Origin of the sequence: Paracoccus niistensis, assembly GCF_042432925.1 — a bacterium.
Lineage (GTDB): Bacteria > Pseudomonadota > Alphaproteobacteria > Rhodobacterales > Rhodobacteraceae > Paracoccus > Paracoccus niistensis.
This window is the reverse complement of sequence record NZ_JBHLWE010000047.1, coordinates 1-113,750: the sequence shown is the minus strand read 5'-3', so window position 1 is coordinate 113,750 and position 113,750 is coordinate 1. Positions and strand designations below refer to the sequence as shown.

The 113,750-nt window shown below is 68.4% G+C and carries 96 protein-coding genes and 7 pseudogenes (1 of these 103 running past the window's edge); 57 read left to right on the top strand and 46 right to left on the bottom strand.

Going from position 1 to position 113,750, the window contains the following annotated elements:
* A pseudogene (locus ACFFII_RS15695) lies at positions 1-394 on the bottom strand (transposase); its annotated part reaches 517 nt to the left of the window's first position; the annotation flags it as partial.
* 146 nt (positions 395-540) lie between these two features.
* On the opposite strand from ACFFII_RS15695, the gene ACFFII_RS15690 reads away from it, so the two are divergent.
* Positions 541-2,409: a YbhB/YbcL family Raf kinase inhibitor-like protein gene (locus ACFFII_RS15690; RefSeq protein WP_377699806.1), complete on the top strand. Its 1,869-nt coding sequence runs from the start codon at positions 541-543 to the stop codon at positions 2,407-2,409.
* Between the two features lie 104 nt (positions 2,410-2,513).
* On the opposite strand, the gene ACFFII_RS15685 is transcribed toward ACFFII_RS15690, so the two are convergent.
* The 6 genes and pseudogenes from ACFFII_RS15685 to ACFFII_RS15665 all read right to left on the bottom strand — a co-directional run bounded on the left by ACFFII_RS15685 (position 2,514) and on the right by ACFFII_RS15665 (position 6,648).
* On the bottom strand, positions 2,514-3,629 hold the full coding sequence (locus ACFFII_RS15685; RefSeq protein ID WP_377699805.1) for a flavodoxin family protein: 1,116 nt from the start codon (positions 3,627-3,629) through the stop codon (positions 2,514-2,516).
* A 287-nt stretch (positions 3,630-3,916) separates the two neighbouring features.
* Positions 3,917-4,249, bottom strand: a complete 333-nt coding sequence (locus ACFFII_RS15680; RefSeq protein WP_377699804.1) for a four-helix bundle copper-binding protein — start codon at positions 4,247-4,249, stop codon at positions 3,917-3,919.
* Between the two features lie 142 nt (positions 4,250-4,391).
* The gene (locus ACFFII_RS15675; RefSeq protein ID WP_446686942.1) at positions 4,392-4,790 is read right to left on the bottom strand and encodes an outer membrane protein assembly factor BamB family protein; all 399 of its coding nucleotides are present in this window, start codon (positions 4,788-4,790) and stop codon (positions 4,392-4,394) included.
* Positions 4,791-4,900: 110 nt separating this feature from the next.
* Positions 4,901-5,056 (bottom strand): annotated as a pseudogene (locus ACFFII_RS17805) (hypothetical protein); the annotation flags it as partial.
* Between the two features lie 43 nt (positions 5,057-5,099).
* Positions 5,100-5,777, bottom strand: a complete 678-nt coding sequence (locus ACFFII_RS15670; protein WP_446686941.1) for a PQQ-binding-like beta-propeller repeat protein — start codon at positions 5,775-5,777, stop codon at positions 5,100-5,102.
* A complete protein-coding gene (locus ACFFII_RS15665; protein WP_377699802.1) occupies positions 5,695-6,648 on the bottom strand; it encodes a PQQ-binding-like beta-propeller repeat protein in 954 nt (317 codons plus the stop codon). The genes ACFFII_RS15670 and ACFFII_RS15665 overlap by 83 nt, the downstream gene beginning before the upstream one ends.
* A gap of 85 nt (positions 6,649-6,733) precedes the next feature.
* Between ACFFII_RS15665 and ACFFII_RS15660 the strand changes: the two genes are divergently transcribed.
* From ACFFII_RS15660 to ACFFII_RS15650, 3 genes are read left to right on the top strand one after another with little or no spacing between them, the layout of a single operon-like run.
* Positions 6,734-7,489, top strand: a complete 756-nt coding sequence (locus ACFFII_RS15660; protein ID WP_377699801.1) for a hypothetical protein — start codon at positions 6,734-6,736, stop codon at positions 7,487-7,489.
* Positions 7,486-8,214, top strand: coding sequence for a cytochrome c oxidase assembly protein (locus ACFFII_RS15655; protein ID WP_377699800.1), 729 nt, complete (start codon positions 7,486-7,488; stop codon positions 8,212-8,214). Before ACFFII_RS15660 ends, ACFFII_RS15655 begins: the two co-directional genes overlap by 4 nt.
* On the top strand, positions 8,211-8,726 hold the full coding sequence (locus tag ACFFII_RS15650; RefSeq protein WP_377699799.1) for a CopD family protein: 516 nt from the start codon (positions 8,211-8,213) through the stop codon (positions 8,724-8,726). The genes ACFFII_RS15655 and ACFFII_RS15650 overlap by 4 nt, the downstream gene beginning before the upstream one ends.
* On the opposite strand, the gene ACFFII_RS15645 is transcribed toward ACFFII_RS15650, so the two are convergent.
* On the bottom strand, positions 8,693-9,310 hold the full coding sequence (locus ACFFII_RS15645; protein ID WP_377699798.1) for a DUF2231 domain-containing protein: 618 nt from the start codon (positions 9,308-9,310) through the stop codon (positions 8,693-8,695). The genes ACFFII_RS15650 and ACFFII_RS15645 overlap by 34 nt on opposite strands.
* Before the next feature lie 21 nt (positions 9,311-9,331).
* Between ACFFII_RS15645 and ACFFII_RS15640 the strand changes: the two genes are divergently transcribed.
* The 3 genes from ACFFII_RS15640 to ACFFII_RS15630 are packed head-to-tail and all read left to right on the top strand — an operon-like array spanning position 9,332 to position 12,818.
* Positions 9,332-10,006 carry a cytochrome c oxidase subunit II gene (locus tag ACFFII_RS15640; RefSeq protein ID WP_377699797.1) on the top strand — a complete coding sequence of 225 codons (675 nt, stop codon included), beginning with the start codon at positions 9,332-9,334 and terminating at the stop codon, positions 10,004-10,006.
* 14 nt (positions 10,007-10,020) lie between these two features.
* On the top strand, positions 10,021-12,501 hold the full coding sequence (gene ctaD, locus ACFFII_RS15635) for a cytochrome c oxidase subunit I (RefSeq protein ID WP_377699966.1): 2,481 nt from the start codon (positions 10,021-10,023) through the stop codon (positions 12,499-12,501).
* Positions 12,498-12,818, top strand: coding sequence for a hypothetical protein (locus ACFFII_RS15630; protein WP_377699796.1), 321 nt, complete (start codon positions 12,498-12,500; stop codon positions 12,816-12,818). The genes ctaD and ACFFII_RS15630 overlap by 4 nt, the downstream gene beginning before the upstream one ends.
* Before the next feature lie 365 nt (positions 12,819-13,183).
* Here ACFFII_RS15630 and ACFFII_RS15625 read toward each other — a convergent pair.
* A pseudogene (locus ACFFII_RS15625) lies at positions 13,184-14,359 on the bottom strand (IS3 family transposase).
* Positions 14,360-14,468: 109 nt separating this feature from the next.
* Here ACFFII_RS15625 and ACFFII_RS15620 point away from each other — a divergent pair.
* The 4 genes and pseudogenes from ACFFII_RS15620 to ACFFII_RS15605 all read left to right on the top strand — a co-directional run.
* A pseudogene (locus ACFFII_RS15620) lies at positions 14,469-14,700 on the top strand (transposase); the annotation flags it as partial.
* Between the two features lie 64 nt (positions 14,701-14,764).
* Positions 14,765-15,520: pseudogene (locus ACFFII_RS15615) on the top strand (transposase).
* A 169-nt stretch (positions 15,521-15,689) separates the two neighbouring features.
* Positions 15,690-16,352, top strand: a complete 663-nt coding sequence (locus ACFFII_RS15610) for a DMT family transporter (RefSeq protein ID WP_377699795.1) — start codon at positions 15,690-15,692, stop codon at positions 16,350-16,352.
* Positions 16,353-16,546: 194 nt separating this feature from the next.
* The gene (locus ACFFII_RS15605) at positions 16,547-17,020 is read left to right on the top strand and encodes a cell wall hydrolase (RefSeq protein WP_377699794.1); all 474 of its coding nucleotides are present in this window, start codon (positions 16,547-16,549) and stop codon (positions 17,018-17,020) included.
* Positions 17,021-17,110: 90 nt separating this feature from the next.
* Here ACFFII_RS15605 and ACFFII_RS15600 read toward each other — a convergent pair whose 3' ends face one another.
* The 4 genes from ACFFII_RS15600 to ACFFII_RS15585 all read right to left on the bottom strand — a co-directional run bounded on the left by ACFFII_RS15600 (position 17,111) and on the right by ACFFII_RS15585 (position 23,872).
* Positions 17,111-19,708, bottom strand: coding sequence for a GAF domain-containing protein (locus tag ACFFII_RS15600; RefSeq protein WP_377699793.1), 2,598 nt, complete (start codon positions 19,706-19,708; stop codon positions 17,111-17,113).
* A complete protein-coding gene (locus ACFFII_RS15595) occupies positions 19,701-20,225 on the bottom strand; it encodes a heme oxygenase-like domain-containing protein (protein ID WP_377699792.1) in 525 nt (174 codons plus the stop codon). The genes ACFFII_RS15600 and ACFFII_RS15595 overlap by 8 nt, the downstream gene beginning before the upstream one ends.
* 351 nt (positions 20,226-20,576) lie before the next feature.
* Positions 20,577-22,856 carry a CehA/McbA family metallohydrolase gene (locus tag ACFFII_RS15590; protein ID WP_377699790.1) on the bottom strand — a complete coding sequence of 760 codons (2,280 nt, stop codon included), beginning with the start codon at positions 22,854-22,856 and terminating at the stop codon, positions 20,577-20,579.
* A 182-nt stretch (positions 22,857-23,038) separates the two neighbouring features.
* The gene (locus ACFFII_RS15585) at positions 23,039-23,872 is read right to left on the bottom strand and encodes a DUF6635 family protein (protein WP_377699789.1); all 834 of its coding nucleotides are present in this window, start codon (positions 23,870-23,872) and stop codon (positions 23,039-23,041) included.
* A gap of 208 nt (positions 23,873-24,080) precedes the next feature.
* On the opposite strand from ACFFII_RS15585, the gene ACFFII_RS15580 reads away from it, so the two are divergent.
* Complete coding sequence (locus ACFFII_RS15580; RefSeq protein ID WP_377699788.1) at positions 24,081-25,127, top strand: phosphatidylglycerol lysyltransferase domain-containing protein; 1,047 nt, start codon at positions 24,081-24,083, stop codon at positions 25,125-25,127.
* Between the two features lie 176 nt (positions 25,128-25,303).
* Here the strand turns inward: ACFFII_RS15580 and ACFFII_RS15575 are convergent, their stop codons facing one another.
* The 5 genes from ACFFII_RS15575 to ACFFII_RS15555 all read right to left on the bottom strand — a co-directional run bounded on the left by ACFFII_RS15575 (position 25,304) and on the right by ACFFII_RS15555 (position 30,597).
* Positions 25,304-26,797, bottom strand: a complete 1,494-nt coding sequence (locus tag ACFFII_RS15575) for a tripartite tricarboxylate transporter permease (protein WP_377699787.1) — start codon at positions 26,795-26,797, stop codon at positions 25,304-25,306.
* Positions 26,797-27,324 (bottom strand): tripartite tricarboxylate transporter TctB family protein, encoded by a 528-nt coding sequence (locus ACFFII_RS15570; RefSeq protein WP_377699786.1) that lies wholly within the window; start codon positions 27,322-27,324, stop codon positions 26,797-26,799. Before ACFFII_RS15570 ends, ACFFII_RS15575 begins: the two co-directional genes overlap by 1 nt.
* Positions 27,325-27,386: 62 nt before the next feature.
* Entirely contained in the window at positions 27,387-28,370 is a 984-nt protein-coding gene (locus ACFFII_RS15565) for a tripartite tricarboxylate transporter substrate binding protein (protein ID WP_377699785.1), read from the bottom strand.
* Between the two features lie 259 nt (positions 28,371-28,629).
* On the bottom strand, positions 28,630-29,577 hold the full coding sequence (locus ACFFII_RS15560; protein ID WP_377699965.1) for a 2-hydroxyacid dehydrogenase: 948 nt from the start codon (positions 29,575-29,577) through the stop codon (positions 28,630-28,632).
* Between the two features lie 78 nt (positions 29,578-29,655).
* Positions 29,656-30,597, bottom strand: a complete 942-nt coding sequence (locus tag ACFFII_RS15555) for an NAD(P)-dependent oxidoreductase (protein WP_377699784.1) — start codon at positions 30,595-30,597, stop codon at positions 29,656-29,658.
* Between the two features lie 253 nt (positions 30,598-30,850).
* On the opposite strand from ACFFII_RS15555, the gene ACFFII_RS15550 reads away from it, so the two are divergent.
* The 4 genes from ACFFII_RS15550 to ACFFII_RS15535 all read left to right on the top strand — a co-directional run bounded on the left by ACFFII_RS15550 (position 30,851) and on the right by ACFFII_RS15535 (position 34,463).
* A complete protein-coding gene (locus tag ACFFII_RS15550; protein ID WP_377699783.1) occupies positions 30,851-31,723 on the top strand; it encodes a glycosyltransferase family 8 protein in 873 nt (290 codons plus the stop codon).
* A gap of 505 nt (positions 31,724-32,228) precedes the next feature.
* Positions 32,229-33,155 (top strand): sulfurtransferase, encoded by a 927-nt coding sequence (locus ACFFII_RS15545; protein ID WP_377699782.1) that lies wholly within the window; start codon positions 32,229-32,231, stop codon positions 33,153-33,155.
* A 1-nt stretch (position 33,156) separates the two neighbouring features.
* A complete protein-coding gene (locus ACFFII_RS15540; RefSeq protein ID WP_377699781.1) occupies positions 33,157-34,290 on the top strand; it encodes a YeeE/YedE thiosulfate transporter family protein in 1,134 nt (377 codons plus the stop codon).
* Positions 34,287-34,463: a hypothetical protein gene (locus ACFFII_RS15535; protein WP_377699780.1), complete on the top strand. Its 177-nt coding sequence runs from the start codon at positions 34,287-34,289 to the stop codon at positions 34,461-34,463. Before ACFFII_RS15540 ends, ACFFII_RS15535 begins: the two co-directional genes overlap by 4 nt.
* 222 nt (positions 34,464-34,685) lie before the next feature.
* Here ACFFII_RS15535 and ACFFII_RS15530 read toward each other — a convergent pair whose 3' ends face one another.
* Positions 34,686-35,924 (bottom strand): extracellular catalytic domain type 1 short-chain-length polyhydroxyalkanoate depolymerase, encoded by a 1,239-nt coding sequence (locus tag ACFFII_RS15530; protein ID WP_377699779.1) that lies wholly within the window; start codon positions 35,922-35,924, stop codon positions 34,686-34,688.
* A 25-nt stretch (positions 35,925-35,949) separates the two neighbouring features.
* Positions 35,950-36,342 (bottom strand): ribbon-helix-helix domain-containing protein, encoded by a 393-nt coding sequence (locus ACFFII_RS15525; protein WP_377699778.1) that lies wholly within the window; start codon positions 36,340-36,342, stop codon positions 35,950-35,952.
* Positions 36,343-36,676: 334 nt separating this feature from the next.
* On the opposite strand from ACFFII_RS15525, the gene ACFFII_RS15520 reads away from it, so the two are divergent.
* The 5 genes from ACFFII_RS15520 to ACFFII_RS15500 all read left to right on the top strand — a co-directional run bounded on the left by ACFFII_RS15520 (position 36,677) and on the right by ACFFII_RS15500 (position 39,185).
* On the top strand, positions 36,677-36,883 hold the full coding sequence (locus ACFFII_RS15520) for a cold-shock protein (RefSeq protein ID WP_377699777.1): 207 nt from the start codon (positions 36,677-36,679) through the stop codon (positions 36,881-36,883).
* A 113-nt stretch (positions 36,884-36,996) separates the two neighbouring features.
* Complete coding sequence (locus tag ACFFII_RS15515) at positions 36,997-37,272, top strand: DUF982 domain-containing protein (protein ID WP_090756898.1); 276 nt, start codon at positions 36,997-36,999, stop codon at positions 37,270-37,272.
* A gap of 293 nt (positions 37,273-37,565) precedes the next feature.
* Positions 37,566-37,721, top strand: a complete 156-nt coding sequence (locus ACFFII_RS15510; RefSeq protein ID WP_377699776.1) for a hypothetical protein — start codon at positions 37,566-37,568, stop codon at positions 37,719-37,721.
* Positions 37,722-37,798: 77 nt separating this feature from the next.
* Positions 37,799-38,194, top strand: coding sequence for a hypothetical protein (locus ACFFII_RS15505; RefSeq protein ID WP_377699775.1), 396 nt, complete (start codon positions 37,799-37,801; stop codon positions 38,192-38,194).
* A gap of 310 nt (positions 38,195-38,504) precedes the next feature.
* On the top strand, positions 38,505-39,185 hold the full coding sequence (locus ACFFII_RS15500) for a spermidine synthase (protein WP_377699774.1): 681 nt from the start codon (positions 38,505-38,507) through the stop codon (positions 39,183-39,185).
* A gap of 159 nt (positions 39,186-39,344) precedes the next feature.
* Here the strand turns inward: ACFFII_RS15500 and ACFFII_RS15495 are convergent, their stop codons facing one another.
* The 7 genes from ACFFII_RS15495 to ACFFII_RS15465 all read right to left on the bottom strand — a co-directional run bounded on the left by ACFFII_RS15495 (position 39,345) and on the right by ACFFII_RS15465 (position 48,920).
* Positions 39,345-40,382, bottom strand: coding sequence for a fatty acid desaturase (locus tag ACFFII_RS15495; RefSeq protein WP_377699773.1), 1,038 nt, complete (start codon positions 40,380-40,382; stop codon positions 39,345-39,347).
* Positions 40,383-40,784: 402 nt separating this feature from the next.
* On the bottom strand, positions 40,785-43,169 hold the full coding sequence (locus ACFFII_RS15490; protein ID WP_377699772.1) for a family 16 glycosylhydrolase: 2,385 nt from the start codon (positions 43,167-43,169) through the stop codon (positions 40,785-40,787).
* Positions 43,170-43,415: 246 nt separating this feature from the next.
* Entirely contained in the window at positions 43,416-45,023 is a 1,608-nt protein-coding gene (locus ACFFII_RS15485; RefSeq protein WP_377699771.1) for an FGGY-family carbohydrate kinase, read from the bottom strand.
* 14 nt (positions 45,024-45,037) lie between these two features.
* Positions 45,038-45,766, bottom strand: coding sequence for an SDR family oxidoreductase (locus tag ACFFII_RS15480; protein WP_377699770.1), 729 nt, complete (start codon positions 45,764-45,766; stop codon positions 45,038-45,040).
* 12 nt (positions 45,767-45,778) lie between these two features.
* Positions 45,779-47,020 (bottom strand): sugar ABC transporter permease, encoded by a 1,242-nt coding sequence (locus tag ACFFII_RS15475; RefSeq protein ID WP_377699769.1) that lies wholly within the window; start codon positions 47,018-47,020, stop codon positions 45,779-45,781.
* 1 nt (position 47,021) lies between these two features.
* A complete protein-coding gene (locus ACFFII_RS15470) occupies positions 47,022-47,813 on the bottom strand; it encodes an ATP-binding cassette domain-containing protein (RefSeq protein WP_377699768.1) in 792 nt (263 codons plus the stop codon).
* Positions 47,814-47,870: 57 nt separating this feature from the next.
* Positions 47,871-48,920: an ABC transporter substrate-binding protein gene (locus ACFFII_RS15465; protein ID WP_377699767.1), complete on the bottom strand. Its 1,050-nt coding sequence runs from the start codon at positions 48,918-48,920 to the stop codon at positions 47,871-47,873.
* Between the two features lie 178 nt (positions 48,921-49,098).
* Between ACFFII_RS15465 and ACFFII_RS15460 the strand changes: the two genes are divergently transcribed.
* Both ACFFII_RS15460 and ACFFII_RS15455 read left to right on the top strand, forming a co-directional pair.
* Entirely contained in the window at positions 49,099-50,109 is a 1,011-nt protein-coding gene (locus ACFFII_RS15460) for a LacI family DNA-binding transcriptional regulator (RefSeq protein ID WP_377699766.1), read from the top strand.
* A gap of 58 nt (positions 50,110-50,167) precedes the next feature.
* Positions 50,168-50,434: a hypothetical protein gene (locus ACFFII_RS15455; protein WP_377699765.1), complete on the top strand. Its 267-nt coding sequence runs from the start codon at positions 50,168-50,170 to the stop codon at positions 50,432-50,434.
* 4 nt (positions 50,435-50,438) lie between these two features.
* On the opposite strand, the gene ACFFII_RS15450 is transcribed toward ACFFII_RS15455, so the two are convergent.
* Positions 50,439-50,918, bottom strand: a complete 480-nt coding sequence (locus ACFFII_RS15450) for an Lrp/AsnC family transcriptional regulator (protein WP_377699764.1) — start codon at positions 50,916-50,918, stop codon at positions 50,439-50,441.
* Positions 50,919-51,043: 125 nt separating this feature from the next.
* Here ACFFII_RS15450 and ACFFII_RS15445 point away from each other — a divergent pair, with 125 nt between their 5' ends.
* The 5 genes from ACFFII_RS15445 (at position 51,044) to ACFFII_RS15425 (ending at position 55,254) form a co-directional block, all read left to right on the top strand.
* A complete protein-coding gene (locus tag ACFFII_RS15445; protein ID WP_377699763.1) occupies positions 51,044-51,499 on the top strand; it encodes an RrF2 family transcriptional regulator in 456 nt (151 codons plus the stop codon).
* Between the two features lie 220 nt (positions 51,500-51,719).
* Positions 51,720-52,787, top strand: coding sequence for a sulfate ABC transporter substrate-binding protein (locus tag ACFFII_RS15440; protein WP_377699762.1), 1,068 nt, complete (start codon positions 51,720-51,722; stop codon positions 52,785-52,787).
* Between the two features lie 11 nt (positions 52,788-52,798).
* Positions 52,799-53,635, top strand: a complete 837-nt coding sequence (gene cysT, locus ACFFII_RS15435) for a sulfate ABC transporter permease subunit CysT (RefSeq protein WP_377699761.1) — start codon at positions 52,799-52,801, stop codon at positions 53,633-53,635.
* Positions 53,628-54,521, top strand: coding sequence for a sulfate ABC transporter permease subunit CysW (cysW, locus tag ACFFII_RS15430; RefSeq protein WP_377699760.1), 894 nt, complete (start codon positions 53,628-53,630; stop codon positions 54,519-54,521). The genes cysT and cysW overlap by 8 nt, the downstream gene beginning before the upstream one ends.
* A 13-nt stretch (positions 54,522-54,534) precedes the next feature.
* On the top strand, positions 54,535-55,254 hold the full coding sequence (locus ACFFII_RS15425) for a sulfate/molybdate ABC transporter ATP-binding protein (RefSeq protein WP_377699759.1): 720 nt from the start codon (positions 54,535-54,537) through the stop codon (positions 55,252-55,254).
* 20 nt (positions 55,255-55,274) lie between these two features.
* Here the strand turns inward: ACFFII_RS15425 and ACFFII_RS15420 are convergent, their stop codons facing one another.
* The 5 genes from ACFFII_RS15420 to ACFFII_RS15400 all read right to left on the bottom strand — a co-directional run bounded on the left by ACFFII_RS15420 (position 55,275) and on the right by ACFFII_RS15400 (position 61,216).
* Positions 55,275-56,117: an SDR family oxidoreductase gene (locus ACFFII_RS15420; RefSeq protein ID WP_377699758.1), complete on the bottom strand. Its 843-nt coding sequence runs from the start codon at positions 56,115-56,117 to the stop codon at positions 55,275-55,277.
* Between the two features lie 116 nt (positions 56,118-56,233).
* On the bottom strand, positions 56,234-57,223 hold the full coding sequence (gene mbfA, locus ACFFII_RS15415) for an iron exporter MbfA (RefSeq protein ID WP_377699757.1): 990 nt from the start codon (positions 57,221-57,223) through the stop codon (positions 56,234-56,236).
* A 106-nt stretch (positions 57,224-57,329) separates the two neighbouring features.
* A complete protein-coding gene (locus ACFFII_RS15410) occupies positions 57,330-59,006 on the bottom strand; it encodes an ABC transporter permease (protein ID WP_377699756.1) in 1,677 nt (558 codons plus the stop codon).
* Between the two features lie 25 nt (positions 59,007-59,031).
* A complete protein-coding gene (locus ACFFII_RS15405; protein ID WP_377699755.1) occupies positions 59,032-60,054 on the bottom strand; it encodes a Fe(3+) ABC transporter substrate-binding protein in 1,023 nt (340 codons plus the stop codon).
* A gap of 58 nt (positions 60,055-60,112) precedes the next feature.
* On the bottom strand, positions 60,113-61,216 hold the full coding sequence (locus tag ACFFII_RS15400; RefSeq protein WP_377699754.1) for an ABC transporter ATP-binding protein: 1,104 nt from the start codon (positions 61,214-61,216) through the stop codon (positions 60,113-60,115).
* 169 nt (positions 61,217-61,385) lie between these two features.
* On the opposite strand from ACFFII_RS15400, the gene ACFFII_RS15395 reads away from it, so the two are divergent.
* Positions 61,386-62,501: a zinc-binding dehydrogenase gene (locus ACFFII_RS15395; protein WP_377699753.1), complete on the top strand. Its 1,116-nt coding sequence runs from the start codon at positions 61,386-61,388 to the stop codon at positions 62,499-62,501.
* 18 nt (positions 62,502-62,519) lie between these two features.
* Here the strand turns inward: ACFFII_RS15395 and ACFFII_RS15390 are convergent, their stop codons facing one another.
* On the bottom strand, positions 62,520-63,266 hold the full coding sequence (locus ACFFII_RS15390; protein ID WP_377699752.1) for a YoaK family protein: 747 nt from the start codon (positions 63,264-63,266) through the stop codon (positions 62,520-62,522).
* Positions 63,267-63,410: 144 nt separating this feature from the next.
* Between ACFFII_RS15390 and ACFFII_RS15385 the strand changes: the two genes are divergently transcribed.
* From ACFFII_RS15385 to ACFFII_RS15375, 3 genes are read left to right on the top strand one after another with little or no spacing between them, the layout of a single operon-like run.
* Complete coding sequence (locus tag ACFFII_RS15385) at positions 63,411-64,085, top strand: SDR family oxidoreductase (RefSeq protein WP_377699751.1); 675 nt, start codon at positions 63,411-63,413, stop codon at positions 64,083-64,085.
* A gap of 8 nt (positions 64,086-64,093) precedes the next feature.
* Positions 64,094-64,528 (top strand): DUF1810 domain-containing protein, encoded by a 435-nt coding sequence (locus ACFFII_RS15380; protein ID WP_377699750.1) that lies wholly within the window; start codon positions 64,094-64,096, stop codon positions 64,526-64,528.
* 38 nt (positions 64,529-64,566) lie between these two features.
* Positions 64,567-65,016: a YaiI/YqxD family protein gene (locus tag ACFFII_RS15375; RefSeq protein ID WP_377699749.1), complete on the top strand. Its 450-nt coding sequence runs from the start codon at positions 64,567-64,569 to the stop codon at positions 65,014-65,016.
* 72 nt (positions 65,017-65,088) lie between these two features.
* On the opposite strand, the gene ACFFII_RS15370 is transcribed toward ACFFII_RS15375, so the two are convergent.
* From ACFFII_RS15370 to ACFFII_RS15360, 3 genes are all read right to left on the bottom strand, one after another.
* Complete coding sequence (locus ACFFII_RS15370) at positions 65,089-65,544, bottom strand: DUF1236 domain-containing protein (protein ID WP_377699748.1); 456 nt, start codon at positions 65,542-65,544, stop codon at positions 65,089-65,091.
* 260 nt (positions 65,545-65,804) lie between these two features.
* Positions 65,805-66,335, bottom strand: a complete 531-nt coding sequence (locus ACFFII_RS15365; protein WP_377699747.1) for a hypothetical protein — start codon at positions 66,333-66,335, stop codon at positions 65,805-65,807.
* A 10-nt stretch (positions 66,336-66,345) separates the two neighbouring features.
* Positions 66,346-67,458 carry a zinc-dependent alcohol dehydrogenase gene (locus ACFFII_RS15360; RefSeq protein WP_377699746.1) on the bottom strand — a complete coding sequence of 371 codons (1,113 nt, stop codon included), beginning with the start codon at positions 67,456-67,458 and terminating at the stop codon, positions 66,346-66,348.
* 237 nt (positions 67,459-67,695) lie between these two features.
* On the opposite strand from ACFFII_RS15360, the gene ACFFII_RS15355 reads away from it, so the two are divergent.
* The 11 genes and pseudogenes from ACFFII_RS15355 (at position 67,696) to ACFFII_RS15305 (ending at position 82,677) form a co-directional block, all read left to right on the top strand.
* On the top strand, positions 67,696-68,253 hold the full coding sequence (locus ACFFII_RS15355) for a DNA-3-methyladenine glycosylase (protein ID WP_377699745.1): 558 nt from the start codon (positions 67,696-67,698) through the stop codon (positions 68,251-68,253).
* Positions 68,254-68,476: 223 nt separating this feature from the next.
* Positions 68,477-69,643, top strand: a complete 1,167-nt coding sequence (locus ACFFII_RS15350) for a PP2C family protein-serine/threonine phosphatase (RefSeq protein WP_377699744.1) — start codon at positions 68,477-68,479, stop codon at positions 69,641-69,643.
* Complete coding sequence (locus ACFFII_RS15345) at positions 69,640-69,978, top strand: STAS domain-containing protein (RefSeq protein ID WP_377699743.1); 339 nt, start codon at positions 69,640-69,642, stop codon at positions 69,976-69,978. Before ACFFII_RS15350 ends, ACFFII_RS15345 begins: the two co-directional genes overlap by 4 nt.
* A 2-nt stretch (positions 69,979-69,980) precedes the next feature.
* Positions 69,981-70,400, top strand: a complete 420-nt coding sequence (locus ACFFII_RS15340) for an ATP-binding protein (RefSeq protein WP_377699742.1) — start codon at positions 69,981-69,983, stop codon at positions 70,398-70,400.
* Complete coding sequence (locus ACFFII_RS15335; protein WP_377699741.1) at positions 70,397-73,432, top strand: hybrid sensor histidine kinase/response regulator; 3,036 nt, start codon at positions 70,397-70,399, stop codon at positions 73,430-73,432. The genes ACFFII_RS15340 and ACFFII_RS15335 overlap by 4 nt, the downstream gene beginning before the upstream one ends.
* Complete coding sequence (locus ACFFII_RS15330) at positions 73,429-75,207, top strand: DUF3131 domain-containing protein (RefSeq protein WP_377699740.1); 1,779 nt, start codon at positions 73,429-73,431, stop codon at positions 75,205-75,207. The genes ACFFII_RS15335 and ACFFII_RS15330 overlap by 4 nt, the downstream gene beginning before the upstream one ends.
* Positions 75,204-76,355: pseudogene (locus ACFFII_RS15325) on the top strand (acyltransferase). The gene ACFFII_RS15330 and the pseudogene ACFFII_RS15325 overlap by 4 nt, the downstream one beginning before the upstream one ends.
* Complete coding sequence (locus ACFFII_RS15320; protein ID WP_377699739.1) at positions 76,355-78,196, top strand: glycosyltransferase family 2 protein; 1,842 nt, start codon at positions 76,355-76,357, stop codon at positions 78,194-78,196. The pseudogene ACFFII_RS15325 and the gene ACFFII_RS15320 overlap by 1 nt, the downstream one beginning before the upstream one ends.
* A complete protein-coding gene (locus ACFFII_RS15315; protein ID WP_377699738.1) occupies positions 78,193-79,509 on the top strand; it encodes a DUF3131 domain-containing protein in 1,317 nt (438 codons plus the stop codon). Before ACFFII_RS15320 ends, ACFFII_RS15315 begins: the two co-directional genes overlap by 4 nt.
* Positions 79,506-81,716 carry a hypothetical protein gene (locus ACFFII_RS15310; protein ID WP_377699737.1) on the top strand — a complete coding sequence of 737 codons (2,211 nt, stop codon included), beginning with the start codon at positions 79,506-79,508 and terminating at the stop codon, positions 81,714-81,716. Before ACFFII_RS15315 ends, ACFFII_RS15310 begins: the two co-directional genes overlap by 4 nt.
* 22 nt (positions 81,717-81,738) lie before the next feature.
* On the top strand, positions 81,739-82,677 hold the full coding sequence (locus ACFFII_RS15305; protein WP_377699736.1) for an alpha/beta hydrolase: 939 nt from the start codon (positions 81,739-81,741) through the stop codon (positions 82,675-82,677).
* A 48-nt stretch (positions 82,678-82,725) separates the two neighbouring features.
* Here the strand turns inward: ACFFII_RS15305 and ACFFII_RS15300 are convergent, their stop codons facing one another.
* Complete coding sequence (locus ACFFII_RS15300) at positions 82,726-83,295, bottom strand: cysteine hydrolase family protein (protein WP_377699735.1); 570 nt, start codon at positions 83,293-83,295, stop codon at positions 82,726-82,728.
* 168 nt (positions 83,296-83,463) lie between these two features.
* Complete coding sequence (locus ACFFII_RS15295) at positions 83,464-85,377, bottom strand: DEAD/DEAH box helicase (RefSeq protein ID WP_377699734.1); 1,914 nt, start codon at positions 85,375-85,377, stop codon at positions 83,464-83,466.
* A gap of 205 nt (positions 85,378-85,582) precedes the next feature.
* On the opposite strand from ACFFII_RS15295, the gene ACFFII_RS15290 reads away from it, so the two are divergent.
* The 5 genes from ACFFII_RS15290 to ACFFII_RS15270 all read left to right on the top strand — a co-directional run bounded on the left by ACFFII_RS15290 (position 85,583) and on the right by ACFFII_RS15270 (position 96,503).
* Complete coding sequence (locus ACFFII_RS15290; protein WP_377699733.1) at positions 85,583-86,074, top strand: GIY-YIG nuclease family protein; 492 nt, start codon at positions 85,583-85,585, stop codon at positions 86,072-86,074.
* 67 nt (positions 86,075-86,141) lie between these two features.
* Entirely contained in the window at positions 86,142-91,676 is a 5,535-nt protein-coding gene (locus ACFFII_RS15285; RefSeq protein WP_377699732.1) for an alpha-2-macroglobulin family protein, read from the top strand.
* The gene (pbpC, locus tag ACFFII_RS15280; protein WP_377699731.1) at positions 91,651-93,765 is read left to right on the top strand and encodes a penicillin-binding protein 1C; all 2,115 of its coding nucleotides are present in this window, start codon (positions 91,651-91,653) and stop codon (positions 93,763-93,765) included. The genes ACFFII_RS15285 and pbpC overlap by 26 nt, the downstream gene beginning before the upstream one ends.
* A 127-nt stretch (positions 93,766-93,892) precedes the next feature.
* Complete coding sequence (locus ACFFII_RS15275) at positions 93,893-95,872, top strand: PhoX family protein (RefSeq protein WP_377699730.1); 1,980 nt, start codon at positions 93,893-93,895, stop codon at positions 95,870-95,872.
* 355 nt (positions 95,873-96,227) lie between these two features.
* Entirely contained in the window at positions 96,228-96,503 is a 276-nt protein-coding gene (locus tag ACFFII_RS15270; protein WP_377699729.1) for a hypothetical protein, read from the top strand.
* Between the two features lie 95 nt (positions 96,504-96,598).
* Here ACFFII_RS15270 and ACFFII_RS15265 read toward each other — a convergent pair whose 3' ends face one another.
* Positions 96,599-97,534 carry a LysR substrate-binding domain-containing protein gene (locus tag ACFFII_RS15265; RefSeq protein WP_377699728.1) on the bottom strand — a complete coding sequence of 312 codons (936 nt, stop codon included), beginning with the start codon at positions 97,532-97,534 and terminating at the stop codon, positions 96,599-96,601.
* 178 nt (positions 97,535-97,712) lie between these two features.
* Here ACFFII_RS15265 and ACFFII_RS15260 point away from each other — a divergent pair, with 178 nt between their 5' ends.
* The 9 genes from ACFFII_RS15260 to ACFFII_RS15220 all read left to right on the top strand — a co-directional run bounded on the left by ACFFII_RS15260 (position 97,713) and on the right by ACFFII_RS15220 (position 105,820).
* Positions 97,713-98,684 (top strand): ABC transporter substrate-binding protein, encoded by a 972-nt coding sequence (locus ACFFII_RS15260; protein WP_377699727.1) that lies wholly within the window; start codon positions 97,713-97,715, stop codon positions 98,682-98,684.
* Positions 98,685-98,792: 108 nt separating this feature from the next.
* Positions 98,793-99,824, top strand: coding sequence for an ABC transporter ATP-binding protein (locus ACFFII_RS15255; RefSeq protein ID WP_377699726.1), 1,032 nt, complete (start codon positions 98,793-98,795; stop codon positions 99,822-99,824).
* Positions 99,817-100,683, top strand: coding sequence for an ABC transporter permease (locus ACFFII_RS15250; protein ID WP_377699725.1), 867 nt, complete (start codon positions 99,817-99,819; stop codon positions 100,681-100,683). Before ACFFII_RS15255 ends, ACFFII_RS15250 begins: the two co-directional genes overlap by 8 nt.
* Positions 100,680-101,486, top strand: coding sequence for an ABC transporter permease (locus ACFFII_RS15245; RefSeq protein ID WP_377699724.1), 807 nt, complete (start codon positions 100,680-100,682; stop codon positions 101,484-101,486). Before ACFFII_RS15250 ends, ACFFII_RS15245 begins: the two co-directional genes overlap by 4 nt.
* Before the next feature lie 10 nt (positions 101,487-101,496).
* Positions 101,497-102,642 (top strand): NAD(P)/FAD-dependent oxidoreductase, encoded by a 1,146-nt coding sequence (locus ACFFII_RS15240; RefSeq protein ID WP_377699723.1) that lies wholly within the window; start codon positions 101,497-101,499, stop codon positions 102,640-102,642.
* A gap of 5 nt (positions 102,643-102,647) precedes the next feature.
* Positions 102,648-102,944, top strand: coding sequence for a (2Fe-2S)-binding protein (locus tag ACFFII_RS15235; protein WP_090756887.1), 297 nt, complete (start codon positions 102,648-102,650; stop codon positions 102,942-102,944).
* Complete coding sequence (locus tag ACFFII_RS15230; protein WP_377699722.1) at positions 102,941-104,350, top strand: FAD-dependent oxidoreductase; 1,410 nt, start codon at positions 102,941-102,943, stop codon at positions 104,348-104,350. Before ACFFII_RS15235 ends, ACFFII_RS15230 begins: the two co-directional genes overlap by 4 nt.
* The gene (locus ACFFII_RS15225; RefSeq protein WP_377699721.1) at positions 104,350-105,462 is read left to right on the top strand and encodes an NAD(P)/FAD-dependent oxidoreductase; all 1,113 of its coding nucleotides are present in this window, start codon (positions 104,350-104,352) and stop codon (positions 105,460-105,462) included. Before ACFFII_RS15230 ends, ACFFII_RS15225 begins: the two co-directional genes overlap by 1 nt.
* Positions 105,463-105,475: 13 nt before the next feature.
* Complete coding sequence (locus ACFFII_RS15220; RefSeq protein ID WP_377699720.1) at positions 105,476-105,820, top strand: RidA family protein; 345 nt, start codon at positions 105,476-105,478, stop codon at positions 105,818-105,820.
* Positions 105,821-105,871: 51 nt separating this feature from the next.
* On the opposite strand, the gene ACFFII_RS15215 is transcribed toward ACFFII_RS15220, so the two are convergent.
* The 6 genes and pseudogenes from ACFFII_RS15215 to gfa form a co-directional block, all read right to left on the bottom strand.
* The gene (locus ACFFII_RS15215) at positions 105,872-107,137 is read right to left on the bottom strand and encodes an NAD(P)/FAD-dependent oxidoreductase (RefSeq protein WP_377699719.1); all 1,266 of its coding nucleotides are present in this window, start codon (positions 107,135-107,137) and stop codon (positions 105,872-105,874) included.
* A 300-nt stretch (positions 107,138-107,437) separates the two neighbouring features.
* Positions 107,438-108,205 carry a TerC family protein gene (locus ACFFII_RS15210; protein WP_377699718.1) on the bottom strand — a complete coding sequence of 256 codons (768 nt, stop codon included), beginning with the start codon at positions 108,203-108,205 and terminating at the stop codon, positions 107,438-107,440.
* Between the two features lie 363 nt (positions 108,206-108,568).
* Positions 108,569-108,994, bottom strand: a complete 426-nt coding sequence (locus ACFFII_RS15205) for a hypothetical protein (RefSeq protein ID WP_377699717.1) — start codon at positions 108,992-108,994, stop codon at positions 108,569-108,571.
* A 9-nt stretch (positions 108,995-109,003) separates the two neighbouring features.
* Positions 109,004-111,289: a xanthine dehydrogenase family protein molybdopterin-binding subunit gene (locus tag ACFFII_RS15200; protein WP_377699716.1), complete on the bottom strand. Its 2,286-nt coding sequence runs from the start codon at positions 111,287-111,289 to the stop codon at positions 109,004-109,006.
* Positions 111,289-111,744 carry a (2Fe-2S)-binding protein gene (locus ACFFII_RS15195; RefSeq protein ID WP_377699715.1) on the bottom strand — a complete coding sequence of 152 codons (456 nt, stop codon included), beginning with the start codon at positions 111,742-111,744 and terminating at the stop codon, positions 111,289-111,291. The genes ACFFII_RS15200 and ACFFII_RS15195 overlap by 1 nt, the downstream gene beginning before the upstream one ends.
* A gap of 950 nt (positions 111,745-112,694) precedes the next feature.
* Positions 112,695-113,273 (bottom strand): annotated as a pseudogene (gene gfa, locus ACFFII_RS15190) (S-(hydroxymethyl)glutathione synthase); the annotation flags it as partial.
* Positions 113,274-113,750: the final 477 nt, after the last annotated feature.

The window sequence follows — 113,750 nt, the reverse complement described above, 5'->3', positions numbered from 1 at the left end:
ACCAGCCCCATCCAGTCACCTTGAGATAGGTGAAGTCGGTCTGCCACAGCTGGTCTGGCCGAGCGGTCTTGTCCCAGAACTCGTTCCCGGCCTTGCCCGCCACATGGTCCGGGCTGGTGATCAGGTCATAGGACTTCAGCAGCCGATACACAGAAGCTTCTGACACGAAATACCTTTCCGTGTCCGTGAAGCGAACGGCCAACTCCCGCGGCGACAGATCGGGCTTTTCCAGCGCCAGTTCCACAATCCGGTCCCGCACCGCATCGGGGAGGCGGCTCCAGTCCCTGGACGGCCGGGATGGGCGGTCTTCCAACTCCTCCGGGCCATGTTCGGCGTATCAATCATGCCACCGGGAATAGCTGGTCGGCGGCACCCCGATCCAGGCCAGCTGACGTCAGACACGCATGATTCCTGCGGCGTCCGTTCCGGCCCTCGCGGAACCGGGAAGGTCCGGGGCGGGTTGCCGAAACGCGCTATCGTCGGCGTCCCGCCCCCAGGCCTGCATCCCATTCCCTTCCCTTCCCTTCCGCGAGGTTCCCGATGCCGAAGATCCGCTTGGCCACCTCGGCCGCCGCCCTTGCCCTTGCCGCCGGGGGCGCAGCCCTGGGCCAGGCGGCCGAGCCGCCGCCGGTGTTGGAGCAGCTAAAGGATCCGAAGGCGGCCGATGTCACGGTGGTCGGCAGCATCCTCGAACCCGCGCAGCTTGCGCCCACGCCCGAACGGCTGGACCGCCTGTCCCTGCCCGAAGGCTTCGAAAGCTCGGTCTTCGCCGAGAACCTCGTCAACCCGCGCATGATCGCCGTCGCGGATGACGGCACGCTTTACGTCTCGCGCCGCGAGGTAGGCGACCTCTTGATGCTGCGCGACACCGACGGCGACGGCCGTGCAGACCGGCAGCAGACGGTGGCTAGCCGCCCCGACCTGCATGGCGTCGCGCTGGACGGGGACACGGTCTACATCATCACCGTGACCGACGTCTACCGCACGACGCGGCGCGAGGACGGCACGCTTGAACCCCTGGGCGAGCCGATCGTGGACGACCTGCCCACCGCCGGCCAGCACCCGAACCGCACGCTGGCCGTGGGGCCGGACGGGATGCTGTATGTCTCGGTCGGATCGACCTGCAACGCCTGCAACGAATCCGATCCCCGGAACGCGACGGTGATGCAGATCGCGCCGGACGGCAGCAGCTCGTCGATCTTCGCCAGCGGGTTGCGCAACACCATCGGCTTCGGCTTCGAGCCCGTGACGGGCGAGTTGTGGGGCATGGACCACGGCATCGACTGGCTGGGCGACAACGAGCAGCACGAGGAACTGAACCACATCGTCAAGGGCAACAAATACGGCTGGCCCTATGTCTATGGCGACGGCCGCTTCAACCCGCAGGACGACCCGCCCGCCGGCATCACCATGGAGGAATGGGCCGCCGAGAGCACGGCCCCCGTGGGGATGTATGTTCCCCATTCCGCGCCGATGCAGATGGCCTTCTACACCGGCAACGCCTTCCCCGAGGATTATCGCGGCGACGCCTATGTCGCGATGCGGGGGTCGTGGAACCGGCGCCCGCCTTCGGGCTACGAGGTGGTGCGGATCGATTTCGAGGACGGCAAGCCAGTCGGCTTCGAGCCCTTCATCACCGGCTTCCTGATGGAGGACGCGGAAAGCCCCTCGGGCTGGGGCCACCTCGGTCGGCTCGCGGGGCTGGCGCAGGGACCGGACGGCGCGCTCTACCTGTCGGACGACAAGAACGGCGTCATCTACCGCATCGCCCATGAGGGCGAGGCCGCGGCGGCCGACGAAGCCGGCCTGCAGCCGACCAATGCCGAGGGCGCGCAGGTCGGCGCCGGAGGGGAAGACACGGCCACGGCCCCCGCCCCCGGCGAGGCGGCGCTGGCCATGACCCTTCTTGACGCGCAGGGCGGACCCATCGACGTGACCTCGCCCACCTTCGCCGAGGGCCAGCCGATCCCCGACGCCCATGCGGCCGAGCACGAGAACATCTCGCCCCCGCTCGACTGGGCCGATGGCCCCGAGGGCACGCAGAGCTATGCCGTCATTGTCGAGGACCCGGACGTCGCCAAGGAACCGCCCTTCGTCCACTGGCTGATCTGGAACATCCCCGCCGACGTCACCGACCTGCGCGAGGGCGTCCCCGGCAGTCCGGCGCTGCCCCTGCCCGAAGGGGCGCGGCAGGGCGCCAACGACCAGGGCTCGACCGGCTGGTTCGGGATGCGACCCCCTGTGGGGGACCCGCCGCATCCCTATCACTTCCAGGTCTTCGCGCTCGACACCCGGCTCGACCTGCCGGCAGGCGCGGGCAGGACCGAGCTGCTGGAGGCGATGCAGGGCCATGTGCTGGCCGCAGGCGAGGTGGTCGGCACCTATGCGCGGCAGGCTCCGGCACAATGAGCACGCGGGTCCGCCCGGCAAAGGCGGGGCGGGCCCGGGAAAGTCGTCCCCTTCCCTTCAGATGATGGCGCGCGACTGACCTCTCGGACGGCGAAGCCGGCTAGTCACTTCTCGCGCGGCTCCTCCAGCCCCTCGCCGGTCGGCTGCAGGCGGCCGGCCCGCCGGGCGCGCAAGGCCTGGCACAAGGTCCGGGCGGCGTTGCGGACCTCGTCCTGCACGGCCTCGTCGCGGTCCAGTTCCTCGTGGCTGGTGGCATAGGGCTGGAAATAGCCGATGTAACGGTCCAGCTCGGCCTCGAAGCCCGCGCTGTCCATCTGGATCGACCGCATCCAGTCGCTCAGGGATCGGCGCACGTTCTCGGCGCCTTCCGCATCACCGTGAACGGCGACCGAGAACAGCCGTCCCTTGAGGTGGCGCGGATAGGACCAGCCCTTCAGTTCCTCGCGCTTGGCCGCCTTGGCGTCCTTGCCGTGGGTCAGCGTCGGGTCGGGGTTGCCGCCGTCGGCGCAGACCAGCCGGTCCATCATCAGCTTCAGCCCCGAGGTCGGGCTGTACCAGTTCACCGGCGACACGATCATCACCCCATGGGCCTCGACCCACATGGGATAGATCTCGTTCATCATGTCCTGCGTCTGGCCCAGCGAATAGTTCGGATAACACGAACAGGGCCAGTGGCAGAGCGCGGCCGCCGTCGAGAAGCAGGCCTTGCAGGGATGGATGTGGCGCCCGTATTCCGAGGCGAGCCGCGACAGGTCGAGGAAGCTGACCGAGATCGCGGCCTCCTCCAGCACCTCGCGGGCAAGCTGGGCAAGCCGCCAGGATTTCGACAGCTCGCCCGGGCAGGTATGCTCGGACCGGCTGGAGCCGTTGATCAGCAGCACGCGCAGGGGACCGCTGGAATCGTCGTGGCGGGCCTGCGCGGCCTCGATCGCCTCGCGTGCCCCGATCCAGTCCACCGCCAGGTCATAGTCTGGGTCGGCATAGCCCGGACCGGCCTTGCGGGTGCGGGGGCTCTTGCGCTGGTGGGCATAGCCGTCCCAGGTGGCCTCGGTGATGCGGTCGAGTTCGGTGCCGAGCGCATCGAAGGCGGGGTCCTGGAACTGGCTGCGGAAGCGGCGTTTGAACTCGGCCTCGTCAAGGCGCGGGCTGTCGGACCCGGTCCGCGGCTCGGGCGTGATGTGGTTGCCGATCACCTGGCGAGCGAGATCCCTGATGCGCATGATGGCTCCTGTCCTTGGGCTTCTCCCAACGCCGGGATCGTCGGACGGCTCCGTCAGCGACCCCGATCACAGGTCGCGCGCCCACGATTCCTGCGCCATGAGCATCCCGATCTGCCCGACGCCTTCCCGCCACACCATGCAGTGGGGCACCGCAGATGCCGATTTGCGACACCGGAAGGCAAGCTTGATTATTATCCCTCGATCGGGTCAGCCATCGCTTGCGCAGGTCCCCGTTCCGCCGGAATGGCGCCAGACGGACCGCCCAGGCGCAGGGCGGAAAGCGGGTCTCAGGCGGCCATGTGGCGGCAGCTTTCGGCACAGCGGCGGCACTGCGCGGCGCAGGACTCCATGCCCTCCATGCCCTCGCAGCTTTCAGCGCAGGCCTCGCAGATCTCGGCACAGGCCGCACAGCTGTGCCTGTGCAGGTCCGAGCCCGTCAGCATCAGATGCGCGCTGGTGCGACACATCTCCGCGCAGGCGATCATGGTGCGGAAGTGGGCAGGCTCGGTATGCTCTCCGCCAGCCTCGAGGCAGTGGTTCATCGCCTCGCCCAGGCAGGTCCGGTAGCAGGCGAGGCATTCGTCGATGCAGCTCTGCATCTCGGGTGTCATGGCGTGCATGGTCCATCCTTTCATTTGCGGCCTGTCCCGCGCGTGCAATCCGCCGTCGCTGCCTTGGGCGGGCGATGGCCGCGAAAGGACAACAGGCAGAGCGGACGGCCGTTCCCTGAAGACACGCCCGACCGGGTCGGGGCATGCCGCGTCACTCGCGCTGCGGCAGGGTCCAGGCGATGACATGGTCGCCGATGGGCGTTTCCATGAAGTGATGGCCACCCGCGATCATCACCAGGTATTGCCGGCCGCCCTGCTCGTAGACCATAGGAGTGGACTGCCCGCCGGCGGGCAGCACGTCCTCCCACAGCGTTTCGCCCGTCTCGATGTCGATGGCGCGGATGAGGTTGTCGGTCGTGGCGGCAATGAAGATCAGGCCCCCGGCCGTGACCACCGGGCCGCCGTTGTTGGGCGTGCCGATGGTGAAGGGCAGCATGGACGGAATGCCGAAGGGCCCGTTGCGGCGCGCCGAGCCGAGTGCCCGGTCCCACAGCGTCTCGCCGGTGGCCAGGTCGATGGCGCGGATGCCGCCATAGGGGGCTGGATGCAGAGGATCCCCGTCAGCGGCGCGCGCCAGCCTGCATTGAGCTGGATGCCCCAGGGGGTGCCGGCCTGCGGGTCGATGTCGTCGCGCGGCTCCCGGTCGCCGAGTTGCGGCTCGTTGATGGCCGTGACGCCTTCCGCCTCGACCACCTCCCGGGGGACCAGACGGTTGTAGTTCGCGGTGTTGTTGTAGTTGGCGATCAGCACCCCGCGCACGGGATCAAGGCCCAGGCTGCCCCAGTCCTGCCCGCCGTTGTAGCCTGGGAACTGGATATACGGCCGGTCGGCGCTGGGGGGGCGTATAGGGCCCCTCGTACTAGGCGCGGCGGAACTGGATGCGGCACCACATCTGGTCGATGGGCGACATGCCCCACATCTGCCGCTCGGTCAGGTCGGGCATCAGCAGGCTGTGCCAGCGCGACAGCGGCTGGGTGGGCGACAGGCGCCCGGGCTCGACCCCGCCCTGCGGCACCGGCTCCTCGGCGACCTCGTGCAGAGGCTCACCCGAGCGGCGGTCCAGCACGAAGATGTCGCCCTGCTTGCTGGACAGGATGACGGCTGGAACGGTGCCGCCCTCGGCCGGGAAGTCCACCAGCGCGGGTTGGCTGCCCAGGTCATAGTCCCAGACGTCGTAATGCACGGTCTGGAAGTGCCAGGCCGGGCGCCCCGTGGTCACGTCGATGGCCATCAGCGCCGTCGAATACTCGTTCTCCTCCTCGGATCGGTCGCCGCCCCAACAGTCAACGGCAGGGTTGCCAATGGGCAGGTAGACGAGGCCCAGTTCCTCGTCGCCCGCCGCGATGGTCCACATGTTGGGGGTGCCGCGGGTGTAGGTCGCGCCCACGGGCGGCAGTCCGGTCAGCCCGGGATTGCCGAGATCCCAAGCCCACAACAACTCGCCCGTGACCGCGTCATAGCCGCGGATCACACCCGAAGGCGCGTTGCGGGCCTGACCGTCGCTGACCTGATGCCCCATCACCGCAACACCGCGCACGATGGTGGGCGGCGAGGTGACGGCGACCCAGCCCGGCACCGTGTCGCCCAGTGCGGTACTCCCACGCCCGTTCAAGCGAGGCCACGTTGTCGCGGTTGATCTGGTCAAGGGGGGAATAGCGCGTCTCGTGGATCGTGCCGCCATAGGCCGGCCAGTCGGTGCCCGTCTCCAGCATGGGCATCGTCGCCGCGGCCGCGGCCGCGGCAGGTGCGGCAGGCGGCACGGCTGCCGGTGCCTGCGGTGCGGGCGGCGCGGGCTGGCCAGTCGGTCCGACGTCGGATTCCTCGGCCGGGGCCTGCGCGATGAGAGGCGCCTCCTCCTGCGCGATCGCGCGGTCGGGCTGGATGACCTGCTGCGTTCCTACTGCAACGAGTGCAAGCGCGGTCACTACCGCCCCGCTGGCACCAAGCATCGTGCCGGACCCGCGTTGGCGACCGGTTCGCCGCAGCACGGGGATCGTGATAAGGACGAAAACCAGCAGCACGGTCGGGGCGACCACGCGGGGCACGAGCGGCCAGACCTCCCAGCCGACCTCCCAGACTGCCCAGATCCAGGTTCCAGGATAGATCAGCAGATAAAGCCAGAGTGCGGCCATGCGCTGCATCGTCAGCAGCACGCCAACCGGAAGGAGGCCCAGCGCCGCGATCAGATAATACCATGACCCGCCCAGCGTCATCAGCCAGACGCCGCCTGCGACCAGCATCGCGCCGACCAGCAGGAAGACCACGCCGAGAATGATCGTGGCCCAACGTGCGACGGAATGGGCCCGGGGCAGCTGATGGCGTGCACCGGGGCGTTCGGCGGAATGGATGGGGGATCGATCGTCAGGCCGGACGTGCGCCATCATCTCCTCGTCGGGACAGGTATCCATTCCCGACCGGCTCCGGGAGCAGGGATTCCGCCGAGATGGGCGTTCCACTTGGCATACGCCGGGGCATCGCGGCCTTCGCCGCGCGATGCAGGCTGCCGTCGGCGCTGGAACCCGGCACGGTGCACTCGTGTTGCCGATACGCCTGATCCGGCGCCTGCATGTCCACAGCCCAGAGAGCAGAATGATGAGCGAGGACGAGCCCACCGGGGCCGAATCCACCCAGCAGCGAGAGGACAGCCCCTTTTACACCGCTGCCACTGGCGACTATGGCCTGATACGCGACCTGATCGAGGCGACCCATCCCGACAAGTTCCGGGACTTCAACGACTGGCTGCTTACCCCCGGCGGCTTCCATCGCGGCAACAAGGCACGCCAGCGGATATGGCGGACTGAAGGTGGCAAGGCCGGGTTCACCGCGCCCGAAACGATCAGCGTATTGGGCGACAAACCCGGAGGCCGCGACGAGCTGACAATGGCCACGCTGCGCTCGAACGTCCAGTTCAACACCACAATCTACGGAATCTCGGATCGGCTGCGGGGATTGGCAGGGCGCGAGATCGTGCTGATCAACCCCAAGGAGATGTCGCGTCCGGGCCTGAAGGAAGGGCAAGCCGTCAAGCTGGAGTGCGCGATCGAGGATGGCTATGAACGGGTGGTTCGGGGCCTTCGGCTTGTCGGCTACGACCTGCCGGACGGCTGCGTCGCCACATATTATCAGGAACTGAACCCGCTGGTGCCGGTGCACTATCACGACGAGTTGTCGGGCACCCCCGCCCATGAGTGTGTTCCCGTCCGCATCCGGCCCGATTCCGCCGCTGCCGGGACGAGGGCCGCGGCATGATCCCGAATGCGCTGATCGCGGGAAGCTTCGCCGGGCTTTATTGCGGGCCTGCCCCCGATCCCGGGGAAATCTGGGGAGACTGGAACCTCGATCCGCTGCTGCTGGCGGCGCTGGCCGCATCGACGCTGGTGCTTGCCCGTTCGAGAGCGGGCGTGGCGGCGGTTGCGGTGCTGGTAGTGGCCTTCGTCTCGCCCCTTTGCGCACTGTCGGCGGCGCTGTTCTCGGCGCGGGTGGTCCATCACCTGCTGCTGGTGGCGGTGGCGGCGCCGCTGATCGCGCTCGCTTGGCCCGCTCGGGTCGCGCGCCCGGCCACGCCGGCGTTCCTGATCGCGACGGCGGCGCTGTGGGGCTGGCACCTGCCGCAGGCCTATGACGCGGCGATGGCGAACATGGGCATCTACTGGGTGATGCAGGCGACGCTGCTCGGCTCGGCCATCGCCTTCTGGCGGGCGGTGCTGGCGCCCGGACAGCCGACCGGACAGGCGGGGCTGGCGATCCTCGGGGCCTACATGCAGATGGGGCTTCTGGGGGCGCTGCTGACCTTTGCGCCCGAGCCACTTTACGCCATTCACCAGTGGGCGCCGCTGGCCTGGGGATTTACCCCGCTGGCCGACCAGCAGTTGGGCGGGATCATCATGTGGGTTCCGGCTGGAATCCCATATGCGGCCTTCGGCGCGCTGGTGGCGCTGCGGGGCTGGCGGCGGCTGCAGGCGCGGCCGACATGATCGGGTGGCTGGAACCGGTCATCCCGCACCTCAAGGCCCTGCACGTGATCGCGCTGGCGCTGTGGGTCGGCGGCCTTTTCGGCCTGCCGGTCATGCTGGCGCGCCATGACCCGGCGATCGGGCAGGCCGACTTCACCCGGATCCGCCTGGCCTCGCACATCAGCTATGTCTGGGTCATCACGCCCGCGGCGGTGACAGCCATCGTCGCGGGTACCTGGCTGATCTTCCTGCGCGAGGTGTTTGTCCCCTGGATGTTCGCCAAGCTCGTTTTCGTGGCGCTGCTGATCGGCTTTCACGCCTGGGTGGGCCACCATATCGTCAAGGTGGGGGAAACGGACGGGCGGCACGAGCCGCCGGGGCCGCGCCTGCCGCTGCTGCTCCTGCTGGTGCCCGTCCTCGCCATCCTGGCGCTCGTCCTGCTGAAACCGGACTTGGGAGAGATCCCCCTGCCCGGCTGGCTGACCGAGCCGCGCGACCGTCAGCTGCCGGTCTCGGACGTGCCCAGATGGTAATCGAAGACGAGCTTGCCGCCATGCCACCCTGTCGCGCCGACCATGAAAACGCTGAAGCCCGAAAGCAGGATGCCGTAGGGCAGCACCGCCTCCTCGTAGCCGTAAAGGCGATAGCCCCAGTTCGCGCCCAGGATCGACAACAGCACCACGGCGATCCCGGCATGGGTCCAAGCCGCGGCCCGCACCCGGATGCCGGGCACGAACAGCAGTTCCAGCGTGCCGGTGAAGGCCGCCGCGACGCCGATCAGGAAGGCCATGCCCGCTGCCCACAGCGCCGCCCGCGCCCAGAAGCTGTCGCCCGTCCACCAGTAGAACAGGTCGGCGCCGAAGGTGCAGAAGGTCAGCGCAATGGGGAAGGCCACGCTCATGGCGTGCAGCGGGTGGCCCGCGATCGCGATGAGCGAGGAGGTCTGGTGAAAGCCGGGCAGGTCGGCGATGGGGTCCTCGTAACGACCCTCCTGCCACTCGCCTTCGGCTTCCTTGCCTTTGCCCTCTTTGCCCTTGCGTGGCGCCTCGTTGGTTTGGCTTCCGCCCTGCGGGCCGCCCGGGCCGTCGTCCTGCGTTTCGTTCTGGTCCTTGGCCATCGGCGCCTTCCCCTCAGGATCATGGTCGGGGGGTCAACGCCCCTTGTGCTGGCTGGTTGCGAGGAGCGGCTGTCGGCCGTCCATCCCGCGGGTCCCGCGGCCGACATCATCGCCACCCTCTGGTGGGTCATGCTGGGAGGCGCGGCGGCGATACTCCTGCTGGTGGCCGTGCTGCTGGCCCTTGCCTTCCGCCGCGGCGGCCGCCCTTCGGACGAGGCTGCGGACAGGCGGCGCGAGACGCTCTGGATCAAGGGGCTGGGTCTCGGCTTCACGATGTCCGTGCTGGCCGCCCTGACCGCATGGGGGCTGTGGATCGGCGAGCGGCTGCTGCCTCGCCCCGGACCCGATGTCGTCGCGGTCGAGGCCGAGGGGCGGCAGTGGGCCTGGCGCTTTTCCTATCCCGACGCGCCCGGCCGCGTGACCGAGGACACGTTGCACATCCCGGCGGGTCGCCCCGTCGACGTCAGGATCACCAGCGCCGACGTGATCCACAGCTTCTGGGTGCCGCGGCTGGCGGGCAAGCTCGACGCGATCCCCGGCCACGTGAACGTCCTGCGCCTCGAGGCGTGGAAGCCAGGAGAATACGCCGGCGTCAGCGCCGAGTTCAGCGGCACGGGCTACCGCACCCACGGCTTCACCGTGATTGCCCATGATGCCGCCGCCTGGGACGCATTTCTGGCCGAGGAGTTGCCGTGACCGAGAAGAAACGCATGACCGCGCTGCGCCTGCACAAGGCGCTGTATCCGATCTGGCGGAACGATCCCGGCTGGAAGGGCGTGCTCACCACGGTCAACAACAACACCATCGGCACCATGTTCATCCTGGGCGCCACCGGCATGTTCCTGGCCGGCGGCATCCTCGCCATGCTGATCCGGGCGCAGCTCGCCTCGCCCCGGTCGGCCTTCATGGGTCCCGAGATCTACAACGAGATCTTCACGATGCACGGGACCATCATGATGTTCCTGTTTGCCATCCCCTTCTTCGAGGCGCTGACGGTCTTCCTGCTGCCGGGGATGCTGGGGACGCGCGATCTGGCCTTTCCCCGGCTCAGTTCCTACGGCTTCTGGTGCTACATGATCGGGGCGACGATCATGATCGTGGCGCTGGTGGCCGGGGTCGCACCGGACGGGGGCTGGTTCATGTATCCGCCCCTGTCCTCCAGCGCCTATTCCTCGGGCATCAACACCGACATCTGGCTGCTGGGGATCAGCTTCATCGAGATCTCGGCCATCGGCGCCGCGGTCGAGGTCGTCGTCACCGTGCTGCGCTACCGCGCCGTCGGCATGTCGCTGGACAAGCTGCCAATCTTCGCCTGGTACATGCTGGTCGTGGCGGTGATGATCCTGACCGCGTTCCCGCCGATGATCCTCGGCTCGTTGATCCTGGAACTGGAGCGGGCCTTCGACATGCCCTTCTTCCAGGCCGAGCACGGCGGCGACAGCCTGCTGTGGCAGCACCTGTTCTGGCTGTTCGGCCACCCCGAGGTTTATATCATCTTCCTGCCCGCCGCGGGCGTCATCTCGATGGTCCTGCCGGTCATGGCGCGCACCACGCTGCTGGGCTACGGGTGGGTGGTGGCGGCGGCGATCTCGCTGGCGGTGCTCAGCTTCGGGCTGTGGGTCCACCACATGTTCACCACCGGCATCCCGCACATGGGGCTGGCCTTCTTCTCGGCCGTCTCGACGCTGGTCGCGGTGCCCACGGGGGTGCAGATCTTCGCCTGGATCGGCACCCTGTGGAAGGGCCGCCCCGAGATGCACCTGCCGATGCTGTGGATCCTCGGCTTCTTCGTGACCTTCGTGATGGGCGGGCTGACCGGCGTCATGGTGGCGATGGTACCCTTCGACTGGCAGGCGCATGACAGCTACTTCGTCGTCGCCCACCTCCATTACGTCCTGATCGGCGGCTATGTCTTTCCGATGATCGCCGGGATCTACTACTGGCTGCCGGTGCTGACCGGGCGCAAGCGCTTCTTCCGCATGGGCGAGACGGCCTTCTGGCTGGTCATGGTGGGCTTCCACGGGACCTTTCTGCTGCTTCATTGGGCGGGCCTTCTGGGAATGCGGCGGCGGATCGACACCTTCGAGGCGGGCTCGGGGTGGGAACTCATCAACTTCCTCGCCTCGATCAGCAGCTTCATCCTGGCGATCGGCTTCGGGCTGGTGATCCTTGACGTGGCGGTGAACGCCTTTGTCGCGGTGCGCGGGCGGCGCAACCCGTGGAACGCGGGAACGCTGGAATGGGCGACGCCGATCCCCGGCCCGGCCTACAACGTCGCCTCGATCCCGGTGGTCAGCAGCCGCTATCCCCTGCATGACAACCCCGACCTGCCCGTGCAGATCGCGCGTGGCGAGGGCTTCTTGGGCGAACCCACCCGCAACCGGCGCGAGTCGCTGGCCGTCAGCGTGTCGCGGGGCGAGCCCGAGTTCATTGCCGTCTTCCCGAAGAACACGATCGTGCCCTTCGTCATGGCCGTCGTCACCAGCGTCATGTTCATGGCGCCGGTGTTCAAGTGGTACCTGCTCATGTTCATCGCCGCCGCCGGCGTGACGGTGCTGGCGCTCGTCTGGGCCTGGGCCAACGGGTCCCGCGGAAACGAGGGGCTGCTGGACGCCGGCCGGGGCGTCTTCCTGCCCCCCCATACCGAGGTCGCCCATCCGCCCGGCTGGTGGGGGTCCCTGTTCCTGCTGCTGGCGAACTCGGTCCTCTTCGGCTCGCTGCTGTTCGGCTATGCCTTCCTCTGGACCGTGGCCCCGAACTGGCCGCCGCCGCAGATCCTGCAGGCCGGATTCTGGTGGCCGGTGCTGGCGCTGGCCGGGACGGCCCTTGCCAGCGGCGGAATCCGCCTGGGCGACCGCGCGATCCGTGACGATGGTGCACCTTGGTTGGGCCTGCTGGCCAGCCTCGCAGGCCTTGCCGCCCTGGGGACCGCCGCCGCCACGATCATGATGGGCACGACCTACAACGCCCATGCCTATGATGCCACGCTGTGGGTGATCGCGGGCTATGTCATCTTCCACGCGAGTGTCGTTGGGCTGATGGTGCTGTTCCTGCTGTGCCGGATCGGCACCGGCTATATCTCCCCCCGCCGCTTCGGCGAGGCGCGGGTGGTGCGGCTGTGGATCGACTATGCCGTTCTGACCGCCATACTCGGCCTTGGCGCGGCCTGGCTGCCGGGGGTGCTGGCATGACCGACATCCTGCGCATCTCGATCCCCGTCACCGTCTGGATCGCCGCCTTCAGTGCGGTCTACGGGCTTGAGGGCGTCATCTGCTCGGACCTGTGGCGGGCGGCGGGGCTGAGCCTCGGCCAGGGGCGCGGCGTGCTGGTCGCGGCCTGGATCGCCGCCATCGGGCTGCAGGCCGCCCTGCTTGTCGCCCTGCGCAGGCCGCGCTTCGCCTCGTCCCAGCCCTGGGTACAGCGGGTCGCCACGATCCTGGGCTATGTCGCGCTGGTCGCCACAGTGTGGAGCCTCATGCCGGTGGTGACCACCTCGCTTTGCCTGTGAGATGGCGGGAGCAACGGATAGGTCCGCCGAGGGGCCGCGATAAGGAAACCTTCATCGAAGTCCCCACGAGTGCCGGGATATCGCTTCGCCGGGTTGAACACCTAGCGCTTGCGGGGCGGCGGCCTGAGGGTCGTCAACGTCTGACCTGCCGGTTCTGAAGATTGCTCTGTGAGCCCCTCTGACGGGCGGACTGGCTCGAAATTCCGGGTAATCTCTACCTCGCTCAGCGCATAAGCTGTCGGCAGTTCCGCGACTGACCGCAGGAAATGCATGTGGATCGGCTCACGACCTGCTGACTGCCTTCTGGACCGCGCCGAGCTGGGATTTTCCAGTTTATGGCCTTCACCCCGCCTTTGGTCCGGGCTTCATGCGACCTTCCGGGCTGGTTTCAGTTGGGCCGCAAAGGCGCTCGGGGTCAAGTTTCCGAGCGCTCAGTGCGGTCGCTGCTCGTTGTAGTCGATCTTCCAGGCATCGATCCGATCGCGGGCGTCCGCCACAGACAGGAACCATGAGGCGTTGAGGCATTCCTGGCGCAACCGGCTGTTGAACGCCTCGATGAAGGCGCTCGCCATGGTCCTCGGACCGGTGGCGGACCTGGCTCGCTCCGTGGACTTTCCGGGGCGGGAGAAGTCCAGCTCGACCTTGTTCAGGTAGGCTCACTGGTCGAGCAGCCGGCCGGCAAACTCGGGGCCGTTGTCGACCCTTATGCTGCGCGGCTTGCCACGCTGCCGAACAATCCGGTCGAGTTCCGCCACGACCTGGCAGGCGCGGAAGTTTGTCCTCGCAACACGCGCGAGAGCTTCTCTCGTGTGGCAGTCCAAGATCGTCAGGATCCAGAAGGGCTGACCGTCGAAGCGCTTGTCCGACAGGAAGTCCATTGCCCATACGTCGTTCACCCCGGCCGCGTCCGCCCGGCCGGAGCGATAGCGGCACGCTCGCCGGCGCCTAGGGCTTCGGGCCCGGATCGACAGCCCTTCCTCGCTGTAGAGCCGACAGGTGCGCTTGTGGTTCAGGTGCCAGCCCTCCCGTTGCAGCAGGACATGCAGCCGTCGATAGCCATAGCGCACCCGCGCCTCGGCCATCTCCTTCAGCCGCATCCGCAACGCCATGGCCGGAACCCGCCGTGACCGGTATCTGTGGAAGCCCGCCCGAAGTCCATGGCCCGGCACGCCCGGCGCTCCGACAGCGCGAAGACCTCCTGGTGATGGCGGACGACTTCACGGCAGCAGACAGGCTTTACCACTTTCTTCGCAGCGCATCCTGCAGCATGGTCATGTCGAGTTTCAGGTCTGCGACCAGCCGCTTCAGCTTCGAGTTGCTCTCTTGCTCTCTCGAACCGCTGGCGTTCGCAGGCTCACTCTTCAAGCTGCTTCAGCCGCCGGATCTCGGACACGCCCATCCCGGCGTAGACCTTCTTGCAGCGGTAGAACGTAGCTTCCGCCCGCGCCCATCTTGCGGCAGATCTCGCCGACACTCGTGCCGGCCTCTGCCTGCCTCAGGGCGAACGCGATCTGCTCGTCCGTGAACCGTCTCTTCGCCATTTGGGCACTCCTCTTGCTTCCGAAGGGTGCCCGAAATTTCGTCGTCAGATCGGACCAGTTTCAGGGGCCAAGACCATTTAGATTCGGGCGGAGGAGACGGAGAGGACCCATGAAAAGATCGACGTTCAGCGAGGCCCAGATCGCCTTTATGCTGAGGCAGGCGGAGGACGGCGCGGCCATTGGCGAGGTGTGTGCCGGAAAGCGGGGATCAACGAGGCGACTTTCCACATTTGGCGCAAGAAGTATGCCGGGCTGATGCCCTCTGAGATGCGGCACCTGCGCCAGCGCGAGGGGGAGAATGCAAGCTGAAGAAGCTTGTTTCCCACCTCAGTCTGGATAAGTGGCTCTGTTGCACAAATCCCTTCAGTAATTCATGTCGCGAGTCCAGCATGGTAGCTGGTCGGCTTGAGCAGACCCACGCGCCTGACCTGCACGACCACGAACTGGCCGGCCTGCAATGAAGCGCTCAAGCGTCGAGGCTCGCCGTTTGATCTGCTTCGACCCGGAGATGATCTGGGAGGCGGCGGCGACGGGTCGACGTGGCCGACAGCAGACCTGCAGCAATGCCGCCATCCAGACCTGCCTTTCCATGAAGGTGCTGTTCGGCAGGGCGCAGGATCCACCTCGGGATCGACGAGGAAACACTGGAGGTCCGGGCCGTCGGGATCACCGGAAGCCACATCGGTGACGCCCCGGTCCTGCCCGACCTGCTCAACCAGATCCCGGCGGACAAGGAGATCGGCAGCGGTGAGCCCCGCGAATGCAGACCGCGCCTGCGACACCCGCAAGTGCCACGATGCGGTCGCCGGCCGCGGCGCTTTCGCCGTGATCCCGCCCCGCAGGAACGCAAAGCCATGAAAGACCGCCCCTGCCGGCGCCGCGGCGCGCAACAAGGCCCTGCGCGCGCCGAAATACCGGGGCCGGGCGCCAGGGCGACGATGGAGCGGTGACCTGCGCCGAAGCCACGGCAAGATATGAGCCGGGCCAGAAAACGATCCGGGGGATCGTTTTGCCGGCGATTGGATGCATTGCGTGACACTGGTGGGGCAACGCCTCATGGCGCGGGACTTCGACCCCCGGGTCGCCGAACTGCAGGTCCGTATTGCCGTCCTGAACAGGTACATCGCCCTCGGCATTCCTGTCACTGAAGCTGTGGGATAGCTCTGTCCGGGAAAAAGCGGAACCTCGGCAATTACCCGATTTGTGCAACAGAGCCGGGCGGCATCGTCAACATCGTCACCAAGCGCTCCAAGGAAGAACCCTTCTGCGAGATCGAGGCGACGACCGGCGGCAACGACCGCGCCCAGATCGCGGGCGGCTGGTCCGGCCCGTGGCGGACGACCGCTTTGCCCTCCGCCTGACCGGGCTTTACCATGAGGCCAACCCCGACCTGCCGGGCTATGCCGACGACAAGACGTATCTCGCCCCGGCGCTGAGCTTCGACAACGGCACCACCCGCCTGATCTTCGGGGAAAGGATCGGGCCGCCGCGCTGGCTGGCGGTGGCCACGGGCTTTGCCGGCGTGCTGATGATCCTGCGCCCCGGCACCGAGGGCTTCGGGCCACTGTCGCTGCTTGCCGTACTGGGCATGCTGGGTTTCGCCGGGCGTGACCTCGCCACCCGCGCGGCGCCGCCGACGCTGTCCTTCCGGCAACTGGGCGTGCCGGGCTTCGCAATGCTGATCGTGGCGGGGCTGATTGCCCTGCCCTTTGGACCCGCTCCGGTCTGGCCCGATGCGGCTGGATGGCTCGGACTGACGGCAGCCTCGCTGGCGGGGATCGGGGCCTATACCTCGCTGACCATCGCCATGCGGACCGGAGAGGTCGGTGCGGTCACCCCCTTCCGCTATACCCGCCCTGTCTTCGCGATGAGCGCAGGGGTCACGGTCTTTGGCGAGACGCCGGACCTGTGGACGGTGATTGGCTCGACCCTGATCATCCTGGCCGGGATCACGGCCTTGCGGCTGAGCCGCAGGGCCAAGGCAGCCGCGTGATCGGGCGGCAGCCCGGCCGGGGCGTCTTTTCCATGGCCGGGCATTCAGATGCCAAGCCTGTTGCAGACGACTGCTCGTCACCTCAGGACAGCCGACGCCTTGCTGTTCCCGGCCACCTTGGACAAGGTGCGGCAAGTTCAACTGAAGAGCAGCAGCCCATGGGATCTCGTCGCACTGCCCGGAACCTCGTCCTGATGGCAGCCGCAATGGCGGCCCTGTCCGGATGCGGCATGTTCAAGCGGCACTCCGAACTCGAATGCATGGAACGCGCAATGTATTTCGAGTCGAACCGCTCCAGCCGGGACGGCATGGTCGCGGTCGGCAGCGTCGTGATGAACAGGGTCGCATCGCGCCAGTATCCACGGACGGTCTGCGGGGTGGTCTCGCAGAAGAACCAGTTCGCCCCCGGGGTGATGACGCGCAGGATGGACAAGCGCTCGGCGCCCATGGTCCGAGAGGCGGCGATCGCCGTCATGCGGGGCGAGCGTCATCCGATGATCGGCGACGCGCAGTTCTTCCATGCGGCAAGCTACCGGGCCGGTTACGACAACATGCATTACGTGCTGACCACGGGCGGAAACGCCTTCTACGAACGGCGCCGGCCCGAGCATGTGACCCAGCCCGTCCCCCGGCCCGCCATCGAGGGCATCACCCGACCAAGGTCATGACAAGGATGCGCTGACTGCGCGGAAATCCGGCTTGCGGCCCCGCCGTCCGCTGCATCCTTCGTCGGCGGACCTCCCTCCTGATCGAAGGGTTCACTTCTCGGGAAAGCGGTCGCTGAAATGCCGGCGCAGGGCTTGTCCGATCGCCTCGCTGCTGTAGGGCTTCTCGATCCAGACCGCGCGCCCGAAGACGCCACCGACGTCCTCGGCCTCGGGCACAAGCCCGCTCGCCATGACAAAGGGCACGCCGGCGCCTTCCAGCTGCGCGGCCACGGGTTCGGATGAAAGGCCGTTCAGATCCTGGTCCAGCACGGCAAAGCTGATCGGCGTCGTTTCATCCAGGACCGACAGGGCCCTGTCGGGGCTGGCGGCGATCACGACATCCTCGGCCCCCAGCCTGCGCAGGCTCTGCGCGGCGTTCATGGCGATGATCATGTTGTCCTCGACGACCAGCACGCGGCCTGAAAGGCGGATGTCGTCCGCCTGGGCCGGAGCAGGCCGCAGTTGGGCCGCAGGCGCAGGCGCTTCGGGCCGGATCGAAAGACCCGGGATCTGCATCGTCATCTCGAAGCCTTCGGGGGCAAAGCTGGTTGTGACCGTTCCGCCGAGTTCGTGGGGGATCGCCTGTTCGATCAGCGCACTGCCGAAGCCCACGCGATGGGGCACGGACACCACGGGGCCTCCGCGTTCGCGCCACCGGATCTCGACCCCGCCCTTCTGTTCGCCGAGGGTCACCTGCAGCCGCCCGCCCGAGGGTCCCAGCGCCCCGTGCTTCACCGCATTGGTCGTCAGTTCATGGATCACCAGCGTCAGGGCCGAGCGCTGCCGGGACGACAGCATGACGTCGCCGCCGGCATATTCCACCCGCTCGCCGGTCGAGCCACCATAGACGCGGACTTCGTCCAGGATCAGCTGTCGCAGCGAGGTTTCCTGATGCCCGCGTTCGGTCAGGACGTCGCTTGCCCGCTTCATGGCGGCAAGCCGCTCCTGCGTTTCGGCGACATAGGCCTGCAGAGCGGGGTCACCGCCATCCGCCCCCGACTCGATCATGGCCGAAACCGTCGAATAGATGTTGCGCAGCCGGTGCGTCAGTTCGGCGATCACGACCTCCTGCCGCTCGTTGCGGGTGGTGCTGCGGCGGTCGCGTTCGGCGCTGAGGCGAAGGGTGATCTCCAGCAGGCTGACGCGCAGCACCTCGGCCGCGGCAAGGTCCCCCGCAGTCCAGCTTTCGCAGAAGCCGCGCCGCTGCTCGCGCCAGGCCGAAAAGCTGGTGCGCGGCGACAGGCGGCCATCGGGCAGCTTCTCCTTTGCGGGCCGGCCCGCCCAGATCAGGTCCTGTGTCATCTCACGGCGGAACAGGATCACGCCGTCGCCGCGGCGGCTGTGGATGGGCAGCGCCAGCATGCCCCCGATCCCGCGCTCCTGCGGGACGGTGCCGGGACAGACCTGCCCGAGGTTGTCGGCGCTGAATACCCGGCTCGACCCGTTGCGGGCCACGTGATCCATCAATGTCCCGAATTCCTCGGCTGAGGGAACCAGCCCGGACGCGTGATAATGGCCGCCGACCCTCAGGGCGATGCCGTCCACCCTGACCGCGCGGCCGATCTCGCGGGCAACTGCGGCCAGATCCGGGGTCGCGGCGGTGGCGCTTTCGAACATGATCGAGATCCGCTCGTGCGCCTCGAGGGCCGTCGCGCCCTGCCGGCTTTCCTCCTGCCGCGCACGCAGCCCGAGCTCATAGGCCAGCAGCCGGGCGAACAGCTCGATGGCGGAACGGGTCTCGTAATCGACGTAATGCGGCTGCTCGTGGTGGCAGGCGATCATCCCCCACAACGCGCCTTCGACCAGGATCGAGGCCGACATCGACGACCGCACCCCCATGTTGCGCAGATATTGCAGATGGATCGGGGACACCGCGCGGGTAATGGACAGCGACAGGTCGGTGGGCACGCCGTTCGGGGCATGCGGGGGCACGATCGGATGGACCTGCGCGTCCACGTCCGCGATGATCCGGATCAGGTTTCGCGTGTAAAGCGCCCGCGCCTGCGGCGGAATGTCCGACGCGGGAAAGCGGTGGCCCATGTAGCTGGCCCCGGCCCCGCTGAGCGTTTCGGCAAGCACCACGCCGCTGAAATCCGGCTCGAAGCGATAGACCATCACCCGGTCGAAGCCGGTCAGCGCCCAGACCGCATCCGTCGCGATGGCGCACAGTTCGTCCTGGTCTTCCGCATGCACGAGCCGGGGCACCAGCGACTGCACCACGGCGCCGGGGTCGCGCACGCGGTCGGATTTCTTGCGCTCGAACTCGATCAGGAAGACGGGCCCGTCCCTGTGGATGGCGATGTCGAAGCCGCGGCCATCCCCGAACACATCCACGTCGAAAAGGCGGATGCCCTGATCGGCCCGGCCCATGACCTGCACCTTGCCGCGCAACGTGTGCATGGTGGATGCGGGCAGGATGTCGGTCAGCCTTTGCGCGATCAGCGCCGAGGATTCGAGCCCCAGGATCGCCCCGCAGTTCGCCGAGGCGTTGCGCACGATCCATTGCGTCGTCACGACCAGCAGGCAGCCGAAGTCCTGGACATGGCCCAGGAACTGGATCTGCTCCTGCGCGCAGGCATCGATCATCTCTTGCGTGACGGTGTCGCGGGCCGGTTCGGCGGCGATCTTCGGAAGCGTGCTTTCAGTCATGACGTCCTTTCGGAACGGAGGCGGACCGGGGATCAAACAGGCCGAAGATGGCGTTGACCTGGGCAACCATGTGATCGGCCTCGGGGCCCTGCCCCGGCCGCGCGGACAGGCCGAGGCAAAGCCGGCGCCAGTCGGCATTGCGCGGGTCCAGCGACAGGAACCTGCCGGCCGAACGGGCCTCGCCCCAGGCAGAAGCCGACCAGTGGCGATGCATCATCTGGGCACCGCGCCGCGATCCAAGGAAGATATACAACGCCGGAACTCCCGTGACCCGAAGCGGTTCGCGGGCTTCCGGCAGTGGAAGACCCAGGGCGGCAAGATCGGCTTCCAGCGCGTGGCGATACTCTGCGCGCAATTCCTGGGCCTGGGCGTATCCCGCGCCCTCTGTCAGCGACAGGGCGGAAAAGGCGCGCAGGTGATCCGACAGGAACAGGCCGAGACCGTGCGGCCCTGCGATATCGCATGATCGGTAGACGGCATCGACGCGCTCATGCGCGGCACGCGTGTCGTCTCGCAATCTGGTGCGGAGGCTTTCAGCCTGGTTCAATATTCCACTTTCGGCAAGACACGCGTCAACAAGGACGCCGGGCGAGGGGACTACCCTCACGTCCTGAGAGGAGGTGTCAAGGGCAAGACGCCCCATGACGACCCCGAAGGCTGCGGGTGACAGCCCTGGGGACGCTTGGCAAGCGCCCGGTTCAGGGCGTCGCGGAACCGGGCATTTCCATGGCAGAATGACGCTTAGGCCTGGCGGCGCCTGGCCAGCGGACAGGCAACGCAAGCTGATGCGCGCAGCCCGGCTGCGCGACCAGATCGAGTGTCATCTGCGCCGCCGGGCCCTCTGAGGAACCGCTCGGCCGCCGAAAGGTCACCTGGAGGGAAGCAGGTCCGCCTGGGTGAGAGGCTTCAGCCAGACCGGGTTCGTGAATGCCATCTTGCCCTCGGCATCCTCCACGACAAGCGCCACCCATTGTGCGTCCTGGCCGTTTGCCTCGGGCATCACGGACTTGAACTCCACCGTCCCGGTCAGGGGCGTGCCCTCCAGGCTGCGGCTCTCGATCTCGCCCTGCGGCCCGACAAGGGTCGCCTTGGCGAGGCCGTTCGCAGCGGTGAGGTCGAAGGACAGCCCGAGGGGTTCGCCGGGTTGCGCCCTCAGGTCCGAGCCGAACATCACCGACGGGATGATGAGGGGACCGCGGGTCACATAGGCGTGACCGTTCTTCAGGTTTGCGACGAAGCCCTCGGCGGTCAGGCTGCCCGGCACATGGACATAGGCGCGGGCCTGCCCGCTTTCGTCCACCCACACGTCATGGGCGTCCGAGCCGCCGGAAAGATAGATGCGCTGCCCCCGGGTCCAGAGCTGGCCGGCCCGTTCGAACACCTTCGCGTCGTCCTCCGGGCCGTTCAGTTCAAGAAGGTCGATTCCGGTCGCAAATCCGCCCGGCACCGTCCCGGCCTCGAGGCTGGCGAGGTAGCCATAGGGAATGAACGGATGGTTGGACTGGATGGCATCGGCGCCGAGGCGGCGGGCTTCGGCAAGGACCTCGGCCGCCGTCGCGGTGGAGGTGTCGATCTGCAGCGGCTCGCCCAGGGTCAGCGGATAGGCGTTGAAATGCCCCCACGAGGGCGAAAGCTCGACAGAGGGGATGAAGGGGATGTTCCGCGCTTCGGCGATGCGGGCAAGCTCGGCATGGTTGACGGTGGTGTCGTGGTCGCTGACGAAGATCAGGTCCAGCCCGGCCGCCAGCTCGCTGCGGACGAGATCGGCAGGCGGCGTCGTGCCTTCGAGCTGGTCGGCATGATGGTGCATGTCCGAGGCGAACCAGCCTTGTTCATACGGACGCGCCAGCAGTTCAAGCTCGACGGGAACATCCATCCTGCCGCCGGCGGCGACGGTGACCGCAACCTCTTTCGCCTTGCCGAGGAAGCCCGCGCCATGGCCGACCGACAGCACGTAATCGCCCGGCGCCAACGTCGCCTGCGTCTTCCCGGGTGCATCCGTTTCGGTGAAGAACGTCCGCCGTCCCAAGAACTCGACGACCGGCGTCTGGCCTTCGGCGATGCCGATCCTGGCATCGAGCGGTTTGCCCGATGTGTCGGTCACGGCAAAGGACACGGTTCCGGGCGGCTGCAGGTCGCCGAAATCAAGCGTCGTGCTTTCGCCTGCGGCCACGGTCAGCGTCCGTGGGACGGATTGCGAATATCCCTCGGCCGTCCCGTAGACGCTGTATTCCCCGGCGGGCAGGGTCATCGAGTAGGTCCCGTCCGGCGTCAGGGTCCAGGCGAAGGGCGCTCCTTCCTTCTCGACCACCAGCACCGCGTTCTCGACGGCCTTGCCGTCCGACGCGATCCGGCCCGTCAGCGTGCCGCCCGGTGTCCCCGCACGGTCGATCTCTGCCGCGACAACGGGCGCGAGATCCCCGGAGGGCCCGGCCTGAAGCCATCCCTCGAAGGTCCGGCTTTCTCCGGGCGCGAGCGAATGCAGCAGATACAGGTCCTTCGACTTGTATTCGACACGGTCGAAATACGGCGCGTGCAGGGCAATGAACCAGTCGCGGTCATAGGCCACGACGCGGTCGGACAATGCCCTCTCGGCAGTGGCCGCGTCTTCGCCGGCCAGCCCCGGCACGGAAAACAGGTAGCCCGTGTCCGGCCACAGCGTGAAGCCCGACATGTGGTCGGCCAGCACCTCGGACCCGTTGTTGGTCATGGTGGTCGCAAGATGGATGCGATCCGACCCCTCCTCCAGCGTGTAGGTCGTCTGGATCTCGGCTTCGCCGAAATCGCGGATGACGCGGACGACCACCTTTTCCGGCGTCTCGGTCAGGACCTCGACCTGCTGGCGGGTGTTCGGCCAGCCGGACCAGTTGTTGGGGATGAAATCCGCGAAGGCGATGCGATCGAGATCGGGCACGCCGCTCCTGACCGGGGCCATATCGACGATGACGCCCCGCGGAACGCCCCAGGGAGCCTGCGACTCAACGGCCAGGGTGAAGGCCAGACGGTCGTTCTGCACCGTGATGTCGCCGGCGGCGACCGCCTCGCCGTCGGGGATCGGGGTCGGCCCCCGCGTCACCGTCACGTCGGCGAAAGCCGCATGGCCAAGGACAATGGCCGCACCGCCAATCAGTGCTGAACGCGCATTCATCCGGGGGAACCTTCCTGTGTTGGGATAGCGGCAAGAGCATCGATTAGACGCATCCCGGGCTGCCGCGGTCAAGAACAGCCATCTGCCGCTCTGCACAGCGGCTTCCCGCGCGCAGGCCGAGGCAGGTGTCCCCACGCCTGAAACGTGACAGCCGCAGGATCGAGGGCATTTCGGCCTTCTTCCTATCTCCAGTTCCGCCAGAGCCAGGCCGCGAGGTCGCCGAGGTCGCCTGCGCGGGCAAGAAGATGCTCGCGCTCCAAGGCAGGTGGCGCATGCTTGCGGTCGAGCCGTTCCAGCATGCGGCGCAGCCGCCGGTGGTGGATGCCTGTCCAGAGCTGGACCGGATCGGCCAGCAGGCCGGCGAAGGTGGTCACAAGCGAGGCGGCCCCGGTCAGCAGCAGACCCGCCAGCAGAAGCTCGGCCGTGGAAAGTTCGGCCGGGAACAGCCCATACCACATCCGCCCGATCCAGCTGCCCAGGGCGAAGTCCTCGATGGCCTGCGCCTGCGCCCTCAGATGCGCCACCGGTCCCGCCAGAGAGATGACCCCGGGGGTGGCGCGATGGAACAGCAGCAGCCCGGCCAGCACCACGATCAGCGAGGTCGTGATCTCGGCCACCGCGTTGCGCGTCTCGACATGGCTGGAGATCGCGGCCCCGATCTCCTCCTCCGAGGCGCGTGGCCCCAGCCCCTTGCCATCGAGCCGGGCGACGAAGTCTCTCAGGTCGGTTTCCAGCCGGCGCGACAGATCCGAAGGCAGGAAGATCCTGCGGCTGTCCAGCCATTGCCCGAGCCGGGGCAGCCGGCACAGCCTTGCAAGCCCGGCGCCCAGCCTGATCAGCAGGAAAAGGGGCGACAGCGTCACGTTGACGGGCGCCCGCAGCATGTCCCAGGGCAGCGCCGCCCGGTGCAGGCTCAAGGTGCCCTTCAGTCCGTATCTGGCCCGGACGAAGCGGCGGATTTCCGCATCTCGCGGCATCTCGGTCGGGATGTGGCGCATGGAGGCGCAGGACCTCATCAGGCTGGCCCGCCGGTCTGCAGGCACGTAGGGAAAGGGATCAAAGGGACGGGGCCAAGGCCCCGGGTTTTGCAGACGGTCATATCTCTATCCGTTCAGCGTTATCACAGAAGCAGTCCCTTCTGTCCCCTGCAGAACTTCGGACGGGCAATGCCCTGTCCACCATGCCATGCCATGCCGACAACCCCCGTGCGACGTCCTGCATAACGTGGCGCGCAGCCAGGACGCTGCCATCATGATTTCTCGCCTTGATGCGCGGCAAGGTGAGGCGCATGCTTCACCCACGCCACATCGCGGAAGCCTCGGGTGCCCCATGTATCCCCAGGAGATGAGCGCAACAGGACCGCAGCCTGTCCCTGATCTGGACGGCCTCGCGCCTGTGGGTGCCCGGGATGCCGACACCTTTGTCGCAGCTTGCGACCTAGCCAAGGCGCGTTCCTACATCCATTATTTTCCATTCCTGCATTTCTACGGCAGCGACGGCCGGCTCCGCTGGGAGCGGCATGGAGACACGGTCCTCGTCTATCAGATCCGGCGACGGAACGCCGGAGGCACGCGCATGACCCTGTACCTGCCGCCGATGCCGTTCGACACCGCGGCGCTGCATCACGCCCTGGAACGGATGCAGCATTTCAACAAGAGCAAGTCCGCCCGGATCAACTGGGTCGCCGAAGAGGAAGTCCCAAAGGTCGCACGCGCGGGGTTCTCGGTCTTCTTCAAGATGGACGAGTTCATCTATGATCGCGCTGCCGTCATGAAGCTGGAAGGGTCGGGCTTCAGCAGGCTGAGGCGAGAGCTCTCGGGTGCCCTGAGGACAAGCAACCTTGAGATCCGGCCCTACCGTTCCGCGGACGAGCCCGCCTGCCTCGCCGTGCTGGAGGACTGGGAAGAAAGGATGGCCGCGGCAGGCATAAAGCTGACCGTCGGAGGCTATGCAACACGGGCCTGCCTGGCGCAGTCAGACCGCTTCGCTTATCCCCTGCTGACCGGAATGGTCGCCGAGATCGAAGGAGAAGTGAGGGGCTTCGCCTTCGGAGGCCGGCTTTCGAGCGGGATGGGATGCGCCTATCTCTTTCACACGGACCCCCGCTTTCCTGGCCTGCCCGAGCTGCTGCGCTATCGGCTGATGGAAGCCTATCCTGACCTCGCGTGCTTCAACGACTCCGGGGACAGCGGCCGCAAGGGGCTGCAGCAGTTGAAGCAGCAGTTCCGGCCGGTCGAGATGCATGGCCGTTTCGGCGCGCAGATGAATTGAGCTTTCTTCCCGTGCGGCTGAGCGCCGCGACCGGGGGCTGACTTGCAGACAGCTCAGGCATGCTGCCACGCCATCCGAAGGGGAGACAGGAGCACGGTAGAAGGTCGCCCCTTCTCCGGTGTCGCGACAGCGTGACTTCCACAGGTCTAGGGCGCCCGCCCAAGCGGTCAAAAGCGTCAGGCCGCCGCCGCTGACCGTCTGCGCGCCAGCGCCCAGCGGATCGCAGGCAGCAGCCAGAACAGAATCGTGACGACCCCCAGTCCGGCGGCGACCGGGCGCTCGAAAAAGGCCAGCAGATCGCCGTCCGCCTTGATCATCGAGGTGACGAAGTTCTTTTCCAGCATCGGCCCCAGCACCATTCCGAGGATCGCGGGCGCGATGGGGATGTCCAGTTCCTCCATCGCGAAGCCGATCACGCCGAAGACCAGCATCACCACGACCCCGAACAGCGAGTTGGTGATGGCGAAGGCGCCGACCACGCAGGACAAAAGGATCACCGGCATCAGGATGTTCTGCGGCACCGACAGCATCCGGGCGCCCATCCGGATCGCCGCCCACCCGAGCGGCAGCATGATCAGGTTGGCCAGCAGGAACACGATGAACAGCGCATAGATCAGTTGCGGCTGTTCCAGGAACACCGTCGGGCCGGGATTCATGCCCTTGATGTAAAGCACGCCGATCACGATGGCGGTGATGGAATCGCCGGGAATGCCGAAGACCAGCGCCGGGATCCAGGCCCCGGACACGGCGGCGTTGTTGGAGGAGCCTGCCTCGACCAGCCCCTCGACATGGCCCTTGCCGAAGCGCTCGGGCGTCTTCGAGAACCGCTTGGACACCGCATAGCTGATCCACGAGGCGATGTCGGCCCCCGCGCCCGGCAGCGCCCCGATCAGCGTGCCCAGGATGTTGCCGCGCATCATCTGCTTGGGATAGCGGCGGATGTTGTCCCACTGGGTGCGGAACAGGCCGGAGGTGTCGGGACGCTCGGCCCGGCGCAACCGGGTGGGGGCGACGAGGGCGCGGAAGACCTCGGCCGTGGCGAAAAGGCCGATCATCGCGCAGATGAAGGGAACGCCCCCCATCAGATCGACGCTGCCGAAGGTGAAGCGCGGCTGGCCCGCCGGGTTGTCGAAGCCGACGCTGGCCACCGCCAGCCCGATCGCCAGCGACATCAGCCCGCGCGGGACCGACCCCGGCGACACGAAGATCGCGCAGGAAAGCCCCAGCACCACCAGCCAGAAATACTCGAAGGACGAGAAGGCCAGCGCGACCTCGGCCAGCACCGGGGCGGCGAGGATCAGGACCAGCGTGCCGAAGGTGCCGCCGATGGCCGAGAACACCAGCAGCGCGCCCAGCGCGTTCGCCGCCTGTCCGCCCCGGGTCAGGCGCCAGGCGTCCTCGGTATAGGCGGCGCTGGCGGGGGTGCCGGGGATGCGCAGCAGCGCCGCCGGCAGATCCCCCGCGAAGATCGCCATCGCGGCGGCGGTGACGATGGCGGCGATGGCCGGGACCGGCTCCATGAAGAAGGTCACGGGGACCAGCAGCGCGGTCGCCATTGTCGCGGTAAGGCCCGGCATGGCGCCAACGAACATCCCGAAGGCCCCCGACAGGACCATCGTGATCAGCACCTCGGGCGTCAGGACCAGTTGCAGTGCCTGCGCGAGAACCATCACCAGCCTCCCAGGAAGGGGGCGCGTGGCAGGGGCACCAGAAGCAGGTCGCCGAAGGCATAGCGCGTTGCGATGATCGCGGGCACGGCGATGAGCAGCGCGGTCAGGGGCCGCACGCCCATCAGCAGCAGCATCCCCAGCACCGTGACCAGCGCCGCCGGAAGAAAGCCGAAAGGCACCGACAGCGCCATGTAGGCCAGCACCAGCATGACCGCCGCCGCAAGCCGCGCCCATGACGCGGGTTTTCGCGCCCAGTGCGGATCGCGCAGGTTAACGGCCTCGGCCTGCATGGCGGCCAGGTCGTCGCCACCGGGGCTGGCATCGGTGCCGCCCCGCAGGCCCGAGACCACCATCCACAGCCCGACCGCCGCCGACAGCGCGGCAATGACGTTCGGCAGCGTATCGGCCCCATAATGCTGGCCGGGAATGGCCTTGAGGTCGCGCGACATCCAGACCAGCGCCCCTGCCAACGTCAGGCAGATGGCCCCCAGCACCAGATCGCGGCTGTCCACCCCTGTCCGTCCCATCGCCCCTCCGCCATGTCCATGGATGACAAGGTCCGCGACGTCACCGCCGCGGACCTTTCGGTTCACTGCGCGGCCAGCCCGGTCGCCTTCATCACCTCGCCCAGCCGGGCATCGTCGGCGGCCACCTGCGCCGTCGCGTCCTCGGGTCCGGCCCAGACCAGCCCGAAGCCGCGCTCGTTCATGAAGTTCTGGTAGTCGGGGCTGTCATAGGCCGCCTTGATCGCCTCGACGAGCTTCGCCCGCACGTCCTCGGGCAGGCCCTTGGGGGCGACGATGGTGCGCCAGACGGAAAGCTTCCAGTCCGAGCCGGTCGCCTCCTTGAGCGTGGGCACGTCGGGGAACAGGGCCTGCCGCTCGTCCGACATGCTGGCGAGCGGCCGCACCCGGCCCGCATCGATCAGCGACCGGCCTTCGGCCAGCGACGAGGGGACCAGTTGCACGCCGCCCGCGACCATGTCGGTCAGGCCCGCGACCGATCCTTCCGACGGCACCCAGGGAACGTTCGTCACGGGGATGTCCTCGGACAGAAGCCAGCCAAGCAGGTTCAGGTGCCAGATGCCCCCCTGCCCCGTGCCCGAGGCCTTGATCGTGCCGGGCGGGCTCGACTTGATGTGGTCGCGCAGCGCGGCGGCATCGGCCCATGGCGCATCCGCCTCGACCATCAGCCCGCCGGGATCGGCGTTGACCATCGCGAGGATGTCGAAATCCTCGTAGGTCAGATCGGTCAGTTCCTGCCAGTGCATCATGTCGATCTCGATCGTCATGACGCCGATGGTGTAGCCGTCTGGCCGGGCCCTCGCGATGGCGGTGTGACCGACCACGCCCGAGCCGCCGGTGCGGTTCACCACGTTCACCGGCTGGCCCAGATTCTGCTGCAGAAGCTGGCCGAAGATGCGCCCCACCGCGTCGGTGCCGCCGCCCGCGCCCCATGGCACGATCATCTCGATCGGCCGCTCCGGCCAGGCGGTCTGCGCGGCGACCGGTGCGGCCAACGCAAGCGCGGCCGTAATCGCCGCGGACGCGGCAATGAGCTGACGTCTGAACACGAGCCTCTCCCTTGATCAATCGGCAGACAGATCCAGGACCTGCCGCCCTCCTCCCTGCGCAGAGTGCGAAGCGATGTATACGTTGTCAATCGTTCAATGAGAGCCTGCTTGAAGTCACCAAAGGTATGGCGATTTCCCCATAACAGGCGCAGCATTTCCTTCGTTACGAGCACGTATACGTCATGCACTTGCACCCGATCGAAACCGGGCACTATCCAGATCGGAAAGCTGTAATCGCCGGAACGGCGAGGCGGCCGCCTCAGGCTGCATTCACCGGCGTCACCGCAGCATCCCCGGCCAGAACGGCCTGCAGGTTGCGCCGTTGCAGCGCCCCCATCGCGGCGCGGGTTTCCACCGTGGCCGAGCCGATATGCGGCAGCGGCAGCAGGTTCGGCAGCCGGGCAAGGCGTGGGTCGACATGGGGCTCGCCCCGGAAGACGTCGAGCGCGGCACCGCGGATGCGGCCCTCCTCAAGCGCCTCGATCAGCGCCGCCTCGTCTATGACCGAGCCTCGGGCGATGTTGACCAGGACGCCGTCCGTCCCCAGCGCCTCGATCACCTGCGCCGAGACGAGGCCTTCGGTTTCCGGCCCGCCCACGACCGCGACGATCATGTCGTCCACGGCTTGGGCCAGCGCCACCGGATTGTCGTGAAAGGTCCAGCCCGGCGTGGTCTTGGGGCTGCGCGACCAGTAGTGGATCTCGCATTTGAACGGCACCAGACGCGCCGCGATCTCCTGCCCGATGCGGCCGAGGCCCAGCACCCCCACGCGCCGGCCGGACATCTTGCGCGCCAGCGGCAGATCACCCTTGGCCGACCAGTCGCCCGACCGGACCGCGGCCATCGCCGGCTCGAACCCGCGGTTCTGTGCGATCAGCATCCCCACGGCAAGGTCGGCCACGTCGTCGTTCAGGACGTCCGGCGTGTTCGTCACGACGATGCCCCGCGCGGTCGCCGCCTCCACGTCGATGGCGTCATAACCCACGCCAAAGTTCGCGATCACCTTCAGCCCCGGCAGCAGGTCCATGCTGTCCCCGCCCAGCGCCGCGTGACCCTTGTAGGCCAGCCCCTCGACGCCGCTGCGCAGGTCCTGCGGCAGGGATGCCAGCGCATCCAGCGAAGGCAGGGCCTGCGCCCCCATCCCGGCCAGCGCGGCGGAGTCGGTGTCGGTGTAGCTGCCGATGGCGAGGATGCGGGTCATGCGAATCTCCTTGGTCCGGCCATGCGGCCGATCGATAGGGGGCGCCCCGCGGACAAGGGCGCCGATGCTGGCGGAAAAGGCGCCTTACGGCTTTGCGGCCTCGACGGTCAGGTCCAGCCCGTTGAGGGCGGCGACATGGGCGGCCAGCGCAGGCAGGTAGTCGGCGCCGCGCCCGGCGGTCTCGGCCTGGCAGAAGTAGTTCTTGATCGCCGCGCCCATGGGATTCATCGCCCCCGCCGCGTCGGCCATCTGCGCGGCATAGCGCGTGTCCTTGGCCGCGTTGGCGATGGTGAACTTGTGGATCTCGGGCTCGCCGCCGACCGATCCGGCCATGAAGGTCTCGAAGAACCCGTTCGACATCCGCGATGCGCCGATGACCCTGCGCACCGTCGCGGGACTGATCCCGGCCCGGGCCCCGATCGCCATCGCTTCAGAATAAAGTGCCGCATAGCCCATGGCGATGAAGTTCATGATCAGCTTCATCTTGTGGGCCGATCCGACCGGGCCGATGTGGTTGATGGTCGAGGCCCAGCACTCGATGATCGGCCGGATCCGCTGGAACAGTTCGGGCGAACAGCCGACCATGGCGTCCAGCGTGCCCGCCTCGGCTTCGCGCGGGGTGCGCCCCAGCGGCGCATCGACCAGCGTGGCGCCTTTCGCAGCCAGTTCCTCGGCCAGCCGCAGGGTCGATCCGGGATCGGCGGTGGTGGTGTCGATGACGATCAGGCCCTCGCGCGCACCCGACAGGATGCCGTCCGGCCCGCGCATGGTGGCCTCGACCACGGCCGAGTTGGGCAGGCACAGATGCAGCACATCGACGGCGCGCGCCATCTCGGCCGGAGATGCCGCCTCGGTCGCGCCCATGGCCAGCAGGTCATCGACAGGGGCGCGGTTGCGGTTGCCGAGGACCTGCACTTCGTAGCCCTTGCGTAGCAGGTTCGCGGCCATCCCGTGGCCCATGAACCCCACCCCGATGAAGCCGATCCGCGGCTTCGTCCCGCTGGTGTCATCCGTCCCGTTCGTCATGGCGCATCCCTCCCGCTTAGCCGTTGCGCAAAACGGTATACCAAACTGCCGCCGCCACAAGTCGGCTGATGCGGGCAACCGGGATCTTCCGGCAGATGCACCTGCCCAGGGAGGGACGAACGGAAGGCAGGCCACGCTTTCCGACGCGCGAGGTTGCCGCAGCGCCGGAATGATGTTTCAGTGTGCGATGTTACCATTCGGACAAAGGAAGCGGTCCTTGCCTGCCAGGCCACGTACGGTCAAGATCGCCTATGTGACCGATCGCGAATTCCTGAGGCCGACGCTGGTTTCGATATGGAGCTTGTTGCAGCATCTCAGCGGTCCCGCCGAACTGCACCTGTGGGGTGTCGGATTCGACGCCCGGGACTGGGCGGATGCAGAAAGCGTCATTGCCGAGAACGATCGCGTCACCCTGCTGTGCAGGGATATCGGCCCGGGGGATCTCGATGGGGCGCACGGGCCCAAGGACTATATCTCGGCCGCCACGATGGGGCGGCTGCTGATCCCCCGCCTGATTGACGGCTACGTCCTGTACATCGACGGCGATACCCTTGTGACGGGCGATGTGAGCCGGCTGTTCGCCGCCGACCTGGGCAGCGCCTATGCCGGGGTGGTGCGCGATTACCACGTCTCGCACTGGTTGGCGCAAGGCGATGCGGATTCGGCTGAGCGCGACCCGAGACTTGCGGAAATCCGGCAGTTCATGCAGCCCGCGCAGGCCGGAGACTACTTCAACGCCGGCGTTCTTCTTCTGAACTGCGACGCCCTCCGGGCCCAACCGGAGCTTCTGTCCCGCATCGAGGATGTGGCCGCGGCGTCGGCCTGCACGCATGGCGATCAGGACCACCTGAATGCCCTGTTCAGGAACAACGTGGTGCAACTGGACCTGACCTGGAATGCGTCCTGGGGACGTGTCCGGCGCCATCGGAACCTGCTGGTACGGTCAGGCCTGCCGACCCGGGGCCTCATGCCCGGCAGGCCCACCATCCTGCATTACCACGGCCCGCAGAAGCCGTGGCGGAACAGGCGGTGGGACGTCTGGTCCTCGCGGGGCCGCGCCACGTTGGTCTATCAGAGCGCCTTGCGGAAATTCCTCCGAAAGCATCCTCACCTGAAGCCGACCTGATCGCGGCAAGCGCCGGCAAGTGCGACCCTGCAGCGCCCTGGTGTCCTCGAGGGCTGGAGCGAGGTGTTCGAGGCCGATCTCGTGATCTGGCTGCGGCGCCTGATCGCTGCCGGTCGGTCGAGGGACGCGTCAGGGCCTCGGGCGTGAAGGAAGCGGCAATCCGGCCGTCTGCCAGTTTCGATGCCGCGCCGGAGGTTCTCGCCTGGCCCGTTACGGTCGAGCATCCGGTGATCATGCCGCAGCGCCGTGACAAGGGCAGTCGCTGGATCGTGCGGGCAGGTCGCCGATCCAGCTCCGGGGGCTGAACCGGCATCGGCAAAAAAAGGACAGGGTTTCATCCACAAGACAACGGGCAGGCGCGATGTCGCGATTTCCCTTCATTGCGGGAAGGCTTCCGCGCCATGTCCTTCCAGGCGGAACGGCAGGCCGCGCCCGTCAGCGGGGCCTCTCTGGCTGACCGACGAGGCCTCACCTACATCAGCACCATCGGCATGGGAGAGATGCAATGGCCCGGATCATTCTTGCCGCCTGCGTGGCGACCATCTTCGGCAGCGGCGCCTTCGCCGCGAGTTTCGAACCGCTGGTCACGCCCACCGAACTCGCCGCTGAGGCACCGACCGCGCAGCCGGTCATCCTCGACATCCGCGATGCCGGATACGACAAGGGCCACCTGCCCGGCGCGATCTCGGCCCCCTATGCGATCGTCCGGGGCGGCAGCGACAACCCCGGCGCGGTGCCGGACGTGGACGCTCTGGAAACCGCGTTCGAGCAGCTTGGATTGCGGCAGGACCAGCCCATCGTGATCGTGCCGGAAGGCAAGACGGACACCGATTTTGGTGCGGCGGCGCGGGTCTACTGGACGCTGAAGTCCACAGGCTTCACTGATCTGGCGATCCTGAACGGCGGCACCCAGGCCTGGACGGCGGCGGGCCTGCCGATCGAGACCGCCGCTGTCGCGCCGCAGCCGAGCGAGCTGGATCTGACCTTCTCGGACCAATGGCTCGCCTCGACCGACACGGTCACGCAGGTGGTCGAGGGGACGCAGGACGCGGTGCTGGTCGATGCGCGGCCGACGAACTTCTATGAGGGCCGCACCAAGCACGATGCCGCGGTCAGGCCCGGCACCCTGCCCGGCGCCCAAAGCCTGCCCCATTCCACGTTCTTCACCCCCGGTACGCCCACCATCGCGGCCGCCACCGATGTGGCCGCGCTGAAGCAGGCGCTCGGAATCGGAGGCGGCAAGGACGTCGTGGCCTTCTGCAACACCGGCCACTGGGCCGCGACCGAGTGGTTCGCGCTGTCCGAGCTTGCCGGGCTGGAGAACGTCAAGCTTTATCCCGGCTCGATGGTGGAATATTCGCAGACCGACATGCCGATGGAGAACGTGCCGGGCCTGCTGTCCAACCTGACCCGGCAGATCTTCGGAAGCTGACATGGCCAACACCTTTGCCGCATCTGCCGCGCAGCCCCTTGCCCGCCGCAGCGCGGGGCTGCCCTTCGCGGCCCTCGTTCTGGCAGGCGTGGCTGCCACCACCCTCTTTGCCGGCGCGCGCTTCGGGCTGATGCTGGTCCTCGGCCTCGGCTTCGGGCTGGTTCTGGAAGGGCTGCGCTTCGGCTTCGCCGGTCCCTGGCGGCAGATGATCCTGCGGCGCGATCCGGGCGGCATCCTGGCGCAGCTGCTGTCGATCGGGCTGGTGGCGCTGGTCGCCCTTCCGCTGCTTGGCGCCAACCCCGAGGAGCTGATCGGCTCGCAGGGGCGGATCGGCTGGGCGATGATCGGCGGCGCCTTTGTTTTCGGCACCGCCATGCAGGTCGTTCTGGGCTGCGGCTCGGGGACGCTGGTCAACGCGGGATCGGGCAATGCGGTGGCACTGGTGGCGCTGCCGCTGTTCTGCATCGGCAGCCTGCTGGGCACCCTGCATCTGGACTGGTGGACCAATCTGGGCGCCCTGCCCCCCATCGTCCTGTCAGGAGGCTCGGGCCTTGCGCTGACGCTGGCAATGCTGGCGGCGGTCGCAGCCGTCGTGCTGGTCAGGGCCGCGCCGGGCACGCGGCGCATCCCCGGACGCTACGCGCTGGCGGCCGTGCTGCTGGCAGCGCTGGCCATCGCCAACCTGACTGTCGCGGGGCAGCCTTGGGGCGTCGTCTATGGACTTGGCCTGTGGGCGGCGAAAAGCGCGGCCGGGTTGGGTGTCGATCTTTCGGCATCGGGCTTCTGGTCCGCGCCGATCAATGCAGAACGGCTGCATTCCAGCATCCTGACCGACTACACCTCGCTGACCAACATCGGCATGATCCTGGGGGCGGCGTGGATCAGCATGCGCCGTGCCGGCGCGCTGGACCAGCCGGTGCCGCGCCTGCCCGCACGCGCCTGGATCGCGGCGGCAGCTTCGGGGCTTGTGCTGGGCTATTCGTCGCGCCTGGCCTTCGGCTGCAACGTGGGCGCCTTCTATTCCGGCATTGCGACCGGCAGCCTGCACGGATGGGTCTGGTTCGCTGCGGCTTTCGCGGGCTCCATCCTCGGCCTGCGCCTGCGGCCTTGGTTCGGGCTGGAGCCCCGGCAATGACCCGGCGCGCGGTTGCAGCCATCGCCTGCGTGATGCTGGTGGCCCTGCTCGCCTTCGATCTCGCGGCGGCGCCGCCCAACCCCTATGACGCCCCGGCGCTGTTCGCCCTGGGATCGGCCGCCGCCCCTGTCGGCGGTTTCTGCGGCGCCCCGGCCGGCGTGCCGGGAAGCTGAGGGCTCGGATCCTGAAGACCGGCTGGCCCGACGCGACTGGCGTCGATCAGTTCCCCGCCCGTGGTGGTTGCGCTTGCCAAGACATACCAAAGACAGAATGTCGCGTGGGGTTCCGCTGAAACCGGGCGTCAGCCGTGCCGCAACGCCTGCCACTAGACTGCGAATCCTCCTTCACTGAACCCGCCATGGCCGCTCTTTGAAGTGGCGGCCACAACACCCCCTTCACACCCGCGATTGCAGGAAGAAGCGGACCATCTCGGCCGAGGCGTCCGGGCCGGCGGGGTCGGTGTAGCTGCCCTCGGGGCGCCCGCCCGACCAGGCGTGGCCCGCGCCTTCGATCCGCCAGGACTCGACCAGCGGCGTGCCATCGGCAGCTTCCACGAGATTGCGGCTATAGGCCCGGCCGCCCTCGGACCGGCCCTGCTCGCGTCGCGAGGTGCCCCGCAGTTCTGGCCCGGCCGCGGCGACCAGCGCCTCGGCGTTGGAGGGGTGGACGGTGGCATCGGCCGCGCCGTGGAAGATGATCATGCGGACCGATCCTTCGGCCTTGCGCGGCGTCCGCCCGCCCTGCCCGCGCATCGCCCCGAAGGCCGAGGGCATGTCATGGGCAATACCATGCGGCAGACCCGAATGGATGCCCACGGCCGCAAACAGGCTGGGGTGAGTTGCCGCCAGCGTGGCGGCCATGGCGCCCCCGGCGGAAAGCCCGGCCACGAAGACCCGATCCCCCGGAACCGAGAACTCGGTCGCGACGGCGCGGGTCAGTGCCGCCAGCAGCGCGGCCTCGCCCGCTTCCGCCCGCTGGTCCTCGGGGCGGAACCAGTTCCAGCAGCCTTGCGCGTTATGGGCGCGGGACTGGTGGGGATAGACCACGATCAGCCCGTGCCGCTCGGCCTGGCTGTTCATGTCGGTGCCCCGGGCGAAGTCATCCGGGTCCTGGGTGCAGCCGTGCAGCATCAGCACCAGCCCCTTGGGACCATCGGGCAGGCTGGAGGGCACGAACAGCCGATAATCGCGCGTGCCATGCGCCGAGGTGAAGCTGCGCGTCTCGTACCGGGCGCCTTCGGGAACAGGGGGCGGTGCATTCGGGCGCCCCATGCCGGGCAGGCCCTGCGGCAGGCCGTTCAGGCCTTGCGGTACCATGCAGCCGAGGTTGTCCATCATCCGCTGCAGATCGGCCTGCCCGATCGGCGGCATCTGCATCGGACCGGCCGCCGGCGAGGTAGCGAACGAAGACGCGGGCCGGTGCGGAGGATGCTCCTCGACCACCTCGGCCTCCTCGATCTCGGCCACGGACTTGCGCGCCGAGGCGGCCGGGGCCGCAGGCTGTGGGGCCATGCCGCCGTCGGGGGCACCCTCTCCCGCCAGTGCGGCCTGGATGATGCGGGCGGCCTCGGCAGGGTTTCCGGCGCGTGTCTGTTCCAGCGCCCGGCTCATCGCCGTCGCGAATTGGCTGTTCATGTCCGTCTCTCCGGGCCCGCGAGCCTTATGTGATGCGGTCCTTCAGGGCCGCCTTGATCGCAGGCGGTGCCTGCAATGCGCCCAGCACCGTCAGCGAGCCGATCGCCGCCCGCGCCAGGTCCGGGGTGATGTCGGGGGCAAGCCGCGCCAGCCCCACCACCTTGATATGCAGCGTCTCGCCCTTGGCGACCGCAGCCTCCAGTTCGCTGCGGGTCACGTCGCGCAAGCCCATCTCGAGCGTGTGCCGCTCGATCGATCGGCCGACGGCGTCCGCCTCGGCCACAAGCTGGTTGCGGATGGCGGTACGGATGAAGTCGCTGCGGTTGCCGTAGAAGCCCTCCTGCACCAGCAGGTCGATCCGCCCGAGGTCCACATGGCCCAGGTTGATCGTGATCTTCTCGTTGTCAGGCTGCTTCATTGATCCTGCTTCATCCATAAACCATCCATGTGGATGTCATATGGATGTTAGATGAGAAAACTGCAAGGTGTTCCAGAGGAAATCCTCAAGGCCACCCCGAGCAACTGCCACGGCCACTCAGTCGCCTGCGGCTTGTGCCTGACGCTCCGTGGGCAGCCTTCCGCAGGGTGGAATGCGGGAAAACTCCTGCAGCCCCTTACAATCCGGGCTGCAAGCAACCACATGACTGAAGCAACACTATTTTTCGAACCTGTTCCTTTCGGCTCAGCTCTCGATCCTCAGCTTTGCCGGGCCGCTGCATCCTGTGAGCGGCACAATCACAAGGAATGTCACGATGGCCAATGGCACCGTGAAATGGTTCAACCCCACCAAGGGTTTCGGCTTCATCCAGCCCGAAAGCGGCTTGAAGGACGTCTTTGTCCACGTGTCCGCGCTTGAACGTGCAGGCATCCGCCAGCTGGACGACGGCCAGGCGGTCTCGTTCGATCTCGAGCGTGACCGCAACGGGCGCGAGTCCGCGGCGAACCTCGTTCTCGCCTGAACGAAACCTGCAAGATCATGAAGGCCGGGTCGCCCCTTGGCAGGCCCTCCTTCCTCCGCGGGCTGGCTGGCATTGAAACGCGCCGGCATCCGCCTTTTCCAGAAAGAAACCACGTGATCGAAATCAACTGGGGCAAGCCCCTGTCCTTTGTCGTGTCACCTGCGGGCGATATCCAGGAATTCAGCACGGCCGAACAGGCCCGCCACTGGCTGCGGAAGAAATGGCCGGTTGCCGACCCTGCCCGTGACCGCGCGCTTTATCTGGTGGAAGCGGCCATGGACTGCATGGCCTCTGTCGGCACCGCGCGCCGGGCCTTCATCTCGGCGGCAAGGACCGCAGGGTTCGTGCCGGATGGGCTGATGACGCAGCCCGAGCGCCTGGCGGCGTGATCTGCCGCCAGGTTCCGGACTGGCCCTTCATGCGACCCTCCGGAAAGAGGGCAAGTCAGGGGCACCCAGATTGACCTTGCATCTCGGGGCAAATCGGCCGACTGAGATCATGAGCATCGGCCATCGCCGGGGCTCGCTGCATGGTTCAGAAAGCGACCATTCTGACGGCAGGCGATCATGGGCGGCAATCCGGACCGCTCGGTCGGTCCGGTGGCCTGATCCCTTGAAGTCGAAGGCGTGCAAGCCAGAGGCGCCCTGGTGCACGCCGCTCTCCGATCCTGAAAGGACGATCCGTGCAAAGAGACCTTGAGAGAACAGACGAGGAAGTCGCGCAGCTGATCCTGCACAACTGCCATCAGATGGGCGAAACGCCGCAGGCCGCGCAAAGGATGGTCGAGCGTTGCCTTGAAAACCGCCGCAAGGCCGCGCCGGACGCCACCCCCGGGTGATCCCGGCCCCGTGACCCGCCGCCCCGTCCCTTTTGCCGCCTTCCCGGCCTTTCCACAGACCAGACAAGGATGAAGATTTGAGAACCACAAAGACCAACGATCTCGCCGACCGCCGCAACGCCGCAGCCGAAGCAAAGGCTGCGCGCCTTCGCGCCTATCGGGCCACGCGGGAGGCCGCCGAGCCCACCCGCCTTGCGCGGCAGGAGGAACTGCTTGCGATCGCCGCGGCCCGCGAGGAACGGCGCGAGGAGCGGGAGCGGCTGAAATCCGAGGCAAAGGCGCGGCAGCAAGAGCAGGCGCGCGCCGAGGCCGAGGCCGCCGCCTATCAGGATGCCGCCGCTGTCGCCGCCAGAGCCAGGATCGAGGCGCAGGAAAAGGCCGACAGCGTGATCGCCCAGGTCATCAAGGATGAAGCCGCCCGCAAGGCCGAGCGCGACCGGCGCTATGCCAACCGCAAGGCGCGCAAACAGTAAGCCACGGCGGGCAGGTCGCAATAGCGCCCCCCCTCCTTTGACCGAGCATTGACTGCCCTCGATGGTTCAGCGGAGGTCCCCGGCGCCGAGGGTGGAGGAGCGAGCTGCCTGACAAGGACCCTCCTCGGCATGAAGCCTCATGGGCTGGCCCGTCGCTGGCCGGTCCGGATGACGCCGGACCGGCAATGCGGGTCCTTCCTGCCGACGGAACCCACGCGGCCAGTCCGGACAGCCCCGAGGCACATGACCCTTCACCTGCCGTCCCCAAGCGGTTAGGCCACGGGGTGGCTCAAGGAACAGGATCCCCTGCATGCTTCCCTGGATAGAACTGGCGACGGCAACCGCGCCGGACGGGGACACGCTCCGGCTTCTGCGCAGGGGCGACGAATTCTCGATCCGCCTCAAGGGCGGCAACGAGCTGATGAACAGCCGTCTCGGCCACTCGGAGGAGGCGCTGGCCGCCTTGGCGCTGGAGCGCCTGGCGGGCAGGCCCCGGCCGCGGGTGCTGATCGGAGGGCTCGGCATGGGTTTCACCCTGCGGGCGGCCCTGGCGATCTCGCCGCCCGGCGCCCGCATTGTCGTGTCGGAGATCGTGCCCGAACTTGTTGACTGGGCCGGGGATCACATGGCGGCTGTCTTCGGGAACTGCCTTGCTGACCCGAGGGTCGTGGTCGAGACACGCGATGTCGGCGCCATGATCCGTGAGGCCGCGAGCGGCTTCGACGCCATATTGCTGGACGTCGACAATGGGCCGGATGGCCTGACCCGCCCCGGCAACGACGCCCTTTACAACGAGGCGGGCCTGAAGGCGGCGCGCCGGGCGCTGGTCCCCAAAGGCGTGCTCGCCGTCTGGTCCGCCGCCCCGGCCCCGGCCTTTTCGCAACGGCTCTCGCGTTGCGGGTTCGAGGTCACCACGCGCATGGTCCGTGCCAGCGGCAGCCGGCGCGGCAACCGTCACGTGATCTGGATCGCGGCACGAACAGGCGACTGAGAGATTGAGACGACCTTATCGCAGCGCATGGGAAGGGGCGGCGGTCCGACTGTCCTGATCTGCCGCTATCCGGTCTGTCCTGTCAGGATCCGGGCCCTGGAAGTTGAAGACCTTGTCCCAAGTCAGCCAGCCCCCTACCAATCAGGCCCGTGAGGCAGCCTAGGCGGCACCATAGCGCCGACGTGCCTCGCGAAAGGATGTCAGGCGCTTCAGCTTCTCGTCCCACAGGTGCAGGTTGACCGAGCGCAGGCTCTCCCACGGCGTCAACCGCTGGGCGGCTGCAAGTTCGGCATGGTCATGCAGGATCTCGGGCAGCCGATAGAAGGGGACTCGGCTGTAGAGATGGTGGACATGGTGGATGCCGATATTGGCGGACAGCCAGCGCAAGGGCGTGGGCAGCACGTAATGCGAGGACCCCGCCAGCGCCGCCTCGTGCAACTGCCAGGCGTCGTTCCCGGCCCAGTGGGTTTCCTCGAACTGGTGCTGGACGTAGAACAGCCACACCCCGATCGTGGCCGCGACGACGACGGTGGGAATGAAGATCAGCAGCAAAGGCGTCAGCCCACCCAGCCAGACCATCGCCGCCAGAAGAATGGCGATAACGGCATTCGTCCCCATGGCCGAGATCCAGTAGCGCCGGCCCGCTTTCATCAAGCCGAGCGGCAGGCGGTTCTGCAGCAGGAACAGATAGCTCGGCGCCAGCCCGAACAGCACGAGCGGATGACGGTAAAGACGATACATCAGCCTGCCGAGGCGGCTTCGGGCATGATATTCGGCCACGGTCAGCGTCATCACGTCGCCGATGCCGCGCTGGTCCAGATTGCCGTGCTGCGCGTGGTGGATCGAGTGGGTGCGCCGCCAGACGTCATAGGGCGTCAGCGTCAGCACCCCGAGGCACCGGCCGACCCAGTCCTGCACCTTGCGGCTGTGAAAGAACGAGGCATGGCCGCAGTCATGCTGGATGCAGAAGATCCGCACAAGGAACAGGCCGTTCAGGACCGCGATCCCGAGCGTCAGCCAGTAGCTGACCGACATCGACGCCCAGGCAAGTCCCCAGAGCAGGGCAAAGGGCACAAGCGTGACAAGAAGCTCGAAGATGCTGCGGGATGTGGAGGGCTCGCGATACTTCGCCAGGACCCGGACCCAGTCCTTGGCCGAACGCACCTGCGCCACCGGCATGTTGTCGGAAGAAGTCATCATCAACGCCCTTGAGCTTGAGCCACGTATGACCATCGGCCCGCACGGCGCTTTCCTGTGCCGCATCATCTAAAGCGCAGCCTTCCCCCCGGCAAGTCACTGAGTGCCGGAAAGGCAAGCAACGGCACCAGGCTGATCCATGTCCGGCTGAAGCCCGGCGGGTCAGGGACTGGAACGGCGCGGCGCTTGCACCACGACGCGGCGCGACGGGATCAGCGATCGGGCAGCGGCGCCGAACAGAGTGTGGGTGTGGCGGCGGTGCCCCGCGCTCTGTCTGGGGGCGCGAAGGGGCAGTCAGGGGACGCGACGATCACGATTCGGCCGGACCCCTTGCCCAGCAGCAGCATGGGCAAGGTTCTTCAAGGAGTTTCGTGCCCGGGACCGCCAAGCGGCCCGTGCCTGTCAGGCGACGAGCAGGTCGCGTTCCACGTTGGTGAAGCAGAAGTTCTGCGCACTCAAGTCCTCAAGCGCATGGTTGGCAAGGCAGAGGGCCTGATCCTCGCCCAGCCGGATGATGACGTCCTCGCCCTTCTGCACGGACCAGGCGCGGACATCCTCGATGTGGCTGAAATGGAAGCCGTCAAGCTGCACCTTGTCGTCGCCTGACAGGTCCAGGATGGTGTCGTTGCCCATCCCCTTGCGGATGACGAAGACATCGACCCCGCCGCCGCCGAACAGCACGTCCTCGCCGCCCCGCCCGTCGAGTTCGTTGTACTGCGCGTCGCTGCCGCCGAGGTAGTTGTCGGCGTCGTTGCCCGTCAGCCAGCGCGCCCAGTCCCCGCCCAGCCTGGCCTTCACCTCGCCCGCGGCCATGGTGTTCGTATAGCCCCACTTGGCGGCGGCGCTCGCCCCGTCCATGCGCGAGAAGTCGAAGCTGTCAGCCTCCCACCCCCGCGGCAGGGCCACGACCGCATGGTCCAGGGGACGCTCGTAGACGCGGATATGGTCGATCCGCAGGTCGGTATGCTCGGCGTCCGAGAAGCTGTCGCGGTCGATCCCGCCATACCAGCCGCCGACGGCCACGTTGGCCAGCATGTACATCGGCCGGTGCGCATCCTCGGGCGTGGCGGCGCGGTAGACCTCGACCCCGTCGAAATACCAGACCATCTCCTCCGGGCCCCAGTCGAAGCCATAGACATGCATCCCGTCGGACATGTCGCCGACCAGCGCGCTCTGGCCCTCGGCAGTGTGCCGGCCGCTGGCGTTGCTGTGGGCGGTGGTGTGCAGGACGGTAGGATCGCTGGTCAGCACCTCGAAAATGTCCAGTTCCGGCGGCCAGCTTCCATCGATGGGCAGCAGCCACCATGCCGGCCAGAAGCCGCCTCCCTCGGGCAGTTCGGCGCGCATCTCGAAATAGCCGTACTGGACCGAGAAGCTCTGTTCCGAGGTGATCGCGCCGGAAAGATAGGGCAGGTTCTCGACCTCGGGTAGCAGGTGGTCCGAGGTCTCGCCGACGGTGATGGACAGCACACCGTCCCTGACCGCGAAAGGGTTCAGGCCGAGGTCGCGCCAGGCCGGATCGACATAGAACTGCTGCTCGTTGTTCGAGCCGAGCGTCCGGTTGCCCCAATAGTATTCCGGTCGCCATGTGCCATCAGGGTTGTCGGGCGAGCGCAGGTCGAGGCGGTCGAACTCCTCGGCGAACAGCACTGGCCTGCCCTGGGTGTCGGGTGCGAAGGCGGCGAGGTTCTCGGGCCTCAGGTCCGGCAGGCGCGTGTCCTGCAGGGTGAGGTGCTGGCCGCCCAAGTCGATCACCACGCTGGTTCCCGATTGGCGGGCCGCCGCCATGACGTCGTCGAAGCTGCGGAAGGCAAAGCCGTTCAGCCGCAGCATGTCCCCGCCCGCGCCGGTGGCGAAGTCGGTGATCACGTCGTTGCCGTCGCCCGCGTCGATGTTGAAGATGTCGCGGCCCGCGCCCCCGGTCAGGGTGTCGTTCCCGCCTTCGCCGTTCAGGCTCTGGTTGCCGGTATGGCCGCCGGTCAGGTGGTTGTCGCCCGCGTTGCCCCGCGCATACAGCATCTGCGAGCCTGCCGCGTTCGAGACCGTCAGGTTCTCGACATTCTCCTCGAGCGTCCAGCTGACCCAGGTCAGCACCGTGTCGATGCCCTCGCCGGGCCGTTCGACGATGCGCGCGCCGCGGTTCTGCGGGTAATAGGTGTCGTTCCCGGCACCGCCCACCAGCTGCTGCACCGCACCCGAGGCCTGCGCGATCCAGTCCCGTCCCGAGGTGCCATGGACCTGCGCCGGGGCGCCGCCCAGGACGATATGCGAGTCCCTCAGGCTGCCCGGATCGACGCCGCGCAGGGTGAGCTTTTCGGTCCCGTGCAGCCAGATCACCGTGTCGCGCCCGTCCTGGACCGCTTGGGCCAGCACCTCTGCCGTTGAAAGGAAGCCATAGCTCTCGATCCTCAACACGTCGCCTGCCGCCGGATCGAAGTCGAGGATGGTGTCCGAGCCGGTGCCGCGCGTGACGACAAAGCTGTCGGCGCCCTGCCCCCCGGACAGGGTGTCGTTCCCACCCAGACCGCTGAGGGTGTCGTGGCCGTCGCCCCCCGACAGGCTGTCATGGCCCGAAGTTCCCGTGACGGTCCGCCCCGCAGGCGCGGCCTGCGTAAACAAGGAGGCCAGGGTCGTCGGCGCCACCGAAGCATCGGCCTGCCCTGCCCTGTCGTCCCGCTGCGCGTCTGCCTGCCTTCGCAGTGCCGCGACATCGAACAGATCGTGCTGAAGGGCCTTGAGGTCGCCCTTGGAAAGGGAACGGATCGCTGAACGGAAAGAGGCTGCCATTGTCTCTTCTCCCGGGTTCCTGAGGAACGGCGCTTCGCACTATCGGAGGTGTATAATCAAGCCGTAATACCCGTTTGGATTGCAAGCTGTTCATGAATGATCATTGCCGCGCCCTGCCGACCCACATGATCCGCAGGGCGGGGGCAGGCGGAACACACCCACAGGTTCCGCCCTGACGCCCGATCCGGGGCACAGGCCTGTCACCCCGCCGGCGGGATCGCAGAACCGGTGCGATGATCGACCGCGTCAGGCGCGGCTGTCGCGCAGGGCGGATTGCAGCGCGCAGAAGGTGCGATAGCGGGCGTCGTGCATCACCGCGGCATCGGCGTCGGGATGATACTGCCCGCCTGCCTGCGACATCGCGGCCATCCCTTCGGTCATCGAGGCGAACTGGCCTGCGGCCACCGCACCGAGGATGGCCGAGCCCAGCAGCACGGGTTCCGCCGCCATGCTGGACAGGACCGGCTTGCCCGATCCGTCCGCCAGCAACTGCCGCACGAGATCAAGCTGCCCCGCCCCGCCCGAGATCACTACCCGGTCCACCGGCGCGCCGGCCTTGTCCTGCGTTTCGATGATCTGGCGCAGGCCATAGGCGATGCCGCAGAGCCCCGCCACGTAAAGTGCGACGAGGCTGTCGATGTCCCGCTCCATCCCCAGCCCCGCGATGATCGCGCGGGCATGGGGGTCGGCGAACGGCGCGCGGTTGCCCAGGAACTCGGGGACCACATGCAGGCCGTCGGCCAGCCTCACGGCGGCGGAAAGGTCGCCTGCCTTGCGCGCGGCCTGTTCCGCCAGCCAGACCGGCAGCGGCTGGCCCGTGGTATTGGCTTCGGCGGCGGCCTGAGGGGCGGCGGGATGGAAGGACAGAAGCTGCTCGATCGCGGCGCCGGCGGCGGACTGGCCGCCCTCGTTCAGCCACATGCCCGGCACCATCGCCTGGAAATAGGGCCCCCAGACGCCCGAGACGAAGACCGGCTCGCGCGTCGTCGTCATGGTGCAGGACGACGTGCCGAAGACATAGGCGAGGTTGCTTTCGGGCGCGCCCTGCATCCCCACGGTCCCGATCCCGCCGGCATGAGCGTCGATCAGTCCCGCGCCGACCGGAATGCCCGGCCGCAGTCCGAGGTCGGCCGCCGCCGCCTGCGTCAGCCCTGATCCCAGCGGGGTGCCGGGCGCGACGATCCTCTGGCCGATGCGGGCGAAACCGTCCTCGGCCAGATCCTCCAGCCCAATGCTGCGGAAATAGTCAGGGTCCCAGCGGTCCTCGTGGGCGAGATAGGTCCACTTGCAGGTGACGGTGCAGCTTGACCGCGAAAGATCGCCCGTCGCCCGCCAGCCGAGGTAATCCGCAAGATCGAAGAACTGCCATGCCTGCGCGTAGGTCGAGGGCAGGTTCTCGCGCAGCCAAAGAAGCTTCGGCGTCTCCATCTCGGGCGAGATGACGTCGCCGACATAGCGCAGGACGGGATGTCCAAGGGCGTTGATCCGCTCGGCCTGTCCGACGGCGCGATGGTCCATCCAGACGATGATGTTGCGCGCCTCGTCGCCCGAGGCGCTGACGGTCAGCGGCTGCCCGCCCTGCCCCAGCACGACCAGCGAGCAGGTCGCGTCGAAGCCGATCCCCGCAACCTGCGCCGGGTCGATTCCCGCCACGGCCTCACGCACCGAGGCGCAGACGGCGGCCCAGATGTCTTCGCTCGACTGCTCGGCGATGTCGCCGCCCTCGCGCCACATGGTGATGTCGCGCTTGGCGCTGGCAACCATCGTGCCGCCTGCGTCGAACAGCCCCGCGCGGGCGCTGCGGGTGCCGACATCGACGCCCAGGAAGAACGGCCCTTGCCGGTGGCTGGTCATGGCGGCTTCCTTTGTCACAGATCGACGCTGTTGGGCAGGATCACGAGGTCGCGGATCACCACGCCCCGGGGCCGCGTCAGCATGAACAGCACGGCCTCGGCCACTTCCTTCGGCTGCATCAGCGAACCGTTGGCCAGCGCCTCCTCCATCTTTTCCTTGGGCCAGTCGTCCAGCAGGGCGGTCACGACAGGCCCCGGCAGCACCGCGCCCATGCGGATGCCATGGGGTGCCACCTGCCGCCGGGTCGCGTGCAGGAAGGCCTGCACCGCGAACTTCGAGGCGGTGTAGATCGGCTCCCACACCACCGGCACGACACCCGCGACGGACGAGGTGAAGATCACGTCGCCGGTCTTGCGCTCGATCATGCCGGGCAGGACCGCGCGGACGCTGCGGAAGGCCGCGTTGATGTTGAGGTTCAGCATCCGGTCCCAGGCGTCCGGGTCGCCCTCGGCCGCGGGGCCGCCGACATAGGCCCCGGCATTGGCGTGGAAGATGTCCACGGGACCGACCAGTTCCTCGATCCGCGTGGCGATGGCGTCCACCTGCGGGCCATGCAGCAGGTCCACGACCAGCGGATGCGCCTTGGGCCCAAGTTCCTCGCACAAGGCCTCCAGCCGCTCGGCGGCGCGGTCGATCAGCACGACCTCGGCGCCCTCGGCCAGCATCGTGCGGGCGCATTCCAGCCCGATGCCCGACGCGGCGCCGGTGACGGCCGCGACCTTGCCTGAAAGTTGCTCAGCCATGATTTTCCCTTCTCAAGCGCGGCCGTGGCTCGCGCGCGATTGCCGCGCCAGAGAGTCCACGATCACCGCAATCGCCAGAACCGCGCCCGTGATCATGTAGCGCAGCGAGGAGCTGAGGTTCAGCAGCGTCAGCCCGTTTGAGATCGACTGGATCACGATGATCCCCAGCAGCGCCGACCAGGCCGAGCCGCGCCCGCCGAACAGCGACGTCCCCCCGATCACCGCCGCCGCGATGGCGTTGAGGTTCACGTCCCCCGTCCCCGCCTGCTGGCTCGACGACGCGAGCCGCGAGGCCGCGAGGATGCCGCCCAGCGCCGCCAGCGACGAACACAGCATGAAGGCCGAGATGCGGATGCGGTTGACGTTGATGCCGGACCGCCGCGCAGCCTCGCGGTTGCCTCCCACGGCAAACATCGCGCGGCCCCATTTGGTGCGGGTCAGGGCGTAGTTCATGATGACGACCAGCAGCACGAACAGCCCGAACATCCACGGGATGCCCCGCCCCTGGTTCAGGTAATGCACGGCCCCCAGCAGCACGACGGTCAGGATGCCCGCCTGCGCCAGCAGCACGGACAGTCCACCCGGGTTCGAGAGGTTGACCGCCCGGCGGCGGCGCATCCGGTCGAGGCCCAGCCACAGGATCACCGCGCCCGGCAGCACCGCCAGCAGATAGCTGAACCACGCCGGCATCACATGGATCTGCCCGAAGCGGACCATGGCCGAGGCGTAAGGAAGGTTGATCGAGCCGGTCGAGCCCAGCAGGTAGAGCTGCAAGCCCAGCATCGCCAGCAGCCCCGACAGGGTGGACACGAAGCTGGGCATCCCGAAGCGGTTGAGCAGCGTCGCATAGACGAAGCCCATGAAGGCGCCCGAGGCCAGTGCCACCAGAATCGCCAACGCGACCGGCAGCCCCATCTTGACCCAGACGACGCCCAGGATGGCCGAGGCGAGCCCGCTCATCGAACCCACGGACAGGTCGATCTCGCCCAGCATCAGGACGCAGACGATGCCGAGCGAGATGCAGCCCACAGCCGCCGCGTCGAACAGCAGGTTCGCAAGGTTGTTCGGCGCCAGGAACACGGGGTTCAGCGACCAGAAGACGGTGGCGATCAGGATCAGGCCGACGATGACCGGCAGCATCCCGAGGTCGCCCGAGCGGACGCGGTCGATGAAGCCCCGGATGGCGCCGCCGATGCCCTCGTCATGGCGGACCCGGCTGTCCGATCGGTCCAGCGCGCTTTGCGGCTCGGTCATGTCAGGCCCCCGTTTCTTCGAGCTTGCGCGCCTGCCGGCGCGAGACGGCGTTCTCGGTGGCGCCGGTGATGGCCGAGACCAGTTCGGCATTCGAGGAATCGGCCGTGAAGATGCCGTTGTTGCGGCCCAGCCGCAGGACGACGATGCGGTCGGCGACCGCGCGCACGTCCTCCATGTTGTGGGAAATCAGGATGACGCCCAAGCCCCGGTCGCGCACGCGCTCGATCAGGTTCAGCACCTCGGCGGTCTGCGCCACGCCCAGGGCGGCGGTGGGCTCGTCCAGCATGATGATCTTGGGGTCCAAGAGCAGCGAGCGCGCGATGGCGACGGTCTGGCGCTGGCCGCCCGACAGCGAGGCCACGGGTTCGCGGACCGAGGGGATGCGGGCGGCAAGCTCGCGCAGCAGGGTCCAGGCGCGGACCTCCATCTGCACCTCGTCCAGCCGCCAAGGGGACAGTTCATGCCCCAGGAACAGGTTCGAGACGACGTCCAGGTTCTCGCAGAGCGACAGGTCCTGGAAGACGGTGGCGATGCCCATTTCGAGTGCCGTGCCGGGGCTGTCCAGGGACACGGGCTTGCCCATGAACTCGATGGTGCCCGTCGTCGGCTGGTGGACGCCGGCAAGGATCTTGACCAGCGTGGACTTGCCCGCGCCGTTGTCGCCCACCAAGGCCACGACCTCGCCCGCGTGAATGTCCAGTTCGATGTCCACCAGCGCCTGGACGGCGCCGAACTGCTTGGACACTCCGCGCAGCTTCAGGATCGGCTCGGCGGATCTTCCGCTTTCGGCCATCGGCTGTTCCTTTTCGTGAAAGGCGCGCGCCGGGATGACGCGCGCCGTGGCCTGATGTTACTGCAGGATGCCCAGTTCGCGGCAGGGGTCCGCGTATTCGGCGGTGCAGACTTCCTCGGGAGTCTGGATGCCCTTGTCGAAGATCTCGGCCTTGATGTTCTCGCGCGTCACGACCGCCGGGACGAACAGCTCGGACGGCGTGTTGTACAGCGTGGTCTTCGCCTCGGGCGTCTCGCCCTTGAGGAAGGCGACCGCGATCTTGGCGGCGGCCTCGGCGACGATTTCCGAAGGCTTCGAGATGGTGTTGTACTGATCGCCCGCGATGATCAGCTGCAGCGCCGCGATGGTCGCGTCGTTGCCGGTGACGGGGGGCAGCGGATCGACGCCCGCGGCCTTCAGCGCGGCGATGGCCCCGCCCGCGGTCCCGTCGTTGGCGGCCACGACGCCCTTGATCTCGGCCCCGAAGCGGTTGATCTGGCCCGCGGTGAACTCCTGCGCCTTGGGCGGCGCCCAGTCGGGCGTGTCGTATTCGGCCAGCGTCTTGTAGGCCGAGGCGTCCAGCGCCGCGTCGATCCCGTCGCGGATCAGGCCGGCCGCCGCGTCGGTGGGCGAGCCGTTGATCTGCAGCACGCCCGCGCCGTCCGGCACGCCCGTGGCCTTCATTTGATCGACCAGCGACTGCGCGATCGCCTGGCCGATGCCCTTGTTGTCGAAGGACACGTAATAATCGGCGGGCACGTCCGGGATCGGCCGGTCATAGGCGATGACCTTGACGCCCTGCGACTGCGCCATCTGCACCAGGCCCGCAGCGGCGGCCGAGTCGACCGGGTCCAGCACGACGACCTTGGCGCCCTGGGTGACGACCGAGTTGAACTGCTGCTGCTGCAGCGACACGTCGGCATTGGCGTTCTGGTAGATCACCGTGCAGTCGGGGCACAGTTCCTTCATCGCCGCCTGGAAGCCGGGGAAGTCCTTTTCCTCGTAGCGGGTGGATGCCTGGTCGGGCATCAGGAAGGCGACGGTCGCGGCCTCCTGCGCGACGGCCGCCCCCCCCAGCAGCGCCGCCGCGATCGCTGAGGCGGCGGCAAGCGATAGTTTCGACGTCATGGTCTGTCTCCTCCACATGTCAGAAGCGCCGCCTGTCCCGCGGGCAGGCCGAAGATGATGCGCCATCGATGAAGCTTGGATGCTCAATCGGTGTAGCATAGATTGCTGCGACAGAAGTATGCTGTCAAGATTCCACGCAGGGCAGGATCACTGCGTCACTTTTCCCGACGGGTGGGACATGGCCGACGACGACGAGATCACCGCGAAGCGACCGACGATCTATGACCTGGCGCAGATCGCCGGGACCAGCGCCAGCGCGGTCAGCTCGGTGCTGAACGGGACGTGGAAGAAACGGCGGATCAGCGCGCGGTTGGCGGAACGGATCAGCCGCATCGCCGAGGAACAGGGCTATGCCGTCAACCTGCCCGCGCGGATGCTGCGGCGGGACCGTTCTCGCGTGATCGGCATGATCATCCCGAAATACGACAACCGCTATTTCGGCGCGATCGCCGAGCGTTTCGAGATCATGGCGCGGGAACGCGGGCTGTTCCCTGTCATCACCTGCACCCAGCGCGAACCCGACCTCGAACTTGAGGCCGCGCGCGAGATGCTGTCCTATCAGGTCGAATGCCTGATCGTGACGGGCGCCACCGACCCCGACCGGATCGCCGAGCTGTGCAGCGCCGCCCGCGTCCGGGTCATCAACCTGGACCTGCCGGGCAGCCGCGCGCCTTCCGTCGTGTCGGACAACTTCTCGGGCGCACTTGAACTGACGCGAGTGATCCTGTCGCGGGTGCGGGCGGACTTCGCGACTGGCTTGCCGCTGTATTTCATCGGTGGCCGGGCACAGGACAACAACACGCGCGAGCGCCTGCGCGGCTTCACCGCCGCCCATGCCGAGGCGGGCCTGCCGGTGCCCGAGGGCAACTGCCTGATGCGCGGCTATTCCGCCGCCAAGACCCTTGCCGCCATGGCGGACCTGAGGATCGCGGACGGCAGCGGCGTCTTCGTCAACTCGACCATCGCGCTTGAAGGCGTCGTCCGCTGGCTGCATGACCAGCCGAGCCCGCCGCAGATGCGCTTCGGCTGCTTCGACTGGGACCCCTTCGCGGCCTTCCTGCCGCAGAACGTGGGCATGATGCAGCAGGACGTGGCCGCGATGCTGTCCACCGCCTTCCGGCTGATCGAGACCCCGCCCGAGGGCGCCCCCACACTTCAGATCCCCTGCCGATTCCGCCCGCGCCCCTGAGACTGTGCGCCTGCCCGCATCCGTGCTAGGCTCGGGAAAACCATGCGGAGATCCGGGGATGCGGTTCCTTCTGTTGCTGCTGCCGCTTGCCGCCTGCGCGGCCGAGCCCCCCGTCCTTGTCCCCGACCTTCGCGCCCGGCAGGAGGCCGCCTGCACCGCCGCGATCGCGGGCCACATCCGCCGCCCGCTGGCCGAGGTCACCTCGCGCTGGCTGTCCGAGGCAGGGGGCACCGCCACGGTCGAGGCCCGCGACGGCAACCGCCAGCACCTGTGCCGCGTGGACGGCTCGGGCCGGGTGATCGGCTATTCCCACCCGGGCGCCTGAAACCTCAGCGTGTCACCGTGTCCACCGGATAGCCGGGCGTGGCCTTCAGCCGTTCCAGCACGAACAGCGACGAGCAGGACTTGACCTTCACCACCGTCGTCAGCCGCTTGTAGAACTCGTCAAAGGCGCCGACGTCGCGGGCGATGATCTGCAGCAGATAGTCGTAGATGCCCGCCATGCGGTACACCTCGCGCACCTCGGGCATGGCGGCCAGCGCGCGTTCGAAGCCTGCGCGCCATTCGGGGGAATGGTCGGGCGCCTCGACCCCGGCGAAGACGGTCAGGCCCAGCCCCAGCTTGGCGGGATCGGCGATGGCGACGCGGCCGGTCAGCACTCCGGCGGCCTCGAGCTTCTGGATGCGCTTCCAGCAGGGCGTCTGGGACAGGCCCACCTGATCGGCGATTCGCCCGATGGGCTGGGTCGCGTCCTGCATCAGCGCCGAAACGATCTTGCGGTCAATGAGATCCAGCGTGGTCGCAGTCATGGCGTCCTCTTGTCGCGGCCATATGGCTGGCATCTTGAACGAAGAATATCTACAAGCCAAGTCGTCTTTAGAACCTTTCTCTCGCGGTGCTTGCGAACAGGCAGGCGCCTGCCTACGGCTTGCTGATGATCACGCAGAAGATGAAATACGCGCTCAAGGCGCTGCTGGTGCTGGCCGACGAGGCCGCGTCCGAGTCCCCGCAGGCTCTGTCGATCGAGCAGGTCGCCAAGCGCGCCGGGACGCCCAAGCGCTTCCTGGAACACATCCTTCTGGAAATCCGCGACGCGGGCGTGATCTCGTCCAAGCGCGGGCGGGCGGGCGGCTACATGATGGTCAAGCGTCCCGGCGAGGTGAAGCTGTCGGAACTGCTGCGCCTGATCGACGGGCCGCTTGCGCCCCTGCCCTGCCTGTCGCGCAGCGCCTATCAGCGCTGCCCCGACTGCACGGACGAGGAAACCTGCCGCATCCGCAAGACCTTTGCGGACGTGTTCTGGACCTACCTGCTGATCATCGACTCGCTGACGCTGGCCGACCTGATGCGCTCGGGCGAGCTGGCCAGCCGGGTCATCGCGGAACCCTGACGCGCGCTTTTTTTTGCTGAAGGCCAGATTCTCCCGTGTCCTCAACGGACAAGAGGTCGGCGCCCCATGCCTGCGCCCGGCAAGGCCGGAGAATGATCTTCTACAATCACGACAAAATTCACCGATATTTTTTCCTTGATATAGACGATCTACTTACTCGATATTTCTTGCATGGCGCCCGGGCCCAAGGCCCCCCGCGCAGATCAGGAGGATCGACCAGATGACCCGCGAGACCCTTGGCTCCATCGCCCCCCGTCCTGCCCCGATGACCGCCGCCGAGATCGTGGCGCCCCTGCGGCGCGTGAAGCCGCTGCTGACTTGGGGCGCGATCATCGCCGCCTTCGCGCTGACCATCGGCGAAAGCCGCGCCGAGACGCTGCTGAACGTCAGCTACGACCCCACGCGCGAGCTTTACCGCGAGGTGAACGCAGCCTTCACCGAATACTGGACCGCGCAGGGCAACCCCGCCCCGCAGATCGAGACGAGCCACGGCGGATCGGGCGCGCAGGCGCGATCGGTGGTCGAGGGGCTGAACGCGCAGGTGGTGACGCTGGCGCTGGCGTCCGACATCGACCGCATCGCCGAGGCCGGCAAGCTGCCCGCCGACTGGCAGGGCAAGCTGCCGCACAACTCCTCGCCCTATACCTCGACCATCGTCTTCCTGGTGCGTGAAGGGAACCCCAAGAACATCAAGGACTGGGGCGATCTGGTGGCCGAGGGCGTGCAGGTGATCACGCCGAACCCCAAGACCTCGGGCGGGGCGCGCTGGAACTACCTCGCGGCCTGGGCATGGGCGGAACGGAACGGGCAGGACCCCAAGGACTTCGTGGGCAGGCTGTTCAGGAACGTGCCGGTGCTGGATTCAGGCGCGCGCGGGTCCACCACGACCTTCTCGCAGCGCGGGATCGGCGACGTGCTGCTGGCTTGGGAGAACGAGGCCTACCTCGCGCTCAAGGAACTGGGCGAGGACCAGTTCGACATCGTGGTGCCCTCGGTCTCGGTGCTGGCCGAGCCGCCGGTCGCCATTGTCGAGGCCAACATTGCCAATGACGAGCAGCGCAAGCTGGCCGAGGGCTATCTGAACTTCCTGTATTCGCCGCAGGGACAGGCGCTGGCCTACAAGCACTATTACCGCGCCTGGGACCCTTCCGCCGCGGCGCCCGAGGACGTGGCCCGCTTCCCCAAGGTCGAGCTGGTGGACATCGCCCATTTCGGCGGATGGGCCAAGGTGCAGCCCGAGCATTTCGGTGACGGCGGCATCTTCGACCAGATCTACGTGCCGAAATGACAGGGCGCATCATGGGGCGCCCCTTTGTGCAGCAATCCCCGATGCCGGGCTTCGGCCTGGCGATGGGGATCACGATGACGATGCTGTCTGTGGTCGTGCTGGTGCCCATCGGCGCCCTGCTTCTGAAGGGCGCCGACTTCGGCCTGGCCAACATCTGGGCGACGGTGAACCGGGAAAGGGTCTGGAAGGCGCTGTGGCTGTCCTTCCGGCTGTCCTTCCTGGCGGCGCTGTTCAACCTGGTCTTCGGCGTCCTGCTGGCCTGGGTGCTGGCGCGCTATCGCTTTCCGGGCCGCCGACTGCTGGACGCCGCCGTGGACCTGCCCTTCGCCCTGCCCACCGCTGTCGCGGGCATCGCGCTGACCGCGCTTTACGCGCCGAACGGGGTCTTCGGCTCGGTGCTGGCGGATGCAGGGATCAAGGTCGCCTATACCCAATGGGGCATCCTGGTCGCGCTGATCTTCGTGGGCCTGCCCTTTGTCACCCGCACCGTCCAGCCCGTCATCGAGGAGATCGACCGCGAGGTCGAGGAAGCCTCGGCCACCTTGGGTGCCTCGCGGCTTTACACCCTGCGCCACGTGGTCCTGCCCATGCTGACGCCCGCCGCACTGACGGGCTTTGCGCTGGCGCTGGCGCGGGCGGTCGGGGAATACGGTTCGGTCATCTTCATCGCCGGGAACATCCCGCTTGTGACCGAGATCGCGCCCCTGCTGATCGTGATCCAGCTTGAGGAATACAACTACAACGCCGCCGCCGCGATCGGCATCGCCATGCTGCTGATTTCCTTCGCGATGCTGCTGGCGATCAACCTCATCCAGATCTGGAGCCGCCGGAGGATTGGTTATGTCTGACATCCCCCTGCCCCCTGCCAGCCTGCGGCCCGCCGCCACGCGCCGCTTCCGCGCGCCCACGGACGAAGCCCCCGCCGTCCGGCTGGTCCTGATCCTGCTGGCGGTCCTCGGCCTGGGCGTGCTGGTGCTGGCGCCCCTGACCACGGTCTTCGCCGAGGCGCTGTCGCGCGGGATCGGCACGGCGCTTGCCAGCCTGTCCGACCCGCAGGCCTGGTCCGCGATCCGGCTGACGCTGCTGGTGGCGGCCATTGCCGTACCGCTGAACGCGGTCTTCGGGATCGCCGCCGCCTGGGCGATCACCAAGTTCGACTTTCGCGGCAAGGCCTTCCTGATCACGCTGATCGACCTGCCCTTTTCGGTCAGCCCGGTCGTCGCGGGCCTTTGCATCGTGCTGACCTTCGGGGCGAACTCGCTGATCGGCGGCTGGCTGGTGGCGCATGGCTTTCCCATCGTCTTCGCCCTGCCGGGGATCGTCATCGCCACGATGTTCGTGACCTTCCCTTTCGTCGCGCGCGAACTGATCCCCGTGATGATCGAGCAGGGCCGCGCCGAGGAGGAAGCCGCCCTGACGCTGGGCGCGTCCGGCTGGCGTGTCTTCCGGACCGTCACCCTGCCCAACATCCGCTGGGCGCTGCTGTATGGCGTGCTGCTGTGCAACGCGCGCGCCATGGGCGAGTTCGGGGCGGTCGCGGTCGTCTCGGGCAAGATCCGGGGCCAGACCGCGACGGTGCCGATCTCGATCGAGATGCTTTACAACGAATACATGACCGTCGCCGCCTTCTCGATGGCCGCGCTGCTGGCCTTTCTCGGGCTCGTGACGCTGCTGATCAAGACCGCGCTGGAAATCCGCCACGCCGACCAGCTGGCCGCCCAGCGCCGGCATTGAAAGGAACCCGATCATGGTCATCCAGATCGACGAAATCTCGAAGCTGTTCGGAACGACCGCGGCGCTGCATCCGGTGTCGCTGTCGATCCCCGGCGGCGCGCTTGTCGCGCTGCTGGGGCCGTCCGGGTCGGGCAAGACGACGCTGCTGCGCATCCTCGGGGGCTTGGAATACCCGACCTCGGGGCGGGTGCTGTTCGACGGCCATGACGCGACCGGCATGACCGTGCAGGAACGCCGCGCGGGCTTCGTCTTCCAGTCCTACGCGCTGTTCCGGCACATGACGGTCTTTGACAACATTGCCTATGGCCTGAACGCCCGCCCGCGCGCGAGCCGCCCGTCCAAGGCCGAGATCGCGCGGCGCGTGACCAAGCTGCTGGACCTGATCCAGCTGCCCCAGATCGCCGACCGCTATCCCAGCCAGCTTTCGGGCGGCCAGCGCCAGCGCGTGGCCCTGGCCCGCGCATTGGCGATCGAGCCGCGGATGCTGCTGCTGGACGAACCCTTCGGCGCGCTGGATGCCAAGGTCCGCAAGGAACTGCGCCAGGGCCTGCGCGAGATCCACGACACCACCGGCCTGACCACGGTTTTCGTGACCCACGACCAGGACGAGGCGATGGAGCTGGCCGACCTCGTGGTCGTCATGTCCATGGGCCGGATCGAGCAGATCGGCCGTCCGCAGGATATCCGCACCCGCCCCGCCACCGCTTTCGTGCGCGACTTCATCGCGGGCTGAGCGGCGGGGCGCCGGCCGGCCTATGCCTTGGCAGGGGGCAGGCCGAAGGTCCCGATGACCTTCGCCTCGAACTCCTTGTCGGACAGGCTGCGGCGCAGGGGGACGAACTGCTCGGCCTCGGTCCCGACCATGACGGCGATGTCGCTGTCCGGGTTCTCGATGATGTCCCTGACGGCGCGGGCGATCGGTTCGGGCGAGGGCCCCTCGTTGATGGCCTTGGCCACGACCGGGACGAAATGCGCGACAAGCTCGCGGTAGGGCGAGGCCTCGGCCGTGGTCGCGGCATTGGCGACCAGCCCCTTCTTGACGAAGTTCGTCCCGAACAGCCCGGCGAGGATCGAATGCACGCGGATGCCGAAGGGCCCCACCTCGAAGCGCAGCGAATCCGTCAGCCCTTCGACCGCGTATTTGCTGGCGTTGTAATGCGCCAGCAGCGGCAGCCCCATGCGGCCCAGGAAGGACGAGATGTTGATGATGACCCCGCCGCCTGCCCGGCGCATGTGCGGCAGGACCTCGCGCGTCATGCGGATCAGGCCCAGCACGTTCACGTCGAACTGCTTGAAGATTTCCTCGTCGGTGCCGTCCTCGACCGTCGCCAGCAGGCCGAAGCCCGCGTTGTTGACCAGCACGTCGATGCCGCCCGCCTGATCCACTACCTGCGCCACGGCGGCGCGGATCGAGGCGGTGTCCTGCACGTCCAGCATGACGGACGTGATGTCCAGCCCGCGCGCCCTGGCCTCGTCAAGCTCGGCGCTGTCCCCCCGGACGCCGGCAAAGACCCGATAGCCGTTTTCGGCCAGCATCAGGGCCGTCGCCAGCCCCATGCCGGATCGGGCACCCGTGATCAGAACGCTCTTGGTCATGTCATCCTCCTGTTGGGCGGTGTCTTGCGAGGCGCGCTGCGCCCCTTCGCCAACCTGCCCGAGGGGTGCCATGTTCCGCAGCCCTGCGCATTGCGCCGGCGCAATGAGGCGCGTCGTCAGGCCCCGCCGATCAGGACGCCCGCCGCCAGCACCAGCGCCCCGCCCAGAACGACCTGGAAGGTGGCGCGGAAGAAGGGCGTTTCCATGAAGCGGTTCTGGATCCAGACGATGGCCCACAGTTCGACGAAGACGACGATCAGCGCGATCGCGGTGGCGGTCCAGAAACTGGGGATCAGATAGGGCAGCGCGTGCCCCAATCCCCCCAGCGCCGTCATCACCCCCGAGGCGAGCCCCCGCTTCCAGGGCGCGCCCCGGCCCGAGAGCCTGCCGTCGTCATGCGCGGCCTCGGTGAAGCCCATCGAGATGCCTGCGCCTACCGAGGCCGACAGGCCGACAAGGAAGGTGGTCCAGGGGTCCTGCGTGGCGAAGGCCGTGGCGAAGATCGGCGCCAGCGTGGACACCGAGCCGTCCATCAGCCCCGCCAGCCCTGGCTGCACCCATGTCAGCAGGAACTGCCGCCGCGCGGCCTCGTCCTCGACGTCGCCCCGGCCCTCGCCCAGGTGCTGCTCGGCCAGGGCGGCCGCGCTTTCCTCGTGCCGACCTTCGGCGGCGGCAAGGTCGCCCAGCAGGCGGCGGGTCTCGGCATCCGTTGTGAGGGACGCCGCGCGGGCATAGAAGGCCTGCGCCTCGCGCTCCATCGAGGCGGCCTCCTCGCGGATGCGGTCCAGCGGCAGGTTGCGGACCAGCCAGACCGGGCGGCGGCTGTAGAAGTCGCGCACATGCTCGCGCCGGATGGGCAGGATCGTCTCGCCGAACCGGCGGCGATAGACATCGATCAGGCGGCGGCGGTGCACGTCCTCCTCGGCGGCCATGCCCTGGAAGACGGCGGCCGTGGCGGGATAGGCCTCGCGCAGGTTGGCGGCATAGGTGGCATAGATGCGGCCGTCCTCCTCCTCGGACGAGATCGCAAGGGCGAGGATTTCCTGCTCGTCCAGATCCGCGAAGGCGCGGCGGCCGTTGAAACCCGGGATCGAAAGTCGCGGCATCCGTCACCTCGGCGGCAAGGGCGCGGGGCGGGCCGGACCCGACCGGGCGCAGTTGTCTCCGGTTTAGCCGGGCCCGCGCGTTCCTTCCAGCCGTCCCGGAATCGCATCACCCGCGCGAGGCGCCGGGCCCCACGCGCGCCAGCAGGATGACCGGCAGGATGCCCACAAGGACGATGGCCCAGGCGGCGATGGCGGCTTCCTCGTAGGTGCCGCGCGCGGCCTCGCCGTAAAGATGGGTCGCCAGCGTCTCGAAGTTCAGGGGCCGCAGCAGCAGGGTCGCGGGCAGCTCCTTCATGCAATCCACGAAGACCAGCAGCCCGGCGGCGGCCAGCGCGGGCCGGGACAGCGGCAGGTGGACATGGCGCAGCATCCCCGTCACGCCCTGTCCCAGCGTCCGCGCGGACTGGTCGTAGCTGCGCGGGATACGCGTCAGCCCCGCCTCGACCGAACCGATGGAGATGGCAAGGAAGCGCGCGAGATAGGCATAGCCCAAGGCCAGCCCCGAGCCGATCAGGACCAGTCCCGGATCGACGCCGAACAGCGCGCGACCCGCCTGGCCGATCCAACGGTCCAGACCCGCCGCGGCGATCAGGATGCCCAACGCCAGGATCGTGCCCGGCATCGCGTAGCCGATCGAGGCCACACGATGGACAAGCTGCATCCCCCGCTGCGGAAAGACGCGGGCGGCACAGGCAACGACAAGCCCGCAGGCCAGCACCGCGACCGTCGCCAGCGCCGACAGGACAAAGGTGTTGCGCGCCTCGGCCAGCAGGCGGTCGGACAGGCCCGCGAACTGGAAGCGCGTCCAAGCCTCGGCGGCAAGATAGAGCGCAGGCAGCAGGAAGCCGAAGAACACCGGCAGGAAGCCCAAGGCCAGTGCGGCAAGGCCCTGCGCCCTCGGCAGGGGCTCGCGCGCGAAGCTGCGGGCGCGCTGGCCGCTGACCGAATATCGCTGCCGCCTGCGCGCCCAGCGTTCCAGCGAGACCAGCGCCACGACCAGCAGCAGCATCGCCAAGGCGATCTGGGCCGCACCCGGCAGGTCGGACCGCGTCACCCAGGTCGTGTAGACCGAGATCGTCAGCGACCGCACGCCCAGGAACTCGGACGCGCCGATGTCGTTCAGCGTTTCCATCAGCGCCAGGCTGACGCCGACTGCGATGGCGGGGCGGGCAAGCGGCAGGGCCACGCGGCCAAAGACCTGCCGACCGCTGGTGCCAAGGGTGCGGGCGACCTCGACCAGGTTCGCGGCCTGGGTCATGAACATGGCCCGCGTGGGCAGGTAGACGTAGGGGTAAAGGACAAGGCTCAGCAGCAGGATCGCCCCCGGCATCGAGCGGATGTCGGGCAGGCGGAACTGTCGCGGGCTGTCATAGCCGAGGATCGCGCGGACCAGCGTCTGGAACGGCCCCAGCGGGTGCAGCAGGTCCAGATAGGCATAGGCCACGATATAGGTCGGCACCGCCAGCGGCAGCAGCAGCGCCCATTCCAGGACGCGCCGCCCCGGGAAGTCATAGGCCGTCACCAGCCAGGCGGCAGAGGTGCCGATCACCGCCGTCAGCACCCCGACGCCGCCCATCAGGATGCCCGTCTGCCCCAGCGCGTGGGGCAGGACGTGCTGCGAAAGATGCGACCATAGTCCCTCGGACCCCTGCGCGGCCTGCCACAGCAGGGCCAGCACGGGGATCAGGACCAGCCCCGCGACCAGCAGGCTGGCCGCGATCCAGGCCCCTCCGCCGAAGCCGAGGGTCCGGGCGGGCCTTGCGCGGTCCGTCACCCAGGCCATGCTGCCGCCGGACCCCGGCCCACGATCAGTTGTCGAAGCCGACGCGGTCAACCAGTTCGCTGACCTGCTTGCGGTTCTTCACGATCTCGGTCAGCGGCAGGGGATCCACCTTCAGTTCCCCGAAAGAGGCGATGATCGGGTCGATGGCGGCGGCGGCCTTCACCGGATATTCATAGTTCGCCTCGCCATAGATCTTCTGCGCCTCGTCCGAGACGAGGAATTCCAGCAGCCGCACCGCCTCGTCGCGGTTGGGGGCGTTCTTCGCCACGGCCGCGCCGCTGACGTTCACATGGGTGCCGCCGTCCTCGAAGGTCGGCAGGATCACCTTGATCGCCTCGCCCCAGGCCTTCTGTTCGTCCCCGCCCTTGCCCGAGCGCATCAGCCCCACGTAGTAGGAGTTCGCAATGGCGATGTCGCAGATGCCGCCCAGGATGTCCTTGGCGCCGTCGCGGTCGCCGCCGCCCGCCTTGCGGGCAAGGTTCGCCTTGAGGCCGGTCAGCCATTCCTCGGTTTGCGCCGCGTCGTGATGGGTCATGAAGGCCGAGAACAGCGCCGTGTTGTAGGGATGCTGGCCCGAGCGGATGCAGATGCGCCCCTTCCATTCAGGGTCCGCCAGATCCTCGTAGGTGATGGAGTCAAGCTCCAGATCCTTGGCCGCATAGACGACGCGCGCGCGCATCGACAGGGGGAACCACTGGTTGCCCGGGTCGCGCAGGTTTTCCGGAATGGCGGCGGCCAGAGCCTCGGACTCGACCGGTTGGGTCAGGCCGCGTTCCACCAGATCGACAAGGTTGCCGGCGTCCACCGCCATCAGCACGTCGGCGGGCGAGCTTTCGCCTTCCGACGCAAGGCGCTCGACCAGGCCGTCCTTCAGGAAGACCGTGTTGACCTTGATCCCGGTGTCCTCGGTGAAGGCCTGCAGCAACGGCTCGACCAGTCCCGGCTCGCGCGAGGTGTAAAGGTTCAGTTCCTGGGCGGAAACGCTCGCGCCCGTGAAGATGGCGGCGCCTGCCAGAAACGCGCGCATGACGGTCGTGTCGGCTTTCATGATGACCTTAACCCCTGTGGAGAAACCTCGGGCAGGCTCATACAGCAGCCTGCGGCAGTTAGTCTATAGTTTCTCTCGGGTTTGTTCCCCGGCCATTCGCCCCCAGTCCGTCGTCGGCAAAGACGTGGATCTCGGCACCGTTCAGCTGCAGGCTGACCTTCTCGCCGACAGCCATGGGGATGCGGACATGGGAATGCATCCGCAGCGTCTCGGCCAGTGGGTGCACCATGATGTCGATCTGCTCGCTTTCGCCCATGAAGGTCTTGGCCATGACGCGGGCCGAGATGCCGTGCCCGTCCGGCCCGATCGACAGCGCCTGGGGGCGGATGCAGGCCAGCGCGAGCGCGCCGTCCGGCAGGTCGAGATCGGCGGGGAAGGTGCCGATGGGCGTCTCGATCCGCCCCCTGCTGAAGATCCCCGTCAGGCGGTTGCAGGGCCCCATGAACTCGGCCGCATAGGGCGAGGCGGGGCGGTCGTAGATCTCGAAGGGGGTACCCATCTGCTCGATCCGGCCCCCGCGCATCAGGACGATCAGGTCGCCCACGGCCAAGGCCTCCTGCGGGTCATGGGTGACGATGATGGCGGTGGTGCCGATCCGGCGCAGGGTGGACAGCGTTTCGCGACGCACCCTTTCGCGCAGCCCCTGGTCGAGGTTCGAGAAGGGCTCGTCCATCAGCAGGATGGCGGGCTGCGGGGCCAGCGCCCGGGCCAGGGCCACGCGCTGCTGCTCGCCGCCGGACAGGGAATGGGGATAGCGGTCGATCAGGTGGGCGATGCCGATCCGCCCGGCCACCTCGGCCACGCGGTCGCGCTGGGCGGCTTTCGGCAGGTGGCGCAGGCCGAAGGCCAGGTTCTCGGCCACGCTGAGATGGGGGAACAGCGCATAATCCTGAAACATGAAGCCGATCCGGCGGCTTTCCGGCTGGACGAACCGGTCGGGGCCGACGATCTCGGTCCCGCTCATCCGGATGCGGCCGCCGTCCGGGCGGTCCACGCCTGAGATGATCCTGAGCAGCGTCGATTTCCCGCAGCCGGATTCTCCCAGAAGGCAGGTGATCCGCCCCGGCGGGATGGCCAGCGTCACGTCCGACAGCACGACCCGGTCGCCGAAGCGGCGCGACACCCCTTCAAGGTCAAGAAATGCGGGCTGGCTCACGGACATGGGTCGGAATTCCCTGCTTTCGCGCCCCGGCGGGGGCCTTGGTGGGCTATCTATGCTGCCGGGCGGGCGCTCTCCAGTGTTTCTCTCGGGATTGCGGCAGGCTGGACATTCGTGCGCAGGCCCGGTCCCATGCGGACCTGACGACCACAGGGCAGAATGCGAGGACAACATGGCGCACAGCAGCCTTGAACTGAGATCGACCGTCACGGCGGACGGCACGCTGAGGATCAACCTGGAACGTGTCACGGTTCCCGACCCCGGCCCGGGCGAGTTGCTGGTCCGGGTCGAAGCGGCGCCGATCAACCCCTCGGACCTGGGGCTTCTGTTCGGGCCTGCCGACATGGCGACACTGAAGGCCGAGGGCACCGCAGAGGCGCCTGTCCTGACCGCGCAGGTTCCGCAGCAATTGCTGCCGGCCATCCGCGCCCGGCTGGATCAGTCCATGCCGGTCGGCAACGAGGGCGCGGGCACCGTGATCGCCGCCGGCCCCGACCTGCAGGACCTGGTGGGCCGGCGCGTCGCCATGATCGGCGGCGCCATGTATGCCGAGCTGCGGCTAATCCGCCCCGAGGCCTGCATCGTCCTGCCCGAGGGCGCAGGCGCCGCCGAAGGCGCGGCACTGTTCGTCAACCCGCTCACGGCGCTGGGCTTCGTCGAGACGATGCGCACCGAGGGGCACAAGGCCATCGTCCACGTGCCCGCCGCCTCGAACCTCGGGCAGATGCTGGTGCGGATCTGCAAGGCCGACGGGATCGGGCTGGTGAACATCGTCCGCAGCCCCGCGCAGGCCGAGCTTCTGCGCGGCCTCGGCGCGACCCATGTCCTCGACAGCAGCGAGCCCGACTTCCGCAGCAAGCTCGAGGAGGCCATTGCCGCCACCGGCGCGACGCTGGCCTTCGACGCCATCGGCGGCGGCGAGATGACCAGCATCATCCTGAACGCGATGGAGGCCGTGGCCGCGCGCAGCCTTGACAGCTACAACCGCTACGGCTCCTCGACGATGAAGCAGGTCTATATCTACGGGGCGCTGGACACCGGCCCCACGATCCTCAAACGCGGCTTCGGCTTCACCTGGGGGATCGGCGGCTGGCTTCTGTTCAACGCGCTGGGGCGGCTGGACCCGGCCGTCGTGCAGCGGATGCGCGAGCGGGTGGCGGCCGAGATGACCACCACCTTCGCCAGCCACTACACCGCGACGATCAGCCTGGCCGAGGCGCTGAAGCCCGAGGTCGCGATGGCCTACCAGAAAAAGGCCACGGGCGAGAAATACCTGCTCGTGCCCTGAACGCGCGAAGCGTCGGGCCTAGCGCCTGCCCTGCGAACCCAGCAAGGCAGGCAGCGACAGGGCCAGCAGGACGGCGGACAGGGGAAGGGCAAAGACGAAGCCCAGCCGGGAAAAGCCCAGCGCGCCCACCAGCCCGCCGCCTAGGAATGCTCCGACCAGCCGCAGGTGGATCATCAGCTTCCTGCGGTCGGCGGCGATGGGGCGAGCGGGAAAGGCGCGGCCGGAAATCTCGCGTCCCAGCTCGATGCCGATGTCGGTGATCATGCCGGTCGCGTGGGTCGTGCGGATGCGCGCGCCCGAGATCTTGGTGATCGTCGCGTTCTGCATCCCCATGATGAAGCACAGGCAGGCCAGCGAAAAGACGCGCCCCGGTTCCGAGGCGAAGATACCCCCGCCTGCAAAGCAGGCGAGGAACGCGCCCTGCACGGCAATGGGCAGGGCATATTGCCGCCGCGCCCGGCGCAGGCGGGCCCAGTTGATCAGGACGGTGCTGAAACCCGCGCCCGCCACGAAGGCGCCGATGGCCAGCGTCGCGATCAGCGCCATCCACAGCTGCCCCGCCACGAGGTTGTCCGCCAGCTGCGACAGGTAGCCCGTCATGTGCGAGGTATAGGCGCCCAGCGCAAAGAAGCCGCCCGCGTTCGAGGCGCCCGCAACTGCGGCCAGCACCGTCGCCAGCACGAGGTCGGTCCCGTGCGACCGGCGGTGCCCCGTCAGCAGCCGTGCCGAGGCGACCGGTCGCAGGATGCGTCTTCGGGCGCTCACGGCGGCAGGCACGTCCCTCTGGAAACTCGGGGCCAGACTAGGACCATGCCGGCCAGGACGGCAAGCGGCGTTGCCTGCGGAATATGGGCGGCGTAGGCTCGCGTGACGAACCCCGAACATTGCCCTGACCCGAAGGACGCCCCCATGACCGGCAAGACCCTGTTCATCACAGGCGCGTCCAGCGGCATCGGCGCGGCCACCGCCCGGATGGCGGTAGCGCGCGGCTGGCGCGTGGGCCTGTTCGCCCGGCGCGAGGACCGCCTGCGCGACCTGGTCAGGGAACTGGGCGCCGACAACGCGCTGGCCCTGCCCGGCGACGTCACGCAGATGGCCGACCAGCAGGCGGCGCTGCAGCGGATGACGGATGCCTTCGGCCCCCTTCACGCGGCCTTCGCCAACGCGGGGCGCGGCCTCGATGCGCCGGGAACCGAGTGGGGCGAGGTGGACGAATGGCAGGACATGATCCGCATCAACATCCTGGGCCTGCTGTTCACCGCCAAGGCCGCCCTGCCCTTTCTGAAGGAAACGCAGGGGCACCTGCTGCTGACCGGATCGGCGGCGGGGCGCATCCACATCAAGGGCTCGGTCTATGGCGCGTCCAAGTGGTTCGTCCACGGCTACGGGGGCAACCTGGCCGAGGAGATGCGCGAATGGGGCGGGCGCTGCACCGTCATCGCGCCGGGCATGGTGGACACCGAGTTCTTCGACGAGGCCAAGCCCAAGGCGATCCGCCCCGACGAGGTTGCCGGCGCCGCCCTTTACGCGCTGGAAGCCGGGGACCACGCGGCCGTGCGCGAAGTCTTCCTGATGCCGCGCTGAGGACGGACATGGCCCGCCTTTCCGTCGCCCCCCTGACGCTCGACCGCTTCGTCGCGGCGCAGCAGGACAGCTATCCCGTCGCCCTGTCCGAACTGCGGCAGGGCCGCAAGCAGAGCCACTGGATGTGGTTCATCTTCCCGCAACTGCGGGGCCTCGGACGATCCGAGATGTCCCATTTCTACGGAATCGCCGATCTGGACGAAGCCACGCGCTACCTGGCGCATCCGGTCCTGGGGCCGCGGCTGGTGGAATGCGCGGGAGCGGTCCTGACGCATCGGGGGACGCCCGCCGAGGCGATCATGGGCCCGGTCGATGCGGGCAAGCTGCGCTCCTCGGCCACGCTGTTCGGGGCCGTGGACGGCGCCCCGGACGTCTTCGACCGCGTACTGGCCGAGTTCTTCGACGCCCGCCCCTGCCGCCGCACGGCCGAGCGGCTGGGCTGAGCGCGCCCCCGGTCCGCCCGCGCGAAAGGAGCCGTTTCATGCCGATCTACGTCGATGCCGATACCTGCCCGGTGAAGGCCGAGGTCGAGCGCGTCGCCACGCGGCATCGGCTGCGCGTCCTTGTCGTGTCGAACGGCGGGATCCGGCCCTCGGCCAATCCCCTGCTGGAAACGGTGATCGTGCCCGAAGGGCCGGACGAGGCCGACAAGTGGATCGCGGAACGCGCGGGTCCGGGGGACGTGGTGATCACCGGGGACATTCCGCTGGCGGCGAAATGCGTGGCCTCCGGGGCGCAGGTCCTCAAGCATAATGGCGAGGCGCTGACGGCCGAGAACATCGGCAATGTCCTAGCGACCCGCGACCTGATGGCCGACCTGCGTTCCGCCGATCCGTTCCGGCAGGGCGGCGGGCGCGGATTCACGAAAGCGGACCGGTCGCGTTTCCTGGATGCGCTGGAAAGGGCCGCAAGGCGGATTTCCGCCGGGTGACATCACGTTTCCCGGTGAAACGGCAACAGGCCGGCACGATGGCCGGCCTGTTCCAATCCCGTGAAGGGCAGATCACTCGTAGATGTGGACGATCTGGCGGTTCTGCGGGTCCACCAGCACCGGGCGGTCCTGCACATAGACATAACCGTACTGGGCGTCCGGGATGGTCTGGATCTGCACCGCTTCCGGCACCGCCGTCCCGACCGCGACATCGCCGTCGATCACCACGGATTCAGTCTTGTGTTCCAGCACGTAGGTGCGGGTCTCGGGGGTCAGGGCATCCTCGCTGACATCGCCGATGACGGCGCCCGCAACGGCGCCCACGGCCGCACCGACCGGTCCACCGACGGCCGCACCGGCGATCGCGCCCGAAGCCGCGCCGCCCGTCGCGCCGCCGCCGGTGGTGGGGGCGTCGGTCTGGACCTCGGTCACCGTGGGGGTGGTTTCGGTGACAACGGTGGTCTGGGCGAAGGCCGTGCCGGCAATCAGCGCGGCACCGAGGGAGGTGGCGGTCAGGATCGATTTCATTTCTGATCTCCGTATTGACGATCTGTCAGACAATTCCGCCGATTGCCTTTCGGTTCCACCTGCCCTTGGCCCTCGGCAATTTCCTGAGAACAGGAACCGCACCGGCATCCAATAGCCGATCGCAGCAATGAGTTTCGCGTCGAAGTTGATTTCCAGAGATGCCTGCAATTCGCAAGAAGTCTTACCGGGAAGAAATGCGAAAATGGGCCTCCGCCGCAAAGGCAAAGGCCCTCCGTTCCACTGGAAACGCTTTCAGGATGTCAGCGGATGGCCCGGCGCGGGCGATAGCGGTCGTGGCTGCGCCGCCGCCCCAGCAGGGCCGCCGCGACCAGCGTCACGGTCGTGGCAATGGCCACCTTCTGGATCAGGCCGTCCTTGTTGTGACGCCATTCGGCGCGCATCCCCATCTCGCCCGGAACGTTCGGGACACGGCCCCGGGCGAAGTCCTCGACCAACCCCTCGACCATGTTGATGCGGTCCGCGCCCAGCAGCATCAGCCAGTGCCGCCAGTCGGATTCGCTGTAGGCAAAGGCCGAGCGCCGGACCATGCCGCTGATCCCCGAGGGTGGCGAGGAGGTGCCGAAGACCGCCGGCCTGCGCTTGTATTCGACCGACTGCAGGACCTCGACATCGGACCTCTGCGCCGGCGGCGGTTCCCAGGTCATCCCCGTCTCGGTGTCGGCGGAACGGTCGCGCATCGGATAGGTCGGATCGTTGCGGGGGTCGGCATCGACGCCCCATCCGTTCACCGTGGCCGGGTCGATCCTTTGGGAAGAGTTCTGCTGTTCCATCGTCATCCTCCTAGCGGCCGCGGTTCGGGTAAAGGACCGGCTTGATGCACTCGTCCAGCTTGGCCGAGAACATGTGATAAGCGTCCCCCACGTCCTCGAGCGGCACGCGGTGGGTGATCAGCTCCTTCGGGTTGATGCGCCCTTCGCGGACATGCTCAATCAGGCGCGGCAGCAGCCGCTTGACCGAGGCCTGGTTGGCGCGGACCGTCAGGCCCTTGTTCAGCACGTTGCCGATGGGGATCATGTTTCCGGTGGGGCCGTAGACGCCCACGATGGACACGATCCCGCCCTTTTTCACCGAGTTGATGGCCCAGTGCAGCGGGATGGACGATCCCGCCTCGAGCTTGAGCTTCTTGCCCAGCAGCGTGCGGATGGCGCTGCCCGAGGCATCGCCCCCAACGGCATCAATGCAGACATCGGCGCCGAGATGGTCGGTCAGCTTCTTGATGAAGACCGCCATGTCCTCGATTTCCTCGAAGTTGTAGACCTCGGCCGGGCAATAGCGGCGCGCGAAATCCAGACGGTATTCCTCGCGGTCGATGACGATGACGCGGCCTGCGCCGAACAGCCAGGCGCAGCGCGCGGCCATGATGCCCACCGGCCCCGCGCCGAAGACGACCACGGTGTCGCCCATCTGGATGCCGCCCATCTCGGCCGCCTGGTAGCCGGTCGGCACCACGTCGGTCAGCAGCACGGCGTCGTCGGGGTCCATCCAGTCGGGGATCAGCGTGGGTCCCACGTCGGCATAGGGCACGCGGACATATTCCGCCTGCCCCCCGTCATAGCCGCCTGCCGTGTGCGAATAACCGAAGATGCCGCCCACGGCCGTGGCCTGAGGGTTGGATTCATGGCAGTTGCCGAACAGGCCCTGCTTGCAGAAATGGCACTGGCCACAGGCGATGTTGAAGGGCACCAGCACGTGGTCGCCCGGCTTGAGGTTCTGCACCTCCGGGCCGACCTCCTCGACGATGCCGCAGAACTCGTGGCCGAAGGTCATGCCGACCCGCGTGTCCGGCACGAGGCCATGGTAAAGATGCAGGTCCGACCCGCAGATGCACGAGCGGGTGACGCGCACGATGGCATCGCGTGGATGCTGGATGACCGGATCGGGCTTCGAACTCACCCGCACACGGCCGGGGCCCCTGTAATCGGCAGCTAGCACGGCAGATCCTCCTGAACGACCTGTCGTGCAACCGCGCCGGGCTGGAGTTGTTCCCGCGGGTCATCCGAAATGCCGAAAGCCCGGGACCCGGTCCGCGCAACGGTTGTTTGAAGATGCCGGGGAATGATCCTAGACGACCGCCCCGGGCAGCGCGGCCCCCGCAGGCGGCCCGATCCCGCGAAATCCACGGAGCCCCCCATGCCCGACACGCCCCTTGCCGAACGCATCGCCGGACTGGACGCGGTGACGCTCGCCCGCAGGCTGGTCGGGGCGGAGTTGCTTGTCCGGGGCGCAGGCGGGGTCATCATCGAAACCGAGGCCTATGGGCGCGACGACCCGGCCTCGCACAGCTTCCGGGGTCCGACCCGGCGGAACGCCTCGATGTTCGGCCCGCCCGGGCACGCCTATGTCTATCGCTCCTACGGCATCCACCTCTGCCTCAACGTGGTGGCAGGCCCGGGCGAGGCCGTGCTGATCCGCGCCCTTGCCCCGACCACGGGCATCGAGATGATGCGGACGCGGCGGCGTGGCAGCCCCCTGCTGTGCAGCGGCCCCGGACGGCTGACTGAGGCGCTGGGCATCCGCATCGAGGACGATGGCGCACCCTTCGACGGAACCGGCTTCTCCCTGACCCTGCCCTCCCCGATGCCCGAGCTGCTGACAGGCCCCCGCATCGGCATCAGCAAGGCGCAGGACCTGCCCTGGCGCTTCGGGCTTGCCGGGGCCGAGGGCCTCAGCCGCCCCTTCCCGCGCTAGGTTTTCCGCCTGCCGACAGCCTCGAATTTACTGAGTCTGCGCCCTCGATGTCGCAGGGAACTGCGCTTGTGGGGAACCAAAGCTTCATGCGAGAAATACAACCATAAGAGAATCGGATATCGCGCAGTCAACCATCGCGTGCGGTTGGCGGTCCAATCGGGCCTCCGGACGAAGTTTGACCATCATGTACAGCGCTCCAAGGGATTTCAGCACGGAACTGTTGGTGGTGATCGCCGACGACGACGCCACGCAGCGCACGCTGGCAGCCGCCGTGGTGCGCCGCCTGGGCTGCAGGCCGCTGGTCGCCGACAATGGCCTGTCGGCCCTGCAGCTGATCCGCGAAAGCGGCGCCTCGATCCTGGTCTGCGATCTCGAGATGCCCGGAATGGACGGGCACGAGCTGACCCGCGAGGTCCGCCGGATGGACCTGGGCCGTTATATCCACATCATCATGCTGACCGGCCACGACCAGGTCGAGGAACGCCACCGCGCGCTGGAAGCGGGCGTGGATGATTTCATGACCAAGCCGCTGGACACGGCGCTGATGACCGTCCGCCTGCGCGCCGCCGCCCGCCTGATCCGGCACGAGCAGGTCCTGTCGGAACGCAACCGCGCGCTGGAAGAGGCCAAGTTCCGCATCGAATCCGACCTGAACGCGGCGGCCACGGCCCAGCGGCGCCTGCTGCCGGACGGGGACGGCGATATCTGCGGCTTCCGCTTCGCCTCGGCCTTCCAGCCTTCGGCCTATGTGTCGGGCGACATGTTCGGATGGTTCGCCCTGAACGACTGCCAGCTGGGCTTCTACGCGGTGGACGTGGCGGGCCATGGCGTCCACGCGGCGCTGATGTCGGTCGCCATCGGCCACATGGTCACGCCCGAGTATTTCTCGGGGCTGGTCCTTTCGTCGGGCGACCGGCCGGACCCGGCCCTGCTGGTCCAGGACCTCAACCGCCACTTCTTCCGCGAGGACAGCAGCGACTATTTCGCAATGCTCTGCGGCATCGTGGATGCCCGCTGCGGGACCGTGCGCTTCTGCCAGGCCGGCTATCCCCATCCCGTTCTGGCCGGTGGCGAGGGTCGGCCCGCGCTGGTCGGCGACGGCGGGCTGCCGGTCGGGCTGCTGTCCGGCGCCACCTTCGAGAACCAGGAGATCGCCATCCGGCCCGGGGACCGGCTGGTCATCTGCTCGGACGGCGTGACCGAGGCCGAAAGCTCGGCAGGCGTGCATTTCGGGTCCGAGCGGCTTTGCGCCCTGATCCGCGACCGCAGCCCGCGCGAGGCCACGGAACTTCCGCGGGCGATCGTCTCCTCGCTGGACGACTGGCGCGGAGGGCTGCCGCTGGAGGACGACCTCACGGTTCTTGTTCTGGAAAGGAGTGACCGCCCATGATCCGAACCGATTTCCACGAAGGCGGCGTTTGCGTGATCACTCCCGAAAGCGCGCGCCTGACGGCGGCGGTGGCCGGGACCTTCCGCGACGAGGCGACCCGGATCATCGAGGGCGGCCACAGCCGGCTGGTCATCGACCTGTCGGATGTCAGCTTCGTCGATTCGTCGGGTCTGGGCGCGCTGGTGGCGCTGCTCAAGCGCGTGGGCAACCGGGGCGAGGTCGTGGTCTGCGGCCTGGGCGAGGCGGTGGCGCAGATGTTCCGCATCACCCGGATGGAACGCGTGTTCCAGTCTTTCCCCGGTCCGCGAGAGGCGGTTCTGCATCTGGCGCAATAGCCATGAGCAGGACCGAGTTCACCATCCGCGCCACGCTGGAGGAGGTGGACAGGCTGTCGCGCAGCCTGGCCGACCTCGCCCGCGCCTGCCTGCCGGCCGAAAAACTGGTCGGGCTGGAAATCGCCGTGGCCGAGGCGCTGAACAACGTCGTGCTGCATGGCTACAAGGGCCGCGATGGCATCATCTCGGCCGCGCTGGTCATCCGGGAGACCGCCGTGACGGTCGAGATCCGCGACCGGGGCCAGCGGGTGCCCGAGGGCGCGCTTGCCGCCGCGCGCAGTCTCGATGACCTGGACCCGCTGGCGGAAAGCGGGCGCGGGCTGGGCCTGATCGTAGGGCTGTCGGACCGGCTCGACTATGCCTCGGGGCCGGACGGCAACTGCCTGACGCTGGAATTCGACCGGCAGGGCGCGACGGCATGAGGGCGCCGTCCATCCCGCCCTGGCAGACCCGGCTGCTGCAGGTGAGCCTTGCGGCGATCGTCCTTGCGGTGCTTGCGGCGCTGGTGATCGCGCCCTCGGTGCTGCGGCGGAACATGGAAACGGTGGACACCTCGGCGCTGCGCAGCGAGCTGTTCGACCTGCACCTGGGGATCGACGCCTTCGGCGTGGCGGTGGTGGAATGGCAGGACGCGCAGCTGAAGGGCACGTCCGAGGATCGCGCGGCGCTGCAGCTCGAGGAACGGGGTCAGCTTCTGCTGCACCGGCTGGGGGTGCTGCTGGCCCATCCCGGACTGGAAAAGCTGATCCCCGAAAGCGCCGACACGATCCGGCGGACCCGCGAGCGGCTTGATGTCGCCATGTCGCGCCTGACGGGGCCGGAGCCGCGGGCGGCGGCCGCGCTGTCGCAACTGGCACGGATGCGGACCACCGACATCCTGAGCCTGGACCGCGACGTGATCGACGGCTTCACGCGCCTGGGGCGGATCCTGTCCGGCGAACGCTGGCGGGTCACGCAGGCGGGCATCATCGGCCAGCGTCTGTCGGCCTTCCTGATCGTCATCAGCATCCTGACGCTGGTGATCCTGTGGATGCAGCGGCGGGTGCTGCGGCAGGCGTCCTCCTCGCTGGAGACGGCGATGGAAGACCTGGCCGAGGCGCAGCGCATCGCCCATATCGGCAACCTGCGCAGGAATCACACCCGCGACGAGATCACCTGGTCGGACGAATTCGCGCGCATCTTCGGCCTTGCCCCGGGCGGGCGCATGACGGTCGCGGAATTCGACGCCCTGATCCATCCCGCCGACCGGGACAAGGTGGCCGCCGCGGAAGCTGAGGCGGCGGCCCGTTCGGCCGAAAGCGGGCGGCCCGAGCCGATGGACATGACCTTCAGCGCCTATCGCAGCGACGGCGCGGTGATCGAATTGGAAGCCCATTCCGAGATCGTGGCCGACGCCGAGGGAAAGCCCGTCTCGGCCGTGGCCACGCTGAGGGACATCACCGAGGAGGCGCGCGCCCGCCGGGCGCTGCGCGACAGCCAGCGCAACCTCGCGGCGGCGCAGCGGATCGCCCGGCTGGGAAGCTTCCGGCGCAACTACAAGACCGAGCGGGTCGTCTGGTCGCATGAGCTTTATTTCCTGCTGGGGCGCGATCCCGCGAACGGCCCAGTGCCGCTCAGGCGCATCGTCCACCCCGACGACCACGCGCGCATCGAGGAACTGTTCGCGGACCTGCTGGAGAACGGCGTCCAGGGCGGGCAGCGCCAGCTGAACTATGAATGCCGCGTGCTGCGTCAGGACGGCACCCAGCGCTGGGTCCGGGGCACGGCCGAGATGTCCTATGACGACCAGGGCCAGCCCGAGGTGCTGACCGGCTCGCTGCAGGACGTCACAAAGGAGATCGCCCAGCAGCGCGCCCTGCGCGACGCCCTGGACCGGGCCGAACGCGCCAACAGTGCCAAGTCCGAGTTCCTGGCGATCATGAGCCACGAACTGCGCACGCCCATGAACGGCATCCTGGGAATGCTGGCCGCGGTCGAGGCGCAGCTTGAGGACGGCACCCGGCGCGAACAGATCCGCATCGCCCAGTCCAGCGCCAAGGCGCTGCTGGTCATTCTGAACGACGTGCTCGATATGTCGAAGATCGAGGCGGGGCGGCTCGAGCTTGAGCCCGCGCCCTTCGACCTGGTCGCGCTGGTCAGGGGCACCATCGATCTTTACGCCGAAACCGCCCGCAGCAAGGGCATCGCCCTGTCCGCCCGCATGGACGAGGCGCTGCCCCGCTGGCTTCACGGCGACGGGCCGCGCATCCGGCAGATCCTGGCCAACATCGTCAGCAACGCCGTCAAGTTCACGCAGGACGGCCGGGTCGAGCTTTCCGTCACCCGCCAGGACGTGGACAAGGGCGAGGCCGCGCCGGGCAGCATGGTCGCCCTGCGCTTTCGCGTGACCGATGACGGCATCGGCATCCCGCTGGACAAGCAGGACCAGCTTTTCGGCCGCTTCAACCAGCTCGACGCCAGCTACAGCCGCCGCTTCGGGGGCACGGGGCTGGGGCTTGCGATCTCGCGCAGCCTGTCCGAGCTGATGGGCGGGCGCATGGATTTCAGCAGCAAGCCCGGGGCCGGGTCCTCCTTCTGGCTGGACGTCGTGCTGCCCGTGGCCGAGCCGCTTGCGGACACCGACCGGGTCGGGACCGAGGCACCGCTGCCCTCGATGCGCATCCTTGTGGCCGAGGACAACGCGACGAACCGGGTCGTGGCCCGCGTCCTTCTGGAACAGCTCGGCCAGCGCCTCACCTTTGCCGCGAACGGGGCCGAGGCGGTGCGCGCAGTGCAGGCCGAGAGCTTCGACCTGATCCTGATGGACATCTCGATGCCCGTCATGGACGGGATGGAGGCGACGCGGCAGATCCGCGCGCTGAAGGGCGCACCCGCCCGCCTGCCGATCCTGGCTTTGACCGCCCATGCGGGCCGGGCCGAACAGGACGCTTGCCTTGCCGCCGGCTGCGACGAGGTGCTCACCAAGCCCCTGGACCCCGCCGCGCTGCGGGCCGCGCTGCACCGCTGGTCTGGGCAGCTGCCCTCCTCTGCCCTGCCCGCCCCTGCCACGTGCGGCGGTGACGCGGCCCCGGCAGAAGCAGCCGACGGCGAACTCGACATGCGCCTGGCCGAGCTTGCCAGCCAGATCGGGGAAGAGGCGCTGCCCGACCTGATCGCAGCGAGCCTTGAAGACCTCGCGCGCCACCGGGGCGTGCTGGACGCCCTGTCGCGCGGCGAGGCGGTCGCGCCGGACGCGGCGCGGCGCAGCTTCCATTCGCTGGCCGGCATCGCCGCGACCTTCGGCGCGGCCGAACTGACCGCTCTGGCCCGCGCGCAGGAACGGGACGCGCAGGCCGATCCAGGCTCGGCCGCCTTCCAGAACCTGCGCGACGGCGTCCGCCTGTTCGAGCAGGCGCTGCGCCAGCGCTCTGCCATCTCGTCCACCACATCGCCCCTAGTCCAGGAGGGTTCATGACGCGCCGTCTTTCGTCCGCGGCCATGCTGGCGCTTGCCGGCTCGGCGTCCCTTGCGGTGGTCCTGACGATGACCGGGACCGTCCCGGCCATCTCTCAGCCCGCGCCGCCGCAAGCGGCTGCCCCCGCAACCCAGGCGGCAGCCGAGGCGCCTGCGGTGCCTGCGATGCCAACCGGAAACGCACCGGCCACCGCGGCCACCCCCGCGCCTGCGACTGCACCCGCGCCGGCCGAGGCGCAGCCCGCGGCCCTCCCCGACGATCTGAGTGCCAGCATCGCCCGGCCCTTCGGACGGCACGGCCCCCTGACCGAACGGGAGCGCGCGATGGCCGAGACGGCCTGGCAGTATTTCGTGAAAAGCTACCAGCCCGACACGGGGCTGGTGAACGCGGTGGGCAGCTATCCCTCGACCACGCTTTGGGACACGGGCTCATACGTCAGCGCGCTGGTTGCCGCGCGCGAGCTGGGGATCATCGACAAGCGCGAATTCGACCTGCGCGCGAACTTGCTGATCAAGACCCTGCGCAACCTCGACCTGTTCCGGGGCGAGATGCCGAACAAGGTCTACAACACCAAGACCGGGCAGAAGGTGGATTATGCCAACAAGCCCGGCGAGGTCGGCCATTCGGTGCTGGACATCGGCCGGATGCTGGTCTGGCTGAAGATCCTGAAGGAGCGCTATCCCTATCTGGCGCCGGGGGTCGACTCGGTGGTCCTGCGCTGGAACTTCTGCAACACGGTCAAGCCCGACGGCAGCCTGTTCGGCTCGGTCCTCAGCAAGGGCGAGACGCGCTATGTCCAGGAAGGGCGGCTGGGATACGAACAATACGCCGCCAAGGGCTTCGAGCTGTGGGGCTTCGAGGCCCCCGCCGCGCTGTCGCCCGACCCTGTGGAATACACCGAGATCTTCGGCGTCCGCGTGCCCATCGATGGGCGCGACCCGCGCATCTTCGGCAACATGAACTATGTCCTGACCGAAAGCTACCTGCTGGACGGGCTGGAACTGGGCTGGAAGCTGCCGGGCGACATGTCGAACGACAGCCCCGGCCTTGCCACGCAGGGCTGGCGGGCCGAGTTCGCCAACCGCATCTACCTGGTCCAGCAGCGCCGCTTCGAGGAAACCGGGATCATGACCGCCCGGTCCGAGCACCAGGTCGATGGCGCCCCGTTCTTCGTCTATGACTCGATCTGGGCCAACGGCTTCGCCTGGAGCACGCTGGACCCCAGCGACGTCTATCGCCCCGAACGCGCCGCCATCGCCGCCAAGGCCGCGATCGGCATGTGGGCGCTGTGGGAAACCCCCTATACCGACCTGCTGCTGGAGGCCGTGGGCGACCTGTCCACCGAGGACAGCGGCTTCTACGAGGGGCTTTACGAGAACGGCAACGGCTACATCCCACTGCAGACCGCCAACAACAACGGCATCATCCTGGCCTCGCTGCTCTACAAGGAACAGGGGCCGATCCTGAAGAAGCTGAACGGGAACACCCAGGTCTGGGACACGGCCTTCACGCATCAGGACACCCGCGCCAACCGCTGCCTGCCGCAGCCCAAACCCGTGCAGGACTGCTGCAACTGCCAGGCCACCCCCGCCGCCGAGGCCGGGGTGTCGACGGTTGACTTCCTGTATTGCCACCCGGTCGTGCAGGCCGACGGCAGCATCGCCGCGACCGCCTGCGGACTGGAACCGCACGGCCTGCCCACACCGGCGCCCGTGACCGTCGCCGCCGCCACCTCTGCCCAGATGTGCCCCCTGCCCCAGCGAGTGCAGCCATGACCCCCAAGAAGAACCGCCTCGTCTGGTTCGACGCCAACCGCGTCTGCGCGGCGCTGGGCGTCGTCCTGATCCATTCGACCACCGACTTCTCGGGCGGCGTCTTCCCCAACGCCACGCCCGAGGAACGCATCGTCCCCGTGCTGCTGCGCTCGGTGGCCGAGTTCTCGGGGTCCGAGATGTTCTTCTTCTTCTCGCTGTTCCTGATGGCGATGCGGGTGGACCGGCGCGACCCCTCCTATGGCGCGGCCATCGCGGAACAGGCGCGGCGGCTGCTGATACCCTTCGCCGTCTGGACGCTGTTCTACGCCTTCTTCCGGCTGATGAAGGCCGACGCGCTGAACTATGCCCCCTAGATCTGGGAGCAACTGCGCGACCCCGGTGTCTGGCTGGGATATTTCGTGCTGGGCAAGTCGCAGTACCACATGCACTTCCTGCCGACGCTGTTCCTGATCTTCATGTTCTACCCGGTCATGAAGCTGGCCATGCGCTATCCCGTGCTGGGCATTGCGCTGTTTGCCACGCTGGGCGCGATGCAGCACATCCAAGGCTATATCTGGGGCCTCGGGCTGGACCCCTCGGTCCGCGACTACCTGATCCGCGCGACCAAGGTGCTGGGCTACGTGGGCTATGGCCTTGCGGCCTTCGCGCTTTACGGGCTGTGGAAGGACGGCATCCCGCGCGGGGAATCCCGCCTGATCCGGCGCGGCGGGCTTTACTTCGCCGCCGTGGCCTACATGGCGACGATCCCCTTCTTCGGGCAGGCGCTGGTGACCGGCAGCTGGGGCGTGCGCCAGGGCTGGGCCTTCTACGGCCATTTCCTGATGCCGCTGATGATGTTCGCGCTGTTCCTGGGCGGGCAGCACCTCGAATGGTCGCCAAGGTGGAGCTGGCTCGCCCGGTTCACCTTCGGCGTCTACCTGATCCACCCGATGATCATCGACATCTATGACGTGGCGATCCTTTCCATGGGCCTGGGGCAGGTCATGCAGCCCTGGATGATCGTGGTGTCGCGCTTCGTGGTGGTCCTGCCCCTGGCCTTCCTGACGGCCTATGGCCTGTCGCGGTTCCGGCCACTGGCCTGGACCATCGGGCTCGGCCCTGCGCCTTGGGAATGGAGCAAGCCGCAGCGGGCGGCGCAGGGGTCGTGATGGACGACTACTTCCGCCGGTTCGAGGACCGGACGCCGCCGCCTCCCCTGCCCTACTCGCCATGGCGCGAAAGCCTGTGGCAGTTCCTGGCCACGCTGACGGTGCTGGTCGGCGGCTGGTACCTGTGGTGGCGCTGGACCCATTCGCTGAACCCCGACGCCATGTGGTTCGCGGTGCCGATGGTGCTGGCGGAAACGCTGGCCTTCGTCGGGCTGCTTTTGTTCATCTACAACCTGTGGCAGGACCAGCCCGTCCGCATCCCCGATCCTCCCGCCACGGTCGGGGAAACCGCCGGACAGGGCGCCGTGATCGAGGACCCCGGGCGTCCCATCGCCGTGGACCTGTTCTTCGCCACCTACAACGAGGACCCGGAACTGGTCCGCCTCGGCATCCTCGACGCCAAGGCGATCCGCTATCCCCATCCGATCGACATCCGCATCCATGTCTGCGACGACGGCCGCCGCCCGGCCATGCGCGAGGTCTGCGCGCAGGAAGGCGTCAACTACCTGACCCGGCCCACCAACGAGGGCTTCAAGGCCGGCAACCTGCGCCACGCCATGGAACAGACCTCGGGCGACTTCCTCGTCATTCTGGACGCCGACACCCGGCCCTTTCCGACGATCCTGGAACACACGCTCGGGCATTTCCGCGACCCGCGCATGGCCTGGGTGCAGACCCCGCAATGGTTCTATGACCTGCCGGAAGGCGAGCGGCTGCAGGACCGGTTGGGCCGCCGCCTCGGCCGCTTCGGGCAAAGGCTGGGCCGCGGGTTCGAACGGCTGGTCGGAGAGATCCGGCTGGGCCAAGACCCTTTCGTCAACGACCCGCAGATGTTCTACGACCTGATCCTGCGCCGCCGGAACCGCGCCAACGCGGCCTTCTGCTGCGGGGCCGCGTCCATCCACCGGCGCGAGGCCGTGATGGAGGCCGCGCTGCGGTCCTTCGGCGACAGCGTGGAACGCCGCGTGATCGCCGCCGAGGAACGCATCACGCTGACCACGCGCGAACGCCAAGTGGACCCCGATCTGATGTCCGCGATCCGCACCGAGGCCGTCGTGCAGGAGGTCCTGACCCCCTACCGCTTCCACGTGTCTGAAGACATCTATACCTCGATCGTCCTGCATTCCGACCGCGAGCGCGGCTGGAAGTCCGTCCTTCACCCGACCATCGAATCCCGGATGCTGTCGCCGCAGGACCTGCTGTCCTGGACCATCCAGCGCTTCAAGTATGCGGGCGGCAGCCTCGACATCCTGTTCAATGACAACCCGCTGTTCCGTCGCGGGCTGACGCTGCCGCAGCGGCTGATGTATGGCGCGACCTTCTGGTCCTATCTCGCGCCCCTCTGGAACGTCATCTTCCTGTCGGCGCCGATCGTCTATCTGGCCACCGGCATCGCGCCGGTCTCGGCCTATACGCTGCCCTTCTTCGCCCATTCGATCCCGTTCCTGATCCTGCTGGAACTGGCGATGATGGTCGGGACCTGGGGCATCCCGGGCTATGCCGGCAAGACGAACTACCTCGCCTTCTTCCCGGTCGGGCTCAGGGCGCTGGCGACCGTGCTGCGGGGGCGCAAGATCTCGTTTCCGGTCACGCCCAAGAACCGGCAGGCAGGCCGCCACCTGCGGCTGGTCCTGCCGCAGATCGCCGTGGTCGTGCTGACCGGGGGCGCCGCCCTCTGGGCGCTGGCCGCCCTGGGCCTGGGCGGGACCGGGCACACGCTGCCCGGCGTGATCACCAATGCCCTCTGGGGGCTGAACAACTGCCTCGCCATGGCGGGGATGATCGGGGCCGCGCTCTGGCAGCCCCAGGACAATCTCGATGAAGGAGCCAGCACGGCATGAGTTTTCGCAGCAATCTTGTCCGCGCCCGCAGCCATATCGTCTTTGTCCTGGCGCTGGTCTGCGGTGCCGCCCTGATCCTGTATCTGGAAGGTGTCGGTTCCATGGCCACCGAGCGGCGCGATCCCCTGAAACCCTTCGAGAAGGTCGTGCCCCTGCCCGTCGCGGCCGGCATCCGCCCCGACGGCGCGGATGACGAAGCCGCGCGCATTGCCTGGACCTATTTCCGCAACAACACCGATCCGACGACGGGGCTCGCGGGCTCGGTGGACGGCTATCCGTCCACCACGATGTGGGAAACGGCCTCGTACCTCGTCGCCATCATCTCGGCCGAGCGGCTGGCGATCATCGACCGCGCCGAGGCGGCGGAACGCACGGCCAAGGTCGTCGACTCCCTGTCGCGGCTGGTGCTGTTCGAGGACAGCCTGCCCCACAAGGCCTACGACACCCGCACGCTGCAGATGGTGGATTATGCCAACCGCCCCACCACCGTGGGCCTGGGCTGGTCGGCGCTGGACATCGCGCGGCTGATGTCGGCGCTGAAGATCGTGCAGCGCCATCACCCCGAACAGGCCGAGCCGATCGAGCGGATGGTTTCGGGGTGGGACCTCGACCGCGTCGTGCGCGACGGCTGGCTGAACGGCGCGAATGTCGTGGACGGCGCGGTGCGCCAGAACCAGGAAGGCCGCATCGGCTATGAACGCTATGGCGCCAAGGGCATGATGCTGTGGGGTTTCGACGCGACCGCCGCGATGGACGTGCGCCCGAACCTGCAGGTGGTCGAGGTCGAGGGCGTGCCGATCCCCGTGGACACCCGCCTGAACCGCAACAAGACTCCGGCGCTCACCACCAGCGAGCCCTATGTCTTCGACGGGCTGGAATACGGCTTCGACAGCCTGACGCACCTCTTCGCGACCGTGGTCTATCGCGCGCAGGAGATGCGCTATCGCCGCACCGGCGCCCTGACGGGCGTCACCGAGGGGCACCTGAACGTGGAGCCCTATTTCGCCTATGCCTCGGTCTGGGGCGGCGGCCAGCCCTGGGCGGTCCTGACCTTCGGGGGCGACCGCATCGACAGCCGCCGCACCCTGTCCACCAAGGCCGCTTTCGGCTGGGACGCGCTGTTCGCGACCGAATACACGGGCGAACTGATGAAGGCGATCCGCCCCATCGCCGACCCCGCGCGCGGCTGGCCCGAGGGCATCTACGAACAGGACGGCGCGGTCAACGGCTCGATCACCGCCAACACCAACTCGACCGTGCTGTCGGCCGAGGCGTTCCGGCGCTTCGGCCCGTTGATGCAGGCGCCGCGGTGAAACGGACCGGTGCTGCGGTTCTTGCGATCTGCGGCACCCTCGGCGGCCCGGCGGCCGCCGCCCCTTGCGTGGGTGCGGATGGGGAAACCCCGCTGCCCGGCGCGACCGGGGTCGAGGTCCGCCACGCCGACGTCCCCTCGGCCCTGTTCGGCGGCAGCTGGCAGCAGGGGATGGTGGACGGGTTCGCCTACCAGATCCACGCGAACGGCAGCGCCATCATCGGCGACGCGCCCGCCATGGCGCGCTGGCGGGTGGACCTGACCTGCGATACGACCGCACGCCGCTGCGAGCGCGTGTCCACGGGGGACGAGCCGCCCGACGTGGCGCAGGTCGCCGCCCGCATCGAGGCCTGCCTGCTGGGTCCTCCCCCCGCTCCGCCACCTGCCCCGGCCGCGGCGGTTGCCGATGCGCCTGCTCCGGCTGCCCCCAAGACGCCCCAGGCATCCGCCGAGACATCCCAAGACGCCCAGGCGCCCGAGGCGCAGCCGGCGCCCGCTCCGTCGCCCGACGCAGAGCCGCGCCAGCCAGCCGCACCAGCTACGCCGCCCGAGACAGACAAGCTCTCTCGACCCGAGGAAGCGACCAAGCCACGCGCGGTCCGCACACCAGACACCGCCCAGCGGAACGAGCCCGCACCTGACGCTGAACCCCAGCCACACGCGGCAGGGCCGAGCGAGAGGGCAAAGCCGGGCAACTCCCCCTCTGCCCGGCGGCAGGAGGAGGCTTCCGAGCGAGACCAGCGCCGCGATCAGCGGCCATGGCAGACGGAGCAGGAGCAGGAGCAGGAGCAGGAGCAGGAGCAGGAGCAGGCAACTGCCCGGCCCGGACAGCCGCAAGCGGCCAATCCGCCTCTTCCCCCGCGGCAGCCCGCCTCCGGGCAAACCACGCGCCATGCGCCGCAGGAACGGGCGACGGCGCAGCCTGAACGAGCGCCAGCAGCCGCCACCGCGACGGCACGTCAGGACGCTTCCGGGCAGGTGTCGCAGCGCGAGCCACCGCGTCAGCAGCAGCCCGCCCCGCCTGCGCAGACACAAGAAGCAAGGGCACCGGCCGGCCCTGACACCGCGCCTGCCCCGCAGCGACAATCGGCGCCTGAGGCAGAGCGGGACCACGCGGCACCGCAGGCCCCCCTCGCACCCGCTCGGGACCGACAGCCCTCTGCCGAGGAGACATCCCCGCCATCCGACGCGCCGCCCGAAAACAAGGGAACCGTGGCGGTCGAGCCGATGCGGCTTCTCGAAAGCGAGGGTGCCTCGGACCCGGCCGTGAACGATGCTCCATTGGCCGAACCCGACAGGACCGTCCAGCGCCCCCGGCCGAAGCCTGCCCGCCGACAGGCCCCTGAGCCCACGCCAGAACGCCCGTCCCCGGCAAGCCTTCCGGCGGAACGGTCTTCTCGCGCCCGGCCCCTGCCCGACCCACCGGTTGCCCGAGCCACGCGCCCCCGCCGCGATCCGCCATCCGCTCTGCCCGCAGCAGAGCCGCGCCTTGCCGGGGCGGCCCAGCCGCGCGCCCTTGCCCCTGCCGCGCCACCACAGCCTCAACCTGCGCCTGTGGAACGCGCCTCACCCGTGCCCGCCAGTCTCAGGACGAGCTGCACGCTGGGCGCCTCGGTTGCGCTTGAAACGGGCAAGCTGTCGTCCACGCTGGGATGCACGCTGAACTTTCGCAACCGGCTGACCTTCAGCGCCTCGATGATCGGCTATCCCCTAGACGGGCAGAAAAGCCACGGCGATGCCGAATACACCTATGCGTTGACCTGGCGGATGACCAAGGACCTGACGCTGACCTATGCCAACTACACCGCCGCCTTTACCGGCGGGCGCAGCCTTGCAGGCTTGGGCGAGGGACGACTGCAACTGTCGCGACGGCTGCCGCCGATCAGCCTGCCCGGCACGACGCGGAAGCTCGGCTGCTCGGCCTTCGCCAGCGCGGCGGCGCGAGGCACCGAGAACGCCGGGCTCAGTTGCGGCCTGCCGCTGGGCGACAAGGTGTCCCTGCGGATGACGGGCTACCTGTACCTGCCGGGCGACCAGCGCGACAGCGATCCCGACTACAGCTACTCGCTCAGCTGGACCGTGGCGCCGCAGGTGACGCTGACCTGGTCGAACTATGCCAACAACCGCTGGTTCTGGAACCGCTCGGACCAGTCCGAGAAGTTCCTGCGCGGCGGCTCGCTGGGCCTCACCTACAGCTTCCGCTTCTGACAGGGGCGGGAAGGAAACACTGATGACGCACCTGACACGCCGCCACCTGATCGGACTGACCGCCGCTGCCCTTGTCGCGCCCCTGCGCGTCCGGGCGGCCGATCGCGCGGGCACCCTGCGCGAAAGCAACGTGCTGGCCAGCAAGCTGCTGGGGCATCCGGTGGAATATGCCCTTTACCTTCCGCCGGGCTATGAAGCCGACAGCCGCCGTTATCCCGTCATCTACCTGCTGCATGGCGCGGGCGACGGCCAGCCCGCCGACTGGTTCCGCATGGCGGGGATCGAACTCATGCTGGACCGGCTGATCCTTGCGGGCGAGATCCCCCCGGTCATTGCGGTCGCCCCCGATGGCCGCCGCGCTTCGGGCGACCCGCGCGCGACCTATTTCCTGGACGATGCCGACGGGCGCTACCCTTGGGCCGAGATGTTCCTTCAGGAGTTCATTCCCCAGGTCGAGGGCCGCTATCGCACCACGGGCGACCCGAGGACGCGGGGCCTCATGGGCATCTCGATGGGGGGCTTCGCCGCCGTTCTGCACCAGCTTCGCCATCCCGACCTGTTTGGCGGCGCCTCGGCGCTGAGCGCGGCCTTCCGCACGCCCGGGCAGTTCATCGCGATGAAGCAGGAGGACTATGACCTGCGCTTTGGCGGCGCCTTCGGGGCGGGCCTCGTTGCAGAGGAACGGCTGACCGAGGCGTGGAAGCGTGCGGATGTCCTGTCCCTGCTCGGTCAGGTCGAGCCCCGCCCCTTCGCGCGCTGGCCCCGGCTTTACCTGACGCTGGCCGCCGACGATCCCTTCTTCGCCGGCAACGCCGCCGTCCACCTGGCCCTGAACGACGCGGGCATCCGCCACCGCTTCACGGTGACCGAAGGAAAGCACGACTGGATCTTCTGGCGACAGGCGCTGCCCGAGGCGCTGCGCCACCTAGGCGCGGTGATGACCCGGCAATACGGGGAATAGGCCGCGCGGCCGCAAGGAAGCCGCGCGGACCCCGAACGGCAGCCCCGCTCAGACGGCGGCCCGGGCCGTCCCCTGCCCGACATAGCTGTCGGTATCCGTGACCGTCGCATAGGCGAAGCCCAGCGCCGACATCATCGCCGCATGGACCGAGGCCGCGGGCACGGTCATGCCCCCGTATTCGAGATCGCGCGTCGCGCAGGCGTCCTGCACCACCGTGGTCTTGTAGCCATAGTCGCTGGCGGCGCGGGCGGTCGCGTCGATGCACATGTGGCTCATGGCGCCGACGACCACGACCTCCTCGATTCCGCCGTCGTCGAGGATCTTCTTGAGGTCGGTCTTCAGAAACGGGTTGGGCGCGTTCTTCACGACAACGGTCTCGCCCGCCTTCGGGGCCGCGACCGGGTTGATCTCGCTGCCGGGCGAGCCGGGGGTGAAGAAGGGTGCCTCCTGGCTGGGGAAGACGTGCTGGACATGGATGACGCGGTCGCCCTGCTCGCGCGCGGCCTCGATCACGCGGGCGGCGTTGGCGGCGGCCTTCTCGATGCCGACAAGCTCGTAGCGACCGTCCGGGAAATAGTCGTTCTGGATGTCGATGACCACGACGGCGCGCTTGCTCATGGCGTGTCCTCCCCTGTGCTGTTGATGGTGCCGATGCCCGGACGATAGCCGCGAGGGCATGCGGCGCCTATCGGCAAAATGGGGCACCCCAAGCGAAAGGGCGGCGAGGCCCGTAGCCCGCCGCCCTTGAAGGCGTTCCCGGAAGTCCGGCCCCGGGCAGCCTGCGCGTCAGCGCTTGCCCGGCTTCGAGGGCTTGCCGCTCGCACCCTTGGGCTTGAACTTGGCGCGGGGCGCAGCGCCAGCCGGGGCGTTCCCGGTCCGGGGGGCGCGGGGTTCGCGCGGGGCGCCCTCCCACGCGGCCGACCCGGCTTTCCCGGCGGCCTTCTTGCGGCCAGCCTCGGCGGAACGCGAAGCCGGGCGGGTGTCGGAGAAACCACCCGGCTCATCGCCCGCACCGCGGCGGGCGCGCGGCGCCTTGCCCGGGACGGCGCGACCTGCGGGCTTGGACCCGGCCCGGAAGGGACGACCGCGCTCGGTCCCGTGCTCGGGGCGCTCGAGGTTCGGCTCGCCGGACAGGCGGCGCATCGAAAGGCCCGGTTCCAGTTCGACCTCCTGCCCGAAGCGGCCCGCCGAGGCCGTCGCGATCTGGACAAAGGTCTCGTCCTGCCGCACCCGGATCGCGCCGATGGCGTCGCGGGTGATCCCGCCCGTTTCGCAGATCTTGGGCAGAAGCCAGCGCGCCTCGGCGCGGCCGGCATGGCCCACGGACAGCGTGAACCACACGGCATCGCCGAAATCGCCCCGCTCGCGCGGCGCGGGCCGGGCGTCGGGCGCGGCGGGCAGGTCCGCCAGTTCCTCGGGGACGGGGCGCCCTTCGCGCCACAGCCGCACGAAGGCTGCGGCGACGCCTTCGGCGCCGAAGCGTTCCAGCAGCAGGGCGGCGGTCGCCACCTCGTCGCCGGTCTCGGCGGTCAGCACCGGATGCTCCAGCACCCGCATGTCGTCCTTTGCGCGCACGTCGTCGGCGGAAGGCGCGCGGCCCCATTCGGCCTCGACCTTGGCGCCCTGCAGCAGCCGCTGCGCCTTCTTGGTATCGGCCGAGGTGACGATCAGCGCCGACACCCCCTTTGCCCCCGCCCGGCCCGTCCGGCCCGAACGGTGCAGCAGCGTTTCCGAATTCGTCGGCAGGTCGGCGTGGATCACCAGTTCCAGCCCCGGCAGGTCGATGCCGCGCGCAGCCACGTCCGTCGCGATGCAGACGCGCGCGCGCCCGTCGCGCAGCGCCTGCAGCGCATGGGTGCGTTCCGCTTGGCTGAGTTCGCCCGACAGCGCCACGGCCTTGAAGCCGCGGTTGCCCATGCGGGCCAGCAGGTGGTTCACGTTGGCCCGCGTCTTGCAGAAGACGATGGCCGTCTGCGCCTCGTAGAAGCGCAGCAGGTTGAAGATCGCGTTCTCGCGGTCCCGACCCGTCACGCTGATCGCGCGATAGGCGATGTCGCCGTGCTGGCGTGCCTCGCCCTGGGCCACGATCCGCAGCGCGTCCTTCTGGAACTCGGTGGCAAGCTTCACGATGGCGGGTGGCACGGTGGCCGAGAACATCAGCGTGCGGCGCTCGGCGGGCGCGGATTGCAGGATGAACTCGAGATCCTCGCGGAAGCCCAGGTCCAGCATCTCGTCGGCCTCGTCCAGCACGCAGGCGCGCAGGGACGACAGGTCCAGGCTGCCGCGTTCCAGGTGGTCGCGCAGGCGGCCCGGCGTGCCCACGACGATCTGCGCACCCCGCGCCAGCGCGCGGCGCTCCGTGCGATAGTCCATGCCGCCCACGCAGGTCGCGATCTGCGCGCCCGCGTCGGCGTAAAGCCAGTCCAGCTCTCGCGCGACCTGCAGCGCCAGTTCGCGCGTGGGCGCGATGGCCAGCGCCTGCGGCAGCGGAATCTCGGGCAGGCGGTCGCCGTCCAGGATGTCGCCGGCCATGGCCAGCCCGAAGGCCACGGTCTTGCCCGAGCCGGTCTGCGCCGACACCAGGATGTCGCGCCCGGCGGCCTCGGGGGCCAGCACGGCTTGCTGGACGGAGGTGAGGCTGTCATAGCCCTTGGAGGCCAGGGCCGCAGCCAGCGGCGCGGCGAGATCGAGATCTGTCATTGATACTTTACCAGAAGGGGATGCGGCGCACCCGGTGAGTGGCGCCATGTCCCTTGCGGCCGGGCTGCCACGACCCGCCGCCCAAGGTTCTTCGGGCCAAGGGTGCGCCCATAAGCCATCGCGGCCCCGCTGGCAAGCGTCATGCGGCGCGAAAACCCGCTCGGCCCTTGCGTCCGCCGCGCCGCGGGCGTAGCCAGCGTTAACAATGAAGAAACAAATCAAGAACGGGACCAGCCGTTCGACAAGGATCGGCTGGTTCGATTTCCGGGCACCCGCGGGCACCGTCTACCTGATGCAGCCGGACAACGATCCGAGGCTGTTCAAGCTGGGCTTCACCAGCCGTCCCACGCTGGAACGCCGGCGCGAGTTGCAGCGTCCGGGCGACGGCAGGCTGAGGATCGTCTGCTCGGTGACCATGCCCCATGCCTATGCGCTGGAACAGCGCCTTCTGGCCCGGATGCGGGGCGGCTGGCGCCTGTTCCGCCGCCGCCCGTCGCCGCGCGGCACGGAATGGTTCTACCTTCGCCGCGGCGAGCAGATCGACGACATCCAGTCGCTGGTGGAACGCGAGGCGCGTCGGGTGCGCCGTGCCGCCGTTCTGCGGCTGTCCTGGCCTCCCTTGGGTCGGATCACGCTGTTCGAGGCCCGGCACAGCCGCATCGACGGGCTGCTCGGCTCGGTCTTCCGGCGCGGGTGACCGGAACCCCTCCGGGTGCCTCGCGCGACAGCGTGATTGTCCGCCTGCTCCGAACTGTGGCAGCGTGATGCCCGACAGCAGGGGCAAAGAGACGACGATCATGGCGCAAGTGACGGGACAAGGCTGGCGCGGGATCGTGGCGGCGCTGGGGCTGGCGGTGCTGGCCGGGCCTGCGTGGGCGCAGGTCGCGCCGCAGGATGTGCTGCCCCCCGCCCGCGTCGTGCTGCAATCCGACACCGACCTGCCGGGCAACGACCTGTCCATGATCCGCCAGATCGGGCAGGACGCCTGCGTGCAGGCCTGCCTTGCCAATGACGGCTGCGCGGCGCTGACCTGGAACGCCCGCTCGCGCGCCTGTTTCCTCAAGTCCCGGCCCGGCGAGCCGCAGCCCTTCGCGGGCGCGCAGTCGGGTGTCGTGGTACCCGGCGATCCGGCCGTGCTGGACCGCGCGGCGAACCGCCTGGCCCAGGCCGACTGGATCGGGCCCGAGGACCGGCGGCAGCTTGCCGATCAGGCGGCGCGGCTATCCACGCTTTATCCCGGCGACGGCAGCGACACGGCGGGGCTGCGGGCGCAGGCGGCCTCGGCCCCTGATGCCGAGACCCGCATCCGCTGGCTGGGCGCGGCCGCCGCGCTGACGGACGCGTCCGGGGACTGGGCCGCGCTTGCCGCCGCCATGGACGAGGCGGCCGGTCCCCCCGGCGGTCAGCGCGACGACCAGTTGCGCCGGTCCGCCGGGCTTGCCGCGCTGAACGCCTGGCTGCGCGATCCGGGCGCGGGCACGGGGATGCTGCGGCTTTGGGCGCGGCTGGCCGAGGAGGAGGGGCGCGGCCGCGAGGCCCTGCGCGCGATCCGCGCCGCCGCCGAGGCCGAGCCCGGCAACCCTGAGCTTGCCGCCGAGCGCGAGGGCTATGAGGAGCGCCACGGCTTCCGCGTGACCGGCAGCCGCGCCGACACGGATGGTCCCGAACCCCGCGTCTGCGCCAGTTTCTCGGAGCCATTGGCGCGGGAGATCGACCTGCGGCCCTTTGTCCAGCTTCCCGATCCCGCGCTGGCGGTCGAGGCCGAGGGCTATGACCTCTGCATCACCGGAGCCCCGCGCGGCGAGGTGCTGCGCTTTGCCCTGCGTGCAGGCCTGCCGTCCGACGAGGGCGAGACGCTGCGCCGCACCGTCGAGCAGTCGCAGTATGTCCGCGATCGCGCCCCGCTCGCGCGCTTCGCCGGGCGGGCCTATGTGCTGCCCGCGACGGGCGACCAGGGGCTGACGCTGACCACGGTCAACACCGACCGCGTGGACCTGACGCTCTACCGCATGTCCGACCGCAACATCGTGCAGGCCCTACGCGAGAACCTGTTTGCGACGCCCTTGGACGACTGGAAGGAAAGCCGCTTCGAGGATGGCCTCGGCAGCGAGATCTGGCAGGGAAAGATGGACGTGACCCCGCCCACAGGCGGCGGCGAACGGCCGGTCAATGCCGAGATCGCATCCCGCATCGACCTGCGGCAGGCGGGGCTGACGCTCGATCCCGGCGTCTATGTCCTGAACGCCGCCGTGCCGGGGCAGTCCACCGACCGCAGCCCACGCGCCTCGCAGTGGTTCATGATCTCGGACCTCGGCCTGACCACATGGCAGGGCAGCGACGGGCTGACCGTGGCCGTCCGTGGCCTCGGCGACGCGGCTGCGCGGGCGGGCGTCGAGGTGCAGCTTGTCTCGCTCGGCAACGCCGTGCTGGGAACGGCGGTGACGGATGCCGAGGGGATCGCCCGCTTCGACGCGGGGCTGACGCGCGGCAGCGGCGCGGCCGCGCCCGGCATCGTAATCGCCGCCCGGCGCGAGGGCGAGCGGATCGCCGACCTCGCCTTCCTGTCGCTGATCGACCCCGAGTTCGACCTGTCGGACCGTGGCGTCGAGGGCGCGCCCCCTGCCCCGCCCATCGACCTTTTCGTGGCGCTGGACCGCGGCGCCTATCGCGCAGGGGAAACCGCGCACGCGACGATCCTTGCCCGTGACGGCCGCGCGCAGGCGCTGGACGGGCTGCCGGTGCAGGCCCGCGTGATCCGCCCCGACGGCGTCGAACACGCCCGGCTGACGCCCCAAGCTGCGGGTGCGGGCGGCCATGTGCTGGACTTCCCCATTCCCGCCAACGCCCCGCGGGGCGCGTGGCGCATCGACCTGCGGGTCGAGGAGGACGGCCCCGCCCTCGCCTCGGCCCGGCTGCTGGTCGAGGACTTCCGCCCCGAGCGCATCGACTTCGACCTGACCCTGCCCGAGGGCGCCCTGCCCGCAGGCCAGCCGGTCGAGGCCGCTTTCGACGCCCGCTGGCTCTTCGGCGCCCCAGCCGCCGACCTGCCCGTCGAGGGGGAGTTGCGCCTGTCGCCTGCCCGCAGCCTGCCCGGCTGGGACGGCTATGTCTTCGGCCGCCACGACGAGGCCAGCGAGCCCGAGGTCGTCGGCATGCCCGCGGGACGCACCGACGCGGCGGGCCACTTCGCCGCCCGGATCGACCTGCCTCCGGGGATCGAGGCTGCGGCCCGGCCTTGGGACGCCACGCTCTCGCTTTCGGTGCGCGAAGGCGCGGGCCGCCCGGTCGAACGGCGCGTGACGCGCGTGCTCGCGCCGGGTCGCACCGCCCTGGGCATCCGTCCCGACTTCGAGGGCGGCAGCGTGGCCGAGGGCAGCGCGGCGGGCTTCCGCGTCGTGGCGCTGGGCCGCGATCTCGCGCCCGTTGCCGCTGGCCTCGACTGGGTGCTGAACCGCGTCCAGACCGACTACCAGTGGTTCGCCATCGGCGGCGACTGGAGCTGGGAGCCGGTGACCCGCCGCAGCCGGGTGGACTCCGGCACTCTGTCCACCACCGCTGAAGGCCCTGCCGCCCTGTCGGTGCCGGTGGACTGGGGCAGCTACGAACTGGTCCTGCGCACGCAGGATGGCGCGGAAAGCTCGATCCCCTTCGATGCGGGCTGGGGGGCTGCGGGCGCGGGCAGTGACACGCCCGACCGTCTGCGGGTGACGCTGGACAAGCCCGCCTATCGCCCCGGCGAGACCGCCCGGCTGACCATCGAGGCCGCCGCCGACGGCGTCGCGCTGGTGTCGGTCATGTCGAACCGTCTGATCTCGCTGCAGTCGGTTCCCGTGACGGCGGGCCGCAACGAGGTCGAACTGCCCGTCACCGACGACTGGGACGCGGGCGTCTATGTCGCCGCCAGCGCGATCCGGCCGCTTGCGGCGGATGCGGGCCATGCGCCGATCCGGGCCCTCGGCATCGCGCCCGCCGCCGTCGATCCGGGCGAGCGGGTGCTGGCCGCGACCCTGACCGCCCCGGCCGAGGCCGACCCGCGCGGGGCAGCGCCCGTGACGCTGGCCGTGACCGGCGCACAGCCGGGGCAGACCGTCCATGCGACAGTCTGGGCGGTGGACCAGGGCATCCTGAACCTGACCGGCTACAAGCCGCCTTCTGCGACCGGCCACTATTTCGGCCAGCGCCGTCTGGGCGTCGGCCTGCGCGACCTTTACGGACGGCTGATCCTGCCCTCGGGCGCGGCCGACGGGGCGCTTCGCACCGGGGGCGACGCGGGGTCCATGCAGGCGCAGGCGCCGCCTCCGACGGAAAAGCTGATGGCGTGGTTCTCCGGGCCGCTGGCGCTGGACGCCGAGGGACGCGCCACGGTCGAGGTGCCCCTGCCCGACTTCAACGGCGAGGTGCGGGTGATGGCCGTCGCCTGGACCGAAGGCGCGGTGGGCCAGACCGACACGGCGATGCTGGTGCGCGACCCGGTGGTGGTAACAGCCACCGTGCCCGCCTTCCTCGCCCCCGGCGACCGGGCCGAGGCGCAGGTCCGCCTGACCCATGCCGCCGGGCCTGCGGGTCCGGTCGGACTGGCGCTGGAGAACACCGCCGAGGTCGCCCTGACCACCGAGCTTGCGTCCGAGGCCGCGTTGGCCGAGGGGCAGAGTGCCGACCTGCCGCTGGTTCTGTCCGCGCCCGAAACGCAGGGGCTTTCGCAATTGCGGCTGTCGGCCAGCCTGCCGGACGGCCGGACCGTGACCAAGGACCTGTCGATCCCGGTCGAGCGGCTGGACCCGCCCGTGACCCGCGCCATGCGACTGACGCTCGCGCCGGGCGAAGAAATGCCGCTCGACCTGTCCCCCTTGGGCGCCTTCCGTCCCGGCACCGGACGGGTGACGCTGTCCAGCGGCGCCTTCGCCGCGCTGGACGTACCCGCCGCCATCGCCCAGCTCGCCGCTTGGCCCTACGGCTGCAGCGAACAACTCGCCTCGGCGGCAATGCCGCTGCTTTACGCGGCAAACCTTGCGCCGGAAGGGGCGCCGCCCCGGACCGGCGACGCCGGGGCCGTGGAAGAAGCCATCGCCCGGATCCTGACCCGGCAGACGCCCGAGGGCGGCTTCGGCCTGTGGACGGCGGAATCGGGCGACCGCTGGCTGGATGCCTATGTCACGGACTTCCTGTCGCGCGCCCGCGCGGCGGGCCATTCCGTGCCGGATACCGCCTTCCGCAATGCGCTGTCCGCGCTGCAGAACGGGCTGAACGCGGCCAGTGACCCGCAATTTGCGGATGCGACCGAGAACGCCGCCACCGCCTATGCCGCCTATGTGCTGGCACGCGAGCGGGCGGCGGTGGTCAGCGACCTGCGCTATTACGCCGACACGGGGGCCGAGCATTTCGCGACGCCCCTTGCCGCCGCCCATTTGGGGGCCGCGCTGGCGGCGCTTGGCGACCAGACCCGTGCCGACGCCATGTTCCGCCGCGCACAGGCGGTGTCGGATGGAGGAAAAGAGCCGACGCAGGGCTTCCGCGCGGATTACGGCACGCTGCTGCGCGACCGCGCGGGGATGCTGGCGCTGGCTGCCGAGGCAGGCAGCCAGGCCGTGGACCGCGAGGGCGCCGTCGCCGCCATCTCGGCCGGGATCGAGGCGGCCGAAGGGCGGCTTTCCACGCAGGAGGCCGCCTGGATCGTGCTGGCCGGGCAGGCGCTGAGCGGCGCGGGCGAGGGGCTGGCGCTGAACGGTGTGCCCCTCGCCTCTCCCTCGGCCGACCTGGGCGATGCGGGCGCGGTGCCGGCGCTGACGCTGGCCAACACGGGCAGCGCGCCGCTGGCGGTCACGATCAGCGCCACCGCCGTCCCGGTCGAGGCCGAGCCTGCGGGCGGCACGGCCTTCTCGATCAGCCGCAGCTACTACACGCCGGAAGGCGAGCCGGTGGACCCCGCGCAGGTGGCGCGCGGCACCCGACTTGTCGCGGTGGTTGAGGTCCGGCCCTTCGATGCGAGCGGCGGGCGGCTGATCGTCACCGACCCGCTGCCCGCGGGCTTCGAGATTGACAACCCGAACCTGCTGACGCAGGGCGAACTTGGCGGCCTCGACTGGCTGCAGGTGACGGAATGGGCCGACATGACCGAGTTCCGGCAGGACCGCTTTGCCGCCGCGCTGACCACCCATGACGACCAGCCGATCCGGCTGGCCTATCGGCTGCGGGCGGTGACGGCAGGGGACTTCGCCCATCCGGCGGCGACCGTGGCCGACATGTACCGCCCGGAACGCCGGGGCTGGACCGACAGTGGCCGAACGATCGTCACGCCTTGACCCCGAGCGCCGCCTCGGCCGCCGCCTGATCGCGCTGGCCGCCGCGCTGGGACTGGCAGCCCACGGCGGCGACCGGGCGCGCACCGTCTGGGACCGCTGGATCGACGCGACCGAACTGCCGCCTCTGACCGTGCCGGTCGGGACCGAGGTGCTGGCCCGCGACGGCACGCTGCTGCGGGCCTTTCCGGTGGAGAACGGGCTGTGGCGGCTCGCGCCCCCGCAGGAGGGCGTGGACCCGCGCTTCCTGTCGATGCTGGTCGGTTGGGAGGACCGGCGCTTCCACCACCACGACGGTGTGGACCGCCGCGCCGTCCTGCGCGCGGCATGGCAGGCGGTCACGCATGGGCGGATCGTGTCCGGCGCCTCGACGCTGTCGATGCAGACCGCACGGCTGCTGGAACGCGGCAAGACCGGCGACTGGCGCGCCAAGCTGCGGCAGGCGCGGGTCGCGCTGGCGCTGGAGCGGCGGCTGGGCAAGGACCGCATCCTCGACCTCTACCTGCGGCTCGCGCCCTATGGCGGCAACACCGAAGGCGTGCGGGCGGCGAGCTTGATGTGGTTCGGCAAGGAGCCGCGCCGCTTGACCTCGGCTGAATCCGCCCTGCTGGTCGCCCTGCCGCAGTCGCCCGAAACCCGCCGCCCCGATCTGCCGCAGGCGCGGGCGGCCGCGAAGGCTGCGCGGGACCGCGTGATCGACCGGGCGCTTGCGCTGGGGATCATCGACGCCGAGGCGGCCCAGACCGCCCGCGCCACGCCCCTGCCCGACCACCGCCGCGCCTTCCCCGCCCATGCCGCGCTGCTGGCCGACCGGCTGCGGCGGGAAAACCCCGGTGCGCCGCGCATCGAAACGACCCTCGACGCCCGCCTGCAAGCCGCGGCCGAAAGGCTCGCCGCCCGCGCCGTCGCCGGTCAGGCCGAGCAGGTGTCCGCCGCGATCCTTCTGGCCGACCACCGCAGCGGGGACATCCTCGCGCAGGTGGGAACGGCGCAGTTCGCCGCAGGCGCCTCGGGCGGCTTCGTGGACATGACCCGGGCGCTGCGCTCACCGGGCTCGACGCTGAAGCCCTTTGTCTATGCGCTGGGCTTCGACGAGGGGCTGATCCACCCCGAGACGCTGATCGAGGACCGCCCCGCCGCCTTCGGCCGCTGGCAGCCGCAGAACTTCGACAACCGCTTCCGCGGCACGGTGACGATCCGGCAGGCGCTGGTGGAATCGCTGAACCTGCCCGTCGTGCGCGTGGCCGAGGCGCTGGGACCCGCCCGCGTCATGGCGGCCTTCCGCCGCGCCGGGATGGACGTGACGGTGCAGGGCGACGCGCCGGGCCTTGCAGTGGTGCTGGGCGGCGCGGGCGTGAGCCTTGCCGACCTGGTCGAAGGCTATGCGACGCTTGCGCGCGGCGGACGGCCCGTGAGGCTGCACGACCGCCCCGGCATGGATAAGGCGCCAGGCCACCCTGCCTTCGGCCCGGTCGCAGCCTGGCAGGTGGCGAACGTGCTTTCGGGCATCCAGCCGCCGGGAGGCCGCGCGGCAGGGCGCGTGGCCTACAAGACGGGCACGAGCTACGGCCATCGCGATGCGCTGGCGGTCGGCTTCGACGGGCGCTTCGTCGCGGGCGTCTGGATGGGGCGCCCGGACGGGACGCCCGTGCCCGGCGCCTTCGGGGGCGACTACGCGGCGCCGGTGCTGTTCGACCTGTTCGACGCCCTCGGACCCCGCACCGTACCCCTGCCACCTCCACCCGAGGCGGCGCTGACGGTTCCGAACGCGGCGCTTCCCCGGCCCCTGCGCCGCTTCGTCCCCGCAGGCGAGTTGCCGCCCCCGGGTCCAGCCCTCCGGGCACCCGAACCGCTGACGATCCAGTTTCCCCCCGACGGCGCCGAAGTCGAGTTGTCCGCCGCCGCGCTGGTCGTGCGGGCGAAGGGCGGCACCCCGCCCTACAACTGGCTGCTGAACGGCGCCCCCGTGGCGATCGGCCGATCCGATCCGGTGGCCGAATTGCCTGCGCCGCAGGGCTTTTCCGCGCTGACGGTGGTCGATGCCAGGGGACGATCGGCGCGCGTGCAGTTCAGGGCGACCGGCGGCAGCTAGCAGACCCGCCCCGCAATCCCTCGGATCTGTCACCTGATCTTCACGATCACCTCCTAAGCCCCTCGGCACGCGGAGAACCGCGTGACGCCACGGAGCGCGCCGACAGGCGCTCACGCAGGAGACAGCCATGACGAACCAGACCCCATTCCGCACCACGCGGCTCGAGGAAGCCGACGGGCCGGGCACCAACCCGACCGCGAACCGCACGATGGGAGAGATCATCGCGGCCCGCTTTTCCCGGCGTGGCTTCCTGAAGGGCTCGATGGCGACGGCGGCCATCGCCGCGACCGTCAGCCCGATGGCGATGCTGGCGGCGTCCGAGGCAAAGGCGCAGACCGGATCGGCCTTCAGCTTCCCCGAGGTCGAGGCGGGCGTGGATGCCGACCACCACGTGGCCGAGGGCTATGACGCCGACGTCCTGCTGCGCTGGGGCGACCGGCTGTTCCCCGATGCGCCGGAATTCGATCCCACTGCCCAGACCGCCGAGGCGCAGCGCCGCCAGTTCGGCTACAACAACGACTTCGTGGGCTTCGTGCCGCTGGAGGGCAGCGCCGACCGCGGGCTGCTGTGCGTCAACCACGAATACACCAACGAACACCTGATGTTCCCCGGCATAGTCACGGTGAAGGACGGCGAGATCACCGTCTCCGAGGCGGACCGGGCGCGCGTGGACATCGAGATGGCGGCCCATGGCGGCACCGTGGTCGAGATCCGCAGGAACGCGGGCGGCAAGTGGGAGGTCGTGCTGGACGGCCCGATGAACCGCCGCATCACCGCCGACACGCCGATGGAGATCCGCGGCCCCGCCGCAGGCCACGCCCGGATGCAGACCCCGGACGACCCGACCGGCACGAAGGTGCTCGGCACGATCAACAACTGCGCCGGGGGCATCACCCCTTGGGGCACCTACATCATGGCCGAGGAAAACATCCACGGCTATTTCCTGGGCGAACTGCCCCAGGGCCACCCCGAGGCCGCCAACTACGAGCGCCTGGGCATCCCCGAATCCACCTATGCCTGGGGCAGGTTCCACGACCGCTTCGACGTCTCGAAGCAGCCGAACGAGCCGAACCGCTTCGGCTGGATCGTCGAGGTCGATGTCATGGACCCGAACTCGGTCCCGAAGAAGCGCACGGCGCTGGGCCGCTTCAAGCACGAGGGCGCGGAAAGCGTCGTGGCGAAGGACGGGCGGGTCGTCTTCTACCTCGGCGACGACGAGCGTTTCGACTATGTCTACAAGTTCGTGACGGCGGGCCGCTACAACCCCGATGACCGCGCCGCCAACATGGACCTGCTGGACGAAGGCACGCTGTATGTCGCGCGCTTCCACGAGGACGGCTCGCTGGAATGGCTGCCGCTGGTCCAGGGCCAGGGCCCGCTGACCGCCGCGAACGGCTTTCAGTCCCAGGCCGACGTGCTGATCGAGACCCGCCGCGCCGCCGACCTGCTGGAGGCGACGCCCATGGACCGCCCCGAGGACATCCAGCCCAACCCCGCGAACGGCCGCGCCTATGTGATGCTGACCAACAACACCAAGCGCGAGGAGGCGAACGCCGCCAACCCGCGCGTGAAGAACGCCTTCGGCCATATCATCGAGATCATCGAGGAGGGCGAGGACTTCACCGCCACCACCGGCCGCTGGGAAATCCTGCTTCAGTGCGGCGATCCCTCGGTGGCCGAGGTGGGCGCGACCTTCTCGACCGAGACGACGGCGAACGGCTGGTTCGGGATGCCCGACAACGCCGCCGTGGATGCCGAGGGGCGGCTGTGGGTCTCGACCGACGGCAACTCGCCCTCGGACACGGGCCGCACGGACGGGCTGTGGGCGGTGGACACCGACGGGGACGCCCGCGGCACCTCGCGGCTGTTCTACCGCGTTCCGGTCGGGGGCGAGCTTTGCGGTCCCTGCCCGACCGAGGACATGACGACCTTCTTCGTCGCGGTCCAGCATCCCGGCGACGGCGGCGAGGACTGGGAGGGCCACGGGCGGCCTTCGTATTACGAGGACCTGTCCACCCGCTGGCCCGACTTCGACGATGCCATGCCGGTCCGCCCGGCCGTTGTCGCGATCACCCGCCAAGGCGGCGGCCGGATCGGCAGTGCCTGACGATCCCGGGGCCGGCCCCGGTCGGCCCCGTCCTTCCGACAGCCTGCTTGCTGATCTCTGGCCGCCTTCCGGGGTCCCGAGGATGTGCGACGCTGGCAAGCTCTGGCGGATGCCCAGCCTCGCCTGCCCTTTCCCGCAGCCATTGACAGAGACGCTGGACCTGCTTTCCGGCAAGGCTGACCCGCTGCAAGGGGCAGACCCAGAAGGCGCCCTAAGACTAAAGCAGTAGCCCGGAAGACCAGATCACACGAAACCCCGGCAGTCTGCGCTGGTTGATGAACAGACGGTCACGAAGTGACCCATTTCCGGGCAGGATCGAAACCCCTGCCTGTTCATGCAACTGCCGGGGGACATCATGCTTGACCACGACCAGATCGAAGCGCCTCAGTTCCACGAAGACGTGGATGCCGGATACGGGGCAGGCTCGCAGGCGCGCGCGGACCTTGAACCTGCCGCCCATTCTCCCCTTCCGATGCAGGCCGCAGGAGCCGCCCTTTATCTTGGCACCATGATGTGCATGCCGCTGCAGATCGCGATGGCGATGCCGCAGGTTGCCGTCGCGCAGAGCCGGACCTCGCCCATCCTGCGCCACCTGGAGTGGCAGCGCAGCCGCGAGCGCGCGCAGCAGTGATCGTCCGGCCAGCCGAGACCGGCCACGGGTGACGAGGAACGACAAGAACCTTCATGCCCGCGGCGGCACGATCCACCGGTAACAGGTGGAGCGGATCACACGCCCGGCGCCTTGTCCTGAGGCTGAGGGCTTGCCGCATCGCGGACGGCCAGGACCTCCCTGATGACCCCGGCGATGTAGTCGCGGGCGCTGGGAAGCGGGACGTCGTTCGAGGGCAGGATGGCCGTGAACGAGAACGGGATCATGGGCAACAGGGGACGAACCACAAGATCCCGGTGAGCCCCTGTCCTTGCCGTGAAAGGGTCCGAGATCGACACGCCCAGGCCCGATGCGACCATGCCGCAGACGATCTCCGAAAGCGGGCTTTCGGCGCGGCTGCGGATCGAGACGCCATGGGCGTTCATGACGGCGCGGATCCGCCGCATGCTCACCGACTCTGCGGGCAGGGCAATGAAATCCTCGCCGTTGAAATCGGTGATGTGGATGACCTCCTTCTCGGCCAGACGATGGCCCCGGTACAGGACGGCCACGCGCGGCACGGCGGGTATCTGGATGGTCCGCAGGGAAAATGTCGGCGTGCTGCTTTCGATGAACCCTAGGTCGCACTGGTTGTTGACCATCCAGTCCAGGATGACCGGGGTGATGACGCCGAAAAGCGCGACATGGAGGCCCTCATTGGCCTTGAGGAACCTGCCGGTGAAGCGCGGCAGGAGATCGTTCGTCAGCGCGGGCATCGCGGCGACCCGCAACACTCTTGCCCGTTTTTCACGCAGGTTGTCGGCCACAGCGGCAATGCGCTGAAGCCCGCTGAACGACCGCTCGACTTCTGCAAACAGTGTATAGGCAGCCGGCGTCGGGTGCAGCCGGTTTCCGCTGCGTTCGAACAGGTCCAGCCGCAGGTTGTGCTCGAGATCGCGCAGCAGGCGGCTTGCCGCGGGCTGGGTGATGCCCAGCCGGGCAGCCGCATCACTGACCGATCCCACCTGCATCATGGCCTGGAAGGCTTCGACCTGGCGATGATTGATGCGCATGCAGGCATATAACAATCGTGCATGCGACTGTGTCAATTATGCATTGGACATCATCAAGCTGCGACCTTCATCTTCAGCCATGGCAGCAGAAGACTGTCGGCACATCAGGGAGAAAGCCATGCGGCTAGCCATCTGTTCCGTTTCCTTCACCGCTCTAGTGCTGTCCGCCGGCAGCGTGATGGCCCAGCAATCGACTCTTTACGTCGCGGGCTATGGCGGCACCTTCGAGCAGATCATGCGCAGCAAGGTCATCCCGGCGTTCGAGCAGGAGCACGGCGTCAAGATCGAATATGTCGCCGGCAACTCGACTGACTCGCTGGCCAAGCTGCAGGCGCAGAAGGGCAACCAGCAGATCGACGTCGCCATCCTGGATGACGGCCCCATGTACCAGGCGATCGAGCTTGGCTTCTGCGCGCCGATCGAGGGCCTCGACAAAGCCAACCTGTTCGAACAGGCGCTTTATCCCGAGGACAAGGCCGTCGCGACCGGAATCGTCGCGACCGGCCTGTTCTACAACACCGAGTATTTCGAGAAGCAGGGGTGGGAGCCCCCGACCTCGTGGAACGACCTGAAGGACCCCAAGTACAAGGGCATGGTCGTCATCCCGCCGATCAACAACACCTACGGGCTGTACACGCTGGTCCAGTTCGCCCGCATGAACGGCGGTTCCGAAAAGGACATCGAGCCGGGTTTCGCCACGATGATCGACGAGGTGAACGACAACGTGCTGGCCTATGAGCCCTCGCCGGGCAAGATGACCGAGCTGTTCCAGTCGGGCCAGGCGGTGCTGGGCGTCTGGGGCTCGTCCCGCGTGCAGGCGCTGGCGGATACCGGCTTCCCGGCCGCCTTCGTCTATCCCGAGGAAGGTGCGGTCACGCTTCTCGCCTCGGCCTGCCCGGTGGCCAAGGAAGGCGCCTCGTCGCTGGCGTCGGCCTTCGTCAATGCCCTTCTGGACCCCGAGGTGCAGAGCACCATGGCGGTCGAATACGGCTATGGCCCGGTCCACAGGCAGGTCGAGGTCCCCGAGGCGATGAGGGCCACGATGCCGACCGGCGAGCGCATCGCCGAGATGTACAACTCGGACTGGGTGACCATCAACCAGAACCGCGAGGACTGGACCAAGCGCTGGAACCGCGAGGTCGAGCGCTAAGCACCGCCTGCCTGCTGCCGCAGGCCAGAAAGCCCAGGGAAGGCGAACGTTGCCTTCCCTGTCAGTCCGCAACCGAACCGTCCAAGGGTTCCCTTCGGAAGGGCCGACATGGCGTTCCTTGAACTATCCGATCTCCGCAAGACCTACGGCCACGTCGTCGCGTTGGAAAACTTCAACCTTTCGGTCGAGAAGGGCGAGTTCATCTCGCTGCTGGGACCCTCGGGCTGCGGCAAGACCACCACGCTGCAGATGATCGCGGGCTTCACCGAACCCACCTCGGGGCGCATCGTCCTAGGCGGGCGCGACCTCGTGTCGGTGCCGCCAGCCAAGCGGGGCCTCGGGATCGTCTTCCAGAGCTATGCGCTGTTCCCGCACCTGACGGCCGCCGAGAACGTGGCCTTCGGCTTGGAGATGCGCGGCATCGACCGGGCCTCGCGCGAGGAGCGCGTGCGCGAGGCGCTGGCGATGGTCGGGCTCAAGGGCTACGAGGACCGCTATCCCCGCCGGATGTCGGGCGGCCAGCAGCAGCGCGTCGCCGTGGCCCGGGCGCTGGTGATCCGCCCCGAGATCCTGCTGCTTGACGAGCCGCTGTCCAACCTCGACGCCAAGATGCGCGAAGAGATGCAGAGCGAGCTTCTGTCGATCCAGCGGCGGCTGGGGACCACGACCATCCTCGTGACCCATGACCAGCAGGAGGCCATGGCGCTGTCCAACCGCGTCGTGGTGATGAGCAAGGGCCGCATCGAGCAGATCGCGACCCCGGTCGAGGCCTACAACAATCCGGCCAGTTCTTTCGTCGCCTCGTTCCTCGGCAAGACCAACACGCTGTCGGGCGAGATCCGGGGCGGGACGCTGGCGGTGGGCGAGTTCCGCGCCGCGGTGCCGGGCGCCGACGGCCCGGTGGTGGTGACACTGCGTCCCGAGAAGATGCGCTTCGACAGCACCGGCCTGCGCGGAACGGTTGCCGCGCGCGTGTTCCAGGGCAACTGCTGGTCCTATCAGGTGCAGACCGCGCAGGGCGAGGTCCTGGTGCTGCGCCAGAACGACGGCCAGCCGCTGCCGGTCGAAGGCGACGCGGTGTTCCTGAGCTGGTCGCCCGCCGACATGGGCCTGCGCCGCGAAGGCCTGTCCCATGGCTGAGGGGCGCAATCCCGCCGCCGTGGCCTCGCTGCTGCTGCCGGCGACGCTGCTGTTCATCGCCGTTCTCGTGATCCCGCTGATCATGACGGTGCTGCTGTCCTTCTACAGCTGGGGCCAGTACACGGGCATCGTCGAGGAGTTCACGGCCGAGAACTGGATCGAGGTCTTCACCGACCCCTATTTCGGCGAGATCTTCCTGCGCACGCTGCGCATCTCGTTCCTTGCCACACTACTTGCGGCGCTGTTCGGCGCCCCCGAGGCGTATATCCTCAAGCGCATGAACCCGCGCTGGCGGGGCCTGTTCATGCTGGTCATCCTCGGCCCCCTTCTGATGTCGGTCGTGGCCCGGACGCTGGGCTGGGCGCTGCTGTTCGGCGGCAACAACGGGGTCGCCAACCAGTTCCTGATGGGGATCGGCCTGATCGACGCGCCCCTGCCCTTCATGTTCACCGAAACCGGCGTCGTGATCGCGCTGGCCCATGTGATGATGCCCTTCATGGTGCTGTCGGTCTGGGCCTCGCTGCAGCGGCTGGACCCGCAGGTCGAAAACGCGGCCCGTTCGCTGGGGGCCAGCCAGTTCACCGTGGTCCGGCGCGTGCTGCTGCCGCAGATCATGCCCGGCATCCTGTCGGGGTCGATCATCGTCTTCGCGCTCAGCGCCTCGGCCTTCGCCACCCCGGCCATCATCGGCGGGCGGCGGCTCAAGGTCGCCTCGACGCTGGCCTATGACGAGTTTCTCAACACGCTGGACTGGCCGCTCGGCGCGGCCGTGGCGGTGCTGCTGCTGATCGGGATCGTCCTGATCATCGTGGCCTCGAACGCGCTGGTCGAGCGTCGCTATGCCGAGGTGTTCAGATGAAGAAGAACGGTTTCCTCGCCCTGGCCTTCCACACGGTTTTCGTGATCTTCATGGTCGCGCCGATCCTGGTGGTCTGCGTGGTGGCGTTCACCCCGGAAGGCTTCCTGTCGCTTCCGACCAAGGGCCTGTCGCTGCGCTGGTTCAGGGCGATCGCGGATTACCCCGAGTTCATCCGCGCCTTCTGGACCTCGGTCTACCTGGGGGCGGTCTCCTCGACCATCGCCGTGATCCTGGCGGTGCCTGCGGCGCTGGCCTTCAGCCGCTATGCCTTTCCGGGCAAGGGCGCGCTGTCGGCCTTCTTCCTGTCGCCCCTGATGATCCCGCATGTGGTCCTTGGCATCGCCTTCCTGCGCTTCTTCACGCAGGGCGGGATCTCGGGAACCATGACGGCGCTGATCATCGCCCATGTCGTGGTGGTGTTCCCCTTCGCGCTGCGGCTGACGCTGTCGGCGGCCACGGGCATGGACCGCTCGATCGAATCCGCGGCGATCTCGCTGGGGGCCAGCAACTTCAAGCTGTTCCGCCGGGTGACCCTGCCGCTGATCCTGCCGGGCGTCATCAGCGGCTGGGCGCTGTCCTTCATCCAGTCCTTCGACGAGGTGACGATGACGGTCTTCCTGGCCGCGCCCGGAACCGAGACGCTGCCGGTGCGGATGTTCCTTTACGTGCAGGACAACATCGACCCGCTCGTCACCTCGGTCTCGGCCGTCGTGATCGCCATCACCATGGCCGTGCTGATCATCCTCGACCGGCTCTATGGCCTGGACGCCGTCCTGTCCGGTCACAGCGACCGCAACTCATAGGTACACGCAGATGTCTCGAGTTCATGATGTCGCCGTCGTCGGTGGCGGGTTGCTTGGTGCGTCCATCGCCTGGGGACTGGCGCGCCTCGGCCAGAAGGTCATCGTCCTGGACGAGGGCGATGCCGCCCGCCGGGCCAGCCGCGCGAACTTCGCGCTGGTCTGGGTTCAGGGAAAGGGCCTCGGCCTGCCCCCCTATGCCCGCTGGTCGGTCGAGGCCTCGCGCCAGTGGCCCGCGCTGGCCAAGGCGCTGCGCGAGCAGACCGGACTCGATGTCCACTACCAGCGTCCGGGCGGCTTCCACATCTGCCTGAGCGAGGCCGAACTGGACGCGCGCAGGCAGCTTATCGAGCAGATGTATGCACAGGGCGCGCCGAACGACTACGGCTTGGGAATGGTCGATCGCAGCGAGCTTGAAAAAGCGCTGCCCGAGATCGGCCCGGATGTCGCCGGCGCCAGCTACAGTCCCCACGATGGGCATGTGAACTCATTGCGCACCTTTCGCGCCTTCCACGCGGGGCTGCGCGATTTCGGCGCCGATTACCGCGCCAGCCATGACGTGGACCGGATCGAGCCGCAGTCGGGCGGGGGCTTTGTCCTGCACACCTCGGGCGGACGGATCGAGGCCGCGAAGGTCGTGCTGGCGGCAGGCAACGGCAACGAGCGGCTTGCCCCGCAGGTCGGCCTTTTCGCGCCGATGATGCCGACGCGCGGCCAGATCATCGTGACCGAACGTGTCAAGCCCTTCCTGCACTATCCGCTGGGCACCCTGCGCCAGACCGACGAGGGCACGGTGATGATCGGGGACAGCAAGGAAGAGATGCTGGACGACCGGGAAACCCGCGTGCCCGTCACTACCGTGATGGCCGACCGCGCCCGCCGCACCTTCCCGCTGCTGAACCGGCTGAACGTCGTGCGGACCTGGTCGGGCATCCGGGTGATGACCCGCGACGGCTTCCCCATCTACGACCAGTCGGCCAGCGCGCCGGGCGCCTTTGTCGCCTGCTGCCATTCCGGCGTGACGCTGGCCTCGATGCACGCGCTCGAGCTGGCGCCCCGCATCCGGGACGGCGGCCTCGGCGGGGCGCCCGCCTCCTTCTCGGCCCGGCGCTTCGCCGATGCCCCCCAAACCCTGCTCAACGCGGACGATGCCGTATGACACCGATGTTCTCACATATTCCCGCCGACCAGCGGCCGACGCTGGAGATCTTCGTGGACGGGCAGAGCGTGCAGGCCCGCCGGGGCGACACGGTGGCGGCGGCGCTGCTGGCCTCGGGGCTGGACGTGCGGCGCGACAGCGCCGTCTCGGGTGTGCCGCGGCTGCCCTATTGCATGATGGGCGTCTGCTTCGAGTGCCTCGTCACCATCAACGGCGTCGGCAACCGGCAGGGCTGCCTGATCCCGGTCGAGCCGGGGATGCAGGTCGAAATCCAGCGCGGCAAGAGAGAGCTTGGGAAATGAGCGTGTTGCATTCGGACAGCTACGACCTGGTCGTCGTCGGCGCGGGACCGGCGGGCATCGCGGCCGCGGCTGCCGCGGCGGCGGCGGGCGCCTCGACCCTGCTGCTGGACGAGAACGCCGGGCCCGGCGGACAGGTCTGGCGCGGCCTGACCACCACCCCCCTGACCAACCGCGAGATGCTGGGCAAGGACTACTGGGACGGTGAGGCCGAGCTGCAGAAGCTGCGCGCCAGCGGCGCCGAGGTCATCCAGCGCGCGACCGTCTGGAGCATCGATCCATCGCTGCAGGTCGGCGTCTCGCATGGCGGGTCCTCGCGGATCGTGCAGGCCGGCAGGATCGTGGTCGCCACGGGCGCGATGGAACGGCCCTTCCCGATCCCCGGCTGGACGCTGCCCGGCGTGATGACGGCGGGCGCGGCGCAGACCATGCTGAAATCCTCGGGGCTGGTCCCCAGCGAGCCCACGGTGATCGCCGGACAGGGACCGCTGTTCTGGCTGCTGGCCGGGCAGATCCTGCGGATGGGCGGGCGCATCGACGTAATGCTGGACACGACGCCCAAGGGGCAGCTGGCCGCGGCGCTGCCCAAGGCCTTCGGCTTCCTGACCACGCCCTATTTCCGCAAGGGCCTGAAGATGCTGGCCGAGGTGCGGTCCAAGGTCCGCATCGTCAAGCACGTCACCCGCATCGAGGCGCATGGCGAGGGCCAGCTTGACCGGGTCACATGGGAAACCGCCAGGGGCAAGCGGGGCGAGATGGCCAGCCGCCTTCTGCTGCTGCACCAGGGTGTCGTGCCGAACGTCAACCTCGCCATGTCGGTGGGCGCGGCGCATGACTGGGACAAGCAGCAGCTCTGCTGGCGTCCCCGCCTGGACGAGGACGGGCAATCGACGGTGCCCGGTCTTTACATCGCGGGCGACGGGGCGGGCATCGGCGGGGTCGGCGTGGCGCTTGCCCGTGGCCGGGTCGCCGCCCGTGCCGCGCTGGCGGCGATGGGGCGCAAGGCCCCGGCCAGCGGCCTTTCGGCCGCGCGGGCCGAGCTTGCCAGGGCCAATCGCGGGCGCGAGTTCCTCGACCTGCTCTACAGGCCGGCCGAGCAGTTCCGCATCCCCGAGGGCGACACGGTCGTCTGCCGCTGCGAGGAGGTGCGCGCACGCGACATCCTTTCCGCGGTCGAGATCGGCGCATCCGGGCCGAACCAGCTCAAGGCCTATCTGCGCACCGGAATGGGGCCGTGCCAGGGCCGCCTCTGCGGGCTGACGGTAACCGAGTTGATGGCCAGGGCGCGCGGCACGACGCCCGAGCAGATCGGCTATTATCGCCTGCGCGCCCCCGTGAAGCCCCTGACGCTGAGCGAACTGGCCGACCTTCCGCAGGAGCCGGCAGCGGTCAAGGCGGTGGTGCGCTGATGATCCTGCGCGATGTCCTGATCATCGGCGGCGGCATCCACGGCTGCGCGACGGCGCTGAACCTGCGCCATGCGGGGGCGTCGGTCACGCTGTTCGAAAAGGACTATGCCGGCCGCCATGCCTCGGGCGTCAATGCCGGGGGCGTGCGGATGCTGTCGCGCCATGTGGCCGAGATCCCGCTGTCGCTGCGCTCGATGTCGATCTGGGAACGCATCGGTGATCTCATCGACGATGACTGCGCGCTGGACTGCCACGGGCAGGTGCTGGTGGCGGAATCCGCCGCCGATTTCGAGACCTGCAAGGCGCGGGTGGCCGAGCTGAACCGGCTGGGCTTCACGCACGAGGAACTGCTGGACGCGGCCGAGGTCCGCAGGATCCTGCCAGCCGTCGCCGACACCTGCACCGGGGGCATCATCTCGCGCCGCGACGGCGCGGCCCAGCCCGCCCGGGCGACCACGGCCTATCGCCGCAAGGCCGCCTCTCTCGGGGCCGACATCCGCGAGGGCGTCGCCGCCGGTCTTCCCCGGTTCGAGAACGGTCTGTGGCACGTGGACGCGGGCGGCGAGAGCTTTGCCGCGCCAAGGCTGGTGATCGCCGCCGGGGCCTGGTCGGGCCGCATCGCCGCCCATCTTGGCGAGCCGATCCCGCTGGTGCCGGTCGCGCCGATGCTGATGATCACCTCGCGCGTGCCCCGCTTCATCGACCCCGTGGTGATCCTCCGCTCGCGCATCCTGTCCTTCAAGCAGTTCCCGAACGGGACGCTGCTGATCGGCGGCGGCCACCTGGGGCAGGCCGACATCGACACGAACAGCACCGTGCTGGACTGGCGCAAGCTGCAGATCAGCGCCCGCACCGTGTCCGAGCTGTTCCCGGTCATGCGCAGCGCCACCATCGTCCGCGCCTGGGCCGGGATCGAGGGCAAGCTTGCGGACGACCTGCCCATCGTCGGGCCGAGCCTCCGCCACAGGGGGCTGTTCTATCAATGCGGCTTCTCGCTGCACGGGTTCCAGCTTGGCCCGGCCGCAGGCGCGGTCATGGCCGAGCTTGTCACCGAGGGGCGCACGCCCGTCGACATCTCGGGCCTGTCCATGGCCCGGTTCAATGCCGCATAGGAAAGGGATTCCAATGGCAATCAAACGCGACATCCGCACCCCCATCATGCACCGCGCCGTGACCGCCGGAAATCTCGTGTTCATCGGCGGCTGCGTGGCCGATGACACCAGCGCCCCGATGGCGGACCAGACCCGCAACATCCTCAAGAAGATCGGCGAGTACCTGGAACAGGCCGGCTCGGGGCTGGACCGGGTGGTCTCGGCCACGATCTTCGTCACCGACCTGTCGAAGAAGAAGGAAATGGACGCTGTCTGGACCGAGGTCTTCGGGGACGACCTGCCCGCGCGCGCGACCGTCGGGGTCAGCGATCTTGGGGGCGGCGCGATGATCGAGGTCGTGACGACCGCGCAGGTCTGATCCGCAAGGACTTGGGTGAGCGGCCCGGCGTCATGCCGGGCCGCTTGCCGTTCAGGCTGCCCGGCGGGAAAAGCGGCGGGCGCTGAAGGGGGCGACGTCGATCTCGGGCGTTTCGCCCGTGGCCAGCTGGGCCGCCAACCGCCCCGTGCGGGCCGAGCCGACCAGCCCCACATGTCCATGGCCGAAGGCATGGATCACGCCCCCGATCCCCGAGGCGGCCCCGATGACCGGCATTCCGTCCGGGGTCGAGGGGCGATGCCCCATCCAGACCTTCGCCCTTGTGGTGTCCAGTGACGGCACGATCTCGGCCAGATGCCTGCGCAGGATCTCGGCCCGCCGCCAGTCCGGCGCCGCCTCGAGGCCGCCGATCTCGACCTGCCCGGCGCAGCGGACGCCCTGCGCCAACCGGGTCACGATCACCTTGCGATCCCCCACCATGACAGGGATCTCCGGCCCCGGCACGTCGCCCTCGACGGTGACGTGGTATCCGCGTTCACTTTCCAGCGGCACCTTGTCTCCGGCCAGCGCGGCGAGCGGGCGGGACCGGGCACCGGCCGCGATCACGGCGGCTCCGCAGGCGACCGTCCCGTCCGAGGTCCGTACGCCGGTCAGCCGGCCGCCCGACTGCGTGAAACCCAAGGCGCGCGCCTTGATCCGGCGCAGGCCCTTGCGTTCCGCATGGTTCACCAGCCCGGCGACATAGGCCCCGGGATTGCGGCAATGGCCCGCTTCCGGGACAAACAGGCCGAAGCGGTAATCCCTTGAGAGTTCCGGCTGCATAGCGGCGATCTCCTCGCCGTTGAGTTCGCGCCATTCCACGCCGACCTCGCGGCGGATCTTCCACCCGAAGGCGTCACCTTCGAAGGCGTCCCGATCGCGCCACACATGCATCAACCCGCTGGTCGCATTGATCAGATGGGACAGCCCTGCCCGCTCGGCGACTTCCGCATGCAGGCGCGGGGCATCGATCAGCAGAGCCCGGAGATTGCGGGCGATTGCCGCGACCTTGGCTGCGGTCGAGGCCGAGGCAAGATAACGCCAAAGCCACCCCGCCGACCTGGGCAGATACAGCGGACGCACCGCCAGCGGCCCAAGCGGATCGGCGATCCATCCGGGAACCTGCTTCCAGACGCCGGGTGTCGCCGGTGGGATGACCGAATGCGACGACAGCCAGGCCGCGTTGCCATAGCTCGCCGCATGATCCGCCCCTGCCGTCCCCGGCTCGATCAGCACGACGTCCAGGCCACCCTCGACCAGTTGCACCGCCGTCTGGGCGCCGATCGCGCCAGCGCCGATGACTGCCACATCCGCCTTCATGTCGGCTCTCCCTGCGTTGCCTCCGGTTGGGGGTTCCTAGCAAAGCCGAGCGGCGTTGTCGCGAGGGTCTGAATGGCAACCTTGCCAGACCCGCGCTGCTGCCTCGTCGCCCATTCTTCAGAAAAGGGAGCGATCATGCGCGTGTGTCGGGACGGCACCGGGGAACGACGTTTCCCGGCTTGCGGCAGCAGCACAACAGGCCGCCCGACGCCTGCCCGTGCACTCAGACCGGACGGTGCCAGAACTGCGCCCGAAAGGATGCGCCGGCGGCCACCAGGGGCGGTCGGCTCTCCGGTCGCCTTAGGCGCGATCCTCCGCTTCAGCCACTTCTGCCGCGCCGGCGCTCTTGCGCCGGGCAATGATGTTGAGTCCCTCGACAAAGGCCGAGAAGCCCATCGCGGCATAGATGTAGCCCTTGGGCACATGGAACCCCATGCCGTCTGCGATCAGGGACATACCGATCATCAGCAGGAAGCTGAGCGCCAGCATCACAATCGTCGGGTTTCTTTCGATGAAGTTGGCAAGCGGAGTGGCCGCGACCAGCATCACGGTGATCGAGACAAGGACCGCGATATACATGATCGCGAGATGGTCGGTCATGCCGACGGCGGTGATGATCGAGTCCACCGAGAAGACCAGATCCAGCAGCAGGATCTGGAAGATGGCACCGCCCAGCGAGGCGCTGACGGCGCCACCCACGACGTTGTCCTTGTGATCGACTGGATCGACGGTGTGGTGGATTTCCTTCGTGGCCTTCCAGACCAGGAAGAGGCCGCCCGCGATCAGGATCAGGTCGCGCCACGAGAAGGCATGCCCGAAGGCCGTGAAGACCGGCGTTGTCATTCCCACGATCCAGGCGATGGTCGCCAGCAGGATCAGCCGCATGATCAGCGCGGCCCCGATTCCCAGCCTGCGGGCCCTTGCCCGGTGTTCCGCCGGCAGCTTGTTGGTCAGGATCGAGATGAAGATCAGGTTGTCGATCCCGAGCACGACCTCCATCGCGATCAGCGCGGCCATCGCGATCCAGCCCTCGGCCGTGAACAGGAAATCGAAACTGAGTTCGGGCATGGGGCTTCTCCTTCAGGGACAACTCGACAATTGCCGCTGGCGACATATCGTTCCGAAACGGCACAAGGGTGCCGGCAAGGCCAGATGACACCTCCCTGTCCGGGACGCCATCGAAGATCGGAGCGGATCAGTGGATCGCTGGCACCATGGCCGCTTCTTCGTTCAGGCTGGCGAAAGGGTCCGACCTTCCGCGACAAGGCGTTCCACCAGCCGGGTTCACCAGCTTTAGGCAAGTTTGCGGATGCGGTTCAGGATTGTGGGGGGACCCGCCGATCGGCGCGATGCAGCGACCGTCCCACCGGCACGGGAAAGATCGCGCGGAAGAACCAGCGCGATCTCCGGTCGTCTGCCGACCCTTCGGGATCACGACCCCGGCTGCTCCTCCTCGCCCGAGAGCAGGTCGCGCAAGCCCGTTACCAGGGTCTCGCGGCAGGCAGCGTCATCCTGACCTGCCAAGGCACGCGCCTCATCGACCTTGGCACGCAGTTGCTGCACCCTGTCGCCTGCCTCGGCGACGGGCGCATGGCCCGCCGCCTGCGTCGGCTGGGGTTCATCCGGGGGCGTGTCGGTCGCGGTCTCGTCGTTGCCGGGCGCTTCGGTGCCGGTCATGGCACGCGCCTCGCGCGCGCCCGCGACCCCTTGGCCGCCCGAGGATGCGGCGATGGATTCCCGGGATGCCTGGTCCAGCACCTCGTCCATGAGGGCCAGATGGTCGGCGCAATCGGCTGCGGCCAAGGTTGTCGATGCAGCGACGAAAGCGGCGCTCAGGGCTAGACGGAAGCGGATCATGTCACTCTCCTAGCTGCTCAGCTGGTTGCCGACCGGCAGGCGGCGGATCCGCTGGCCCGTGGCGGCGAAGATGGCGTTGATGATGGCGGGCGTGACCGGCGGCAGGCCGGGCTCTCCCACGCCGCCGAGCGGCTGGCCGTAATCCTCGCCCCCGACAAGATGCACATGGATCTCGCGCGGGGCGGTATCCATGCGGGGCACCGGGTAGGTGTCGAAGTTGTTCTGCTGTGCCCGGCCCTGCGCGAAGGTGATCTGCGACATCAGCGCCTGACCCGAGCCCATGATCACCGCGCCTTCCATCTGGGACCGGATGCGGTCGGGGTTCACATGCGGGCCGCAGTCGATGGCGATATGGGCCGCGGGGATGCGGACGCTGCCGGCCTCGTCCACCTCGACCTCGGCCACCACGGCGACATAGCTGACGAAGCTGTAATGCGCGGCAAGCCCCAGCCCGCGCCGCGCGGGCATCTCGCGGCCCCAGCCGGCCGCCTCGGTGGCGGTCTCGATCACCCGGCGCAGTCGGCCGGTATCAACCGGATAGCGTGCCGGGTCCTCGCCATAGTTCCAGACGTCGCCAAGCTCGGTCGGGTCGATCTTGCGGGCGGGCCCGATCACGTCGAGCAGGTAGTCGCGGTGGTCGCGCCCTGCCTCATGCGCCAGTTCGGCGATGAAGGACTGGATCGCAAAGGCATGCGGGATGTTCGAGACCGAGCGGTACCAGCCGATCCGCGTATGCGCCTGCGCATTGGGATTCTCGGCCCGTACGTTGGGAATGTCCAAGGGCATGTTCGTCAGGCCCATGCCCAGCTCCAAGGGCAGCTTCTGCATGGGATCGGGCGCGAAGATCGACCCGATGGTCGGCGCCGCCGTGCGGTGAAGCCAGGCGACGGGACGGCCGCTGTCATCCAGCGCCGTTTCCAGCCGCTCGACCGAAACGGTGTGATAGAAGCTGTGATGCAGGTCGTCGTCGCGGGTCCAGACCACCTTGACCGGCGCGCCGTCCATCTCGCGGCTGAGAAGGGCGGCCTCGATCGCGAAGTCGGGCTTGGACTTGCGGCCGAAGCCGCCGCCCAGCAGGGTGACGTGCACGGTGACGGCCTCGGGCGGCAGGCCCAGCTTCTCGGCGACGCGCACGCGCGTCACCTGCGGCGCCTGCACGCAGGCCCAGACCTCGCAGCGCCCGTCGCGGATCATGGCCAGCGCCGCCGGAGGTTCCATCGGCGCCTGCGCGAGATGGGGGATGTAGTATTCCGCCTCGACCTTGCGCTGCGCCTGCTGCAACGCCGCAAGGGCATCGCCCTGGTTGCGCACGACGGTTCCGTCGGTGCTGCGGGCGGCCTGCTCAAGCTCGGCCTTGAAGGCCTCGCTGTCATAGGCGCCGTGGGGCCCGTCCTCCCACTGGATGTTCAGCGCATCGCGCCCCCGCATGGCGGCCCAGGTGTTGGTGGCGATCACGGCCACGCCGCCCAGCGGCTGGAACTCGGAGGGCTGCGGCGGCGGGTCGATCCTCACGACGCGCTGCACGCCGGGCACCTTCATGGCTGCCTCGGCATCATGGCTGACGACACGGCCGCCCAGGACCGGAGGCCGCGCCACAACCGCGAACAGCATCCCTTCGGCCTTCGCGTCCATGCCGTAGATGGCGGTGCCGGTGACGATGCCGGGATTGTCGATCAGCCCGACATCGGTGCGGCCAATGTAGCGGAACTTGTCCGGCGATTTCAGCACCAGCGTCTCGCGCGCCGGGATCTCGCCCTCGGCCGCACGCGCGGCCATGTCGCCATAGCCGGCCTGCTTGCCCGAGGCGGCATGGCTGAGGACATGGTTCTCGGCCGTGACCTCGTCCACCGGCACGCCCCATTCCGCGGCCGCGGCCTCGCGCAGCATCTGGCGCGCGGCGGCACCGGCGCGGCGCATCGGCTCGAAGAAGTGCCGCAGGCTGCGCGAGCCGTCGGTATCCTGGTTGCCGAAGGTCGGCTCGTCCCCCGGCGCTTGGGCAACGCGCACCCGGCTCCAATCCGCTTCGAGCTCATCGGCGACGGCCATGGCGATCGAGGTGCGGACCCCTTGCCCCATTTCCGAACGATGGACGGTGACTGTTACCGTGCCGTCGGGAGCGATGACGACGAAGATGCGCGGGTCGTCACGCCAGCCATGCGGCATGGCGTCCGCACCGAACTTCAGCGACTCCTCGGGTTCCTGCGCGGCAGAGGGGAGGCCGAGCGAGAGCACCAGTGCGCCTGCTCCCATCCCCAGAAGGACTGCGCGGCGGCTGACATTGTGCAGAGTGGTCATCAGCGAACCTCCTGCCCGGCGGCGCGCTTGATCGCGGCGCGAATGCGGGGATAGGTGCCGCAGCGGCAGATGTTCTGGCTCATCGCGGCATCGATGTCTTCGTCGGTCGGATCGGGGGTCGCTGCCAGAAGCGCTGCGGCCTGCATGATCTGCCCGGTCTGGCAATAGCCGCATTGCGCGACGTTCAGTTCCCGCCATGCCGCCTGCACCGGATGAGTCCCGTCGGGCGACAGGCCCTCGATGGTGACCACCTCGGTACCCTCGGCAACCGACATCGGGGTGACGCAGGAGAAGCTGGCAATTCCATCGATATGGACGACACAGGCGCCGCAAAGCCCCGTGCCACAGCCGAATTTCGCGCCGGTGAGCCCCAGTTCGTCGCGCAGATACCACAGCAGCGGCATTTCAGGATCGCCCTCGAAACTGCGCGCCTGCCCGTTTATCACGATGTCCATGGTGCCCTCCCTCTTCGGCTCGTGCGACTGGCTGATCCAGTCAGTCCGTGCCGGGCATCCCGCCACTGGCTTCGCCTGGCAAGAACATCAAGCAACCCACTGCAACGCCGCAGGCGACAAGATGTTCCACGTTCAGAATCGGAGTTGGCGGCCCTTCTGCCGGGTCCCTGTTCCGTCGAACCGCTTCGCTCTGACGGCAGGTTCCTGGACCCTCGGCGAGAGCGGTTGCGGAGAGAAAGCCCATCGGCACCTGCCGCGGCAGGCTGCCCTGCGCATCCGTAGTGCTGCCGCAAGCTTCCCGAGCCTCGATCATTTCGGACAGAACGGCGTCCGCCTTTTGCTCAGGCAAGCTGGCTGTAAGCCTGCAAGACCATCTGGACGAACTTGCGAGGGTTGATAACGTGATGTCACACAGAGACCCGGCTGCAGAGCGACAGCTTGCCGCCCGAGCCTCGCACCTTGACCGCCAGGATGTATCACCCTCTTGCGGAGGTGAATGTAGCCTGTGTGCAGCGAATGCTGAACAGAGCGCGGGCCACATGCAGACAGATCAGCTTAGAACAACGGGTGAAGCTGAAACTGAAGAGGAGATCTGGCGGAGAGTGAGTCCTGCCAGTGTCATGTTTTATCCGCAACATAGTGTTGTAGGCGCGCGACTACAGCGCGCAAATGGGCAGTCTGAAGCGCTATCGCAGCAAGGGACAGCAGCCCGTCCGCGTCGAGCGCGTCAACGTCAAGAACGGCGGGCAGGCGGCTGTGGGGAACGTCACCAGGAGAGACTGACCACCTGGTGCCGACTACCGTCCTAAAAGCCTGTTCATCAGCCGGCTGATCATAGATCTGCCTTCCCTTGCAGGTGGCGTTGGGGCTGAACCCCGCTGCGGCACGGGGGATACCTTTGGTGCTGCTTCAGCGGGCGCTGGGGATGCGTTCTGCCTTGCCGCCGCGGGCGCAGGCTTTGCCTGACGATTGGCTGCATGGGTCGCGATGGCGTCCATCAGCGGCGGTGACAATGTGTCATAGGGAGGTAGCCCGAGCTCACGCAGCCGCGCCCGGATGGCATCCATCCGGTCTGGATTGACGCCAGCCTCGATGACCGAACTGACAAAGGCTGCGAATTCCGGCGCAGACCACCCTTCGTCTTCCGACAGTTCGGTGTGGACGAAGTCCAACCCGTAGAACGGATGGTCCCTGTTCTCGATCCGGCCATACATGTGCACGCCGCAGTCGCGGCAGGCATAGCGCTGGATGACCGCGTCCTTGTCGACGATCTGCAGCTTGTCGCCATTCTCCAAGACCTTGATCGCGTCGCGCGAGACGACGGCCACCTGGCTGAAGATCGCACCCTCCGGCTTCCAGCACTTGGTGCAGCCACAGACATGGTTATGGGCAGTCTGCGCACCCACACGAATCTTCACCGGTCTATTCGTGCAATGGCAGGTCAGAACGCCTCCGGAAAATTCCGGATTGCCCTGCTTCACGCCATTGTCGACTGCAGGATGAATGCGCACGCGCTGTGTGGTTGCCATGGTCCTCCCCTCCAATGACTGGATTTCCCCAGGTTCTGCCAGGTCGCAGGTATTGGTAAGCTACCAGAAAGTGGCAGATGAAAGTTCTAAAAATGGCGCTGTGCAGCGCAGGAGGGCGGGTGGATGACGAAAAGAGACGCTAATCCCATGGACCGGGCCAGTGCGGCACCCGGTGCCTGGCGGCAGTCAAGCGGACCAGTCAACCCTGCCGCACCCCTGCCGTCAACGGTTGGAACGGAAGCCGGTTTCGTGGCGCTTACGGGCGTGCCCCGCCCGGCCCCGGCGCATCCGAACTGGCGCTACATTAAACGCTCACGCGACGCGGTACAGCTACGTTCCCAGATCAACGGACTGGTAAAGAACTGCCGCGACCAACTGTCCAGTCTTGAGTGACCAGCTGTTGCGGCAGGCGACTGACCTGCCACGGGTCTTTCATCCAGCCGCGACCGGAGCCCGGTTTGTGTTTACGGTGGTCGG

What these genes read in the sequence shown, in the direction of transcription:
- ACFFII_RS15260 (WP_377699727.1), top strand. Translation starts at nt 97,713, where the DNA reads ATGGCCCAGCAATCGACTCTTTACGTCGCGGGCTATGGCGGCACCTTC.
- ACFFII_RS15555 (WP_377699784.1), bottom strand. Translation starts at nt 30,597, where the DNA reads ATGACGAACGGGACGGATGACACCAGCGGGACGAAGCCGCGGATCGGC.
- ACFFII_RS15220 (WP_377699720.1), top strand. Translation starts at nt 105,476, where the DNA reads ATGGCAATCAAACGCGACATCCGCACCCCCATCATGCACCGCGCCGTG.
- ACFFII_RS15295 (WP_377699734.1), bottom strand. Translation starts at nt 85,377, where the DNA reads ATGACAGATCTCGATCTCGCCGCGCCGCTGGCTGCGGCCCTGGCCTCC.
- ACFFII_RS15690 (WP_377699806.1), top strand. Translation starts at nt 541, where the DNA reads ATGCCGAAGATCCGCTTGGCCACCTCGGCCGCCGCCCTTGCCCTTGCC.
- ACFFII_RS15640 (WP_377699797.1), top strand. Translation starts at nt 9,332, where the DNA reads ATGGTCGGGGGGTCAACGCCCCTTGTGCTGGCTGGTTGCGAGGAGCGG.
- ACFFII_RS15630 (WP_377699796.1), top strand. Translation starts at nt 12,498, where the DNA reads ATGACCGACATCCTGCGCATCTCGATCCCCGTCACCGTCTGGATCGCC.
- ACFFII_RS15420 (WP_377699758.1), bottom strand. Translation starts at nt 56,117, where the DNA reads ATGACCAAGAGCGTTCTGATCACGGGTGCCCGATCCGGCATGGGGCTG.
- ACFFII_RS15345 (WP_377699743.1), top strand. Translation starts at nt 69,640, where the DNA reads ATGATCCGAACCGATTTCCACGAAGGCGGCGTTTGCGTGATCACTCCC.
- ACFFII_RS15375 (WP_377699749.1), top strand. Translation starts at nt 64,567, where the DNA reads ATGCCGATCTACGTCGATGCCGATACCTGCCCGGTGAAGGCCGAGGTC.
- ACFFII_RS15585 (WP_377699789.1), bottom strand. Translation starts at nt 23,872, where the DNA reads ATGAGGTCCTGCGCCTCCATGCGCCACATCCCGACCGAGATGCCGCGA.
- ACFFII_RS15520 (WP_377699777.1), top strand. Translation starts at nt 36,677, where the DNA reads ATGGCCAATGGCACCGTGAAATGGTTCAACCCCACCAAGGGTTTCGGC.
- ACFFII_RS15570 (WP_377699786.1), bottom strand. Translation starts at nt 27,324, where the DNA reads ATGGGACGGACAGGGGTGGACAGCCGCGATCTGGTGCTGGGGGCCATC.
- ACFFII_RS15540 (WP_377699781.1), top strand. Translation starts at nt 33,157, where the DNA reads ATGGCCAACACCTTTGCCGCATCTGCCGCGCAGCCCCTTGCCCGCCGC.
- ACFFII_RS15365 (WP_377699747.1), bottom strand. Translation starts at nt 66,335, where the DNA reads ATGGAACAGCAGAACTCTTCCCAAAGGATCGACCCGGCCACGGTGAAC.
- ACFFII_RS15275 (WP_377699730.1), top strand. Translation starts at nt 93,893, where the DNA reads ATGACGAACCAGACCCCATTCCGCACCACGCGGCTCGAGGAAGCCGAC.
- ACFFII_RS15575 (WP_377699787.1), bottom strand. Translation starts at nt 26,797, where the DNA reads ATGGTTCTCGCGCAGGCACTGCAACTGGTCCTGACGCCCGAGGTGCTG.
- ACFFII_RS15660 (WP_377699801.1), top strand. Translation starts at nt 6,734, where the DNA reads ATGCAGGCTGCCGTCGGCGCTGGAACCCGGCACGGTGCACTCGTGTTG.
- ACFFII_RS15305 (WP_377699736.1), top strand. Translation starts at nt 81,739, where the DNA reads ATGACGCACCTGACACGCCGCCACCTGATCGGACTGACCGCCGCTGCC.
- ACFFII_RS15210 (WP_377699718.1), bottom strand. Translation starts at nt 108,205, where the DNA reads ATGCCCGAACTCAGTTTCGATTTCCTGTTCACGGCCGAGGGCTGGATC.
- ACFFII_RS15545 (WP_377699782.1), top strand. Translation starts at nt 32,229, where the DNA reads ATGGCCCGGATCATTCTTGCCGCCTGCGTGGCGACCATCTTCGGCAGC.
- ACFFII_RS15485 (WP_377699771.1), bottom strand. Translation starts at nt 45,023, where the DNA reads ATGACCAGCCACCGGCAAGGGCCGTTCTTCCTGGGCGTCGATGTCGGC.
- ACFFII_RS15425 (WP_377699759.1), top strand. Translation starts at nt 54,535, where the DNA reads ATGGTCATCCAGATCGACGAAATCTCGAAGCTGTTCGGAACGACCGCG.
- ACFFII_RS15685 (WP_377699805.1), bottom strand. Translation starts at nt 3,629, where the DNA reads ATGCGCATCAGGGATCTCGCTCGCCAGGTGATCGGCAACCACATCACG.
- ACFFII_RS15605 (WP_377699794.1), top strand. Translation starts at nt 16,547, where the DNA reads ATGGCAGCCGCAATGGCGGCCCTGTCCGGATGCGGCATGTTCAAGCGG.
- ACFFII_RS15490 (WP_377699772.1), bottom strand. Translation starts at nt 43,169, where the DNA reads ATGGCAGCCTCTTTCCGTTCAGCGATCCGTTCCCTTTCCAAGGGCGAC.
- ACFFII_RS15290 (WP_377699733.1), top strand. Translation starts at nt 85,583, where the DNA reads ATGAAGAAACAAATCAAGAACGGGACCAGCCGTTCGACAAGGATCGGC.
- ACFFII_RS15460 (WP_377699766.1), top strand. Translation starts at nt 49,099, where the DNA reads ATGGCCGACGACGACGAGATCACCGCGAAGCGACCGACGATCTATGAC.
- ACFFII_RS15240 (WP_377699723.1), top strand. Translation starts at nt 101,497, where the DNA reads ATGTCTCGAGTTCATGATGTCGCCGTCGTCGGTGGCGGGTTGCTTGGT.
- ACFFII_RS15525 (WP_377699778.1), bottom strand. Translation starts at nt 36,342, where the DNA reads ATGAAGCAGCCTGACAACGAGAAGATCACGATCAACCTGGGCCATGTG.
- ACFFII_RS15530 (WP_377699779.1), bottom strand. Translation starts at nt 35,924, where the DNA reads ATGAACAGCCAATTCGCGACGGCGATGAGCCGGGCGCTGGAACAGACA.
- ACFFII_RS15230 (WP_377699722.1), top strand. Translation starts at nt 102,941, where the DNA reads ATGAGCGTGTTGCATTCGGACAGCTACGACCTGGTCGTCGTCGGCGCG.
- ACFFII_RS15535 (WP_377699780.1), top strand. Translation starts at nt 34,287, where the DNA reads ATGACCCGGCGCGCGGTTGCAGCCATCGCCTGCGTGATGCTGGTGGCC.
- ACFFII_RS15335 (WP_377699741.1), top strand. Translation starts at nt 70,397, where the DNA reads ATGAGGGCGCCGTCCATCCCGCCCTGGCAGACCCGGCTGCTGCAGGTG.
- ACFFII_RS15380 (WP_377699750.1), top strand. Translation starts at nt 64,094, where the DNA reads ATGGCCCGCCTTTCCGTCGCCCCCCTGACGCTCGACCGCTTCGTCGCG.
- mbfA (WP_377699757.1), bottom strand. Translation starts at nt 57,223, where the DNA reads ATGCCGCGACTTTCGATCCCGGGTTTCAACGGCCGCCGCGCCTTCGCG.
- cysT (WP_377699761.1), top strand. Translation starts at nt 52,799, where the DNA reads ATGGGGCGCCCCTTTGTGCAGCAATCCCCGATGCCGGGCTTCGGCCTG.
- ACFFII_RS15500 (WP_377699774.1), top strand. Translation starts at nt 38,505, where the DNA reads ATGCTTCCCTGGATAGAACTGGCGACGGCAACCGCGCCGGACGGGGAC.
- ACFFII_RS15270 (WP_377699729.1), top strand. Translation starts at nt 96,228, where the DNA reads ATGCTTGACCACGACCAGATCGAAGCGCCTCAGTTCCACGAAGACGTG.
- ACFFII_RS15395 (WP_377699753.1), top strand. Translation starts at nt 61,386, where the DNA reads ATGGCGCACAGCAGCCTTGAACTGAGATCGACCGTCACGGCGGACGGC.
- ACFFII_RS15600 (WP_377699793.1), bottom strand. Translation starts at nt 19,708, where the DNA reads ATGACTGAAAGCACGCTTCCGAAGATCGCCGCCGAACCGGCCCGCGAC.
- ACFFII_RS15320 (WP_377699739.1), top strand. Translation starts at nt 76,355, where the DNA reads ATGGACGACTACTTCCGCCGGTTCGAGGACCGGACGCCGCCGCCTCCC.
- ACFFII_RS15235 (WP_090756887.1), top strand. Translation starts at nt 102,648, where the DNA reads ATGTTCTCACATATTCCCGCCGACCAGCGGCCGACGCTGGAGATCTTC.
- ACFFII_RS15450 (WP_377699764.1), bottom strand. Translation starts at nt 50,918, where the DNA reads ATGACTGCGACCACGCTGGATCTCATTGACCGCAAGATCGTTTCGGCG.
- ACFFII_RS15590 (WP_377699790.1), bottom strand. Translation starts at nt 22,856, where the DNA reads ATGAATGCGCGTTCAGCACTGATTGGCGGTGCGGCCATTGTCCTTGGC.
- ACFFII_RS15680 (WP_377699804.1), bottom strand. Translation starts at nt 4,249, where the DNA reads ATGCACGCCATGACACCCGAGATGCAGAGCTGCATCGACGAATGCCTC.
- ctaD (WP_377699966.1), top strand. Translation starts at nt 10,021, where the DNA reads ATGACCGCGCTGCGCCTGCACAAGGCGCTGTATCCGATCTGGCGGAAC.
- ACFFII_RS15480 (WP_377699770.1), bottom strand. Translation starts at nt 45,766, where the DNA reads ATGGCTGAGCAACTTTCAGGCAAGGTCGCGGCCGTCACCGGCGCCGCG.
- ACFFII_RS15470 (WP_377699768.1), bottom strand. Translation starts at nt 47,813, where the DNA reads ATGGCCGAAAGCGGAAGATCCGCCGAGCCGATCCTGAAGCTGCGCGGA.
- ACFFII_RS15315 (WP_377699738.1), top strand. Translation starts at nt 78,193, where the DNA reads ATGAGTTTTCGCAGCAATCTTGTCCGCGCCCGCAGCCATATCGTCTTT.
- ACFFII_RS15400 (WP_377699754.1), bottom strand. Translation starts at nt 61,216, where the DNA reads ATGTCCGTGAGCCAGCCCGCATTTCTTGACCTTGAAGGGGTGTCGCGC.
- ACFFII_RS15655 (WP_377699800.1), top strand. Translation starts at nt 7,486, where the DNA reads ATGATCCCGAATGCGCTGATCGCGGGAAGCTTCGCCGGGCTTTATTGC.
- ACFFII_RS15225 (WP_377699721.1), top strand. Translation starts at nt 104,350, where the DNA reads ATGATCCTGCGCGATGTCCTGATCATCGGCGGCGGCATCCACGGCTGC.
- ACFFII_RS15455 (WP_377699765.1), top strand. Translation starts at nt 50,168, where the DNA reads ATGCGGTTCCTTCTGTTGCTGCTGCCGCTTGCCGCCTGCGCGGCCGAG.
- ACFFII_RS15340 (WP_377699742.1), top strand. Translation starts at nt 69,981, where the DNA reads ATGAGCAGGACCGAGTTCACCATCCGCGCCACGCTGGAGGAGGTGGAC.
- cysW (WP_377699760.1), top strand. Translation starts at nt 53,628, where the DNA reads ATGTCTGACATCCCCCTGCCCCCTGCCAGCCTGCGGCCCGCCGCCACG.
- ACFFII_RS15205 (WP_377699717.1), bottom strand. Translation starts at nt 108,994, where the DNA reads ATGATCCGCTTCCGTCTAGCCCTGAGCGCCGCTTTCGTCGCTGCATCG.
- ACFFII_RS15300 (WP_377699735.1), bottom strand. Translation starts at nt 83,295, where the DNA reads ATGAGCAAGCGCGCCGTCGTGGTCATCGACATCCAGAACGACTATTTC.
- ACFFII_RS15495 (WP_377699773.1), bottom strand. Translation starts at nt 40,382, where the DNA reads ATGACTTCTTCCGACAACATGCCGGTGGCGCAGGTGCGTTCGGCCAAG.
- ACFFII_RS15650 (WP_377699799.1), top strand. Translation starts at nt 8,211, where the DNA reads ATGATCGGGTGGCTGGAACCGGTCATCCCGCACCTCAAGGCCCTGCAC.
- ACFFII_RS15245 (WP_377699724.1), top strand. Translation starts at nt 100,680, where the DNA reads ATGAAGAAGAACGGTTTCCTCGCCCTGGCCTTCCACACGGTTTTCGTG.
- ACFFII_RS15410 (WP_377699756.1), bottom strand. Translation starts at nt 59,006, where the DNA reads ATGGCCTGGGTGACGGACCGCGCAAGGCCCGCCCGGACCCTCGGCTTC.
- ACFFII_RS15215 (WP_377699719.1), bottom strand. Translation starts at nt 107,137, where the DNA reads ATGAAGGCGGATGTGGCAGTCATCGGCGCTGGCGCGATCGGCGCCCAG.
- ACFFII_RS15195 (WP_377699715.1), bottom strand. Translation starts at nt 111,744, where the DNA reads ATGGACATCGTGATAAACGGGCAGGCGCGCAGTTTCGAGGGCGATCCT.
- ACFFII_RS15475 (WP_377699769.1), bottom strand. Translation starts at nt 47,020, where the DNA reads ATGACCGAGCCGCAAAGCGCGCTGGACCGATCGGACAGCCGGGTCCGC.
- ACFFII_RS15285 (WP_377699732.1), top strand. Translation starts at nt 86,142, where the DNA reads ATGCCCGACAGCAGGGGCAAAGAGACGACGATCATGGCGCAAGTGACG.
- ACFFII_RS15370 (WP_377699748.1), bottom strand. Translation starts at nt 65,544, where the DNA reads ATGAAATCGATCCTGACCGCCACCTCCCTCGGTGCCGCGCTGATTGCC.
- ACFFII_RS15445 (WP_377699763.1), top strand. Translation starts at nt 51,044, where the DNA reads ATGATCACGCAGAAGATGAAATACGCGCTCAAGGCGCTGCTGGTGCTG.
- ACFFII_RS15255 (WP_377699726.1), top strand. Translation starts at nt 98,793, where the DNA reads ATGGCGTTCCTTGAACTATCCGATCTCCGCAAGACCTACGGCCACGTC.
- ACFFII_RS15665 (WP_377699802.1), bottom strand. Translation starts at nt 6,648, where the DNA reads ATGGATACCTGTCCCGACGAGGAGATGATGGCGCACGTCCGGCCTGAC.
- ACFFII_RS15330 (WP_377699740.1), top strand. Translation starts at nt 73,429, where the DNA reads ATGACGCGCCGTCTTTCGTCCGCGGCCATGCTGGCGCTTGCCGGCTCG.
- ACFFII_RS15385 (WP_377699751.1), top strand. Translation starts at nt 63,411, where the DNA reads ATGACCGGCAAGACCCTGTTCATCACAGGCGCGTCCAGCGGCATCGGC.
- ACFFII_RS15355 (WP_377699745.1), top strand. Translation starts at nt 67,696, where the DNA reads ATGCCCGACACGCCCCTTGCCGAACGCATCGCCGGACTGGACGCGGTG.
- ACFFII_RS15200 (WP_377699716.1), bottom strand. Translation starts at nt 111,289, where the DNA reads ATGACCACTCTGCACAATGTCAGCCGCCGCGCAGTCCTTCTGGGGATG.
- ACFFII_RS15250 (WP_377699725.1), top strand. Translation starts at nt 99,817, where the DNA reads ATGGCTGAGGGGCGCAATCCCGCCGCCGTGGCCTCGCTGCTGCTGCCG.
- ACFFII_RS15405 (WP_377699755.1), bottom strand. Translation starts at nt 60,054, where the DNA reads ATGAAAGCCGACACGACCGTCATGCGCGCGTTTCTGGCAGGCGCCGCC.
- ACFFII_RS15465 (WP_377699767.1), bottom strand. Translation starts at nt 48,920, where the DNA reads ATGACGTCGAAACTATCGCTTGCCGCCGCCTCAGCGATCGCGGCGGCG.
- ACFFII_RS15645 (WP_377699798.1), bottom strand. Translation starts at nt 9,310, where the DNA reads ATGGCCAAGGACCAGAACGAAACGCAGGACGACGGCCCGGGCGGCCCG.
- ACFFII_RS15440 (WP_377699762.1), top strand. Translation starts at nt 51,720, where the DNA reads ATGACCCGCGAGACCCTTGGCTCCATCGCCCCCCGTCCTGCCCCGATG.
- ACFFII_RS15265 (WP_377699728.1), bottom strand. Translation starts at nt 97,534, where the DNA reads ATGCGCATCAATCATCGCCAGGTCGAAGCCTTCCAGGCCATGATGCAG.